This window comes from uncultured Tateyamaria sp. (assembly GCF_947487805.1).
GTDB lineage: Bacteria > Pseudomonadota > Alphaproteobacteria > Rhodobacterales > Rhodobacteraceae > Tateyamaria.
Window position 1 is genome coordinate 57,182 of the sequence record NZ_CANKXW010000008.1, and the last position, 113,408, is coordinate 170,589.

Annotated in this window: 113 protein-coding genes and 3 pseudogenes (2 of these 116 running past the window's edge); 59 read left to right on the plus strand and 57 right to left on the minus strand. The window is 63.0% G+C overall.

Annotation, left to right across the window (positions count from 1 at the left end; all coding sequences use genetic code 11):
- Positions 1–425, plus strand: the 3' end of a protein-coding gene (gene mdoH / locus Q0949_RS16985; RefSeq protein WP_299375007.1) for a glucans biosynthesis glucosyltransferase MdoH. It extends 1,429 nt beyond the left edge of the window; 425 of the gene's 1,854 nt are visible here — the last part of the coding sequence; the start codon falls outside the window, past its left edge; its stop codon occupies positions 423–425.
- Positions 426–467: 42 nt separating this feature from the next.
- Here mdoH and Q0949_RS16990 read toward each other — a convergent pair whose 3' ends face one another.
- From Q0949_RS16990 to Q0949_RS17005, 4 genes are all read right to left on the minus strand, one after another.
- Positions 468–980 carry a rhodanese-like domain-containing protein gene (locus Q0949_RS16990; RefSeq protein WP_299375010.1) on the minus strand — a complete coding sequence of 171 codons (513 nt, stop codon included), beginning with the start codon at positions 978–980 and terminating at the stop codon, positions 468–470.
- Between the two features lie 6 nt (positions 981–986).
- The gene (locus tag Q0949_RS16995; RefSeq protein WP_299375412.1) at positions 987–1,511 is read right to left on the minus strand and encodes a YHS domain-containing (seleno)protein; all 525 of its coding nucleotides are present in this window, start codon (positions 1,509–1,511) and stop codon (positions 987–989) included.
- Between the two features lie 155 nt (positions 1,512–1,666).
- Positions 1,667–2,455 (minus strand): SseB family protein, encoded by a 789-nt coding sequence (locus tag Q0949_RS17000; protein WP_299375013.1) that lies wholly within the window; start codon positions 2,453–2,455, stop codon positions 1,667–1,669.
- 78 nt (positions 2,456–2,533) lie between these two features.
- On the minus strand, positions 2,534–3,115 hold the full coding sequence (locus tag Q0949_RS17005) for a uracil-DNA glycosylase family protein (RefSeq protein WP_299375016.1): 582 nt from the start codon (positions 3,113–3,115) through the stop codon (positions 2,534–2,536).
- A 153-nt stretch (positions 3,116–3,268) separates the two neighbouring features.
- On the opposite strand from Q0949_RS17005, the gene Q0949_RS17010 reads away from it, so the two are divergent.
- The 7 genes from Q0949_RS17010 to Q0949_RS17040 all read left to right on the plus strand — a co-directional run bounded on the left by Q0949_RS17010 (position 3,269) and on the right by Q0949_RS17040 (position 11,040).
- Positions 3,269–3,607, plus strand: coding sequence for a metalloregulator ArsR/SmtB family transcription factor (locus tag Q0949_RS17010; RefSeq protein ID WP_299375019.1), 339 nt, complete (start codon positions 3,269–3,271; stop codon positions 3,605–3,607).
- Positions 3,600–4,628, plus strand: a complete 1,029-nt coding sequence (locus Q0949_RS17015) for a permease (RefSeq protein ID WP_299375022.1) — start codon at positions 3,600–3,602, stop codon at positions 4,626–4,628. The genes Q0949_RS17010 and Q0949_RS17015 overlap by 8 nt, the downstream gene beginning before the upstream one ends.
- A gap of 184 nt (positions 4,629–4,812) precedes the next feature.
- On the plus strand, positions 4,813–5,472 hold the full coding sequence (locus Q0949_RS17020; RefSeq protein ID WP_299375025.1) for an ATP-binding cassette domain-containing protein: 660 nt from the start codon (positions 4,813–4,815) through the stop codon (positions 5,470–5,472).
- On the plus strand, positions 5,450–7,150 hold the full coding sequence (locus Q0949_RS17025; RefSeq protein ID WP_299375028.1) for a capsule biosynthesis protein: 1,701 nt from the start codon (positions 5,450–5,452) through the stop codon (positions 7,148–7,150). The genes Q0949_RS17020 and Q0949_RS17025 overlap by 23 nt, the downstream gene beginning before the upstream one ends.
- A gap of 1 nt (position 7,151) precedes the next feature.
- Entirely contained in the window at positions 7,152–7,985 is an 834-nt protein-coding gene (gene kdsA / locus Q0949_RS17030; protein ID WP_299375031.1) for a 3-deoxy-8-phosphooctulonate synthase, read from the plus strand.
- Between the two features lie 111 nt (positions 7,986–8,096).
- Complete coding sequence (locus Q0949_RS17035; protein WP_299375034.1) at positions 8,097–8,939, plus strand: hypothetical protein; 843 nt, start codon at positions 8,097–8,099, stop codon at positions 8,937–8,939.
- Positions 8,940–8,970: 31 nt separating this feature from the next.
- Entirely contained in the window at positions 8,971–11,040 is a 2,070-nt protein-coding gene (locus tag Q0949_RS17040) for a peptidoglycan-binding protein (RefSeq protein WP_299375037.1), read from the plus strand.
- A 92-nt stretch (positions 11,041–11,132) separates the two neighbouring features.
- Here Q0949_RS17040 and Q0949_RS17045 read toward each other — a convergent pair whose 3' ends face one another.
- A complete protein-coding gene (locus Q0949_RS17045) occupies positions 11,133–13,079 on the minus strand; it encodes an AsmA family protein (RefSeq protein WP_299375039.1) in 1,947 nt (648 codons plus the stop codon).
- 103 nt (positions 13,080–13,182) lie between these two features.
- Here Q0949_RS17045 and rimO point away from each other — a divergent pair, with 103 nt between their 5' ends.
- The 4 genes from rimO (at position 13,183) to Q0949_RS17065 (ending at position 16,090) form a co-directional block, all read left to right on the plus strand.
- Positions 13,183–14,553, plus strand: coding sequence for a 30S ribosomal protein S12 methylthiotransferase RimO (rimO, locus tag Q0949_RS17050; RefSeq protein ID WP_299375042.1), 1,371 nt, complete (start codon positions 13,183–13,185; stop codon positions 14,551–14,553).
- A gap of 74 nt (positions 14,554–14,627) precedes the next feature.
- Positions 14,628–14,975, plus strand: coding sequence for a hypothetical protein (locus tag Q0949_RS17055; protein ID WP_299375044.1), 348 nt, complete (start codon positions 14,628–14,630; stop codon positions 14,973–14,975).
- A 54-nt stretch (positions 14,976–15,029) separates the two neighbouring features.
- The gene (locus Q0949_RS17060) at positions 15,030–15,410 is read left to right on the plus strand and encodes a thiol-disulfide oxidoreductase DCC family protein (RefSeq protein ID WP_299375047.1); all 381 of its coding nucleotides are present in this window, start codon (positions 15,030–15,032) and stop codon (positions 15,408–15,410) included.
- 47 nt (positions 15,411–15,457) lie between these two features.
- Positions 15,458–16,090, plus strand: coding sequence for a hemolysin III family protein (locus Q0949_RS17065; RefSeq protein WP_299375050.1), 633 nt, complete (start codon positions 15,458–15,460; stop codon positions 16,088–16,090).
- Here the strand turns inward: Q0949_RS17065 and Q0949_RS17070 are convergent.
- From Q0949_RS17070 to Q0949_RS17080, 3 genes are all read right to left on the minus strand, one after another.
- The gene (locus tag Q0949_RS17070; RefSeq protein ID WP_299375053.1) at positions 16,082–16,345 is read right to left on the minus strand and encodes a DUF6455 family protein; all 264 of its coding nucleotides are present in this window, start codon (positions 16,343–16,345) and stop codon (positions 16,082–16,084) included. The genes Q0949_RS17065 and Q0949_RS17070 overlap by 9 nt on opposite strands.
- Before the next feature lie 73 nt (positions 16,346–16,418).
- On the minus strand, positions 16,419–16,769 hold the full coding sequence (locus tag Q0949_RS17075) for a YigZ family protein (protein WP_299375056.1): 351 nt from the start codon (positions 16,767–16,769) through the stop codon (positions 16,419–16,421).
- A 33-nt stretch (positions 16,770–16,802) separates the two neighbouring features.
- A complete protein-coding gene (locus tag Q0949_RS17080; protein WP_299375059.1) occupies positions 16,803–17,522 on the minus strand; it encodes a M48 family metallopeptidase in 720 nt (239 codons plus the stop codon).
- A gap of 122 nt (positions 17,523–17,644) precedes the next feature.
- On the opposite strand from Q0949_RS17080, the gene Q0949_RS17085 reads away from it, so the two are divergent.
- The 3 genes from Q0949_RS17085 (at position 17,645) to Q0949_RS17095 (ending at position 19,335) form a co-directional block, all read left to right on the plus strand.
- Complete coding sequence (locus Q0949_RS17085) at positions 17,645–17,884, plus strand: hypothetical protein (RefSeq protein ID WP_299375062.1); 240 nt, start codon at positions 17,645–17,647, stop codon at positions 17,882–17,884.
- Between the two features lie 76 nt (positions 17,885–17,960).
- Positions 17,961–18,821 carry a branched-chain amino acid aminotransferase gene (locus Q0949_RS17090; RefSeq protein WP_299375065.1) on the plus strand — a complete coding sequence of 287 codons (861 nt, stop codon included), beginning with the start codon at positions 17,961–17,963 and terminating at the stop codon, positions 18,819–18,821.
- Between the two features lie 58 nt (positions 18,822–18,879).
- A complete protein-coding gene (locus tag Q0949_RS17095) occupies positions 18,880–19,335 on the plus strand; it encodes a universal stress protein (RefSeq protein ID WP_299375068.1) in 456 nt (151 codons plus the stop codon).
- A gap of 12 nt (positions 19,336–19,347) precedes the next feature.
- On the opposite strand, the gene Q0949_RS17100 is transcribed toward Q0949_RS17095, so the two are convergent.
- The gene (locus Q0949_RS17100; protein ID WP_299375070.1) at positions 19,348–20,388 is read right to left on the minus strand and encodes a hypothetical protein; all 1,041 of its coding nucleotides are present in this window, start codon (positions 20,386–20,388) and stop codon (positions 19,348–19,350) included.
- A gap of 118 nt (positions 20,389–20,506) precedes the next feature.
- Here Q0949_RS17100 and Q0949_RS17105 point away from each other — a divergent pair, with 118 nt between their 5' ends.
- From Q0949_RS17105 to Q0949_RS17150, 10 genes are all read left to right on the plus strand, one after another.
- Positions 20,507–21,070 (plus strand): NifU family protein, encoded by a 564-nt coding sequence (locus Q0949_RS17105; protein ID WP_299375072.1) that lies wholly within the window; start codon positions 20,507–20,509, stop codon positions 21,068–21,070.
- A 67-nt stretch (positions 21,071–21,137) separates the two neighbouring features.
- Positions 21,138–21,479: a GFA family protein gene (locus Q0949_RS17110; protein WP_299375415.1), complete on the plus strand. Its 342-nt coding sequence runs from the start codon at positions 21,138–21,140 to the stop codon at positions 21,477–21,479.
- Positions 21,476–22,048, plus strand: coding sequence for a tRNA (adenosine(37)-N6)-threonylcarbamoyltransferase complex dimerization subunit type 1 TsaB (tsaB, locus tag Q0949_RS17115; RefSeq protein ID WP_299375074.1), 573 nt, complete (start codon positions 21,476–21,478; stop codon positions 22,046–22,048). The genes Q0949_RS17110 and tsaB overlap by 4 nt, the downstream gene beginning before the upstream one ends.
- A complete protein-coding gene (locus Q0949_RS17120) occupies positions 22,045–22,500 on the plus strand; it encodes a GNAT family N-acetyltransferase (RefSeq protein ID WP_299375077.1) in 456 nt (151 codons plus the stop codon). Before tsaB ends, Q0949_RS17120 begins: the two co-directional genes overlap by 4 nt.
- Before the next feature lie 149 nt (positions 22,501–22,649).
- Positions 22,650–23,645 carry a BMP family ABC transporter substrate-binding protein gene (locus Q0949_RS17125; RefSeq protein WP_299375080.1) on the plus strand — a complete coding sequence of 332 codons (996 nt, stop codon included), beginning with the start codon at positions 22,650–22,652 and terminating at the stop codon, positions 23,643–23,645.
- Positions 23,646–23,739: 94 nt separating this feature from the next.
- Positions 23,740–25,260 (plus strand): ABC transporter ATP-binding protein, encoded by a 1,521-nt coding sequence (locus tag Q0949_RS17130; RefSeq protein WP_299375083.1) that lies wholly within the window; start codon positions 23,740–23,742, stop codon positions 25,258–25,260.
- Positions 25,261–25,369: 109 nt separating this feature from the next.
- Positions 25,370–26,467 (plus strand): ABC transporter permease, encoded by a 1,098-nt coding sequence (locus Q0949_RS17135; protein ID WP_299375086.1) that lies wholly within the window; start codon positions 25,370–25,372, stop codon positions 26,465–26,467.
- On the plus strand, positions 26,464–27,438 hold the full coding sequence (locus Q0949_RS17140) for an ABC transporter permease (RefSeq protein WP_299375089.1): 975 nt from the start codon (positions 26,464–26,466) through the stop codon (positions 27,436–27,438). The genes Q0949_RS17135 and Q0949_RS17140 overlap by 4 nt, the downstream gene beginning before the upstream one ends.
- A 112-nt stretch (positions 27,439–27,550) precedes the next feature.
- Positions 27,551–28,468 (plus strand): sulfite exporter TauE/SafE family protein, encoded by a 918-nt coding sequence (locus Q0949_RS17145; protein WP_299375092.1) that lies wholly within the window; start codon positions 27,551–27,553, stop codon positions 28,466–28,468.
- Entirely contained in the window at positions 28,468–29,217 is a 750-nt protein-coding gene (locus tag Q0949_RS17150) for a TIGR02186 family protein (protein WP_299375095.1), read from the plus strand. The genes Q0949_RS17145 and Q0949_RS17150 overlap by 1 nt, the downstream gene beginning before the upstream one ends.
- A 35-nt stretch (positions 29,218–29,252) precedes the next feature.
- Here Q0949_RS17150 and Q0949_RS17155 read toward each other — a convergent pair whose 3' ends face one another.
- The 6 genes from Q0949_RS17155 to Q0949_RS17180 all read right to left on the minus strand — a co-directional run bounded on the left by Q0949_RS17155 (position 29,253) and on the right by Q0949_RS17180 (position 35,484).
- Entirely contained in the window at positions 29,253–30,782 is a 1,530-nt protein-coding gene (locus Q0949_RS17155; protein WP_299375098.1) for an AAA family ATPase, read from the minus strand.
- A 70-nt stretch (positions 30,783–30,852) separates the two neighbouring features.
- On the minus strand, positions 30,853–31,488 hold the full coding sequence (locus tag Q0949_RS17160; protein WP_299375101.1) for an acyl-homoserine-lactone synthase: 636 nt from the start codon (positions 31,486–31,488) through the stop codon (positions 30,853–30,855).
- Positions 31,489–31,603: 115 nt separating this feature from the next.
- Positions 31,604–32,335: an autoinducer binding domain-containing protein gene (locus tag Q0949_RS17165; RefSeq protein WP_299375104.1), complete on the minus strand. Its 732-nt coding sequence runs from the start codon at positions 32,333–32,335 to the stop codon at positions 31,604–31,606.
- A complete protein-coding gene (locus Q0949_RS17170; RefSeq protein WP_299375107.1) occupies positions 32,271–32,477 on the minus strand; it encodes a hypothetical protein in 207 nt (68 codons plus the stop codon). The genes Q0949_RS17165 and Q0949_RS17170 overlap by 65 nt, the downstream gene beginning before the upstream one ends.
- Before the next feature lie 215 nt (positions 32,478–32,692).
- The gene (gene ccrA / locus Q0949_RS17175) at positions 32,693–33,985 is read right to left on the minus strand and encodes a crotonyl-CoA carboxylase/reductase (protein WP_299375110.1); all 1,293 of its coding nucleotides are present in this window, start codon (positions 33,983–33,985) and stop codon (positions 32,693–32,695) included.
- 110 nt (positions 33,986–34,095) lie between these two features.
- Positions 34,096–35,484 carry a 1-acyl-sn-glycerol-3-phosphate acyltransferase gene (locus Q0949_RS17180; protein WP_299375113.1) on the minus strand — a complete coding sequence of 463 codons (1,389 nt, stop codon included), beginning with the start codon at positions 35,482–35,484 and terminating at the stop codon, positions 34,096–34,098.
- Between the two features lie 86 nt (positions 35,485–35,570).
- Here Q0949_RS17180 and Q0949_RS17185 point away from each other — a divergent pair, with 86 nt between their 5' ends.
- The 4 genes from Q0949_RS17185 to deoD all read left to right on the plus strand — a co-directional run bounded on the left by Q0949_RS17185 (position 35,571) and on the right by deoD (position 39,374).
- Positions 35,571–35,966, plus strand: a complete 396-nt coding sequence (locus Q0949_RS17185; protein ID WP_299375116.1) for a hypothetical protein — start codon at positions 35,571–35,573, stop codon at positions 35,964–35,966.
- 82 nt (positions 35,967–36,048) lie between these two features.
- Positions 36,049–38,019 carry a protein meaA gene (locus Q0949_RS17190; protein WP_299375119.1) on the plus strand — a complete coding sequence of 657 codons (1,971 nt, stop codon included), beginning with the start codon at positions 36,049–36,051 and terminating at the stop codon, positions 38,017–38,019.
- 231 nt (positions 38,020–38,250) lie between these two features.
- Positions 38,251–38,574, plus strand: coding sequence for an H-NS histone family protein (locus Q0949_RS17195; protein WP_299375122.1), 324 nt, complete (start codon positions 38,251–38,253; stop codon positions 38,572–38,574).
- A gap of 92 nt (positions 38,575–38,666) precedes the next feature.
- Positions 38,667–39,374 carry a purine-nucleoside phosphorylase gene (deoD, locus tag Q0949_RS17200; RefSeq protein ID WP_299375125.1) on the plus strand — a complete coding sequence of 236 codons (708 nt, stop codon included), beginning with the start codon at positions 38,667–38,669 and terminating at the stop codon, positions 39,372–39,374.
- Here deoD and Q0949_RS17205 read toward each other — a convergent pair whose 3' ends face one another.
- The 14 genes from Q0949_RS17205 to Q0949_RS17270 form a co-directional block, all read right to left on the minus strand.
- Entirely contained in the window at positions 39,375–40,220 is an 846-nt protein-coding gene (locus Q0949_RS17205) for a DUF1989 domain-containing protein (RefSeq protein WP_299375128.1), read from the minus strand.
- 90 nt (positions 40,221–40,310) lie between these two features.
- Positions 40,311–41,480, minus strand: a complete 1,170-nt coding sequence (locus Q0949_RS17210; protein ID WP_299375131.1) for a type III PLP-dependent enzyme — start codon at positions 41,478–41,480, stop codon at positions 40,311–40,313.
- A 255-nt stretch (positions 41,481–41,735) separates the two neighbouring features.
- Positions 41,736–42,515: a succinate dehydrogenase iron-sulfur subunit gene (locus Q0949_RS17215; RefSeq protein WP_299375134.1), complete on the minus strand. Its 780-nt coding sequence runs from the start codon at positions 42,513–42,515 to the stop codon at positions 41,736–41,738.
- Positions 42,516–42,528: 13 nt separating this feature from the next.
- Entirely contained in the window at positions 42,529–42,858 is a 330-nt protein-coding gene (locus Q0949_RS17220; RefSeq protein ID WP_299375137.1) for a hypothetical protein, read from the minus strand.
- Positions 42,855–43,685, minus strand: a complete 831-nt coding sequence (locus Q0949_RS17225) for a hypothetical protein (RefSeq protein WP_299375140.1) — start codon at positions 43,683–43,685, stop codon at positions 42,855–42,857. Before Q0949_RS17225 ends, Q0949_RS17220 begins: the two co-directional genes overlap by 4 nt.
- 6 nt (positions 43,686–43,691) lie before the next feature.
- On the minus strand, positions 43,692–45,497 hold the full coding sequence (gene sdhA / locus Q0949_RS17230) for a succinate dehydrogenase flavoprotein subunit (protein WP_299375143.1): 1,806 nt from the start codon (positions 45,495–45,497) through the stop codon (positions 43,692–43,694).
- 41 nt (positions 45,498–45,538) lie between these two features.
- Entirely contained in the window at positions 45,539–45,910 is a 372-nt protein-coding gene (gene sdhD / locus Q0949_RS17235; protein ID WP_299375146.1) for a succinate dehydrogenase, hydrophobic membrane anchor protein, read from the minus strand.
- A 13-nt stretch (positions 45,911–45,923) separates the two neighbouring features.
- Positions 45,924–46,307 carry a succinate dehydrogenase, cytochrome b556 subunit gene (gene sdhC, locus Q0949_RS17240; protein WP_299375149.1) on the minus strand — a complete coding sequence of 128 codons (384 nt, stop codon included), beginning with the start codon at positions 46,305–46,307 and terminating at the stop codon, positions 45,924–45,926.
- A gap of 153 nt (positions 46,308–46,460) precedes the next feature.
- On the minus strand, positions 46,461–47,120 hold the full coding sequence (locus tag Q0949_RS17245) for a DUF1194 domain-containing protein (protein WP_299375152.1): 660 nt from the start codon (positions 47,118–47,120) through the stop codon (positions 46,461–46,463).
- A 52-nt stretch (positions 47,121–47,172) separates the two neighbouring features.
- Complete coding sequence (locus tag Q0949_RS17250) at positions 47,173–47,886, minus strand: DUF4344 domain-containing metallopeptidase (RefSeq protein WP_299375155.1); 714 nt, start codon at positions 47,884–47,886, stop codon at positions 47,173–47,175.
- A 118-nt stretch (positions 47,887–48,004) separates the two neighbouring features.
- Positions 48,005–49,036, minus strand: coding sequence for a MaoC family dehydratase (locus Q0949_RS17255; protein ID WP_299375158.1), 1,032 nt, complete (start codon positions 49,034–49,036; stop codon positions 48,005–48,007).
- Positions 49,036–49,239, minus strand: a complete 204-nt coding sequence (locus Q0949_RS17260) for a DUF1737 domain-containing protein (protein ID WP_299375160.1) — start codon at positions 49,237–49,239, stop codon at positions 49,036–49,038. The genes Q0949_RS17255 and Q0949_RS17260 overlap by 1 nt, the downstream gene beginning before the upstream one ends.
- Before the next feature lie 4 nt (positions 49,240–49,243).
- The gene (locus Q0949_RS17265; RefSeq protein ID WP_299375162.1) at positions 49,244–49,798 is read right to left on the minus strand and encodes an NnrU family protein; all 555 of its coding nucleotides are present in this window, start codon (positions 49,796–49,798) and stop codon (positions 49,244–49,246) included.
- A 2-nt stretch (positions 49,799–49,800) separates the two neighbouring features.
- Entirely contained in the window at positions 49,801–50,655 is an 855-nt protein-coding gene (locus Q0949_RS17270) for a CoA ester lyase (RefSeq protein ID WP_299375165.1), read from the minus strand.
- 353 nt (positions 50,656–51,008) lie between these two features.
- Between Q0949_RS17270 and Q0949_RS17275 the strand changes: the two genes are divergently transcribed.
- On the plus strand, positions 51,009–51,332 hold the full coding sequence (locus Q0949_RS17275; RefSeq protein WP_299375168.1) for a hypothetical protein: 324 nt from the start codon (positions 51,009–51,011) through the stop codon (positions 51,330–51,332).
- A gap of 61 nt (positions 51,333–51,393) precedes the next feature.
- On the opposite strand, the gene Q0949_RS17280 is transcribed toward Q0949_RS17275, so the two are convergent.
- The gene (locus Q0949_RS17280) at positions 51,394–52,149 is read right to left on the minus strand and encodes a sulfite exporter TauE/SafE family protein (RefSeq protein ID WP_299375171.1); all 756 of its coding nucleotides are present in this window, start codon (positions 52,147–52,149) and stop codon (positions 51,394–51,396) included.
- 164 nt (positions 52,150–52,313) lie between these two features.
- On the opposite strand from Q0949_RS17280, the gene mdh reads away from it, so the two are divergent.
- The gene (gene mdh, locus Q0949_RS17285) at positions 52,314–53,276 is read left to right on the plus strand and encodes a malate dehydrogenase (RefSeq protein ID WP_299375174.1); all 963 of its coding nucleotides are present in this window, start codon (positions 52,314–52,316) and stop codon (positions 53,274–53,276) included.
- Between the two features lie 71 nt (positions 53,277–53,347).
- Positions 53,348–54,136 (plus strand): adenylate/guanylate cyclase domain-containing protein, encoded by a 789-nt coding sequence (locus Q0949_RS17290; RefSeq protein ID WP_299375177.1) that lies wholly within the window; start codon positions 53,348–53,350, stop codon positions 54,134–54,136.
- On the opposite strand, the gene Q0949_RS17295 is transcribed toward Q0949_RS17290, so the two are convergent.
- A complete protein-coding gene (locus Q0949_RS17295; protein WP_299375180.1) occupies positions 54,133–55,104 on the minus strand; it encodes a glycosyltransferase family 2 protein in 972 nt (323 codons plus the stop codon). The genes Q0949_RS17290 and Q0949_RS17295 overlap by 4 nt on opposite strands.
- 247 nt (positions 55,105–55,351) lie before the next feature.
- On the opposite strand from Q0949_RS17295, the gene sucC reads away from it, so the two are divergent.
- The 19 genes and pseudogenes from sucC (at position 55,352) to lpdA (ending at position 69,792) form a co-directional block, all read left to right on the plus strand.
- Positions 55,352–56,545, plus strand: a complete 1,194-nt coding sequence (sucC, locus tag Q0949_RS17300) for an ADP-forming succinate--CoA ligase subunit beta (RefSeq protein WP_299375183.1) — start codon at positions 55,352–55,354, stop codon at positions 56,543–56,545.
- Between the two features lie 4 nt (positions 56,546–56,549).
- Entirely contained in the window at positions 56,550–57,008 is a 459-nt protein-coding gene (locus Q0949_RS17305; RefSeq protein WP_299375186.1) for a hypothetical protein, read from the plus strand.
- Positions 57,009–57,011: 3 nt separating this feature from the next.
- A complete protein-coding gene (locus Q0949_RS17310) occupies positions 57,012–57,254 on the plus strand; it encodes a hypothetical protein (protein ID WP_299375189.1) in 243 nt (80 codons plus the stop codon).
- A complete protein-coding gene (locus Q0949_RS17315) occupies positions 57,251–57,742 on the plus strand; it encodes a hypothetical protein (RefSeq protein ID WP_299375191.1) in 492 nt (163 codons plus the stop codon). The genes Q0949_RS17310 and Q0949_RS17315 overlap by 4 nt, the downstream gene beginning before the upstream one ends.
- A gap of 33 nt (positions 57,743–57,775) precedes the next feature.
- On the plus strand, positions 57,776–58,480 hold the full coding sequence (locus tag Q0949_RS17320) for a sulfotransferase family 2 domain-containing protein (RefSeq protein ID WP_299375194.1): 705 nt from the start codon (positions 57,776–57,778) through the stop codon (positions 58,478–58,480).
- A complete protein-coding gene (locus tag Q0949_RS17325) occupies positions 58,477–58,638 on the plus strand; it encodes a hypothetical protein (RefSeq protein ID WP_299375197.1) in 162 nt (53 codons plus the stop codon). Before Q0949_RS17320 ends, Q0949_RS17325 begins: the two co-directional genes overlap by 4 nt.
- Positions 58,635–59,426 (plus strand): class I SAM-dependent methyltransferase, encoded by a 792-nt coding sequence (locus Q0949_RS17330; protein WP_299375200.1) that lies wholly within the window; start codon positions 58,635–58,637, stop codon positions 59,424–59,426. The genes Q0949_RS17325 and Q0949_RS17330 overlap by 4 nt, the downstream gene beginning before the upstream one ends.
- A gap of 39 nt (positions 59,427–59,465) precedes the next feature.
- Complete coding sequence (gene sucD / locus Q0949_RS17335; RefSeq protein WP_299375203.1) at positions 59,466–60,350, plus strand: succinate--CoA ligase subunit alpha; 885 nt, start codon at positions 59,466–59,468, stop codon at positions 60,348–60,350.
- 61 nt (positions 60,351–60,411) lie between these two features.
- On the plus strand, positions 60,412–60,834 hold the full coding sequence (locus Q0949_RS17340) for a hypothetical protein (protein WP_299375206.1): 423 nt from the start codon (positions 60,412–60,414) through the stop codon (positions 60,832–60,834).
- Positions 60,835–60,875: 41 nt separating this feature from the next.
- Positions 60,876–60,956: pseudogene (locus tag Q0949_RS17345) on the plus strand (hypothetical protein); the annotation flags it as partial.
- 12 nt (positions 60,957–60,968) lie between these two features.
- Positions 60,969–61,478, plus strand: a pseudogene (locus Q0949_RS17350) (succinate--CoA ligase subunit alpha); the annotation flags it as partial.
- A gap of 125 nt (positions 61,479–61,603) precedes the next feature.
- The gene (locus Q0949_RS17355) at positions 61,604–61,921 is read left to right on the plus strand and encodes a hypothetical protein (RefSeq protein ID WP_299375209.1); all 318 of its coding nucleotides are present in this window, start codon (positions 61,604–61,606) and stop codon (positions 61,919–61,921) included.
- The gene (locus Q0949_RS17360) at positions 61,918–64,875 is read left to right on the plus strand and encodes a 2-oxoglutarate dehydrogenase E1 component (RefSeq protein WP_299375212.1); all 2,958 of its coding nucleotides are present in this window, start codon (positions 61,918–61,920) and stop codon (positions 64,873–64,875) included. Before Q0949_RS17355 ends, Q0949_RS17360 begins: the two co-directional genes overlap by 4 nt.
- A 4-nt stretch (positions 64,876–64,879) precedes the next feature.
- Positions 64,880–66,400 (plus strand): 2-oxoglutarate dehydrogenase complex dihydrolipoyllysine-residue succinyltransferase, encoded by a 1,521-nt coding sequence (gene odhB, locus Q0949_RS17365; protein WP_299375215.1) that lies wholly within the window; start codon positions 64,880–64,882, stop codon positions 66,398–66,400.
- A gap of 13 nt (positions 66,401–66,413) precedes the next feature.
- Positions 66,414–66,965 carry a GIY-YIG nuclease family protein gene (locus Q0949_RS17370; protein WP_299375217.1) on the plus strand — a complete coding sequence of 184 codons (552 nt, stop codon included), beginning with the start codon at positions 66,414–66,416 and terminating at the stop codon, positions 66,963–66,965.
- Between the two features lie 15 nt (positions 66,966–66,980).
- The gene (locus Q0949_RS17375) at positions 66,981–67,367 is read left to right on the plus strand and encodes an MAPEG family protein (protein WP_299375219.1); all 387 of its coding nucleotides are present in this window, start codon (positions 66,981–66,983) and stop codon (positions 67,365–67,367) included.
- Positions 67,364–67,909 (plus strand): hypothetical protein, encoded by a 546-nt coding sequence (locus Q0949_RS17380; RefSeq protein WP_299375221.1) that lies wholly within the window; start codon positions 67,364–67,366, stop codon positions 67,907–67,909. The genes Q0949_RS17375 and Q0949_RS17380 overlap by 4 nt, the downstream gene beginning before the upstream one ends.
- Positions 67,906–68,316: an MAPEG family protein gene (locus Q0949_RS17385; protein WP_299375223.1), complete on the plus strand. Its 411-nt coding sequence runs from the start codon at positions 67,906–67,908 to the stop codon at positions 68,314–68,316. The genes Q0949_RS17380 and Q0949_RS17385 overlap by 4 nt, the downstream gene beginning before the upstream one ends.
- Positions 68,317–68,403: 87 nt before the next feature.
- On the plus strand, positions 68,404–69,792 hold the full coding sequence (lpdA, locus tag Q0949_RS17390) for a dihydrolipoyl dehydrogenase (RefSeq protein WP_299375225.1): 1,389 nt from the start codon (positions 68,404–68,406) through the stop codon (positions 69,790–69,792).
- 52 nt (positions 69,793–69,844) lie between these two features.
- On the opposite strand, the gene Q0949_RS17395 is transcribed toward lpdA, so the two are convergent.
- Genes Q0949_RS17395 through Q0949_RS17410 form a run of 4 tightly spaced genes read right to left on the minus strand, consistent with a single transcriptional unit; the run spans position 69,845 to position 72,741 of the window.
- Positions 69,845–70,447: a pyridoxamine 5'-phosphate oxidase family protein gene (locus Q0949_RS17395; protein WP_299375227.1), complete on the minus strand. Its 603-nt coding sequence runs from the start codon at positions 70,445–70,447 to the stop codon at positions 69,845–69,847.
- Entirely contained in the window at positions 70,434–71,165 is a 732-nt protein-coding gene (locus tag Q0949_RS17400) for a lysophospholipid acyltransferase family protein (protein WP_299375229.1), read from the minus strand. The genes Q0949_RS17395 and Q0949_RS17400 overlap by 14 nt, the downstream gene beginning before the upstream one ends.
- Entirely contained in the window at positions 71,162–72,067 is a 906-nt protein-coding gene (locus Q0949_RS17405) for an FtsX-like permease family protein (protein ID WP_299375231.1), read from the minus strand. The genes Q0949_RS17400 and Q0949_RS17405 overlap by 4 nt, the downstream gene beginning before the upstream one ends.
- Positions 72,064–72,741, minus strand: a complete 678-nt coding sequence (locus Q0949_RS17410) for an ATP-binding cassette domain-containing protein (RefSeq protein ID WP_299375233.1) — start codon at positions 72,739–72,741, stop codon at positions 72,064–72,066. The genes Q0949_RS17405 and Q0949_RS17410 overlap by 4 nt, the downstream gene beginning before the upstream one ends.
- A gap of 144 nt (positions 72,742–72,885) precedes the next feature.
- On the opposite strand from Q0949_RS17410, the gene Q0949_RS17415 reads away from it, so the two are divergent.
- Positions 72,886–73,704: a zinc-ribbon domain-containing protein gene (locus Q0949_RS17415; protein ID WP_299375236.1), complete on the plus strand. Its 819-nt coding sequence runs from the start codon at positions 72,886–72,888 to the stop codon at positions 73,702–73,704.
- A 2-nt stretch (positions 73,705–73,706) separates the two neighbouring features.
- Here Q0949_RS17415 and Q0949_RS17420 read toward each other — a convergent pair whose 3' ends face one another.
- The 7 genes from Q0949_RS17420 to argH form a co-directional block, all read right to left on the minus strand.
- Entirely contained in the window at positions 73,707–76,316 is a 2,610-nt protein-coding gene (locus Q0949_RS17420) for a TIGR02302 family protein (protein ID WP_299375239.1), read from the minus strand.
- A gap of 69 nt (positions 76,317–76,385) precedes the next feature.
- On the minus strand, positions 76,386–77,651 hold the full coding sequence (gene lysA / locus Q0949_RS17425; RefSeq protein ID WP_299375242.1) for a diaminopimelate decarboxylase: 1,266 nt from the start codon (positions 77,649–77,651) through the stop codon (positions 76,386–76,388).
- A gap of 35 nt (positions 77,652–77,686) precedes the next feature.
- The gene (locus Q0949_RS17430) at positions 77,687–78,874 is read right to left on the minus strand and encodes a sugar-transfer associated ATP-grasp domain-containing protein (RefSeq protein WP_299375245.1); all 1,188 of its coding nucleotides are present in this window, start codon (positions 78,872–78,874) and stop codon (positions 77,687–77,689) included.
- Positions 78,874–80,046 carry a sugar-transfer associated ATP-grasp domain-containing protein gene (locus Q0949_RS17435; RefSeq protein WP_299375248.1) on the minus strand — a complete coding sequence of 391 codons (1,173 nt, stop codon included), beginning with the start codon at positions 80,044–80,046 and terminating at the stop codon, positions 78,874–78,876. Before Q0949_RS17435 ends, Q0949_RS17430 begins: the two co-directional genes overlap by 1 nt.
- Positions 80,047–80,147: 101 nt before the next feature.
- Positions 80,148–80,465 (minus strand): DUF2834 domain-containing protein, encoded by a 318-nt coding sequence (locus Q0949_RS17440; RefSeq protein ID WP_299375251.1) that lies wholly within the window; start codon positions 80,463–80,465, stop codon positions 80,148–80,150.
- Between the two features lie 3 nt (positions 80,466–80,468).
- Positions 80,469–80,645: a hypothetical protein gene (locus tag Q0949_RS17445; protein ID WP_299375254.1), complete on the minus strand. Its 177-nt coding sequence runs from the start codon at positions 80,643–80,645 to the stop codon at positions 80,469–80,471.
- On the minus strand, positions 80,642–82,033 hold the full coding sequence (gene argH, locus Q0949_RS17450; protein WP_299375257.1) for an argininosuccinate lyase: 1,392 nt from the start codon (positions 82,031–82,033) through the stop codon (positions 80,642–80,644). Before argH ends, Q0949_RS17445 begins: the two co-directional genes overlap by 4 nt.
- Before the next feature lie 25 nt (positions 82,034–82,058).
- On the opposite strand from argH, the gene Q0949_RS17455 reads away from it, so the two are divergent.
- Complete coding sequence (locus Q0949_RS17455) at positions 82,059–82,622, plus strand: TlpA disulfide reductase family protein (RefSeq protein WP_299375260.1); 564 nt, start codon at positions 82,059–82,061, stop codon at positions 82,620–82,622.
- A gap of 8 nt (positions 82,623–82,630) precedes the next feature.
- Here Q0949_RS17455 and Q0949_RS17460 read toward each other — a convergent pair whose 3' ends face one another.
- The 5 genes from Q0949_RS17460 to Q0949_RS17480 all read right to left on the minus strand — a co-directional run bounded on the left by Q0949_RS17460 (position 82,631) and on the right by Q0949_RS17480 (position 90,044).
- Entirely contained in the window at positions 82,631–83,695 is a 1,065-nt protein-coding gene (locus Q0949_RS17460; RefSeq protein WP_299375263.1) for a Hint domain-containing protein, read from the minus strand.
- 200 nt (positions 83,696–83,895) lie between these two features.
- Positions 83,896–84,813, minus strand: a complete 918-nt coding sequence (locus tag Q0949_RS17465; protein WP_299375266.1) for a lipid A-modifier LpxR family protein — start codon at positions 84,811–84,813, stop codon at positions 83,896–83,898.
- 66 nt (positions 84,814–84,879) lie between these two features.
- Positions 84,880–87,285 (minus strand): TRAP transporter fused permease subunit, encoded by a 2,406-nt coding sequence (locus Q0949_RS17470; protein ID WP_299375269.1) that lies wholly within the window; start codon positions 87,283–87,285, stop codon positions 84,880–84,882.
- Between the two features lie 66 nt (positions 87,286–87,351).
- Positions 87,352–88,398 carry a TAXI family TRAP transporter solute-binding subunit gene (locus Q0949_RS17475; RefSeq protein WP_299375272.1) on the minus strand — a complete coding sequence of 349 codons (1,047 nt, stop codon included), beginning with the start codon at positions 88,396–88,398 and terminating at the stop codon, positions 87,352–87,354.
- A 29-nt stretch (positions 88,399–88,427) separates the two neighbouring features.
- A complete protein-coding gene (locus Q0949_RS17480; protein WP_366524052.1) occupies positions 88,428–90,044 on the minus strand; it encodes an alkaline phosphatase family protein in 1,617 nt (538 codons plus the stop codon).
- Between the two features lie 138 nt (positions 90,045–90,182).
- Between Q0949_RS17480 and Q0949_RS17485 the strand changes: the two genes are divergently transcribed.
- Complete coding sequence (locus Q0949_RS17485; protein ID WP_299375278.1) at positions 90,183–91,091, plus strand: LysR family transcriptional regulator; 909 nt, start codon at positions 90,183–90,185, stop codon at positions 91,089–91,091.
- Between the two features lie 10 nt (positions 91,092–91,101).
- Here the strand turns inward: Q0949_RS17485 and Q0949_RS17490 are convergent, their stop codons facing one another.
- Complete coding sequence (locus tag Q0949_RS17490) at positions 91,102–92,088, minus strand: sterol desaturase family protein (RefSeq protein WP_299375281.1); 987 nt, start codon at positions 92,086–92,088, stop codon at positions 91,102–91,104.
- Positions 92,085–92,711 (minus strand): peptidase, encoded by a 627-nt coding sequence (locus Q0949_RS17495; protein ID WP_299375284.1) that lies wholly within the window; start codon positions 92,709–92,711, stop codon positions 92,085–92,087. Before Q0949_RS17495 ends, Q0949_RS17490 begins: the two co-directional genes overlap by 4 nt.
- A gap of 105 nt (positions 92,712–92,816) precedes the next feature.
- Between Q0949_RS17495 and Q0949_RS17500 the strand changes: the two genes are divergently transcribed.
- Positions 92,817–93,734, plus strand: a complete 918-nt coding sequence (locus Q0949_RS17500; protein WP_299375287.1) for a LysR family transcriptional regulator — start codon at positions 92,817–92,819, stop codon at positions 93,732–93,734.
- A 471-nt stretch (positions 93,735–94,205) separates the two neighbouring features.
- Here Q0949_RS17500 and Q0949_RS17505 read toward each other — a convergent pair.
- A pseudogene (locus tag Q0949_RS17505) lies at positions 94,206–95,196 on the minus strand (IS3 family transposase).
- Positions 95,197–95,526: 330 nt separating this feature from the next.
- Positions 95,527–97,815 carry an adenosylcobalamin-dependent ribonucleoside-diphosphate reductase gene (locus Q0949_RS17510; RefSeq protein WP_299375290.1) on the minus strand — a complete coding sequence of 763 codons (2,289 nt, stop codon included), beginning with the start codon at positions 97,813–97,815 and terminating at the stop codon, positions 95,527–95,529.
- Positions 97,816–98,004: 189 nt separating this feature from the next.
- Between Q0949_RS17510 and Q0949_RS17515 the strand changes: the two genes are divergently transcribed.
- Together Q0949_RS17515 and Q0949_RS17520 are read left to right on the plus strand one after the other, a co-directional pair.
- On the plus strand, positions 98,005–98,436 hold the full coding sequence (locus tag Q0949_RS17515) for a DUF1489 domain-containing protein (RefSeq protein WP_299375293.1): 432 nt from the start codon (positions 98,005–98,007) through the stop codon (positions 98,434–98,436).
- A 193-nt stretch (positions 98,437–98,629) separates the two neighbouring features.
- Positions 98,630–103,150 carry an autotransporter outer membrane beta-barrel domain-containing protein gene (locus Q0949_RS17520; RefSeq protein ID WP_299375296.1) on the plus strand — a complete coding sequence of 1,507 codons (4,521 nt, stop codon included), beginning with the start codon at positions 98,630–98,632 and terminating at the stop codon, positions 103,148–103,150.
- On the opposite strand, the gene Q0949_RS17525 is transcribed toward Q0949_RS17520, so the two are convergent.
- The 4 genes from Q0949_RS17525 to hisS all read right to left on the minus strand — a co-directional run bounded on the left by Q0949_RS17525 (position 103,147) and on the right by hisS (position 108,097).
- Positions 103,147–104,754, minus strand: coding sequence for a hypothetical protein (locus tag Q0949_RS17525; protein ID WP_299375299.1), 1,608 nt, complete (start codon positions 104,752–104,754; stop codon positions 103,147–103,149). The genes Q0949_RS17520 and Q0949_RS17525 overlap by 4 nt on opposite strands.
- A 117-nt stretch (positions 104,755–104,871) precedes the next feature.
- A complete protein-coding gene (hisG, locus tag Q0949_RS17530) occupies positions 104,872–105,558 on the minus strand; it encodes an ATP phosphoribosyltransferase (RefSeq protein WP_299375302.1) in 687 nt (228 codons plus the stop codon).
- Positions 105,555–106,625, minus strand: a complete 1,071-nt coding sequence (locus Q0949_RS17535) for an ATP phosphoribosyltransferase regulatory subunit (RefSeq protein WP_299375305.1) — start codon at positions 106,623–106,625, stop codon at positions 105,555–105,557. The genes hisG and Q0949_RS17535 overlap by 4 nt, the downstream gene beginning before the upstream one ends.
- Positions 106,622–108,097 carry a histidine--tRNA ligase gene (gene hisS, locus Q0949_RS17540; RefSeq protein WP_299375308.1) on the minus strand — a complete coding sequence of 492 codons (1,476 nt, stop codon included), beginning with the start codon at positions 108,095–108,097 and terminating at the stop codon, positions 106,622–106,624. Before hisS ends, Q0949_RS17535 begins: the two co-directional genes overlap by 4 nt.
- A 118-nt stretch (positions 108,098–108,215) precedes the next feature.
- On the opposite strand from hisS, the gene Q0949_RS17545 reads away from it, so the two are divergent.
- Entirely contained in the window at positions 108,216–108,410 is a 195-nt protein-coding gene (locus Q0949_RS17545) for a SlyX family protein (RefSeq protein WP_299375418.1), read from the plus strand.
- Positions 108,411–108,415: 5 nt separating this feature from the next.
- On the opposite strand, the gene Q0949_RS17550 is transcribed toward Q0949_RS17545, so the two are convergent.
- Positions 108,416–109,387 carry a hypothetical protein gene (locus tag Q0949_RS17550; RefSeq protein ID WP_299375311.1) on the minus strand — a complete coding sequence of 324 codons (972 nt, stop codon included), beginning with the start codon at positions 109,385–109,387 and terminating at the stop codon, positions 108,416–108,418.
- A 71-nt stretch (positions 109,388–109,458) separates the two neighbouring features.
- Entirely contained in the window at positions 109,459–112,959 is a 3,501-nt protein-coding gene (gene dnaE / locus Q0949_RS17555) for a DNA polymerase III subunit alpha (protein ID WP_299375314.1), read from the minus strand.
- 211 nt (positions 112,960–113,170) lie between these two features.
- Between dnaE and xdhA the strand changes: the two genes are divergently transcribed.
- Positions 113,171–113,408: the start of a xanthine dehydrogenase small subunit gene (gene xdhA / locus Q0949_RS17560; protein ID WP_299375317.1), read on the plus strand. The gene runs 1,142 nt beyond the window's last position; 238 of the gene's 1,380 nt are visible here — the first part of the coding sequence; it begins with the start codon at positions 113,171–113,173; its stop codon lies beyond the right edge, outside the window.

A 113,408-nucleotide genomic window follows, 5' to 3' on the forward strand; every position in this document is an offset into this window, starting at 1 on the left:
CTGTGCTGGTCGAACTGGCCCTGTCCGTGGCCTATGCGCCGATCATGATGATCCAGCAGACCCGCGCGGTGCTGCGGTCCCTGACGGGACGCGGATCGGGCTGGCAGCCGCAATCGCGCGACGCCCAGCGCCGCAGCCTGCGCACGCTGGCCGCCTTCCACTGGGTCGAGACCATGCTTGGGATCCTGTTGCTCGCCGGTCTGTTGGCCGGGCTTGTGTCGTGGTGGCTGTTCCCGATCATGGCGAGCCTGCTGCTGGCCGTGCCGCTCTCGGCGCTCAGCGCGCGGCCCGCATCGGCCATGTCGCGCGTGCTCAGCCTCGACAACCCGCTCACCTTGCGCGAACCGACCATCGTGTCCAACGCGCGCACCGCGCGGGCGGAATTGCGCGCCCATATCGACACGCCGAACATCGCTGCGGAATAGAGAGGCGAGGACGGGCGCACACAAGGCGCACGCCCCGCACACTCACTCGGCGGCCCAGGTCACCGTGGGCAGGCCACGTTTCAGCCACCCCGGGCCCGCACCTGATCCCAACATGCCTTCCGGCACATCAATGATGGTCGTGAACCCGGCGGCGGTCAGCCGTTCGGTCATCCGGCGCGACCGCACCCCGCGGGCACAGATCAAGGCCACGGGCGCGTCCGTCTGCCCGGCGGTATGTTGCAACAGGACATCCGTGAAATCATCGCGGCGCATGTCGATGGTGACGGCACCCTCGCCCACGCCCGTGCGCTCCCACTCGTCCGGCCTGCGGATATCGACCAGCACAATCTCGCCCGACACGGCCGCGCGGTGCGCATCAGGTGTACTTAGCGTGCCGTCCACCCCCGCCTGCGCGGAGATGTTGTACCAGCGAGAGGCAAATACGGCCCCGCCGACAATCATGGTGCCCGCTGCAATGCCAAAACCCCGGCGCGACATGCGCACCGGGGCCCGGCCTGAGGCTTGGGTCTTGGAGGTCTCAGGGTCTTGTGTCATGTCGCCTCAACTGTTGGGGGCCGTGCTGGTGAATTTGGGGATGGTCCGGTCGGATGCTGGCGTGGGGTCCAGCGACACCCAGTTGCTTTCCGACAGGGTCAGGTTGCCGGGAATGTCCTCTTCCCAAAAGCCCACGACGACGTCGGTGATGTTCAGGTACAGCTTGCCATCGACAATACGCCACAGATAGGGGTTGGCCGGAACCTTGCCGCCCTGGGCCACGCCATAGGCACAGTGCCCGTCATATTGCGGCGCGTATTTGGCGGGGTTGGCGACAAACGCATCCCGGTTGGCCTCGGTCGAAAAGGCAAAGGTCGCGCCGTTGTAGTCCGCAGTGATGGACGCTTCACCCGGCACCGCGGCGGGCTGCGATTGGCCGACCGGGTTCTGATCCAGGCTGAAATAGGCAACCACGTCGTAACCGGACACGGCAAACCCTGTCTCATCAACATATTGATCGCCGGCAAAGGCCGCACTGGCCATGGTCAGCGCACTCGCGGCGGCGGCAACTGTCAGGGTAAATCGGTTCATCATCGGGCTTTGGTCCTCCGGGACATCGGGTGAGGGTCATGTCGCGTCACCGGCCCACATCATGCTCGGCAACACTGCGAGAATAGGCGCGCCCTGTCCAGCTTGGCAGGGCCGCTCGCGCCGATGTGACCGCGCGCCAGACTGGCGTGATCCCCCTAGCGCAGCTTCGGGGGGCGGTCCGGATCGGATCCCGGTGCGGACGGTGCCGGGGCGGATGTGGGCGCAGGCTGCGGCAGGTCAAACCGCAACCCCACCCGCGCCAGCCGCGCCGTCACAGGGTCGGAAGCATCGAAAAAGCCCACATCCATCGCGCCCGCCTCGATCCCGGAAAAGGTCAACGCCTCCGCCGCCGCACGGGCCAACGCGTCCTCGGCACCGGGGGCCGCGCCAATCACGGCCAGCAGGTGGCCGCGCGCGCCATCGGTGTCCGTCGTGCCCACCAGATAGGCCATATGCGCCAGCCCCGTCGCCGTCGCCAGCTTGGTATCGAGCGCGGAAATCAGTACGTCGGGCAACCCTGTCGGGGCCGACACCTCCGCCAACCGCGCCTCGATCTCGTCCGGCCCATGGCTCAGCGTCTGGGCCAGCCAGCGCACCCCGTCCGCATCCAGCAGGAAGGACGAGGGCGCCACATCAAGGTTCAAACCCAGCCCCAGCCCCTGTTCGGCCAGCAGGCCAGCAATCACCCGGCCCGACAGCGCGGCATAGGGGGCTTCGGCCCCCACGAAAGCCGCCAGCCGTTCCTCACGGTCAAAGACCAGCACCAGCGGGCCAGCGCCGGGATCAAAGACTTGCGGCGTGACCTGATCCCCTTCGGCCTCCGACTCCAGCAGTAGGAACAGTTCCGCATCGCCCAGACGCTCAAAGAACCGCAGGCGTGCCGCGTCCTCGTCCGGTGCCGCCTCCATGGCCGCGTGGGCCTGATCCAATGCCGTATCCGTCATGTCTGTCCCTCTTGCGCACTGCCAGATGTCTGGTGCCCACCGGGTATTGCGCCACGCCGGGTGAGGCAAGGGGGCTGATCACTGCAACAGCCGCGCCACCCGTCGCTGGATCCGTGGCACGATCTCGGCCTCGAACCAGTCGTTCTGCTTCAGCCAGCGATTGTTGCGCGGGCTCGGGTGCGGCAGGACGAACACTCCGTCCTCGCCCGCGCCCGACGTTCGCACCGCGTCCCGCACGGAGTACCCCTTGAGGTAGGGCGCGTGCCACGCGATCGCATAAGCCCCGAGGATCAGGGTAAGTTCGACGTCCTCCAGCATCTCCATCACCGGCGCGCGCCAAGTGGCGGCGCATTCGGGCCGGGGCGGTGCATCCCCGCCGGGAGCGCTGCCGGGAAAGCACAGGCCCATCGGAAAAATGCCGATGCGCGGGTCGGTGTAGAACGCATCCCGGTCGATCCCCATCCATGCACGCAGCCGTTCGCCCGACGGATCATCAAAGGGTCGATTCTTGTAATGCGTGATCCGCCCCGGCGCCTGCCCCACGATCAAAATACGTGCGCCCGCCGACAGCTGAAAGATCGGGTTCGGCCCCAGTGGCAGCCCCTCGCAAACGGTGCAGGCGCGCATTTTGGTCGTCAGGCTGTCAAAATCGCGCGTCATTCCTGCAAGGCCTCTGTTATGTTCCAAACCCTTGAGGACAATAGGCATTGGCGCAGCACAGGCAAATCACATCCTTCGCCTGAGATCAGGACGTTTCGAACTTTTTCGAAATAAAGCTTGCGAGAAACCGTTCATTTCAATATTTCTAGAATCATGAAATTGAATGACGCCCCCACCCTCGACCTCACCCGCGCCGCCGCCGCCTTTGCAGCCCTCGGTTCCGAACAACGCCTCTCCGTCCTGCGCACGCTTGTCCGGGCCGGGCCCGACGGGCTCAGCATCGGAGAGCTGGGCACGCGTACCGGCGTGACCGGCTCCACCCTGACGCATCACATGAAAATCCTCACCACCGCCGGCCTCGTCACCCAGGCCCGGCAGGGGCGCTCGATCATCTGCGCGGCAGTTGCCTTTGACGAGGTGACCAGCCTGTCGACTTTCCTGCTCACCGAATGCTGCGCCGACAGCCCCAACACGGATCATGACCATGGCTGATACCACGACCCAAACGCCGCAAGAGTGGCGCAAATACCTCGACGGCGCATGGATCGCGTCAGCGTCCGTTCTGCTGATCGTCGCAATTCTGGACCCAGCGCAACTCTGGCCAACCGTCCAGTTTGCCGCCTCCGCTCTGCTGGGCACTGCACCCTTTATCGCCTTTGCCGTGCTGGCCGTGGCGTACCTCAAGGCGACAGGGGCCGAAAACCTGCTGGCCAAGGCGTTCGAGGGCAATCCCGCCCGCATGATCGTCATGGCGGCCCTTCTGGGCGGGCTATCACCTTTTTGTTCCTGCGAAGTGATCCCCTTCATCGCCGCCCTGCTGGCCGTGGGCGCACCGCTGGGGGCCGTGATGGCCTTCTGGCTCGCCTCACCGCTGATGGATCCCGCAATGTTCGCCATCACCACCGGCGCCATCAGCCTCGAATTTGCGCTGGCCAAGACCGTGGCCGCCGTAGCGCTCGGGATGTTGGGCGGATTTGGCACGCTGATGCTGGCGGGCACCCCGGTCTTTGCCGACCCCTTGCGCGAGAAACCCAGCGTCAGCGGATGCTGCGGCGTCAAACAACCCTTCTCCGCCACACCGGTCTGGCGCTTCTGGACGCAGGCCCCGCGCCGCGACACGTTCCGCAGCACAGCCCTCGAAAACGCCGTTTTCCTGCTGAAATGGCTGACACTGGCCTATGTGATCGAGGCGGTGATGGTGCACTACATGCCCGCCGACCTGATCGCCACGGTGCTGGGCGGCACGGGCATCGGCACTGTGATCCTCGGGGCGTTGGTGGGCATGCCCGCCTACCTGAATGGCTATGCCGCGGCACCCCTGGTTGCAGAACTGCTGGATCAGGGCATGTCGAACGGGGCCGCAATGTCGTTCATGCTTGCCGGCGGCGTCAGCTGCATCCCCGCCGCCATCGCGGTCTGGGCACTGGTCAAACCGCGTGTCTTTGCCGCCTATCTCGGCTTTGCCCTCGCCGGGTCGGTTCTGGCGGGCATCACGTGGCAAATGCTCACCTGAACGTGCGCGGGCGACAGTCTCCGCTCGCGCAACAATACACCAGCAATCCTGTACATTTGTCACCGACTTGGACATAATGTTGCCCAAGTCGGTGACTAGACCATTAAGACACCTCTGTTAAGGAGGGCACAGGCACCCCACCTGTTATCAGGGGATCATGGAAGGCAATCCGCGGAGCAACGGGATGCTAGAGTTCGAAAACGTATCCAAGTCCTTCTGGACAGGCACACAGCGCAAGGTGATCCTTGACCGTGTGTCTTTCCGGGTGGAATTGGGCCATTCCTTCGGCGTGCTGGCGCCCAATGGCACCGGCAAGACGACGTTGATCAACATGATGGCGGGCCTCGAAAAACCGGACGAGGGCGAAATCCGCCGCATGTGCAACATCTCGTTCCCGCTGGGGTTCATGGGCGGGGTGATCCCGAAAATCTCCGCACATGAAAACTCGCGCTATATCGCGCGGCTCTACGGGCTCGACCCCGATTATGTCGAAAGCTTCTGCCGCTGGCTCTGCAATCTGGGCGAATATTTCGACCAACCCATCGGCACCTACTCCTCGGGCATGCGGGCGCGGTTTTCCTTTGCGCTGATGCTGGCCCTCGACTTTGACATCTACCTGATCGACGAAGGCATGCCGTCCTCCACGGATGTCGACTTCAATCGAAAAGCAGGCGAAGTGTTGCAGGAACGTCTGCGCACGACCACAATCATCATCGTGTCACATCAGGCGCAGACGCTCGAAAAATTCGCGCGCTCCGCGGCGGTCCTTCTGGATGGCAAACTGCACATGTTCGACACGCTGGAAGAGGCGAAACGGCTCTATGACTACGAAACCCAAAGCTAGAAAATTCCGCATCAAGCGGTCGGCACCCAGCCTGGGCAGCGCAGCAGCGGCCCAGACCCAAGACCAGCAACCGGCGCCTGCGCCGCGTCCCGCCGCCCCCGCTCCGCAACCCGCAGCACAGGCGCCGCAGCCCCCCCGCCCACAGGCGCAAACGGGCGAAGTCGCCTCGGCCGGTCAGGTCGCGGGCGAGAACACCATCGACGCCATCCGCCAGGAGGGGCTGACAGGCCGCCAATTGCGCATGGCACGCCGCGTGGCCCAGAAACACAACCTGCCCGCCACATCGGATTTCGATGCGGTGCGCCTGTTGCGGGACAAGGGGATTGACCCGTTCCAGCGCTCGAACATGCTCGAGCTTGTCGTGCCGCAGGCCGGGGCCGAACAGCACGAGGGCGGCGCACCGGACGCCTTCGCCAGCCTGCCCGCCACCACGGGTGGCGCAGGCGCGCAACAGGGCAAGGTGCAACTGCCCCAGACCGTGCCCGTCAAGAAACAGCAGCTGCCCTCTACCGAAGTCAGCCCCGCCGAACGCCGCGCTGCCGAAATCCGCAACATCCAGCGCGATATCGGCCGCCGTCGCCGCAAGAAAACCGGCCTTTTGCTGGTGCGGCTCGCGTTCTTTGTGATGCTGCCCACGTTCCTTGCGGGCTACTACTTCTACAGCATCGCCACACCGATGTACGCGACCAAATCCGAATTCCTGATCATCCAGAACGAGGGATCAGGCGGTGCCGGTCCGCTGGGTGGCCTCTTGCCGACGCAATTCGCCACCAACGCCGACAGCATCGCGGTGCAGGGCTTTTTGCAATCCAAGGACGCGATGCTCAGGTTGGACCGGGATGTCGGTTTCAAGTCGCACTTTACCCAGGGCTGGATCGATCCGATCCAGCGGCTGAGCGAAGAGCCCACCAACGAAGAGGCCTACAAGGTCTATAAAAAGAATGTCAAAATCGGCTATGACCCGACCGAAGGCATGATCCGCATGGAGGTCGCCGCCGCCGATCCGCAAGTTTCCGCCGAGTTCTCGCGCCAGCTGATCGACTATGCCGAAGAGCGGGTGAACAACCTGTCCGCCCAGAAACGCGACGACCAGATGCGCGACGCCCGCGAAGGGTTCGAACGCGCCGAAGGTGAACGGCGCGCGGCACAAGAGGATCTCGTACGTCTTCAGATCGAGGGATCGACCCTCGACCCCGAGGGCGTCATTGCATCCTTGCGGACACAGATCGGACAGCTCGAGACGCAGATCATCGAAAAACGGATCGAACTGCAAAGCCTGCTCAACAACGCGCGTCCCAACCAGTCGCGCGTGGATGGCGCGCGCGGCACGCTGCAAATCCTCGAAGACCAGCTGGCCATTCTCAACAACAAGATGACCGACGTGTCCAAGGGCGAAAACTCCCTCGCCGAGCTGGCCGCCCGCATCCAGATCGCCCAGGCCGACCTGGCTGCGCGCGACATGATGCTGCAATCGGCGCTGCAACAGATGGAACAGGCCCGCGTCGAAGCCTCGCGGCAGGTGCGCTACCTGACGGTTGCGGTTGAACCCATCGAAAGCCAGGAGCCGTCCTATCCCCGCGCATTCGAGAACACGATCTTGGCTTTCCTCGTATTTGCAGGCATCTACCTGATGATCTCGCTCACCGCGTCGATCCTCAGAGAACAGGTGACCAGCTAACATGAAACACGTCTCTATCGCCGACCTGACCATCGGCAATGACCGCCCCCTGACGGTGATCGCGGGCCCTTGTGCCCTCGAAGGTGTCGGCATGGGCCAGGACATCGCGGGCCAGATGAAGGAGGCCTGCGAAGCCGCGGGCGCGCAATACATCTTCAAGGCCAGCTACGACAAGGCCAACCGCACCTCGCTGGGCGGCGGGCGCGGCCTGGGGCTGGATGAGGGCCTCAAGGCCCTGCAAACCATCAAGCAAAGCGTCGGCGTGCCCGTCCTCACCGATGTCCACAACGAGGCGCAATGCGCGATCGCGGCCGAGGTCGTCGACGTGCTGCAAATCCCCGCCTTCCTCTGCCGCCAGACCGACATGCTGCTCGCCGCAGGTGAAACCGGCGCGGTGGTGAACATCAAGAAGGGCCAGTTCCTCGCACCGTGGGAGATGGGCAATATCGTCACCAAGGTCGAAAGCACCGGCAATACCCGTATCCTGCTGACCGAACGCGGCACCTCCTTTGGCTACAACACGCTGGTGGCCGACATGCGGTCGATCCCGCAAATGGCGCAAACCGGGTACCCCGTGGTGATGGATGCCACCCACTCGGTGCAGCAACCGGGCGGCAAGGGCGGATCATCTGGCGGGCAGCGCGAGTTTGCCCCCGTCATGGCGCGCGCCGCCGTGGCCATCGGCACCGCCGCCGTGTTCATCGAAACCCACCCCGACCCGGACACTGCCCCGTCGGACGGGCCAAACATGATCTACCTCGATCAGATGCCCGCGCTCATCGAAACGCTCATGCAATTCGACGCGCTGGCCAAGGCGCGACCCGTGCAAATATAGGCGCAACCGGGGGTAAGGGTTCCCCCACCTTGTTTTTGAAAATACGTCAACGTACGATTGAATCGATTGCGCACCCCCGCGGTGCACAGATGTATTTTGACGGATTTGATCATGCGACGACTTTTGGCCCCCCTCATCCTGGCTATGGGTGTGCTCTCTGCCTGCGCCTTCGGGGCCGCGGAATTTGCGACCTACCGGCAGGCGTTCGAGACACAATATGTCGAGGGCGAAAAGGTTCTGGACGAGGTCGCGCGCGCCGAACGCGCGCTGGTCGACCAGCAATTCAGCCGCCAAAGCGGCGTGCGCGCTTTTGATCCGGACGAGGCCAAGTATTACGTCAAGGTCGGCGATCCCCCCCTGACCGGCGCGATCCGCGCCAGCCTCACGGCCCTCAAGGACTACAACGACGCGCTCTCTGGTCTCGCCACCGGCGAGGCCGCCGCCGCCGTGCGCGGAGAGCTAAGCTCGGCCAACTCCGCGCTCAAATCTTCGCTGACCGCACTGGGCGGCGCCACCGGGGTCGACACCGCCTTTGTCGGCACCCTGTCCGGTGGGATCGGCAAGGCCATCACGATCCTCGAAGTCATCGAACGGGCACAAAACCGTATCGACTTTCGCGAACAGCTGGTGGCAGGACATCCCGACATGAAGGCCCTGTTGCAGACCCTGCGCGCAGGCACCCCCGCCATGTTCGACGTGGTACAACTGTCGCGCACGACCCTTGGCGGGCTGGGCGGCAGTGACGGCGTCAGCGGCGACAACCTTGTCCGGCTCGAAGAGTTTCGCGCCCTGATGGCCGGGTGGGTGATCCTGATCGATCAATCGATCCTCGCCATGGATCAGGCCGTCGTGGCTGTGGCCACGCAATCGGGCAACCCGGATCTGACGGCCTTGATCGACGCCTCTGTCGAACTGGAAATCCTCGCCGGCGCCATCAAGGCCGCCCGCAACTGACACCAACCATATCGTCTTCGGGAGGGACACCATGGACCTGAACCAGATGAAACAGCAGCTGCTCACCATGCGCCGCGCCCTTGAAGGGCCTTGGTCCACGGCCAAGGCGGCGGGCGACACTGCCGAAATGCAACGCCTCGAAGGGATCGCCAAGGACATCGACGAATTGCGTATCGATGCCGCCATGATCGGTCTGGCCCAACTGGCCACCGAAATGACCAAGATCCGCGCCCGCATCGACGGCCATCAGGCCAATCTCGACAACCTCGCTGGCGGGCCGCTGTCGCGGATCAAGCAACAGATCCAGGACATCTTCGCCCAAACCTCCGAAGAGGAGGTCTCCGCCCCCCCTGTCGCCGTCACGACCCGCGACACACCCGTCGTGGCCGCGCCAGCGCCGCAACCCGCCGCACCTGCACCGACAGATACACCCGCCCCCGTCGCCGCCACACCGGCGCCTGCACCCGCACCTGTCGCCACCACGCCCGCTCCTGCGCCTGCCCCAGTCAACGCCAGTGGCGGGCTGGTGCTGACGGATGCGCATATGATCGCCCTCTGGCGCCGCTCGCTCTTTCCCATCGACAACAGCCGAATCACCGTGTTCGGCCTGCGCGGCTGTCGCCCGGTCGACTTCTCGGGCACCGGTGTCGGTGTCGGACACGAGATCGTCATGACCCCGGTCGACTATCAGGTGATGAAATGCACCATCGGTCACTGGCATCCCGGCAGCGGCCTCGCGCTCTTCCCCGGCTCGACCGTTCCATACGGGGCCGTTGTGGCCGCAAAGCGCGCGGCCAACGGCGTGGGCGTGAACCAGATGGGCCGCGGCCGCTACAGCCGCTACGTGGCAGGCTGGCACAAGCGCAGCGAAGGGCCAAACGGCCACTGGGCCCTGCGTCAGGAATGCGCGATCACCATTCAGCGCACTGGCGATGATACCGACTTTGACCTTTCCGACCGGTGGGAGGTCGGGCGCATTGCCGGTGACAACATCCACTGTGCCTTCCACATGGGTGTCGATGGCAATCCAGCCGACGCGCGGTTTTCCTCCGCAGGCTGCCAGACCATCGCAGGCACTTTGAAAAAAGGCGTGCCCGGCTCCGAGGTTGGCCCTTACAAGGCCTTCATCGATCCGTTCATGGACGCGCTCGGCAAACAGAAGGAAACCCAATACGTCCTCTTTGGCGCCGAAGAGGCCCAGATGATGATCCGCACCCACTGCGCGGGCAAGACCGTCATCCTCAGGTTCGGCTCCTTCGGTCCGCTGGTGGAAGAGCTGCAAAAGGCACTGAACCGCAACGGCGCGCATCTCAAGATCGACGGCGATTTCGGCCCCGGCACCTTTGTCGCGGTGACCGATTTCCAGACCCGCGTATTCGGGCCCAGCGGTGATGACGGCGTCGTCGGCCCCGGCACGGCCGCGAAACTGGACCTGATCCTGCCGCTCTTTGACTACGACGATGCGATCGCCGGTGGTCCGGGCCATACGGGTCCATCCGGAGCACCCACCAGCGAGACAAATGCCGATCTGGGCGCGCTGTTTCCCGGCGCGATCCCGCCCGTGGCAACTCCGGGCACCGAACTGGCCTTCGGGGCTGTCACCCGCGAGAAACACGGGCAGGCCTTCAATGACAAGGTCATCGCCATCGCGGGCCGCCTGAAATGCGATCCCAACCACCTCATGGCGGTCATGGCCTTCGAGACGGGCGAGAAATTCTCCTCCGACGTCAAGAATGCTGCGGGCAGCGGGGCAACGGGCCTGATCCAGTTCATGCCCAAAACGGCCAAAGGCCTCGGCACTACAACGGCCAAGCTGGCCCAAATGGACGCCATCGACCAACTCGATTTTGTCGAGGCGCATTTCAAAAGCGTCGTAGGCAGCCGCGCCATGCCCGCCCTCAGCGATGTCTACATGGCCGTGCTGCTCCCCAGCGCTGTGGGCAAACTCGACAGCCACGTCCTCTTTGCCCAAGGCACACGCGCCTACGACCAGAACAAGGGCCTCGACAAGAACAAGAACGGCAAGATCACCAAGGCCGAAGCCGCAGGCAAGGTCCAGCTCAAACTCGAGCTGGGTATGAAAAACGGACGCTTTGGCTAGAGGTGCCCAAGGGTCGGCGGGTGGGCGCCTTTGACCGCAAGGTCAAACAGAGCCACCCGACAACCCAAACCCCCTGTCCCCGCGGGGACAGATCAGTCAAAAAGGCTCCGCAACCCCTTCTTGACCTTGTCTTCCAGCTTCTGCTTGGCCGCGTCTTCAAGGTCTTGCCCGGTGTCAGCAACACCCAACTCATCCGCCACCTTGCTGCGCAGCGCCTCCTTGGCCTTGGCCTCGACCCGCGCCTTCTCCGCCTCGATCTTCTTGTCGAGGTTCAGGTCAATCGCGGCCTCCAGATCCGGACGGATGCGCGGGCTGGCCCAAGGCCCCACCACCCGCACCGGGATCGCAAGGCCCGTGCCCTCGTTCGCCCGCAACGCCACCGGCGTGAAGGTATAGTCGATGGTCTGCAATCCAAGCCCCACCTGCCCCGCGCCACGAGCCTCGTAGTTCTTGAGCTTCAGCAACAGATCCTCGTTGCGCAACACCCCATCCGCAATCGCCCAGTTTGCGCCTAGGCTATCAAAGACGGTTGTCCCACCTCCCACCTGTCCAGACCGCATCAAGCGGTCCAGGTCAAAGCCAAGAATGGTCCCCTGCCCGAACAGGATCGACCCGTCGCCCGACAGCGACTTCATGATCGCGTCAACGCTTTGCCCCACACCCAGAAAGGACATCGCGCCATCAGCCCGGCCGGTCAGGCGGTCAATCCCGGCCGCGTCCGTCAGCACAGCCTGCATGTCAATCGCAGCGAGGTTCATCTTGCCACCCACAGACAGACCCGAGCGATTGTTGAGCACGAATTGCCCCGTCACCGTCCCACCATAGGCAGCGATCTCACGCAGTTCGAACACCATACGGCTGCGTTCGTTCCGCAACAGGGTCCGGGTCTGGCCCAATTTGAACTGGCCCAAGTCGATGCTGCTGGCGGTCAGGGCAATCTCGCCGTCAAAGGCGCTGAGCCCGCTGGCATCGATCCGGTCCGTGGGCCAACCGCTGCCCGCCGGGGCAGCAGAGCCTGCGCTGGCCTCTGACCCGCCGCCCGTCGCACTGCGCAGATCCAGCGCGCCTGCGTTCAGCTGGGCGTTGACCTGCGGTGTACCGTTCAGCCCGATATCCGCTGCACCGCTTATCACGTTCCCATCCAGATCCGCGCGCAGATCCCGCAGGGACAGGCGACGATCCGCAGTGAGCGTCAACTCCGTGCGCATATCGACCGACTGCCCAAGCCGCGGCGGCAGGCCCGGCGCGGGCAACCCCAACGCCGCCATGAAGGCATCCGTCTGTGGTATATCCAGCGTCAGCAACCCCGCCACATCGCCCGCCGTGCTGGCCCGTCCGGCCAGGTTCAGACGCCCGCCGCCTGCACGGATCGTGGCGTCCACCGGCTGGACCTGTCCGGCGATGAACCCGGCAAATTGGTCGATGCGGGCCTCGACCTCGACCGCGCTGCCCGCGGGGCGCAACGTGGCCCGGATATCCGCAGGCCCCAACCGTTCCGGCCAGTCGAGCGCCAGGTCCACACCCGAATAGGACACCAGGTCCGCCCCTTCGGCATCATAGATCAGCGTGGCATCCGTCACCCGCAGCGTTTCGATGGACACCGCCTGCGGTGTGCGGTCCGGGGCCACTTCGGTCTCAATCTGCGCCGCGCCGCTGGCATCGGTAAAGACCCAGCTTGCGCGCCCGTCCGCGCGGCTTTCCAGTCGGATCGTGGGCCGCGTGGCGGCAATGTTGGTGATGCGGATCTCCCCCGACAAGAGCGCCATGGCGTCCACACCGATCGCCGCGTTTTCCGCCGTGAGCATCGGCCCCTGATCGGACCAGTCGGCATTGCCGACCTCGAGCCCATCCGCGCTGACCCCCAGCACCGGCCAAAGCGTCATGGACACGCCCGAGATGGAGACGTCACGCCCCGTGGCCTTGCGGATCTGGTCGGCGGCCAGCGCGCCGATGCGGTCGGCGGGCAGAAAGAACACCGACACAACCGCGACAAGGACAAGCACAACGACAAGGCCGATCAGGCGTAGAATCCATTTCATTGGGGCTGCTCCGTTCTGATGACGCGTTGCGACCAGCCTAACGCAGCGCGGGCGCGGCCCCCAAGCCTTTTCCCGGCGCGCAATTTCACTTATGAGGCAAGTCATGAGCACAAACCCGCCAAACCTGCGCCCCGACCTCGCCCCTGCCGCCAAAATGGACGGCACGCGCCGCCCCGGACAGCCGACCATCGGCATGGTCAGCCTTGGCTGTCCCAAGGCGCTGGTGGACAGCGAACGTATCCTGACGCGCCTGCGCGCCGAAGGGTACGGCGTGTCGCCCGATTACAGCGGTGCGGATGCGGTGATCGTGAACACCTGCGGGTTTCTGGACAGCGCCAAGGCCGAGAGCCTTGATGCCATTGGTGAAGCATTGACCGAAAACGGGCGGGTGATCGTGACGGGGTGTCTGGGGGCCGAGCCCGACTACATCACCGGCGCGCACCCACGCGTGCTGGCCGTCACTGGCCCGCATCAATACGAACAGGTGCTGGATGCGGTGCATGCCGCCGTGCCCCCGGACCCGGACCCGTTCATTGATCTGCTGCCCGCCAGCGGCGTATCGCTGACGCCCCGGCACTTCAGCTATCTGAAGATTTCCGAAGGCTGCAATCACAAGTGCAAGTTCTGCATCATCCCGGACATGCGCGGGCGGCTGGCGTCGCGGCCCGCCCATGCGGTAGTGCGCGAGGCGGAAAAGCTGGTCGAGGCGGGCGTGCGCGAGTTGCTGGTGATTTCGCAGGACACCTCGGCTTACGGCGTCGACATCAAACACGCGGAGGATCGCAGGCACCGCGCGCATATCACCGATCTGGCGCGTGACCTTGGGTCTTTGGGGGCTTGGGTGCGCCTGCACTATGTCTACCCCTATCCGCATGTGCGCGAGTTGATCCCGCTGATGGCGGAAGGTCTGGTGCTGCCCTATCTCGACATCCCGTTCCAGCATGCGCACACCGACACATTGCGGCGTATGGCGCGCCCGGCGGCGGCTGAACGGACGTTGGACCGGATTGCAGAGTGGCGCGGCATCTGCCCGGACATCACGCTGCGCTCGACATTCATTGTCGGCTATCCCGGCGAGACAGAGGCGGAGTTCCAGACCCTGTTGGATTGGATGGACGAGGCGCAGTTGGACCGCGTGGGTTGTTTTCAATACGAAAACGTCGATGGCGCGCGGTCGAACGCGTTGCCCGATCATGTGGCCTCTGAGGTCAAGCAGGAGCGGTGGGAGCGGTTCATGGAAAAGGCCGCGGCCATTTCCGAGGCCAAGCTGGCGGCCAAGGTTGGCCAGCGCATCCAGGTAATTGTGGACGAGGTCGACGACGAGGCCGCCACCTGCCGGACCAAGGCCGATGCGCCCGAGATCGACGGCAACCTGTTCATCGACAAAGGATTCGCCCATCTGACGCCCGGCGACATCGTCACGGTCGAGGTGGACGAGGCGGGCGATTACGACCTGTGGGGCAAGCTGGTTTAAACCCGCGATTTTGCGTGGATGTTGCAATTTGAGATAAATGTTCTATATTTGTTCTCCACGATAGGAGAACGCTCATGTCCATACATCCCACGCTTCCTGGTCTGTTTGAGCCTGTGCAAGCCGCGCTGCCGCTGGATGTGCAGCCGGCGACGGAGAAGCAGATTGCCTTTGCCCGGTCGCTGGCGGCGCGGACGGGGCGGCCATTGCCTGCGGCGCTGTTGACGGATCGGGCGGGGTTGTCCGCGTGGATTGACGGGGCGCGACCCAAGACGCCCGAGGGCCCGTTTGCCGCCTATCCCAGTGCCAAGCAGGTGCAGTTTGCCGAGCGGATTGCGCGGCTGAAGCGGCGCGAGATCCCGGCAGAGTGTTTTAAGGACAAGGGGTTGATGTCGCGCTGGATCGACGGGAACAAGCCGCGCTGACGCTGCGGCGCTTTGCCCCTTCGCGCTTGTGCGGGCGGGGATTATGTTGGGTGTATGAGTGATGACACCCGCGTTCTGTACAATGCCAACTGCCCTGTGTGCAGTTTCGAGATCGACCACTATGCCGCGTATAGTGACCGGACGGGCCTGCCCATCCGGTTCGAAGACCTGAACGCAGCCGAGATGGACGACTGGGGGCTGAGCCGGGATGCAGCCGCGCGGCGGCTCTATGTCCTGAAGGACGGGCAGATGTATTCGGGCATTCCCGCGTTTATCGTGTTGTGGCGCGATATGCCGCGTTATCGCTGGCTGGCGCGGCTGGTGTCGGTGCCGGGGGTGCATTGGCTGGCGGCCAAGGTCTATGACCACGTGCTGGCGCCGTTGATTTACCGCTGGCACCTGCGCAGGCTTCGCGCAACGTCAACGGTTTCGTGACGGTTTGTGCCCTAGACTGACGCGGCAATGACCGTCAGGCTGGTGCCATGGCCTATCCCTATTCCGTTCCCGAGACCCTTGCCGATGCGTCGGTCCATTTAGTTGGCGTGAGCCTTGCCGTGTTGGGGGGCGGGTTCCTCGTGTTGCACGTGGCGCAGCACCACGGCGCGCCGCAGATCGCGGCGACCAGCATCTATGCGGTGTTCATGGCCGCGTCACTGGTGGCGTCGGCGCTCTATCACCTGCTGCCATGGGACCGGACGCGCCCGTTCTTTCACCGGATGGATCACGCCGCCATCTACCTCAAGATCGCGGGCACCTACACGCCGCTTGTCGTGCTGATCGGGTCGGCCTTTGCCTATGTGGTGCTGGCGGCCGTGTGGCTGGTGGCGCTGGCGGGTGCTGTGGCCAAGATGAGCTTTTGGGCCACGGATGCGCGAGGATCCCTCGCGCTTTACCTCGCACTCGGCTGGGCCAGCGTGCTGCTGATCTGGCCGATGTGGCAACACCTGCCGGGCGGAACCATCGCTTTGGTGGCCATTGGCGGCGGGCTTTATTCGCTGGGCACGATTTTCGACGCGATGAAGGCGTTGCGGTTCCAGAACGCGATCTGGCACAGCTTTGTGCTGGCGGCCTCGATCTGCTTTTTCGGGGCGGTGGCGCTGGGTGTCTCAGTCTGAGCCCTTGGCCAGCGCCCGAAACGCGCGGGCGTTGCGGCAATAGTGCGGCGTTTCAGAAACTGTGCCCATTTGATGCGTCAGCCAGTCCTCGCAATGCGCCGTCTGGGTACATCCCGCACAGCGCAGCACCAGATCGGACAGGTCGGAGGGGCGCAAGCCGCCGCGCAGCGCCGTTTCCTGGAGGTCGATCCCGCGGGCGGCGGCCATCCGGTCCACGAGGGCCGCGTGGCGTTTCAGGCGTGCAGAAGTCGTCATGGGCAGGATCCTTTGCAATAGGGGGTCATCCCCAAGAGCCTGCCAGATCCGATGCACCGATCCTTGACCCAGATCAAAGCGTGTCGAGATAGACCCGAACGCAGGTTTGCACATGACGAAAGCGGTCCCCGCCCAGATGTTTGCCACCATACCAGCGGGTCACAACGATCAGATGATCCTGCACCGCATCGCGCATCAGCATCCGCAGGATCACCATGCCCGCGCCGCTTTCGCCGTCATCGCCCTTGATCGGTCCGCCCTTGCTGAGGTCACAGCCCCATGTATTGTGCGTCGCCTTGGCGTAGGCGCGATCCTTTTTCAGTGCGGCGAGGGCGGCGTCGATCTCGGCCCGGCTGGACACCGGGCAGCCAGACACAGCGTATTTCGACCCTTTGTCGGTCAGTATTTGGCCCAGCTGTTTCATGTCAGGTCATCGCGCGGACACCCCGCGCCGATGTCAGAGCCCCGCCGCCGTGCGCCGCACGGTTTCGATCCGCTGGGCGTTGGGGGGGTGGGTGCCAAGGAAGCGGTCGCCGGGATCGGGGATGCGGTTGAAGAACTCGGCCCCCGCCACCGGGTCATAGCCCGCCCGCGCCGTGATCACCGTGCCAAGCGCGTCGGCTTCAAGCTCGAAATCCTTGGAATAGGTGCGTGCGCCGACCTGTGCCCCGATGCGTTGCGCCGACTGAACCGCGCTTGGGTCTCCGCCGGTCAAAGTCGCCAGCCCACCAAAAATCACGGCACCCGCCGCTGCGTTCTGCCGCTGACGCGCGATGTGCCCGCGTACGTGGTGCGCCGCTTCGTGCCCCATGACAAAGGCAATCTCGTCCGTGTTGCGGGCCTCGTCCAGCAAGGCAAGCGTGAACACGATGATTGGGCGGCCATCATCGTCCAGTGTCTGGAAAGCATTGGGCGGCTGGCCGCGGCGGTCGTCCACGAGGATCTTGAAATCGCAGTTCACACCATTGGTGCGCGCACGGCATTCCCGTTCGGCCACCGGTTCGACACGGCGCACGACATCGGCAAAGGCCCGCGCGGTCTGATCGCCAGAGCGCAGTTGATCCGGCACCTGTTTGGGCGCGACGGTCGGGCCGGAGGGCGCGGAGGCCGTCGTCACCGTTTCGTCACAGGCCGCGGCGAGAAGTGCCAGGGCAAGGGCCGCAATCCAACGGGTCATCGGCGATTTCCTTTTCTTCAGTCAGCGTCGCACAGCATAGCATCGAAATAAGGCGCATCCAGCCCCGATCAACCGGATGTGTTCCCCTTTGCAAGGCTCTGCCGATGGCCTAGCCTTGGCGCATGTTTACTATTGAACACGAATTCGACGCCACCGTGATCACCCTTGTCGACGAAGGGCAGGCCCCGTTGCAGGAGGATGTGATCGTCAACAGCTTTGCCGAGGTGATCACCATCGAACAGTTCGATCCGCGTACGGACACCGTCACGCGGATCAGCCTGTCGCCCGAGCAGGTGCGTGACCTGGCGGCCGCGCTGGACCTGCCCGAAGGCGCGTACCAGTTGCAAAAAGACGCGCCCTGAAGTGCTGGAAGGGCGCGATAGGTCTGGACCTATGACCTGTCTCTGATAGCGTGTCGGCGCAAGGGAGGATCACGACATGGCCATCGGCAGCAAGATTCGCACGTTTTACAAGGGCGCATGGCACGACGAGGACGTGGCGATCATGCGCGCGGCCGATCACGGCAGCTGGGTCGGAAGCACCGTGTTCGACGGGGCGCGGTTTTTTGACGGGCGCGCGCCCGATCTGGCCCTGCATTGCGCGCGGGTCAATCGGTCGGCCGAGGCGCTGATGCTGACCCCGACCATGGCTGCGGAAGATATCGTGGACGCGGTGACCGAGGGCCTCAAGGCCTATGGCCCCAACGACGCCGTCTATATTCGCCCGATGTACTGGGGTCTCGACGGCGATCCGTCGGGGATTGTGCCGCAGTCCAATTCGACCGGGTTCGCCATTTGCCTCGAAGCTGTGCCGATGGCGGATCCCGGCGCCTCAACGACGTTGGGCCGCACGCAGTTCCGCCGCCCCGTGCTGGAGGACAACGTGGTCAACGCCAAGGCCGGGTGCCTGTATCCCAACAACGCCCGTATGCTCGCCGACGTTCGGTCGCGCGGCTTTGGAAACGCGCTGGTGGCCGATGCGATGGGCAATGTTGCCGAGAGCGCGACCGCCAACGTGTTCATGGTCAAGGATGGTGCGGTGTTCACGCCGATCCCGAACGGCACGTTTCTTGCGGGCATCACCCGGTCGCGGCACATGCAGAACATGCGCAATGACGGCATGGATGTGCACGAAACGGTGCTGTCCTTTACAGATTTCGCCGATGCGGACGAGGTATTCCTGTCCGGCAACATGATGAAGGTCACGCCCGTCACCGCCTTTGAGGACACGCAGTATCAGGTCGGTCCGGTGACCCGGCGCGTACGAGAGATGTACTGGGACTGGGCCGCGACGGCCTGAGCATCCGGGTTGCGCGGACCTGTGGCTTGGGTCATGGTCTGCGCAAAGAGGAGATCCCATGCGCAAGTTTCTGGTCGTACTGGATGACAGTCAGGAGTGTCTGAACGCAATGCGCTTTGCCGCGATGCGGGCGGCCCATACGGGCGGCGGGGTCGAAGTCCTTTCGGTGATCCCGCCCGATGAGTTCAATCACTGGATCGGTGTCGGCAATGTCATGCGCGAAGAGGCGCGCGAGCGCATTCACGCGCATTTCGAGGTCTTTGCCAAATGGATGCGCGACAAACAGGGCATCGACCCCGAATTGGTGATCCGCGAGGGGCAGCCCGTCGACGAGATCATGGCGCAGGTGCATGACGACCCCGAAATCGGTGTGCTTGTCCTTGGGGCCGGCACCGACAAGAAAGGCCCCGGCCCGCTGGTCACGCAACTGACGCGCAATGCCGGGAACCTGCCGATCCCCATCACCATCGTGCCCGGCGATCTGAGCAAGGAAAAGCTCGAGGCGATCACCTGAGGCGCGCGACCGCTATTGTGCGATTGCAAAGGCGACGGCCCCCACCGCTTCGGATCGGTCCTGATACTTTTCTATGAATTCAGTCGCGCGGTCAGCGATGCGCCTGCTTTCAGCGTTTTCGCGTGAGGTAAACCCCTGCGTAGCCAGCCGCGCCAGGATGTTCATATAATTTTCCTTGTCCGGGTCGTTGAGATCGTCGATGTCGGCCACCAACTGGTCGATCTCGCTTTCGGCCCGTCCCTCGATCATCCAGACCAGCGGTTCGTGGGCGAGGTAGAGTTCTGGAAACCCGTTCTTGAGCGCGAGGTCGGAATATCTGCGGTAAATCTGGTAGGTACTGGCCTCCGCCTCGGCGACCTGCCAACTGGGCGGCGCGCCAGCAGCACCGATGACGCGCCGCCCGTAGGCTTGCGTCAGGGTCTGGATGGCGATGTCACTCAGTTCACCATAGCCGGGCGCCTGCGACAGCAACCGTTCCATCCGGCCGAATTCTCCTGTTTGACCGAGGTTGCGGATGAGAACGTCGAACGACGTGCGCAAGGCGGCACGGTTTTCCGTGATGACTTCGCGGGTTAGCACGGTGGAACCGCCTGCTTCGCTGGCATAGGCACTGTTCAGGATCAGGAATTCCTGAAGCGGACCTTCTATTTCCTCTTCTGTATACGAATTTGCCAGATCGATACGGGTCAGATTGACCGAAAGCGATGTCGATCTTTGCAGAAATTCAACCTGGGAAATAAACCCTTCCTGCGCGGTTTCGAATTGTGCCCGCACAGCGCTTTCGATGACCACGCTGCTGACATAGCCGCCAATGGCGATAAGCGCGGTCAGACCTACACCAAACAAGGAAAGATACAGGCCACGCCTTTCGCGGCGTTCGACGTCCAGCTGTTCCCTGACCCTTTGCGTCACCGCATCGGTGATGAGAATATAAGCCTGTTCGTTGTTATACAGATTTGAAGTGCCCGCAGTTTTGCGCAAACGCGGGGGTGTGGTTTGAAACGATCGCATTTCCAGTAATCCCCAGAGTAAACAATTCGCAGAAAATAACACGTATTCCGCGAATCGTTAATTCTGGAATGGGGCCGGGCGCGCATTTTAGAACGGTTCCAAACCTTGACACTGCCGCGCCGCACCCGCATATCCTAGTATAACGCTCAGGAGATGCCCGATGTTCATCCAGACAGAATCGACACCCAACCCCGCAACGCTGAAATTCCTGCCCGGTCAGACCGTGCTGGACATGGGCACCGCCGATTTTCCGACCGCAGACGCGGCTGCCAAGTCGCCCTTGGCAAAGCGCGTGTTCGCCGTCGACGGTGTGACGGGCGTGTTCTTTGGCACGGATTTCGTCACCGTGACCAAAGCCGACGCGGTCGATTGGGATCATATCAAGCCCGCGCTGCTGGGTGCGATCATGGAACACTTCCAGTCGGGCCAACCGGTGATGGACGATGGCCACGCGCCTGCCTCCGGTCACGCCGATCATGATGGCGAAGATGCCGTTGTCGTGGGCCAGATCAAGGAACTGCTGGACAGCCGCGTGCGCCCCGCCGTCGCACAGGATGGCGGCGACATCACCTTTCACGGTTTTGATCGCGGCGTGGTCTACCTGCACATGCAGGGGGCCTGCGCCGGGTGCCCGTCTTCGACCCTGACGCTCAAGATGGGGATCGAGAACCTGCTGCGGCACTACATCCCCGAAGTCACCGAAGTGCGCCCCGTCGCCGTGTGATCCCGTGCTGACGGCAAGATGCTATTGTGGCGCCGCGACATGGACGCTGGATAGGCCACCCCTGACGGTGGCCTATTGTCATTGCGGAGATTGCCGCCGATGGACCGGTGCACCGGTTGCCGCATTCGCGGCGTTTGACACGACGGGCCTGGACATCCCCGGTGTGGACCGCAGCCATGCACCCGGTGTCAGGCGCTGGCATTGCGCAGCATGTGGATCCCCCCTGGCGGCGCAGTTCGATTACTTGCCCGATCAAACCTATGTCCCTGTCGGAATTTTCGATCAGGCAGATCTGTTGCAGCCGGCGCTGCACAGCCACGCCGACAGCGCCCTGCCGTGGCTGCACATCGCGGACGCGCTGCCGCGCGCCGAGGCGTCGGCACGTGACGTCCTGAAAACGCCGCAATGACCGACGCCCCGTTGATCCTCGGCTTTGACACCTCGGGGCCCTATTGCGCCGCCGCGCTGCTGCGTGGTGAGGTACTGTTGGCCGAGACGGGCGAGGACATGGCGCGCGGGCAGGCCGAACGCCTGATGGGCCTGCTGGAGGACGTGCTGCGCGGGCAGGGCTGTGACTGGCGGGATTTGGACGCGCTGGCAGTGGGCACCGGGCCCGGCAATTTCACCGGCATCCGGATCGGCGTCTCTGCGGCGCGGGGGCTGGCGCTGGGACTGGGCATTCCGGCCTATGGCGTCACGGGGTTCGAGGCGCGCGCACGCTTGGCGCCCAAAGGCAGTACCGTGACCGTCCCGGCGCCCCGCGACATGGTCTATGTGCTGGAGGACGGCGCGGCGCGGCAAATCCCTGCGCAGGACGTTGACAGCGCCCCGGCCCCGCTGCCTGCGCATCTGGCCCGCGCTATCGCGCTGCACGCATGCAGCCAGTGGCCGACCCGGCCCCCGGCCCCTGCCCCGTTCTATGCCCGCCCCCCCGACGCGGCGCCTGCGCGCGATGCGCCGCCGCGCGTGCTGCCGTGACCCCGGAGGCCGCCGCCGCCATCCACACCGCCGCCTTCGTGACGAGCCGGGCGTGGGATGCCTCGGAAATCTCCGCCCTTGTGGCCGCGCCGCACACGCACCTCACCTCCACCGGACCCGATGGCTTTGCCATCTGGCGCGCCATTGCGGGCGAGGCGGAGCTGTTGACAATCGCCGTACACCCAACCGCACAGGGCCGCGGCGTAGGGCGCCGCCTGATGCACGCGTGGACCACGGCGGCGACACCGCTGGCGCAAAGCGCCTTTCTCGAGGTTGCCGCCGACAATGCAGCGGCCTGCGCGCTTTATGCCCGCTTTGGCTTTGCCCATGTGGCCCGTCGCACCGGGTACTACGCCCGCGGCGACGGGCGCGTGGACGCGCTGGTGATGCGCGCGGCCTTGCCCCTGACGATTCCCGACCCAGCCGCGCCCAACGCTTCAGCTTGCCCTTAGGTCCACTCGCAAAACCCTTGCCCAAATGGTCAAAAAGCGGTTGACCCCACCCCGCCCCTGCGGCCTAATCCCGTATGATCAATGCGATCCCGGGCGTGCGGAGCCCTGCTGCTGCTGCCCCAACCATGACAACTGGGAGAGATGACACCATGACCCTGATGCAGAAATTCCTCGGCGCGACCGCGGCAATGGCCCTGTCGGCCGGTGCGGCGCTGGCCGATCCTGCGCTGATCTTTGACCTTGGCGGCAAATTCGACAAATCCTTCAACGAAGCGGCCTTTAACGGTGCCAAGCGTTGGGCCGACGAGACAGGCGGCACGTTCCGCGAAATCGAACTGCAATCCGAAGCACAGCGCGAGCAGGCCCTGCGCCGCTTTGCCGAAGCAGGCGCAAACCCCATCGTCATGGCCGGTTTCGCCTTTGCCGACGCGTTGGGTCAAGTGGCCGCGGACTATCCCGACACCAAGTTCACGATCATCGACATGGTTGTTGACGCGCCCAACGTGCGCTCGGTTGTCTTCAACGAGCACGAAGGCTCCTACCTCGTCGGCATGATGGCGGCGATGGCGTCCGAATCCGATACGGTCGGCTTTATCGGCGGCATGGACATCCCGCTGATCCGCAAATTCGCCTGTGGCTACGCCCAGGGCGTCAAGGCCGTGAACGCGGACGCAACAGTTGTCGCCAACATGACAGGCACGACACCCTCGGCCTGGAACGACCCGGTCAAAGGCTCCGAACTGACCAAGGCCCAGATCAGCCAGGGCGCTGATGTGGTTTACGCTGCCGCAGGCGGCACCGGCGTGGGTGTGCTGCAAACCGCCGCCGACGAGGGCATCCTGTCCATCGGCGTCGACAGCAACCAGAACTACCTGCACTCGGGCAAGGTCCTGACATCGATGATGAAACGCGTCGACAACGCCGTCTTCTCCGCCTTCAGCGACGGTGTCGACATGGAAACCGGGTTCCAGGTGATGGGTCTGGCCAATGGCGGCGTCGGCTATGCGCTGGACGAACACAACGCCGACCTGGTGCCGGATTCGATGCGCAACGCAGTGGACGAAGCCTCCGACAAGATCGCAAGCGGCGAGCTGGCCGTGCACGACTACATGTCCGACGACAGCTGCCCCGTTCTGGACTTCTGATCCCGGATCATACCACAGCTGGGCCGCGCGGTTAATCCCGTCGCGGCCCAGATTTTGACCCCATACCGCGCCCCGCCGTCCAAGGATCGCCCCCATGACCTCCCCCGCCATTGAGCTGAAAGGCATCTCCAAGGCCTTCGGCCCCGTCCAGGCCAACAAGGATATCTCGATCCGGGTCATGCCCGGCACCATCCACGGGATCATCGGCGAAAACGGCGCAGGCAAATCGACGCTGATGTCGATCCTTTACGGGTTTTACAAGGCCGACGCGGGCGAGATCTTCATCTCCGGCACCCGCACCGACATCCCCGACAGCCAGGCCGCGATTGCCGCGGGCATCGGCATGGTGTTCCAGCATTTCAAACTGGTCGAAAACTTCACCGTGCTGGAAAACATCATCCTCGGCGCCGAGGACGGCGGGTTCCTGAAACCGTCGCTGGCCAAGGCCCGCAAATCGCTGGTCGACCTGGCCGCCGAATACGAATTGAACGTCGATCCCGACGCCCTGATCGAAGATATCGGCGTCGGCATGCAGCAGCGTGTGGAAATCCTCAAGGCGCTTTACCGCCAGGCCGATATCCTGATCCTGGACGAGCCCACCGGCGTGCTGACCCCGGCAGAAGCCGACCAGCTCTTCCGCATCCTCGGCCGCCTGCGCGAAGAGGGCAAAACCATCATCCTGATCACGCACAAGCTGCGCGAGATTATGGACATAACCGACACTGTCAGCGTGATGCGCCGAGGCGAAATGACGGCAACGGTCAAGACATCCGAAACCAGCCCCGAAGAGCTCGCCGAACTGATGGTAGGCCGCAAGGTCCTCTTGCGCGTCGACAAGGTCCCGGCAACGCCAGGCGACGTCGTTCTGGACGTCCAGGCCTTGCGCGTCGTGGACGAACAGGGTGTGGAACGGCTGCGCGGCATCGATCTCCAGGTGCGCGCGGGCGAAATCCTCGGCATCGCGGGCGTGGCCGGAAACGGCCAATCCGAACTTCTCGAAGTGCTGGGCGGATATGCCGATGCCACAGGCACGGTCACCCTGAACGGTGCGCCCATCGACCTCACCGGCCGCCATTCCGACGGACGGTCCCGCCGCGCACGCGGTATCGCCCACGTCCCCGAGGACCGCCAGCGCGAGGGCCTGATCATGGATTTCGCCGCTTGGGAAAATACAGCCTTTGGCTATCACCGCGACGCTCAGTACCAATCCGGCATGCTCAGCAACAATGCCGCGATCAAGGCCGACACCCAGGCCAAGATGGACCGTTTCGATGTCCGCCCCCCGCACCCGCACCTGGCGGCCAAGAACTTCTCCGGAGGCAACCAGCAAAAGATCGTCCTCGCCCGCGAGATCGAACGCAATCCCGACCTGCTCCTGATCGGCCAACCAACCCGCGGCGTCGACATCGGCGCCATCGAATTCATCCACCAGCAAATCGTGGCCCTGCGGGATCAGGGCAAGGCGATCCTGCTGGTATCAGTCGAGCTCGAGGAAATCCTGTCCCTCGCCGACCGCGTCGCGGTCATGTTCGACGGTCGCATCATGGGCGAACGCCAATCCACCCAGACCGATGAAAAGGAACTCGGCCTCCTCATGGCAGGGGTGGACGCATGATCCCTTCCTTTCGCCAGAAATACCTTGGGGGGGTCGCGCAAGCGACGGGGGTGAAACCCCCTGAAACATCGCGTGTGCGCAGCACGCATTCAGAGAACGAAAGCAAACCATGGACGTGATGCCCAAATGGGCCGAGGTCATCCTCGTGCCGCTGATCTCACTGATCCTCGCCGCCATCCTGTCGGCGCTCGTCATCCTCGCCATCGGCGAAGACCCCGTGGCCGCCGTCAACCTGATGGTCACGGGCGCATTGGGTTCGACCTATGGCTGGGGCTACACGCTCTACTACGCCACCAATTTCATGTTCACCGGCCTCGCCGTCTCTGTGGCCTTTCACGCCGGCCTCTTCAACATCGGCGGCGAGGGGCAGGCGATGCTGGGCGGGCTGGGTGTGGCACTTGTGCTGCTCTTCATCCCATGGCCGCACTGGACGGTGGCACTGCTGGCCGCCACCGCCGGAGCGGCCGTCTTCGGCGCGCTCTGGGCCGCGATCCCGGCCTATCTGCAAGCCAAGCGCGGCAGCCATATCGTGATCACCACGATTATGTTCAACTTCATCGCCGCCGCCGTCCTCAACTACATGCTGGTCAATCAACTGCGCCCCGCAGGCAGCATGGATCCCGCCACTCAACGCTTCCGCGAGGCCGTTCACTTGCCCAGCCTGCACGAACTCCTGGCCCCTTTCGGTATCGCCTTTTCCAAGGCTGCACCGGCCAACGTCTCTTTGGTCATCGCGCTTATCGCCTGCGTTCTGGTCTGGCTCCTGATCTGGCGCACGCCGCTGGGGCTCGAAATCCGGTCCTACGGCAAATCGCAACGCGCGGCGCGCTATGCCGGGATCGGCGCGGTGCGCATCACCATGATCGCCATGCTGATCTCTGGCGCGCTGGCGGGCATGATGGCCATCAACAATGTGATGGGCGAGGCCGAGCGTCTGGTCCTGAACGCGGTTGAAGGCGCGGGCTTCATCGGCATCGCCGTGGCCCTGATGGGCCGCAGCCACCCCTTCGGCGTATTCCTCGCCGCAATCCTCTTTGGCTTTCTCTATCAGGGCGGCGCTGAACTCGCGCTCTGGACGTCGATCCCGCGCGAACTGATCGTGGTCATCCAGGCCTTGGTGATCCTGTTCACCGGCGCGCTGGACAACATGGTCCGCATGCCGCTGGAACGGATCTTTCTGGCGATGCGCCGGGGAGGTGCCGCATGAACTTTCTCGCACTATTTGACCTTTCGGTCCTCGATTCCACTGTCCGGCTTGCCACGCCCCTGCTGCTTGCCTGCCTTGCCGGGCTCTTCTCCGAACGGGGCGGCATCTTTGACATCGGCCTAGAGGGCAAGATGCTGGCCGCGGCCTTTTTCTCCGCCGCGCTTGCGGCGATGACGGGGAATGTCTGGGTCGGCCTTCTGGCGGGGATCGGCGCATCCCTGACGCTGTCGGCAGTCCATGGGCTTGCCTCAATCACCTTTCGTGGCAACCAGCTGATTTCCGGCGTAGCGATCAACTTCCTCGCCGCGGGCATGACGGTTCTGATTGCGCAGGACTGGTTCCAACAAGGCGGGCGCACCCCGTCGCTGATCGGCGGCGGACGGTTCGAGCCGATCACCCTGCCCTTTGCCGAGGCGCTCAGCACGGTGCCGTTTCTGGGGCCCATCTATTCCGAACTGATCTCGGGCCATTCGATCCTGGTCTACGTGGCGCTCCTTTGTGTGCCGGGGACATGGTACATCCTGTTCCGCACGCGCTTTGGCCTGCGGCTGCGCGCGGTGGGTGAAAACCCCGCGGCCGTCGACACGGCGGGCGTCAGCGTCATTGGCCTGCGCTTTGCTGCGGTGGGCATCTGCGGGATCCTGTGCGGGATTGCCGGTGCCTATCTGGCCACCGGGCTGCAAGCCGGGTTCGTCAAGGACATGACCGCCGGGCGCGGCTTCATCGCGCTGGCTGCCCTGATCTTTGCCAAGTGGCGGCCATGGCACGCGCTGTGGGCCACGCTGCTCTTTGGGTATCTCCAGGCCATCGCCCTGCGGCCCGACATCATCGAGGGCGCGCTTGGCTTCAAGGTACAGGTGCAACTGCTCGATGCGCTGCCTTATATCCTGACCGTGGTGATTCTCGCGGGCTTTGTCGGCAAGGCCATTCCACCCCGCGCGGGCGGGGAGCCGTACGTCAAGGAACGCTGACGCGAACAAAGGCAAACCATATGCGTCCAGATTGGCGAGAAACTTAGCGCCAGTTCGCTGCGCGGCGGCATGACACCTTGATTTCGGTTCAGCCGCCGTCCTAACAGGGACCATGCAAATCTACCTGCCCATTGCCGAAGTATCGGTCAACGCCTTCCTGCTTTTGGGATTGGGCGGAATGGTGGGTATTTTGTCAGGCATGTTCGGCGTCGGTGGCGGGTTCCTGATGACGCCGCTGCTGTTCTTTATCGGCATCCCGCCTGCCGTTGCGGTGGCCACCGAGGCCAACCAGATCGTCGCCTCGTCCTTTTCCGGCGTGCTCGCGCATTTCAGGCGCAAGACGGTGGACCTCAGGATGGGGGTTGTGCTGCTGATCGGCGGCCTTGTCGGCGCCGCGCTGGGTGTGTTTGTCTTCAACTACCTCAAATCGCTGGGCCAGGTCGATCTGCTGGTCAAGCTTTGCTATGTGGTGTTCCTCGGTGTGATCGGTGGGCTGATGTTCATCGAAAGCCTGAACGCGATCCGCAAGACCGCCAAGGGCGGCGCGGTGCCCAAGCGCAAGAAGCACAACTGGATCCACAAGCTGCCCTTCAAGATGCGGTTCCGTGTGTCTGGCCTCTATATCTCGGTGATACCTCCGCTTTTGGTGGGTCTCGTGGTTGGTATTCTGGCCGCGATCATGGGTGTTGGCGGCGGGTTCATCATGGTGCCGGCAATGATCTATCTGCTGGGCATGCCGACCAAAGTGGTCGTGGGCACGTCGCTCTTCCAGATCATCTTTGTCACCGCGTTCACCACGATGCTGCACGCCACGACGAACTTTACCGTGGATGTGGTACTGGCGGTGCTGCTGCTGGTCGGTGGCGTGATCGGCGCGCAGATCGGCACGCGGATCGGCGTAAAGATGAAGGCCGAACAGCTGCGTATCCTGCTGGCCATCATGGTGCTGGCGGTCTGCGGCAAGCTGGCCTTTGACCTGCTGGTCATGCCGTCGGAGCTTTATTCCATCGGCGCGGCGGAGGGGCATTGATGCGCTTGTTGATGATCCTGCTGTGCCTCGCCCTGCCCGCTGCGGCCGAAGAAGTGGTGCTGGGCCTCAGCCAGAAAGAGGTGGCGATCACCACCAATTTCGACGGCTCCGAGATCTTTGTCTTTGGCGCGGTCAAACGCGACGCGCCGCAGCCAGAGGGCAAACTGGGTGTCATCGTCACCATCAGCGGCCCGCCGGTGCCCGTGTCGGTCCGCAAAAAGGAACGCCGGTTCGGCATCTGGGTCAACACGGACGTGGTCGAGATCGAAGCCGCGCCGAGCTATTATGCCGTGGCCACAAGCGGCCCGATTGATGACGTGCTCGACACGCGCGAAAACATCCTGCGCCGGGTCACGGTGACCAGTATGATCCAATCGATCAGCGCGCCGACGACGGTTCTGGATGCCACCGGCTATGTCAAAGCGCTGATCCGCATCCGGGAAAAAGCCGAGGCGTTCCAACTGCTTGAGGGCAAGGTCGTCATAGACGATGACACGCTGTTCCGCACGCGGATCAAGTTGCCCGCGGCGTTGACCGAAGGCGCCTATCAGACGCGCATCCTGCTGACGCGGGACGGGCAGGTTGTGGACCATTACCAGACGGCAATCGACGTGCGCAAAGTCGGGCTGGAACGGTGGCTGTATAGCCTGAGCCGCAATCAACCCTTTCTCTATGGGCTGATGTCGCTCGCGATTGCGATCTTTGCCGGTTGGGGTGCGTCGGCGGCCTTTTCGCTTTTGCGGAACTGACCGCGCCAAGTGGCGGTGCGCCATAAAGGCACACCTTACGGGTCGGTATCGGCCTCAAGCGTAAGGGTTGCGGCAGGTGTGCTGCGCAGATCGTCCACGCTGAGCGGGCCGGTGGGTTTCGACAACCGGTTGCGCACTACCCAGATCAGCCGTTCCTGCGCGCGGGTGATCGCCACATAGGCCAGACGTTTCCACAAGGGTTGTCCCGCCTCGCTGCGACCCATACGCGCCGCGGCGTAGAGGTCCGGCGCAAAGACCTGCACCGTGTCCCATTGGCTGCCTTGCGCCTTGTGGATGGTCACCGCGGCCCCATGCAGAAACGTCGCCCCCATACGGGCGGCGAAAGGGATGAACGGCTCTTCCTCATCGGGTTTCTCAATCTTGACGATGGACGCCGCCGAGACTTGCGGATCTTCGGCCCCCATCACGTGCAGGCGCGAGAACCCCGGTTTGCGCCCTTCGCCCAGAAAGATGACCTGCGCGCCCTTGATCAGCCCCCGTGCCTCGAGATCGAGGCGCTTTTTGCGGTGTTTGAGCGGCAACTCGAGCCCGTCGCAGATCAGCGGCTCGCCTTCGAGCAGACGATCCTCGGGCGCACCGTGCACACTGCGGAAGGCGTTGATCAGGCGGATGCGCGTCGCGTTGCGCCACACAAGCACCGGGCTGCGCGCCATCAGATCGACCTCGACCCGCTGGCCCCAGACGACACGCTCATCGCGTTGCGCCGCCTCTTCGACCATTCGTTCAAACGCGTAAAAATCCACCTGCGGATCGGCGAGCGCATGGGCCAGATCGAGGATCGGGTTGTCCGCCTCTTGCCGGTGGATGCGGTTGAGGTTCAGCACACGGCGTTCAGGCAGTTTCTCGAACACCATCGTGCCGGATTGGTTGACCGGGGCCAGCTGTGCCGGGTCACCAAAGAGCAGCAGCGTCGGAAAGATCTCCTTGAGATCCTCGAACTGTTTGTCGTCCAGCATCGACGCCTCGTCGATGAAACCCACATCCAGCGGCTCTTCGCGACGTTTCCAGCCGGTGATAAAGTCGCTGCCCCGCAGCCCGGCCGCCGCGAGCGCACCGGGGATGGATTTGTTGTTCTGATAAAACGCATGTGCGCGGTCGAGCGCCTGATCGGTCAGCCCCTCGATCTCGGGGCGGTCGCCATTTCCGGCCAGCCATTCCGCGATGCGTTCATATTCGGGGTCATAGACGGGCGTGTAAAGGATGCGGTGGATCGTCGTTGCGGGCACCCCGCGAAAGCGCAGGACACTGGCGGCCTTGTTGGTGGGGGCCAAGATCGCCAGGGTGCGTTTGTCCCGCCGCTTGCGGGATTCGTAGTCGCCCGAAACGATCTCGACGCCCGCAGTTTCCAGCGTTTTGTACAATTCGGACAGGAGCAGCGTTTTGCCAGACCCCGCCTTGCCGGTGATCGCCATCACCGAGGCCGTCTTGGTCTTTGGCGGCATCAAAAGTGCGTCGTCCAGATCGATCCCCGCACCGCGCAGCAGCTCGGTAACCGCATCGAATGCACTGGCCTGATCGTCGGAAAGGGCGAGGGACTGCGTCATGCCGCGACCCTATATCCGGGCCGCGGCATGAACCAGCAGGTTTCAACGCGCTGTCGTGGATTGTTGCCCCTCAGGCGGTCTGCGCGAATGTCGGCGCGGGCGCTGTGCCAAAGGCGCGGTCGAACCACTGGCGCGACCGTTCGAGGGGCACGCCTGCGCGTTCGGCGACCTTGGCCGCCGCGTCCGGGTCAAAGTGCCAAAGCCCAACGCTGATCTGATCGCGGCCGGATCCGGCACTGCCCAGCACTTCGGGCGAAGATCCGATCATGCGGTAGATGCGCACCATTCGGGCATCAAAAACGCCGACAAAGTGTTCAACGCCAAAGTTCTGCATGATCTCGCCGCCGCCCAGCATCAACGCGGCTGCGACGTGACCACCCGCGCCACGGGTCAGGCAAAAACGGGTGCATTCCCAGATCAGCGGGCTTTTGATCGGGCCGGAGATCAGGTCTGTAAAGTGTTCGTTGACCATCGTGCGGCCCACCGTCGGCAGGAACCGCATGGAGCCACCATGGCTGCCGTCCGGCTCTTCCCAAATGACATAGAGCGGGTTCAGATCGTCATATTCGTCCCGTTCGTGCCCGTGGGCATCGATATCGACATCCCATCCCAGACGCGTCTTGAATTGATCCGCGCGGTCGCGAAACATGGTGCGGGCAAGTTTGGGATGATCGGCAAGGTCAGAGGCATAGACATAGCGCAGCATTCGGGAACTCCTTGGGCAAACCGGGGCAGGTATGACCAAAATACTACCGATGCGTGCGTTAACGTCTACTAATACACGCGTGCGATGTGTTGCCCTCTGCGGCAACAGGCGGGCGTCATACCACGATCAGACCGCGACTCATGGCCCTCGCGACCGCGTGTGTCGTGTTCATCGCGCCCAGTTTGAACCGCGCGCTTTCGATATAGACGCGCAGCGTATGCTCCGAGATGGCGAGCGTATCGGCCACCTGTGCCCGGCTGTAGCCCATCGCCAGAAAGGTCATGGCGTCGACCTCCCGCGGGCTCAGTGACTGGGATTGCTCCGGAGTTCTGTCCGGTTCAAATTCCAGCGCCTTTTCGTTGAACGTGTGCGCAATCAGGATCAGATCGCGGCGATGCGCATCCGTCCATTCCGCCCACATGTCGTCGTCGCATGAGTGGCTGACCGTAAAGAGTGCAAACTGCCCGTTGGGGCCGCGTATTGGTACGGAAAATCCCTGGTTTCCGACACCGTGTTCAATCGCTTCGGCCTGAAAGGCGCGCGCCGCCTTGCTCGACCAGTCGAGGCGTTTCCAGTCAACGGGGTGAAACCGTTGAAAACACCCGAGAATGACCGGATCTACCCGCAGATATTGCTGCTCCAGATAGCGATCCCGCCACGTGTCCGAATAGGTGCCACATCCATATTGGTCCCCGGCGGAATCGACCCAGTGGTACACCACGTGATCGACCCCATAGTGGTCACGTATCTCTTCGGACGCCGCCTGAAGGGCGGCAAGCCCCTCAGCCTTTTCCAAGTCCTCCAAAATGGGTTCCAACGGCTGCCTCGCCGTGGTGACGCTGACCATGTTGCGCATCCTTCATCGCGGCGATCTCGGCCATCGCGACAATTGCGGTGTCATCCAACTGCTCGGCAAGCGCAGGCATGCCGTTGGAGCGGGCAAAAGTCTTGAGGTCCGTCAGAACGTCCAGTATCCAGTCACTTCGCATGGTAAGACTCGCTTCCAAGTGGTTAATGAAAAGTTAACACAACTATAGCATGCGTTAACTCTGCTTGAAAATTCACGCTTTTCTACTCCCCAGAAATAGTGAGGGGGCGATTTTTAACCCTTTGATACCGTTACAAGTGGTCCAAAACTCAAAAACGCCCGCGACAACCAAGGGTGATTCGCGGGCGTTTCCGACTCATCCAGAGCGTGTGAACCTTAACGGCGCGCCTCCAGCGCATCCTCAAGCGTCCGCAATCCGGTCTTGGGCGCCTGCACCAGAACGGACATGTTGCCGGGCTTGTGCTCGTTGCGCATCATTTTCATGTGCGCCTCGCGCAGGTCATCCCAATCGAACACCTCGGACATGCAGGGATCAAGGCGACGTTCCACCATCAGGTGGTTGGCGGCCGAGGCCTGCTTGAGGTGGGCAAAGTGGCTGCCTTGCAGACGCTTTTGGTGCATCCACATGTAGCGCACGTCAAAGGTCAGGTTGTAACCGGTGGTGCCCGCACAGATCACGACCATGCCGCCCTTTTTGCAGACAAAGGTCGACACCGGGAACGTGCTTTCGCCGGGGTGTTCGAACACCATGTCGACATTGTTGCCCTTGCCAGTGATGTCCCAGATCGCCTTGCCGAACTTGCGCGCCTCTTTGAACCACTCCGCGTATTCGGGGGTGTTCACCGTCGGCAATTGGCCCCAGCAGTCGAAGTCCTTGCGGTTGATCACGCCCTTGGCGCCCAGATCCATGACGAAATCACGTTTACTCTCGTCGCTGATCACACCGATGGCGTTGGCACCTGCGGTGTTGATCAGCTGGATTGCATAGGATCCCAGACCGCCCGACGCGCCCCAGACCAGAACGTTCTGGCCAGGCTTCAGATCGTGGGGTTCGTGGCCGAACAGCATCCGGTAAGCGGTGGCGAGCGTCAGCGTGTAGCACGCGCTTTCTTCCCATGTCAGGTGCTTGGGCCGCGGCATCAGCTGCTGGGCCTGCACGTTGGTGAACTGCGCGAACGACCCGTCGGGCGTCTCGTAGCCCCAGATGCGCTGGCTGGACGAATACATCGGGTCGCCCCCGTTGCAGTGTTCGTCGTCGCCATCGTCCTGATTGCAGTGGATCACGACCTCGTCGCCGACTTTCCAGCGTTTGACCTTGTCACCCACCGCCCAGACAATGCCCGACGCGTCCGAGCCTGCGATGTGGAACGGCTTGCCGTGACCGTCAAAGGGGCTGATCGGCTGGCCGAGGCTCGCCCAGACACCGTTGTAGTTGATCCCCGCCGCCATGACCAAAACCAGTACCTCGTGGCTGTCCAGCGTTGGGACGTCCACGACCTCCAGCTGCATCGCCGTATCCGGGGTTCCGTGCCGTTCACGGCGGATCGCCCACGCGTACATCTGTTTGGGGACATATCCCATCGGGGGGATTTCGCCCATTTCATAGAGGTCTTTTTCAGGTGCGTCATAGGACGCGATGCCTGTGTCTGAAGCGGTGTCGAGTGCCATGTCAGCCTCCAAGTTGGGGATTTGCGCCGCAGCGCAGAATCGCAGGGTGTTTGGGCTGAATATGGGGTGCTGCGCAACATTGCAACACCGTGTAGGCATTTTTTGTAATTTTATGACTTTGCAGCCGCAGCATTTTCAGGTTTACGCGGCGGTGCAGCCAATTCGTCGATGGAGTTGGCGTAAAACTCGAACAACGGCCTTTCACCATCCACTATTTGCCAGCCATGCCCTTGCGCCTCGATCACACCCCGGCGCAACAGGGCATCGCGGGCCTGCTCGACACCGGCAGCGAAACTGTCATCCACCACAACCGGACGCGTGCCCCGATCCGCCGGCAGGGCCGCGCGCGCGGCTGCCTCCATCTCCGCCGCAGTCAGCGGCGCGTCTGCATCCAGAAACACCCGCGCCAAGAGCGGGACGAACAAAACCGGCATCACATCCTGGATGCTGTCGCGCAAGGTATGCGCCAGCGCGTCGATATCGTGATCCGCCGTCAACGCCGACAGGGACACGGGCGGACCAAAGACCACCGACGCCACACCGAATTTGTGATAGCGGCGCGTGACCCATTGCAACAACAGGCGCAGGATGGCCGCCATCACCACCGTGATCCGCGCCCCGAACCGCCGGTCGCCCCGTTGGTCCGCCGCGATCAGCACACGGTCTTCGAGGACACGGTCATAGTTGATCGCCACGGGCACAAACACGACGTCCCGATGGGACGGGTCAAACCCCTCTACCACATAGGACAGTAGACCCATCTTCAGTGGCATCAGGCGACCATTCACGCTCAGCCCCCCTTCGGGAAAGATCGCCTGCGTCACCCCCGCCTGCGTCGCCAGTTGCACATAACGCGACAATACCTTGCGATAGAGCAGACCGCGTGACCGCCGCCGGATGAAATAGGCCCCCATCGACTTGATCAACCGCGACAACGGCCAGACCCGCGCCCATTCCCCTACCGCATAGCTCAGCGCCGAGGACCGCGCGGCGAGATAGGTCACCAGCACGTAGTCCATGTTGCTGCGGTGGTTCATGACAAAGATCACCGTAGCATCGGGGTCGACGCTTTGGATCTGCTGGTCGTTGTTCAGCCCGGTGCGCACATCATAAAGCGCCGTCGCCAGCCAGCGTGCGACCCGCGTGCCAAAGCTGAAATAGGCAAAGGCCGAGAAGCTGGGCACGATTTCCCGCGCATAGCGCCGCGCCTGCTCGAATGCCACGTTCTCAGGCACGTTGTTGGCCTGCGCATGGGCGACAATGGCCGACGTCACGTCGGGATCGTAAATCAGGCGCTGGATCATGTCATAGCGTCGGGCCAGCTTGAATGGCTCGATCGGGCGTGTCAGCCGCGTGTTCAGACGCGCCACCGCCCGCTCCAGCCGCCGCCGAAAGAACCAGCGCACGGACGGAAACAGGAAATGCGAGGCAAAGGTGACCGCCGCAAACAGCACGATCAGCACAAACAGCCACAGCGGAAGTTCCACGGTCGTCATCATCCCCTGCACCCTTGCAGCGCAATGCGCGCGGCGTAAAGGGTCAACAAGGCTGGCATCGTCTGCACGAATGACGGAAACTGCGCGCCATGTACGCAGAAGATTCATTTTTTACGCTGGGACCGCTGGGCCGGGTAGGGCTGGTGATCGTTTCGATCCTGTTTGCGATGATCGCATTGGGGATGACGTGGGTGATGACGCGCCTGCGCCCCCTGATCATTCGCGTGCCGATTTGGGGTGTCCTGTTCATCACCTTTATCTGGGCATCACCGCAGGGATATTACACCTATTACCGGCTGATTTTTGACGGCCTACCCGCGCAATCCGTGGTCGGATCCCCTCCCCCGCCGGACGTCGTGCTTGCGTTTTTGACGTTCTCCCATCAGGCGACGCTCTCTGCCCACTCCGTCGGTCTGCTGGGTTGGGCCATGTTGATCGTCGCAATCTGGCCGCAGCGCAGAAAATGCCGCGATGCGGCGAATTGACAGCGCCACAAAATTACCTATACCTCACATCAAACGCAATTTTGTTACGCGGCGTGATTCACGCTGCGGGATGGAGGCCAAGATGTCAGACACCGTCAAGAAAGACCGCCCCTGGTTGATCCGCACCTATGCAGGCCATTCCACCGCCGCTGCATCCAATGCGCTCTATCGTGCGAACCTGGCCAAGGGTCAGACCGGCCTGTCTGTCGCCTTCGATCTGCCCACGCAAACGGGCTATGACAGCGACCACGTGTTGGCGCGGGGCGAGGTCGGCAAAGTCGGCGTGCCGGTTTCCCATTTGGGCGACATGCGGACCCTGTTCGCGGATATCCCGCTCGAACAGATGAACACGTCCATGACGATCAACGCGACAGCGCCCTGGCTCCTGTCGCTTTATATCGCCGTGGCCGAGGAACAAGGCGCGGATGTGGCAAAGCTGCAAGGCACGGTGCAAAACGACCTGATCAAGGAATACCTGAGCCGCGGCACCTATATTTGCCCACCCGAGCCATCGCTGCGCATGATCGCGGATGTGGCCGAATACTGTTATACCAATGTACCGAAATGGAACCCGATGAACGTGTGTTCCTACCACCTGCAAGAGGCCGGTGCCACGCCGGAGCAGGAACTGGCCTTTGCCCTCGCCACGGCCACGGCCGTACTGGATGCACTGAAACCACGCATTGATCCCGCCGATTTCCCGGCGGTTGTGGGGCGTATTTCTTTCTTTGTGAATGCGGGCATCCGTTTCGTGACCGAGATGTGCAAAATGCGCGCTTTTGTCGATCTGTGGGACGAGATTTGCGAGAAACGCTATGGCGTGACCGACCCCAAATTCCGACGATTCCGCTACGGCGTGCAGGTCAATTCGCTGGGCCTGACCGAACAGCAGCCGGAAAACAACGTCTACCGCATTCTGATCGAAATGCTGGCCGTGACACTTTCGAAAAAGGCACGCGCCCGCGCCGTGCAATTGCCCGCCTGGAACGAAGCACTTGGCCTGCCCCGCCCCTGGGACCAGCAATGGTCGATGCGGATGCAGCAGATCATGGCTTATGAAACCGATCTGCTGGAATTCGACGACCTCTTTGACGGCAACCCGGCGGTCGATGCCAAAGTGGCCGCGCTCAAAGACGGCGCGCGCCATGAATTGGGCAATCTCGATGCGATGGGCGGTGCGATTGCGGCAATCGACTATATGAAATCGCAATTGGTGCAATCCAATGCGGAACGTCTGGGCCGTATCGAACAGGGTGAAACCGTCGTTGTCGGCGTGAACAAATACCAGGCCGGAGAACCGTCGCCTCTGATGACGGGCGATGGCGGGATCATGGTGGTCGATCCCGCAGTGGAGCAGGACCAGATTGACCGGCTCGAGGCGTGGCGTACCGCACGCGACCAGAATGCTGTGACCGCCGCGTTGGCGGATCTGCGGGCCGCGGCGCAATCGGGTGACAATGTCATGCCCGCATCCATCGCCTGCGCCAAGGCTGGCGTGACCACCGGCGAATGGGCCGCACAGATGCGCGCCGTGCACGGTGAATACCGTGGCCCCACCGGGGTGTCTGCCGGGCAATCGAACATGACCGAAAACCTGGATGACCTGCGCGCCGCCGTGGATGCCGTCAGCGACAAGCTCGGGCGCAGGCTCAAGTTTCTGGTTGGAAAGCCGGGGCTTGACGGACATTCCAACGGCGCCGAACAGATCGCCGTGCGCGCGCGCGATTGCGGTATGGACATCGCCTATGAGGGCATCCGCCTGACACCCGAAGAGATCGTGACAGCCGCCCGCGAGGACGCAGCCCATGTGGTCGGCCTGTCGATCCTGTCGGGCAGCCACATCCCCTTGGTCGCCGATCTGATGCGCCGGATGCAGGCCGAGGGCCTTGGCCATGTGCCCGTCATCGTTGGCGGCATCATTCCCGACGAAGACGCCAGGAACCTTCAGGCCATGGGTGTCGCCCGCGTCTACACGCCCAAGGATTTCGAGCTGAATACCATCATGGCGGATATCGTCGAATTGGCCGATTCCAAATCAGTTGCCGCTGAATAGCGTCGCCCACGCCACACTCTCTGGCTTGGGCGACGCATTTCCAGCGGGTGGAATGGAATTAATTTTCCCGGCGTCACTCGGGAAAATTGATATTTTCCACTGACAAGCGAAGAAATCCCGGCACACGGGCAAACTGTTGCCGCTGACACAAAATAGTCGTTTCGGTCCATTGATTTACTTGGATAAATCGAAAATACCCAGAGGTCTCAAGAACAGTTGTCGGAGGCCGAAATGGCATTCAATCTGCAAAAAATGACGCGAGCCGAATTGGAAGCTTTGCGCAAGGATGTGGACAGCGCGATCATTGATCTGCGTAAGAAAGAAAAGAAAGACGCACTGGAAGCCGCGCAAAAGGCAGCTGCGGAATTTGGCTTTTCGCTCGAAGAGTTGACAGGCAAGAAATCAGGCCGCGTCCCCGCAAAAGGCGGCGCCGCAGAACCGAAATTCATGAACCCCGACAATCCCAGCCAGACATGGACGGGAAAAGGGCGCCAGCCCAATTGGTACAAGACCGCAATCGACAGCGGCAAAAGCAGTGATGACCTGCTGATCTGATACCTGCGCGGGGCGGGCGTTGCGTCGCCCCTCGTATCCCCTGCCGGTTTTGCGTAACGTGGCCCGACTCATCCCAAGATCGGAGCCCTCCCATGACCGTGCATATCGGCGCCAAACCCGGACAAATTGCTGAAACCGTGCTGATGCCTGGCGACCCCTACCGCGCGCGGTGGGCCGCCGAGACGTTTCTGGACGGGGCCGAGCTGGTGAACGAAGTCCGCGGCATGCTGGGCTTTACCGGCACCTGGAACGGCAACCGCGTCACCATTCAGGGGTCGGGCATGGGCATGCCGTCCCTGTCGATCTATGCCAACGAACTGATCCGCGACTATGACGCACAGACCTTGATCCGCATCGGATCCTGCGGCGGAATGCAGCCCCAGGTTGGCATCCGTGACGTCATCATCGCCATGACGGCCAGCACGATTACCTCGCCGTCGTCCGGGTTCTTCAAGGAAATCAACTATGCGCCCTGTGCCGACTACGGCCTGCTGGCCAGCGCCGTAAAGGCCGCCGAGGCCAAGGGCACCAAGACGCACGTGGGCGGGATCTATTCTTCGGATGTGTTCTATGCCGAACGCCCCGATCTCGACGAACAGATGGTGCGTCACGGGATCCTCGGCGTCGAAATGGAAGCGGCAGAGCTCTATACCCTTGCCGCCCGCTTTGGCCGCCGCGCCCTCGCCGTTCTGACCGTCAGCGATCACTTGCAGACGGGTGAGGCCCTGCCCAGCGAGGACCGGGAAAAGACATTTGGCGATATGGTGGAGATCGCGCTTCAGGCGGCATTCCCCAGCTGATCAGCCGCGCCCGTGTGACCGGTCATAGCCGTTGACCGGCGGGCTGGACCACCCGTCCAGTGCGCCGGGCGCGGGCGCAAACACCTCGATCTTCAGCGGGTGGCACGGGGCCACGTCAGACGTATGCTCCGACCCGCAATCGCCCCCCGGACAGGCGCTGAGCGCGCCCAAAAGGTCGATCTCGGCCACAAAGTCAATGTGATCACCTGGCCTTACGGGTGACGCCTTCATGAAATACTGGCCCGTATCGCGGGTGAACCCGGTGCACATGAACACGTTGAGCACATCGTGCACATGGCCCTCGGCCTCTGCCAGCGGCAGCCTGGTATGATCGGCCAGCGCGCGGGTCAGGTTTGAATGGCAGCAGTGGTGGTAATGCCCCCCTTGCAGCAAATTGCCGGTGTAGGGATCGCAGCGTGTGCCGATGACATCGTGCACCGACCCGCCGTACTGATCGATCCCGTACCAGCCCAAAGTGTCATGGATCACGGTGGCCATCGGGCGCAGGTGCGGAAAACTGCTCCACATCCGCTCTCCGGTGGTGATGTGCGTCCCGTGCAGCGCGCGGGTCTTGCCGGAATAGAACCGCTCACCCAGATCATGCGCGTTCCACAGGTTCAGATCACCGACTTGCGGCCCTTCGACCGAGGAAATGCGGAACACGTGACCGGCGGGCACCTCGAAACAGGCGGCCTCGCGCGGGGGTGCGATGGTCTCGCTGATCTTGCTCATGCCCGCGCGCACCTGTGCATAGCGGGCCATGTCCGGCGCGGGCAACGTGTCGTTTGGATAACAGATCACGGGCGCTATGGCCCTGCGTGCATCAGCGTCTTTTGGTGTGTCCATGGCGGAGCCTCCCCTCTCCGCCATGGATTGCGCGCCACGCGGCGCGCTGCAAGCCCCTTCTTTGCGGCGGGGCTGCTGTTCGAACCCTTCTCAGATCACGATCACATCCAGCGGCGGGAACCCGTTGAACCCGATCGTGGCATAGGTCGTCGTGTAGGCACCGCAATTGCGGATCACCACGCGGTCCCCTGCCGCCAGATCAAGCGGCAGATCCACCATGCGTTTTTCATAAAGCACATCCGCGCTGTCGCAGGACGGACCCGCCACGATGCACGGGCCGGTCTGGTGCCCGTCGCGCGCAGTGCCAAACTGATAGCGGATCGCCTCGTCCATGGTTTCGGCCAGGCCCGAGAACTTGCCGATATCCAGATAGACCCAGCGGTGCAGGTCCCGTTTCGACTTGCGCGACACCAGCAGTACTTCGGCCGCAATGGCGCCCGCCTCGGCAACAAGGCCCCGGCCAGGCTCTGCCATCACATGCGGCACATCGCCAAACCGGGTCCGGACCTGCGCCATCACGGACGCGGCATAGGACGCGGGCGCATCAATCGCCTCGCCATAGAACGCAGGGAAACCGCCGCCGATGTTCAACAGGTCCAGCGCAAAGCCCGCGGCCTGCGCGTCGCGCCATACTTGCGCGATCTGGTCCAGAACGCCCCCCCACATCGCCGCCTGCCGGGTCTGGCTGCCCACGTGAAAGCTGAACCCCCGCGGGCTCAGGCCCAGCGCCGTAGCCAGCCCCAGCAGCGCCAGCGCCTTGTCGCGCGCGCAGCCGAACTTGCGGCTCAACGGCCAGTCGGCCTGGCTCGCATCCACGATCAGGCGGATGTATACCTCTGCACCGGGCGCATGTTCGGCGATCTTCTCCAGCTCTTCTTCAGCATCGGCAGCAAACAGGGCCACCCCCGCCTGATGCGCGAACGCAATATCCGACGCACGTTTGACCGTGTTGCCAAAGGAGATCGTCGCAGGATCCGCGCCCTGGCTCAGACACAGCTCAATCTCCCCACGGGAGGCCGCATCGAAATGCGATCCCAACTGTACCAGCCGTGCAATGACCTCGCGCTGCGGATTCGCCTTGACGGCATAGTGGATGTGCGCGCGGCCCAGACCGGCGGCCAGCGCGTGATACTGCGTCTCGACCGCATCCAGGTCCAAAACCAGCGTCGGGCGGTCAAATGCATGGCGGGCGATATAGGCTTCGGCGCGTGTGACGCGTGCAGGGGCACGCACCGCGAAATCGGTGACGTAGGCGTTCATGGTCATCTCCAACGAAAACGGGCCGTTCAGGCCGCTGGGTTCAGAAAGGAGACGTTACCGTCGCTACGTATTCCGTGGGGCGTGACCCAAGAGGGACAGAGGCGCGTGCGTTGGCGTCTATAGGCCGCATATCGGACAAAAAAACGATCTTGAGAAGCTGCAATTTTTGCATGGCAGTGCCAGCGTTTTTGATATGGCTGCCACAATGCAAAACGCCCCGCGACAGGGCGGGGCGTTTGCAAATTGTCAGGCGGCTCAGACCGTGCGGTCGACCATCATCTTCTTGATGTTCGCAATCGCCTCTGCCGGGTTCAGGCCCTTGGGGCAGGTCTTGGCGCAGTTCATGATCGTGTGGCAACGATAAAGCTTGAACGGATCCTCAAGATCGTCCAGCCGCTCACCCGTTGCCTCATCGCGGCTGTCGATGATCCAGCGATAGGCGTGCAGCAGGGCCGCTGGTCCCAGATAGCGATCGCCGTTCCACCAGTAGGACGGGCAGGAGGTCGAGCAGGACGCACACATCACGCATTCATAGAGGCCGTCGAGCTTCTTGCGGTCCTCGATAGACTGGCGCCATTCCTTGGCGGGGCGGTTTGTCTTGGTCTCCAGCCAAGGCATGATGCTGGCGTGCTGGGCATAGAAATGCGTCAGATCGGGGATCAGGTCCTTCACCACCGGCATGTGCGGCAGGGGATAGATCTTCACGTCCCCCTTCACCTCGTCCATGCCATAGATGCAGGCCAGCGTGTTGATCCCGTCGATGTTCATTGCGCAGGATCCGCAAATCCCTTCGCGGCACGACCGGCGGAAGGTCAGCGTCGGGTCGATCTCGTTCTTGATCTTGATCAGCGCGTCCAGGATCATCGGCCCACACGTGTCCATATCCACGAAATAAGTGTCGACCTGCGGGTTTTTGCCGTCATCCGGGTTCCAGCGATAGATCTGGAACTTGCGCACGTTCTTTGCGCCTTCGGGCTTGGGCCATGTCTTGCCCGTCTGCATGCGGGAGTTTTTGGGAAGCGTCAGTTGGACCATGTCGGTTCTCCTTTCACGCGGTCAGGGCGTCAAGCCCGGCCCGGAAAATGCACTGTTGAGTTTCGGAGCGCCCCAGAACGGTGCGCACTTGGGTAGCGGTCGCGTCGGTGACGCCGATCACGGCGGCCTTCGCGAATTCGGTGATCTCGCGGGCCGTGGAATTGTCGATCACGCAGTCGGTAAAGGGCGTGATCGCCTGTTTCGGCACAGCGGGAAAGCGGGTGGCCAGCGCTTCGGTCACGGCCGATTTGGCGGACTGCCGCGCCAGTTGATCGGCGGCCTGACTGGCCTGATCACAGGCACTGACAGCCAAGAGGGACACAAGGGCAAACGCGCGGATCATGGCAGGCGCACCTGCGCCTGCGCGGTGTCGAGCAAGCCAGACAAGCGTTCGGCATCTGTGGGGAACACACCCGCCAGCCGCTGCATGAACCCCAGATCACGGGCGGTGGTCCACAGAAACAGTTGGTATTCAAGATCGTCGGCCATCTGTTCGCTGCGCGAGGTAGTGGCCAGATCTGCCACCGTCGCGGCCTTGCCCTGAAAGGACGACCCGCCGCCATAGCGTTGTACAGCCCCCAGCCCCAGATCTCGGCCCGGCAGGTCAAGACGGTCCAATGCGGAGGCGCGGTAGGCCTCGTCCTGCATCCACGCGTCGTAATAAAGCGGGACGACATCGTCCTCCTGCACCCTGTCCAACATTTCGCCATAGGTGCGCATCGCCATCATCATGATCCGCATCCGCTCCAACGGGCCATAGCCCGCATTGCCCTGGATCTTGCGCAGCAGGGACGCCGACCAGTGCAGGAAACTGCGGTAGATGATCACGCAGGTTTCGGGCGCATCATAAAGCGGCTGACGTTCACGGGGTGGCATAGCATCTTCGTAGGACACCAGCGTGAACGGTGCATCCCCCGCCGCGCGCAGCTTGGGCTTGCGCCCTTGCAGGTCGACCACGGTACCGCCCTCGTAAACGGACGCCCCGCGCGTTGTGGACACCGGATCACGCCCCGGTTTGCAGTTGTTCAGGAACAGGCCAGACCCGCCCGGCGCATTGCGCATCAGCCAGTCGATCAGCGCGTGATTGCCAGACCGGCGCATGCCATAGACCCGCAGCACCCGCGCAGGCGCGAATGCCGGAACCTCTGAGACCTGCGCCGCCTGAGCCATGGACGCTTAATACACCCGTGCCTTGGGCGCGATCTTTTTCAGATCGATGCCGCCGTCATTGTGGCTGGTGAGCGGTTGCAGATGCACCCCGCGGAAGCCAAGCGACGCCTCGTTGCCCTGGAACCAGACAAGGCTGTGCTTGCGCCAGTTCTCGTCGTCGCGGTCGGGATAATCCTCGTGCGCGTGCGCACCCCGGCTTTCCTTGCGCGCCGCCGCGGCCGTAATCGTGGCTACCGCGTTGGGCATCAGGTTGGTCAGTTCCAGCGTCTCCATCAGGTCGGAGTTCCAGACGAGCGACGTATCGGTCACCTTCAGATCGCTCTGCTTGGCCGCAACCTCTTTCATCTTTTCCTCGCCCTCGGCCAGTGTCTTGTCCGTGCGGAAAACGGCGGCGTCCTGCTGCATGGTCTTCTGCATTTCCAGACGCAGTTCCGCCGTCGGCACGTGGCCCTTGGCATAACGCAGCCCGTCAAAGCGCGAGAACGCCGCCTCGACCGAGCGTTGGTTCGGCGTGGGTACAGGCGCATCGGCATCGACAACATCCTTGGCGCGGATTGCAGCCGCACGACCAAACACCACAAGGTCGATCAGCGAGTTCGAGCCCAGACGGTTGGCCCCGTGCACCGAGGCACAGCCCGCCTCGCCCACGGCCATCAGGCCGGGCGACACGTTGTCAGGGTTGTCCTTGGTAGGCGCCAGCACTTCACCCCAGTAATTCGTCGGAATACCGCCCATGTTATAGTGCACGGTGGGCAGCACCGGGATCGGCTCCTTGGTCAGGTCGACACCCGCAAAGATGCGCGCGCTTTCCGAGATACCGGGCAGGCGCAGGTCCAGCGTTTCCTTGGGCAGGTGGTTGAGGTGCAGGTGGATGTGATCCCCCTGCTCGCCCACACCGCGCCCTTCGCGGATTTCCATCGTCATACAGCGCGAGACAACGTCACGCGACGCCAGATCCTTATAGGTCGGCGCATAGCGTTCCATGAACCGCTCGCCCTCGGAATTGGTGAGGTATCCGCCCTCGCCCCGCGCCCCTTCGGTGATGAGGCAGCCGGCACCATAGATGCCGGTGGGGTGGAACTGCACGAACTCCATGTCTTGCAGAGGCAGGCCAGCCCGCGCCGTCATACCGCCACCGTCGCCGGTGCAGGTGTGCGCCGATGTGGCGGAGAAGTAAGCACGGCCATAGCCACCCGTCGCCAGAACAACCATCTTGGCGCTGAACAGGTGCATGGTGCCGTCATCCAGCTTCCAGCACAGCACGCCCTGGCAAACGCCATCTTCGGACATGATCAGGTCGATGGCGAAGTATTCGATGTAGAACTCGGCATTGTTTTTCAGCGACTGCCCATAGAGCGTGTGCAGGATCGCGTGGCCCGTCCGGTCGGCGGCGGCGCACGTCCGCTGCACCGGGGGGCCTTCACCAAATTCGGTGGTGTGGCCGCCAAAGGGGCGTTGGTAGATCTTGCCTTCTTCGGTGCGCGAGAACGGCACGCCGTAATGCTCCAGCTCATAGACCGCCTTGGGCGCCTCGCGGGCGAGGTACTCCATCGCGTCCGTGTCACCCAGCCAGTCCGATCCCTTGACCGTGTCATACATGTGCCACTGCCAGTTGTCGGGGCCCATGTTGGACAGCGATGCGGCGATGCCGCCCTGCGCCGCGACGGTGTGCGAGCGGGTCGGGAACACCTTGGTCACGCAAGCGGTGCGCAGACCCTGTTCAGCCATGCCCAGCGTCGCCCGCAGCCCGGCGCCACCGGCCCCGACGACCACGACGTCATATTCATGCGTCTCGTAATCATATGCAGCCATATCGGCCTCCTATCGGTTCGGGCGCGCGCGCCCGGAAAGTGTCAAAGCGCGATGCGCGCGATTGCAAACAAACCTGCGGCGATCAGCGTGTAGGCAAAGGCCGTTGTGGCGATCAGCGTCAATTTGCCCGCCGCCCCATGCACGTAATCCTCGATCGCGGCATGTGCCTCGCGCATCAGGTGCTGGATCACGACCACCAGCGACAGCGCCATCAGAATGGCCGGGATCGGGCGGCCAAAGAACGCCAGAACCTCGGCATGGTTCCCGCCCAGCGCGGCGGCAAACAGGAACACAAGGATCGGCACCAAGGGCACCAGAAGGATCGAGCTGACCATCATCTGCCAATGGTGGTGTGTCCCCTCGCGGCCTGACCCAAGCCCGGCGGCACGTTTGCGATCAGTCAAAAAGCGCATGTCGAACTCTCCCTCAAACCGCGACCAGAACGAAAATGGTCAGCAACGTCGCCCCGATGAACATGCCCTTGGCCATGCCCTCGGACACCGGCACCTGCACCAGATACCCGAAATCCCACAGCACGTGCCGCAAGCGGCCCAACATGTGGTAGAAAATGCCCCACATCGCTGCCGCAAGGATCAGTGTGCCCAGAAAGCTGCGCAAGAAGCCGTCGATGGCGTTGAATGCCGCCTCGGACGTGGCCGCCGCCAGCAACCACCACACGATCAGCGCCGATGCGATCAAACAGCCGATGCCGGTGATCCGCACCATGATGGACGAGATCGACGTCCATTGCGGGCGGTAGATTTGCAGATGCGGCGATAGCGGGCGATTGCCCCGATTGACGTCGGCCATAGTGCGTCCTTTTTGTTCCCTGATCTCTTGATACTGTTTTTTCCGCCCGAGTCACGCGCAACGCGATCACAATTGGCGCGGTTTTTTGGCGCATTGGTGCTATTGTGCAGCTATGTGATCACATGTCATTTTGGTGTGATCACAATAGGCACTTCACCGCGCCAGACGGGTCACCTGCTTGGTCGTTTCACGCTGCAACTTGCGTTTGATCTGTTCAGGGTAATCCTCGAATCCCGCCGCCGTCGCAACAAATGCCCCGGGCCCGGTGATCAGGTTTTCAAAGAAGTATGCCGTCAGGTCCGTCGCATCCGTCTCAATCGCTAGGGCGTTCACGACGATATCCTGCGCGTTCATCGCGGCCCGCTGCGTGGCGGGCTCCACCCCTTCGTTCGACACTCCATCGCCGGACACGTCGATGACGCGCCGCGTGCAATACGCCACATCTTCCAGTGCCAGACGCGATACCGACAGCGCCTCGCCAATCGCGGTGGAATAATTGCGCCAGATCCGCGGATCGCTCGCAATCACGTCCGCCAGCGCCATCACATCCGCATAGCTGCGGATCGGAGTCCACGGCACCGTCTGCCGCTGCCGCGAGGCACCGGTCCACTGGACCACAGACACCTGCGCGCGCTGCGCAATCAACGCATCCGCCACGATCCCGTCGCGCAACCCCGCGGCCAAGCCGTCCATCTGGATGCGGTATTCGTCGCGGTCCACGGATCCCGACACGTCCACCGCAAGCAACAGCGCCAGATCACAGGCCCGCACCGGCGACGCGCACAAAAGGGCAAGGGCAAGGTAACGCAACATGCCGATAATCCTACACGCGGCAAAACGCAGAGTGCACCTCACATTGATGTGGTCACTCGGCCAAGGCATCATAGAGGCTGCGCAGATGGTCCTCGAACTCGGTGCACATGATGATCGCCACAGCACCCGGATCATAAAACGCGTTGGCCTCGCCACAGGGCTCGACCCGCACCGCGACGTCCTCGGGCAAGGCGAAATCCGCGTTCAACGCCGCAACTTCCGCCCTGATCACATCCGCCGTGAGGCTGTCCGCCGCGGCCTCGAACTGCAATGTCTCGCCCGCTCCCGCAATCTCGTCAAAGGCCGCCCCCCAGCTGTCCAGCGCCTGCTCATATTCCTCGGGGCAGGTGTCGGCGCGGTACTCGGGCAGCTCCATATCGATCGCGAAATCCTCGCGCGCCTCCGGGTTGCCGCCGTAAAACAGGCACACAGTGTTGTAGAACCGCTGCTCATCCGGGCCGTGCACGTCCCAATAGGCGACATCGCCCACGGCCTCCGCCTCGGCCAGAAACCCGAATGCGGCGTCATAGGCCAGGTCCTGCGCCGCGTCCTCCTCATAGAACGCATCAATCATCAGGATCGACGCCACATCCGCCGCATCCTCCTCCTGCCCAAAGACGGGCAGGCCCAGCACATCGATCAACGCGTGACCCAATTCGTGATAGAATATGCCCAGCAGGTTCGCCTCGACAAAGGCCTCGCGCGCTTCATCCGCATGGACAGGGGCGGCAACAAGGCTCGCGGCAAGAATCACGGGACGCAACATCGGACAGGCTCCTCAACAGTCTCCAAACCAGCCTAAAAACCCAAACACCAGCGCGCAAGCGCGCTGCGGGATGGCGGGTGGGGCGTCGTTCGCCAGAACGCGCGTCACCCCGACATCCCTACAGGGGCATCAACGCCCAGTAATCCAGATCCAAGAGCACGTCCGGCACATATTTCCCATCCTCTCCGCGCAACCGGAACGGCGCCCCCCCCTTGGTCGCCACCAGCCGCAGCCGGATCGCACCCACGCCGGGTGCATCCGTCTCCGCCTTGTCCAGAACTTCCGACCATGCCCGGATCGTGTCCCCCGCCAGACACGGGTTCGCATGGGCGCCCGCATTCAGTCCCACAACCATCTGCGCATTGGCCAGCCCGTTGAACGACAATGCCCGCGCCATCGAAATCACGTGCCCGCCATAGATCAACCGCGTCCCGTCAGCGCGCGCCGAAGTGTCAAAATGTACCTTCGCCGTGTTCTGCCACAGGCGCGTCGCCATCATGTGCTCGGCCTCTTCGACGGTCACACCGTCCACGTGATCGATCCGTTCGCCGATCTGGTAATCGCGCCACCGATGCGGCTCGCCCGCCTGGTCAAAATCATAGTTTTCAAAGGTCAGCCCCGCAGGCACCGCAAGTGTCCCCGCGGGGACAACCTGTGCCAGTTCCGGCACGACGGTCTCGGGCGCAGGCGCATCAAGGTTGCCTTTGCGCACCATCACCCAGCGCACATAGCTCAACACATCATCGCCATGCTGGTTGCGACCCGTCGTACGGACATACACAACGCCGGATTTGCCGTTTGAGTTCTGCTTGACCCCGATCACCTCAGACTGGGCGGTCAGCGTGTCACCCGGCCAGACCGGCTGCAACCACCGCCCCTCGGCATAGCCCAGGTTCGCCACCGCATTCAGCGACACGTCCGGCACGGTTTTGCCAAACACAGTGTGAAAGGCAATCATGTCATCGAGGGGCGATGCCTCAAGGCCCGATGCCTGCGCAAAACTGTCCGAGGAATAGAGCGCATGCCGTGCAGGATAAAGCGCATGGTACAGCGCCCGCTCCCCCGCCCCCACCGTCCGTGGCACCGCGTGGTTCAACACGTCGCCCACGGCATAATCCTCGAAAAAACGCCCCGCGTTGGTCTTGGCCATCACTGCTGCCCCAATTTGATATCCGGGTGGTAGTCGCCCTCCACCTCCTTGGTCACGGCCTGACCGCAGCGCATGACGCCCGCGGCATGGTCCCATGTCTGGGTCGGACTGCCATGCAGATCCCACCCGGCATTCAGCGCCTGCGTCACCTTGTGACAAAAAGCGGACGTGTCCTCTTCGGACAGAAAACGATAGAGTTTCATATACTTACCCCGGGAACGGCCAGACACCCAGCCAGTTGTGGACCATGCCGATCACGCCAAGCAGAACGACCGACCCGGCAAGGAACATGGCATCCTTGGCCAACGACCCGCCCGTATTCGGCTGCCAACCCGGCGCGGCGGCGTTGATGATGCGCGGCGTCACGATGGCCCAGACAAGCAGCCCACCAAACATCACGATCGACGCCAGATCCCCGTTGACCAACAGGTGCGCCGCAGCCCAGATGCCGAAACCGGTCAGCATCGGATGCCGCAACCCCGACAGCAGCTTGCCCCGCTTGGGCGCAGGCGACAGCATGTAGATGGCAATCAGCATCGCCAGATTGTTTATGTGAACCGCAAACGTGGGCGGCTGCCAAACCGGAATGAACTCCGTGCCGCGATAGCCGATCACCATCAGCACAATCGACACCGCCAGTGCCGCCGCCACAGCCCCACGGCCCGCATCCCCCATCGCCGCACGGCGCGCAGGTGCCACCCGTTTGAACAGGTGCGCCGCCCACCAGAGCGCGACACCTGCCAGCAAAATGATCCAGTACATCTCTATCCCTCCATCATGGCCGCGATGGCACTCGCCTTGGCCAGCGTTTCGCGCGCGGTCACGATGTGCAGATTCTCGACGATACGTCCATCAACCACCGCAACCCCCTGCCCGCTGGCCTCGGCCTCTTCAAAGGCCGCGATCTGCCGGTGGGCGAGGTCCACATCCGCCTCCGAGGGCGAAAACGCCGCATTGGCCGTGTCCACCTGTGCGGGATGGATCAACGTCTTGCCGTCAAAGCCCATATCCCGCCCCTGCGCGCATTCCACGGCCAGCCCGTCCACATCCTTGAACGCGTTGAACACCCCATCGATGATCGCACAGCCATGCGCTTTGGCCGCCAATACGCACAGGCCCAGGCCCGCCATCAGCGGCCCGCGGTCCGGGCGGAACCGGGTCTGCAGTTCCTTGGCCAGATCATTCGTGCCCATCACCATCCCGCGCAGCAGCGGATGCGCGGCGATCTGGGCGGCATTAAGCATGCCGAGCGGCGTCTCCATCATCGCCCACAGGGGCGTGTCACCGGTGATCGCGGCCAGCGCATCCAGATCGGCGGGCGTCGACACCTTGGGCAGCAGGATGGCATCCGCCCCCATCGCTTGCGCCGCGCGCGCGTCCTCCGCCCCCCATGGCGTATCGAGGCCGTTGATCCGGATGATCTTCATCCGCGCGCCATATCCACCTTCGGCCAGTGCATCGGCCAATGTGCCCCGCGCGGCCGCCTTTTCATCAACTGACACCGCGTCCTCGAGATCAAAGATGATCGCATCCACAGGCAGCGTCCGCGCCTTGTCCAAAGCGCGCGGTTTCGAACCGGGAATGTACAGAACAGAGCGAAGCGGGCGGGCGTCGGACATAAAAGCCTCCTGGCCAAAGTTATAAAGTTGCGCGGAAAGGGGCATTTTTTTCCAGATAGTTCAAGGCCATTCGCGCCGCAGTGCAGAATTTTTTGGCGAAAACGCGTCCACTCCGGCCGCTCCGTTCAAATTGATCACATCACCGTACGGGGTGTTAACCATTAATTCAGTCCCTCAGCGCAGGCTGCACCCACTCCGATTTTTCCGGGAGGGCCGTTTCGGCAGGGGCGCCGAACTGTGAACGGAACGAAGGATCGGATGACACATGACCCGGGGCTGCCCGGTCATCGCCGCGCTGTCGGATGCCCGGATGACCAGAGGTGACGCCTTCCTTTTGTGAAAGGCTGAACGTGATGAAACGGAATGCGATCTTGAAGACATTGGGTGCTGTGGCCCTGGCTACGTCCGTGATGACCAGCGCCGCTGCCGCCCAGCAAAGCCGCAATTGCGGTCCCCGCGACATCGTGGTGACGCGGCTGGCCGAAGGGTACGGCGAAACCCGTCAATCCATGGGGCTCGGTGCCAACAACGCGGTGATCGAGGTGTTCGCCTCGGACGAAAGCGGAACTTGGACCATCACCGTGACCACGCCCAATGGCATGACCTGCCTTGTGGCCAGCGGTCAGGCGTTCGAGGAACTGGCCGAGGCGCTGCCCGCCAAGGGCAACGACGCCTGAACGGCGCCACATCATTGAACACGCATGGGGGGCGGGCCATATCGGTCCGCCCTTTTGCCGTTCAGGTCAGGCCATCCCAGATCAGCTTGGTTCCCGTCAGGATCAGCAGCACGTAGGTCAGGATGAAAAACGCGCGTTCCGGCACGAGATAATGCGCCCGCACCCCGATCCACGCGCCCAGCAGGGCAAAGGGCGCGAGCGCCAGATTGGCGATGAATGTCTGGGCGGTGAACATGCCGAGAAAGGCGTAAGGCACGAATTTGAACACGTTGATCGCGGTAAAGATCAGCACCGTGTTCGACTGGTATTCCGTCTTGGTCGGGTTCAGCGACAGCAAGTAGACCGCCGCGGGCGGCCCGCCCGCATGGCTGACAAAGCTGGTGAACCCCGCCACCGCACCTGTCGCCGCACCGACCCATGCGGGCAGCGCGCTCTGCGCCAGTTTGATCCAGCCGCGCCCGCGCCCCACCTGCCAGATCACAAAGGCGATCGAGATCACGCCGATCAGCACGCGAAACACATCCGCGTCCGTCCGCACATAAAGCAGCGCGCCCAGCGCAACCCCCGGCAACGCGCCCAGAATCATGCGCCGCGACACCGGCCAGTCCCATTTGCCCCAATAGGGTTTGAGCGCCGACACATCCATCAGCATCAACAGCGGCAGGATCACCCCCAGCGCCAGCCCCGGATCCAGCACCAGCGCCAGAATCGACGCCGACGCAAAGGACGCGCCCGATCCGAATCCGGCCTTTGAGATGCCCGCGAACACAACCGCCGGGGCGGCGATGGCAAAAAACCAGAAATCCAGCTCCAACATCGCGCGCGCCCTCAAAAACCCTGTTGCCCGTGCCTTTTAGCGGGGCAGTTGCAGGCCCGCCAGTGCCCGTTCGCGCCGTGCCGCAGCGCAGCACACTTGCGCCAAAGGCCACGGCAGGGTACCCACCGCGCCAAGTTAAACCCAAAGTGCGGAGAACCTCACCCATGGCCAGACCCAAGATTGCCCTGATCGGCGCCGGTCAGATCGGCGGCACCCTTGCCCACCTCGCAGCTCTCAAGGAGTTGGGCGATGTGGTCCTGTTCGACATTTCCGAAGGCGTGCCCGAAGGCAAAGCCCTCGACATCGCCGAATCCGGCCCTTCCGAAGGGTTCGACGCCAAGATGAGCGGCACCCAGTCCTATGAGGACATCGCGGGCGCGGACGTCTGCATCGTCACCGCCGGTGTGCCCCGCAAACCGGGGATGAGCCGCGACGACCTTCTGGGCATCAACCTCAAGGTCATGAAATCCGTGGGCGAAGGCATCCGCGATCACGCGCCCAATGCTTTTGTCATCTGCATCACCAACCCGCTCGACGCGATGGTCTGGGCCCTGCGCGAGTTTTCGGGCCTGCCCCACGAGAAAGTCTGCGGCATGGCCGGTGTTCTGGACAGCGCGCGCTTCCGCCACTTCCTCGCCGAGGAATTCGGCGTGTCGATGCGCGACGTGACAGCGTTTGTTCTGGGTGGCCACGGCGACACGATGGTGCCGCTGACACGCTATTCCACCGTGGCCGGCATCCCACTGCCCGATCTGGTGAAAATGGGCTGGACCAGCCAGGAAAAACTGGACGCCATTGTCCAGCGCACCCGTGACGGCGGTGCCGAAATCGTTGGCCTGCTGAAAACCGGGTCGGCCTTTTATGCGCCCGCGACATCCGCCATCGAAATGGCCGAAGCGTTCCTCAAGGACCAGAAACGCGTCCTGCCCTGTGCGGCTTATGTGGACGGCGCGCTGGGTCTCAAGGGGATGTATGTGGGCGTGCCCACGGTGATCGGTGCCGGTGGCGTCGAGAAGGTGATCGACATCCAGATGACCAAGGAAGAGCAGACCATGTTCGACAATTCCGTCAACGCGGTCAAAGGTCTGGTCGACGCCTGCAAAGGTATCGACGACAGCCTGGCATAAATCGCCACATAAACGCATTTTCTGGGCCGGTTGCCGTCGCATCCGGCCCTTTTTATGTTTAGATTATTCACATGCCTCAATCGCGCCCCATCGAACGCAAGCTGACAACCATCCTCGCCGCGGATGCCGCCAACTATTCCGGGCGCATGAACCGGGACGAGGAAGGCACCGTGCGCGCCCTGCGCGCGGCCCGCGACGTGATCGACACCGCCATCTCTGGCGCCCAGGGCCGGATCGCCAATACCTCCGGCGATGGGCTGATTGCCGAATTTCCCTCGGTCGTGGGGGCGGTGCGCTGTGCCATCGGCATCCAACAGACGCTGAACGGGCGCGCCGATCTGCTGCCCTTCCGGCTGGGCGTCCACCTTGATGACGTCATCATCGAGGGCAACGATCTGCTGGGTGACGGGGTCAACCTGGCCGCGCGGCTTCAGGAAATGGCCGAGATCGGCGGTGTTCTGGTCAGCCAGCAGGTGCGCGACCACGTGCGTGACAAGATCTCGGGCGCGGAACTGCGCCCGCTTGGCCCCGCCACGCCGAAACATCTTGATCAGGTGGGGCTTTATGCGATTGTGGCCGACGGCGTCGTGGCCCCCCGCCTGCCCGACAACCTTGGCCCCAAGGTCGACATCCCCGCACCGCCCGCCGCCCCTGCCGAGGTCCCGGCGCATGCCGTGGAGATGCGCCAGAACTACGTCAAGCTGCGCAAGAACATCTGGATCGGCATTGGCGGACTGGCGGTGTTCGACGTGGCCACCGGCGCGCCGTTTCTGGTCACATCCGTGCCCACGGTCGCGCTGGCGTGGATCCTGTGGTCCAAATGGTCCAAGCTGCGCGCGGTGGAAAAGGCCGCCCCCTAGCCGCTCCAGTCCACCAATTCCCGCAGCCACGGATTGCGCTGCAGGATATCCGCGTCAAACGCCTCGGGCGACAGGTCCAGATCCGGCACGCGCGGATCAAACGGGATCTCTTCGATCAGGCCAAAAGCGCCCAGCGCCTCGACCCGCTCAGGCGTCAGCGCGAACAGGGTCTGATGCGCCGTGCGGATCTGTTCGGCAGTGTCGCAACGCGCCAGCATCCAATCGATCTGTGCCGCGCGGTGCGGTTGCAGGATCGCGCGCTGCACGTCCGCCGGGGTCAGCCGATAGCGCAGGAATTTCATCGCCCAGTGCAGCGGCGTCAGCCCGTCGAAGTGTAAAAGCCGCGCGGTCGTGGACACGTGTTTGGGCGCGCGCCGCCACCCGTCCCCACGCCGAACCGTCGCGTTGTGCACCCCCAGCCGCAGGCCAGCGCCCACGCGCACGCCGCTTTTGCCCGCGCCATGGGAATACTGCCCCCGCTTCATGAAATCTGCAAAAGGCGCATAGGCGCGGTCCGCCTCCGCCTCCTCCAGCGTGCCGGTCGCACGGAACGCACCGGCAAAGATGTGGTCCGCAGGCGCGACCGGGAACAAACGCTCCAGCACCGGCAGGTTCACTTCCGTCTCCGGGTCGGTCATCGCGGCCAGTTCAGGACCAAGGGGCCGGTCCTGCCAGATGAATTCATCCGCATCGACGTGGAACAGCCACTCCGAACTTGTGCGGTTCTGGGCGACATTGGCATTCAGCGTCTGCCGCCGCATCTGCGACGCGGGCCGCCCCTTGTTGGGCCGCCGCTTGGCCCAATAGGCGGGCCCGCAGCGCTGGACCCGGCAGCCCGACAGGGCCTCGAGCGCATCCGCCGCCGGATCGTCCGGGTCATCGAGGAAAACGAAAACCTCTGCCGCGCCGGTCGCCAGATGCCAGCGCACATTGGTCTCCACAAGGGCGCGGGGTTCGCGCACGGTCATCACAACGCCCCATGTGGCGCTGTTACCGCTCGCATCCCTATCCCCTTGTGCTGTCACCATTTGATTCCTTTTTTCATTGGCCCGCGCCGCTCGATCCGCGTTTGTGATCACACTTTTTCAGGCAGTGATCACAAAAACCGTTTTTCTACCGCGAAAACCCCTACTGCGACATATTACCCGTTTACGCCGCGTTTAGTCATGGTCGTATAGGGCCAATCCAGATGCATCTATACGGGACCGATCTGTCATGAACATCCATGAATACCAAGCCAAAGCCCTTTTGCGCAGTTACGGGGCTCCGGTCTCGGACGGGCGCGTCGTTTTGCGGGCCGAGGACGCCAAGACTGCTGCGGGTGCATTGGACGGCCCCATGTGGGTGGTCAAGGCACAGATCCACGCCGGTGGACGCGGCAAGGGCAAGTTCAAGGAAGCGGACGCGGGCGACAAGGGCGGCGTACGCCTGACCAAGTCGGTCGAAGAAGCCGCCGAAGAAGCCAAGAAGATGCTGGGCCGCACGCTGGTCACGCACCAGACCGGCCCCGCAGGCAAGCAGGTCAACCGCATCTACATCGAGGACGGCTCCGGCATTGAAACCGAACTGTACCTCGCCCTGCTGGTCGATCGCCAGACCAGCCGCGTCAGCTTTGTTTGCTCGACCGAGGGCGGCATGGACATTGAGGAAGTCGCCGCCAGCACCCCCGAAAAGATCCTCAGCTTCAGCGTCGATCCCGCCACTGGCTATCAGGCCTACCACGGCCGCCGCATCGCGTTCTCGCTGGGTCTGGAAGGCAAGCAGGTCAAGCAGTGCGTCGGCCTGATGGGCCTGCTCTACAAGGCGTTCATCGAAAAAGACATGGAGATGCTGGAGATCAACCCGCTGATCGTGACCGATGGCGGTGATCTGAAGGTGCTGGATGCCAAGGTGTCGTTCGATGGAAACGCCATGTACCGCCACGCCGACATCAACGAGCTGCGCGACGAGACCGAGGAAGACCCCAAGGAACTCGCCGCCTCCAAGTACGACCTGAACTATATCGCGCTGGATGGCGAGATTGGCTGCATGGTCAACGGCGCGGGTCTGGCCATGGCGACCATGGACATCATCAAGCTCTATGGCGCCGAGCCTGCAAACTTCCTCGACGTGGGCGGTGGCGCGACCAAGGAAAAGGTGACCGAGGCGTTCAAGATCATTACCTCCGATCCCAACGTCAAAGGCATCCTCGTCAACATCTTTGGCGGCATCATGCGCTGTGACGTCATCGCCGAGGGCGTCGTCGCCGCGGTCAAGGAGGTCGGCCTGCAAGTGCCGCTGGTGGTCCGGCTCGAGGGCACGAACGTGCAGCAGGGCAAGGACATCATCAACAACTCCGACGTGGACGTGATCGCCGCCGACGACCTCAAGGACGGCGCGCAAAAGATCGTCAAAGCGGTCAAAGGCTGACCCCGTGCGCGCGGCTCTGGCATGGATGGCAGTTGTGGGCCTCGCGGCCTGCCAGACCGGGGTAACCGCGTCTGATACCGTGGCGGTGGAAACACGCGCCACGGTGCCTGTGTCCGCAACCGCCGGGCCGGGCGCCCGCATCGTGACACCCGCCTTCGCGTCCGAAGTGATCCGCACTGCCTGCGTCGCCACCCGGCCCGATTTCCGAGGAACCGAACGGGCGCTGGCGCAGATGGGCGGCTTTGTCCAGAACGCGCGGACCGGCACCTATTTCAGCCAGACCCATAACCTGTCCGTCAAACTGATCGAAAATCGCTGTTCGGTGGTGATGGGTGGACGTTTCAACGGCCCGGATATCCCCAAGATCGTCAATGGCACCGGCGCACCGCAGGTGGTGCGCGCCGGATTGCCACGGGCTGTGAACGGCAAGGTCTATCTCTCCTTCTCTGTGGCGAAAGGATAGGACATGCGAACCCGGTTTCTCCTCATCCTTCTCCCCTTCGCGCTGGCCGCTTGCGCCGATCCGGTGCTTGATGACGACCACACCGCCATGACGCTGCCGCCCATCGGGTTGGCCGCCACCGCCGTCTGGCTCGACGCGCGCGAGGCTCAGCGCACGACCCGCCGCCCCGCCGCCAGCATCCCGACCGAAGATCTGTGCGACATTGTCGATGACTGCCTGTCGCCGGTGCATGGGGTGGCGCAATGACCCGCCTGTTGCGCGCCACTCTACTGGCCATTCTGGCAGGCACGGGTGTGCAGGCGCACCCGGCCATCGACGCCTTTACCGCCTATTGTTTCAAGGCGGGCCAGACCGCTGCGCAGGCACAGGCCAACATGACCAATATCGCGGGTGATCCGCTGCCCTTTGTCCTCACCTTCTGGGACAAGACGCTGGAACCTGCCCCCGGCACCCCTGAATATGCCGAACGCAAGTGCGAAGTGGTTTTCGCGGGCAATCACGCCACAGCCGCCCTGAACGCCGTCCGCGCCAAAATGGCAACGCCCCCGGTTTTTGGCACCGTCATCCCCCTGCCCGAGACCCATGCGGCCACGCCCGGAACGGTCATGATCGAGGGTCGCGAATTGCTGCGCCAGCGCGTGGCTGTGGTCCATTTGGGCACCCGTGACGCCGGTGCGCGTACATTTATCTCTGTTGACCGGCTGCCTGCCGGCATGGGGCTGCGCAATGACTGACGTTGCGCTGTCCGTTGCCGAAAGGGGAACGCCATGATCATGGCCCCTTCGCTCAACCTGATCTTTGTGCACATCCCGAAAACTGCGGGCAGCAGCGTCAGTTTTGCGCTGGTGCCGCACCTGGATCTGGAACAGGACGCGTTTATCACAAATTCGATCCATGCCGTGGGCGATCCGGAAAAGTTCACGAATGCTGACGGCATATTTCTGTCCGAGCACGCGACGGTTGGTCGATGCAAACGAACACTCGGGCCCGACAAATATCGCGCCATGATCAGTGTGGCCTTTGTCAGAAACCCGTTTGCAAGAGCGTGGTCCTCGTTCTCATACTCGATGCTACAGGCCAGCAATCCGGGTCCAGATGCCATGGCCGAGACAGTTGCGACCTATCGGCGCTATTGTGGTGATGGATTTGATGCGGCATTGCGCAACATCGACGAAACGGCACAGCATATCCCCATGTTCAGACCACAAACCACGTGGCTTCCAAAGCCGCAGATGGTCACGATCCTTGGTCGGGTAGAAACCCTGCAAAAGGATCTCGACAGGGTGATGACACAACTGGATCTGCCGGTAACCAAGAGTCCGACAGAAAATACATCATCTGCGCCCGGTGCGTGGCGAGGTATGTCGGCCTATGCCGCGGATGCCATCCGCGACTATTACAAATCTGATTTCGATACCTTTGGCTACGACACCGAAACAGCCACGGCCTTCCCGGCGGGAGGGCAGTCATGAACATGACCGCGCCCTGTATGGCCAAACCCGGCACCGCCTGTGTCGAGGCGCGCGAACTGCTGCGCGGACGTGTGGCGGTGGTGCATATCGGCACCCGTGGCGACCAGACATACATCGGTGTGGGCCGCCTGCCGGTGAGGATGGGAGGGCTGGAATGACCGAATTGCGCCCGTGCCCCAGCTGCACCGCCCCGGACGCTACGCCCTGGCCCGACTATTCCCGCGACCCGTGGATCGTGGCCCGCTGCGGCACCTGCGACCTGACCTATCTGCGCAACCCCGTGGACTATGTCGCGCTCGAGGAAGATTTCGCCTGGGAAAAGACCTATGAGGAGAAAAAGGACACCTCCAAGGGCTCCACTTCCCTCAGCCCGGCCATCCGGTCGCTGCGCAAGTCGCTCAAGCTGACACACAAATCCAAACAGCACCGCATGAACGCCTGGTTCAATAATGGCCACGTGCTCGACATCGGCTGCGGCAACCTGATGAACGTGCCCGAACCGATGGTCCCCTACGGGATCGAGCTCAGCAAGGCGCTGCACGCCTATGCGGATGACTGGATGCGCGCGCGCGGAGGTTACTGCGTGCACGGCGCGGGTGCCGAGGCGATCTGGGATTTCGACGCGGACATGTTCGACGGCGTGGTCATGCACAGCTATCTCGAACACGAGGTCGACCTGATGGGCGTGCTGCGCGGCGTGTTCCGCGCGCTGAAACCCGGTGGCGCGGCCTATGTGCGCGTACCCAATTTCGGGTCGGTCAACCGCCGCGTCGTGGGCGCAAACTGGTGCGGTTTCCGCTATCCCGACCACGTCACCTATTTCACACTGCCCACCCTGCGCGACGCCGCAGGGCGCGCCGGTTTCACGGTGGAACTGGTCAACCGCGTGGGCCTGCCCATCGACGACAACATCAAGGCGCTGCTGCGCAAGCCGGTGGCCCAATGACACATCCCCATTCAAATACCCCCCAAGGAGACGCCCCAAATGGCCGTACTTATTGACGAAAACACCCGCGTGATCTGCCAAGGCCTGACCGGTTCGCAAGGCACGTTCCACACCGAACAGGCCATCGCCTACGGCACCAAGATGGTCGGCGGCGTGACACCGGGCAAGGGTGGCATGTCCCATCTGGACCTGCCCGTCTTCAACTCGGTCCACGAGGCGATGGATGTGACGGACGCCAATGCGAGCGTCATCTACGTGCCGCCCCCCTTTGCCGCTGACTCGATCCTCGAGGCGATTGATGCCGAGATGCCGCTGATTGTCTGCATCACCGAAGGCATCCCCGTGCTCGACATGATGAAGGTCCAGCGCGCGCTGGAAGGGTCCAAATCCCGCCTGATCGGCCCCAACTGCCCCGGCGTGATCACGCCGGACGCCTGCAAGATCGGCATCATGCCCGGCCACATTCACAAACGCGGCTCCTGCGGGGTAGTGTCCCGGTCGGGCACGCTGACCTATGAGGCGGTGAAACAGACAACCGATCTGGGCATCGGCCAGTCCTCTGCCGTGGGCATCGGCGGCGACCCGATCAAAGGGACCGAACATATCGACGTGCTCGAAATGTTCCTGGCGGATCCCGAGACGACAAGCATCATCATGATCGGTGAAATCGGCGGCAGCGCCGAAGAGGACGCCGCACAGTTCCTCGCGGATGAGAAAAAAGCAGGCCGCTGGAAGCCCACAGCAGGGTTCATCGCGGGCCGCACGGCCCCTCCGGGCCGCCGCATGGGCCACGCGGGCGCGATTGTCGCCGGTGGCAAAGGCGGCGCCGAGGACAAGATCGAAGCCATGCGCGCCGCTGGCATCGTGGTGGCCGACAGCCCCGCGACACTGGGTGAGGCGGTGATGGAGGCGATCAAGGGCTGATGCGGACGCGCAAAACACATGCACAAAAGGCACGCCCACGCCTCGAAGCGGGAGATTGACTATGACAATCCGGCGCTCTTTTGTGCATGCTTTTTCCAATTACGCTGTCTTTTCCGGCAGGTCGTCACGCGGCGATTTTTGGCCTTTTGCAGGGGTTTGCATTTTTTTTGCAGTGGTACCACTAACCGTTCTCGCGACAGTTATCCCCTTGTCCGCAATCGCAACGCGAAGGCTTCGCGATGCGGGTGTTTGGCCGTATTTTCCAGCGATCGCGCTTTTCGTACTAGTTCTCTATGTCAGCGCCTTGGCCGTCTTGGCGACAGGTTTTGTTGTTGGATCAGAAGCATTTGGAGCCGGCATGATTTTCTGGCTCGTATTTGTCGGACCCGTCGTAATGCTAGTCGGTGCAGCATTGACAGTTATTATTCTGCTACTGTGCGCACTTCCCACCAATCACAAAAAGCCCAGTGAGGTCCCCCAATGACCGACCAATCCCCCAACGACCAGTTCCATGCCTCGTCTTTCATGCAGGGGCACAATGCGGAATACCTCGAACAGATGTACGCCCGCTATGCCAACGACCCCACGGCGGTCGACGAAAGCTGGCAGGCGTTCTTCGGCGTGATCACGCCGGATGCCTGCAAGATCGGCATCATGCCCGGCCATATTCACAAGCGCGGCTCCTGCGGGGTTGTGTCCCGGTCGGGCACGCTGACCTATGAGGCGGTCAAGCAGACAACCGATCTGGGCATCGGCCAGTCCTCTGCCGTTGGCATCGGCGGCGACCCGATCAAAGGGACCGAACATATCGACGTGCTTGAGATGTTCCTTGCTGACCCCGAAACGACAAGCATCATCATGATCGGCGAGATTGGCGGCAGCGCCGAAGAGGACGCCGCACAGTTCCTCGCGGACGAGAAAAAGGCAGGCCGCTGGAAACCGACCGCAGGCTTCATCGCAGGCCGCACCGCCCCTCCGGGCCGCCGCATGGGCCACGCGGGCGCGATTGTCGCCGGTGGCAAAGGTGGTGCCGAGGACAAGATCGAAGCCATGCGCGCCGCAGGCATCGTGGTTGCCGACAGCCCCGCGACGCTGGGTGAGGCGGTGATGGAGGCGATCAAGGGCTAAGGCATGCTGAACGGTGCGCGCATAAGCTCTGAGGGCAGCGCCCGACCCTGGGTGGGTGCTGAAAGCGCCCTCCCGTGGGGAGGGTCGGGCGCTGCCCGGCGTTACCGCCGGGCGGAGGTGCAAATATGGCTGTAGGTATTGCAACACCTTTGCTCACCTGCCTGTTGGCAATTCTGCTGATAAGGCAGGTCAAATGGGCGCACGCACGGAACTTAGTCTCTTTGATCTATACGCCTACCACCCTCACGCTCCTGATCGCGCTTGTGCTGCCGATTTATTGGAACCTAACCCTTGGTCCGTTGACGGGCAGCTCGGACGATGGGCGTGGGATGGGCGGCGCATTTGCTTTGATTGTCGCCTTCCCACTGACCCTCGTACTCAACCTAGTGGTCTACTTTAAGTCCGCTTCTCAGAATGACACCGAAAGTGAGGTCCCCCAATGACCGACCAATCCCCCAACGACCAGTTCCATGCCTCGTCCTTCATGCAGGGGCACAATGCGGAATACCTCGAACAGATGTATGCCCGCTATGCCAACGACCCCACGGCGGTCGATGAAAGCTGGCAGGCGTTCTTCAAGGCGATGGGCGATGACGAGGTTTCCGTCAAACGCGAGGCCGCGGGGCCCAGTTGGGCGCGCGCCGACTGGCCGCCGATGCCGGGCGACGACCTGACCGCCGCCCTCACCGGCGAATGGGCGCCCGAGCCGGAGGTCAAAGGGGCCGGTGACAAGATCAAGGCCAAGGCCGCCGAAAAGGGTGTCGAGGTCTCCGATGACCAGATCAAGCGCGCCGTACTCGACAGCATCCGCGCGCTGATGATCATCCGCGCCTACCGCATCCGGGGTCACCTCGTGGCCGATCTGGACCCGCTGGGCATGCGCTCCACCGAACCGCACCCCGAGCTCGACCCGAAATCCTACGGCTTTACTGAGGCCGACATGGATCGCCCGATCTTTATCGACAACGTTCTGGGCCTCGAAGTCGCGTCGATGCGCGAGATCATCGAGATCGTCAAACGCACCTATTGCGGCACATTCGCGCTGCAGTACATGCACATCTCGGACCCCGAACAGGCCGGGTGGCTCAAGGAACGGATCGAAGGACTGGGCAAGGAAATCCAGTTCACCCGCGAGGGCCGCAAGGCGATCCTGAACAAGATGGTCGAGGCCGAGGGCTTCGAGAAATTCCTGCACGTCAAATACATGGGCACCAAACGCTTTGGCCTTGATGGCGGCGAAAGCCTGATTCCCGCGATGGAGCAGATCATCAAGCGCGGCGGCGCGCTGGGGGTCCGCGAGATCGTGATCGGCATGCCCCACCGGGGTCGTCTGTCCGTGCTCGCCAATGTGATGCAGAAACCCTACAAGGCGATCTTCAACGAATTCCAGGGCGGGTCGTTCAAACCCGAGGATGTCGACGGATCTGGCGATGTGAAATACCACCTCGGTGCCTCGTCCGACCGCGATTTCGACGGCAACTCCGTGCACCTGTCGCTGACCGCGAACCCCAGCCACCTCGAGGCGGTGAACCCCGTCGTGCTGGGCAAGGCGCGGGCCAAACAGGACCAGTTGGGCGATGACAGCCGCACGTCGGTGATGCCCATCCTGCTGCACGGCGACGCGGCCTTTGCCGGACAGGGTGTCGTGGCCGAGTGTTTCGCACTGTCAGGCCTGCGCGGCCACAAGGCGGGCGGGACCATGCATATCGTCGTGAACAACCAGATCGGGTTCACGACCGCGCCGCACTTCTCACGCTCCTCGCCCTATCCCACCGACAACGCGCTGGTGGTCGAAGCGCCGATCTTCCACGTGAATGGCGATGATCCGGAGGCTGTGGTGCACGCCGCCAAGGTCGCAACCGAATTCCGCCAGAAGTTCGGCAAGGACGTGGTCATCGACATCTTCTGCTACCGCCGGTTCGGGCATAACGAGGGCGACGAGCCCATGTTCACCAACCCGGTCATGTACAAGAAGATCAAGAAGCAAAAGACCACGCTGACCCTCTATACCGAACGTCTGGTCCGCGACGGACTGATCCCCGAAGGCGAGATCGAGGACATGAAAGCCGCGTTCCAGGCCCGCATGAATGACGAGTTCGAGGCCGGCAAGGACTACAAGCCGAACAAGGCCGACTGGCTGGACGGCAAGTGGTCGCATCTGGACAAGCACAAGGAAGACTACCAGCGCGGCAAGACGGCCATCGCGCCCGAAACTCTGGCCGATGTGGGCCGCGCGCTGTCCACCGCCCCCGACGGGTTCCCTGTGCACAAGACGGTGGGCCGGTTGCTCGACGCCAAGAAGGCCATGTTCGAGAGCGGCGAGGGCTTTGACTGGGCCACGGGCGAAGCGTTGGCCTTTGGCTCGCTGCTGACCGAAGGGTTCCCCGTCCGGCTCGCCGGTCAGGACAGCACGCGCGGCACGTTCAGCCAGCGGCACTCGGGCCTGATCAATCAGGACACCGAGGAACGGTACTATCCCCTGAACGCGATCCGCGCGGGCCAGGCGCAATACGAAGTCATCGACTCGATGCTGTCGGAATACGCGGTGCTGGGGTTCGAGTACGGCTATTCTCTGGCCGAACCCAACGCCCTGACCCTGTGGGAGGCGCAGTTCGGCGACTTTGCCAACGGCGCGCAGATCATGTTCGACCAGTTCATCAGCTCGGGCGAAAGCAAGTGGCTGCGCATGTCCGGCCTCGTGGTGCTGCTGCCCCACGGGTTCGAGGGCCAAGGCCCCGAACACTCCTCCGCCCGGCTGGAACGGTTCCTGCAAATGTGTGGTCAGGACAACTGGATCGTCGCCAACTGCACGACACCGGCCAACTATTTCCACATCCTGCGCCGCCAGATCCACCGCGACTTCCGCAAGCCGCTGATCCTGATGACGCCCAAGTCGCTCTTGCGTCATAAACTGGCCGTGTCCAAGGCCGAGGAGTTCACGACCGGATCCAGCTTCCACCGCGTGCTCTGGGATGACGCACAACTGGGCAATTCGGACACCACATTGGCCGCCGATGACAAGATCAAGCGTGTCGTGATGTGTTCGGGCAAGGTCTATTATGACCTGCTCGAGGAACGCGATGCCCGCGGGATCGACGACGTCTATCTGATGCGGATCGAACAGTTCTATCCGTTCCCGGCGATCAGTCTGGTCAAGGAACTGGAACGGTTCAAGGGGGCCGAAATGGTCTGGTGTCAGGAAGAGCCCAAGAACCAGGGCGGTTGGACCTTCATAGAGCCCAACATCGAATGGGTGCTGACCCGGATCAAGGCCAAGCACCAGCGCCCCGTTTACGTGGGCCGCGCCACATCGGCCTCGCCCGCCACGGGCCTCGCCAGCCAGCACAAAGCACAACAAGCCGCTCTCGTCGACGAAGCGCTGACCATCAAAGGATAAGACCATGACCACCGAAGTCCGCGTGCCCACCCTGGGCGAAAGCGTCACCGAAGCCACCGTCGCAACCTGGTTCAAGAAACCCGGCGACAGCGTGGCGGTTGATGAAATGCTCTGCGAGCTGGAGACCGACAAGGTCACCGTCGAAGTGCCCAGCCCCGTGGCTGGCACGCTTGGCGACATCATCGCCGCCGAAGGTGACACGGTGGGTGTCGATGCCCTTCTGGCCACGATCTCCGAAGGGGCCAGCGCCGATACGCCCGCCGCCGATCCCGCCCCTGCGCCAGCGGCCGCCGAAGCACCCGCCGCGGGCGGCGACAGCGTCGACGTCATGGTGCCGACCTTGGGTGAAAGCGTGACCGAGGCCACGGTGAGCACATGGTTCAAGGCCGTGGGCGACAGCGTGGCGCAGGATGAAATGCTCTGCGAGCTGGAGACAGACAAGGTCAGCGTCGAAGTGCCCGCCCCCGCCGCCGGTGTGCTGGCCGAAATCACGGCCCCCGAGGGGACAACGGTGGATGCCACTGCCAAACTGGCGGTGATCTCGTCCTCTGGCGCAGTGCCCGCCGCGACCGAAGGCAACCCGGAGCCCACGAGCAACTATGAAACGCCGCCCGCCGGCGCGGGCCGGTCGGATGTCGAGGACGCCCCCGCTGCGAAAAAGGCAATGGCCGAGGCAGGCATCAGCCGCGATGCGGTCACTGGATCTGGCCGCGACGGCCGCGTGATGAAAGACGACGTGGCCAAGGCCGTCGCAGCAGCACGCTCGGCCCCGCCGCCTGCGGCGAGCGCGCCCGCCCCGCGTGCCCCGGTTGCCGCAGATGACGCCGCGCGCGAGGAGCGGGTGAAGATGACGCGCCTGCGTCAGACCATCGCCAAGCGTCTGAAGGACAGCCAGAACACCGCCGCGATGCTCACCACCTACAACGAGGTCGACATGACCGAGGTGATGGCCCTGCGCAACGAATACAAGGACCTGTTCCTGAAGAAGCACGGGGTCAAACTGGGCTTCATGTCCTTCTTCACCAAGGCCTGTGTGCACGCGCTGAAAGAAGTGCCGGAGGTGAATGCCGAGATTGACGGCACCGACATCGTCTACAAGAACTTTGTCCACATGGGCATCGCTGCGGGCACGCCCACGGGCCTCGTGGTGCCGGTGATCCGCGACGCGGACGCGATGAGCTTTGCCGCCATCGAAAAGGCCATCGCCGAAAAAGGCGCCCGCGCGCGCGACGGAAAGCTGTCGATGGCCGAGATGCAGGGTGGTACCTTCACGATCTCCAATGGTGGCGTCTACGGCTCGCTCATGTCCTCGCCCATCCTGAACCCGCCGCAGTCGGGTATCCTCGGCATGCACAAGATCCAGGACCGTCCCATGGCCATCGGCGGCCAGGTGGTGATCCGCCCGATGATGTATCTGGCGCTCAGCTATGACCACCGCATCGTGGACGGCAAGGGGGCGGTGACGTTCCTCGTGCGGGTCAAGGAAGCGCTGGAGGATCCGCGGCGGTTGTTGATGGATTTGTAAAAGGAACCTGTTTGTGAGCAATGAGCGTATATTTTCGTCATTTGGGCATTACTGGCGTCGGGATTTGGTCGATTGGGATGAACACAGCGCACCAATTAGTGGTTGCTTAACCCGGCATTCGATCACACCCGACATCAATATCCGCCGACAGAAAGGTATCTACGTCCTTTGGGACAATCAGCGACGTCCGGTGTATGTTGGACAGGTTGGAAAAGGTAAAACTCCTTCAAGAACGTTTTTTGCCCGGTTAAAGGAGCATCTTACTGGGCAAATTTCGGATCGTTGGACCCATTTTTCTTGGTTCGGCATACTGCCATACGACGAGAAGGGACATGCTTCTGCCGACATCGAAGCCGAGATCGCGGGTGTTTCTTTCGAGACCGGACTCAACCAGCTTGAAGCGATTCTAATGTCGGTTATTGAACCGCCATTTAATTCGAAAGGTCCTCAATGGGCTGGTGCAGCTCAATACTATCAGTGGAGCGAATACGAGGATGTCACTTTGGATGATGTGTACAGCGAAGTCAAAAAACTTAGAAAACAGATCAAGAAAAGTAATGTGTAAAATGAGCGGCGAGGCATGACCCCAGAACTCACCTACCTCACCTACGCAGTCATCCTCCTGATCGCCCACACCATCCTTCAGGCGACCTTCTCTGACCTGTCCAAAGGGCTCGGCTGGGCGCTCGGCCCACAGGATGAACCGCGCGACCAGAACGTGATCGCTGGCCGCATTCAGCGTGCCCTCAAGAACTACCTCGAAACCCTGCCCGCCTTCATCGCTCTGGCGCTGATGCTCAAGGTCACCGACCTTGGCACGGCAACCACCGCCACCGGCGCGGCCCTGTGGTTCTGGGCCCGCGTCGCCTACATCCCCGCCTATGCGTCCGGCATTCCCATGCTCCGCTCCCTCGCGTGGTTCGCCTCGCTGGGCGGTCTGGCCATGATGCTCCTGCCTCTGCTGTGACCCGCGCCGCCGCATATGCCCGCGCCATCGCCGCGCGCCGTGCCTTTCGGCTGCCGGGCTATCCCACGTTGGCCGAAGCGGGGTTTGACGGCGACTATGTCTCGCCCATCCAGATGACGTCCGGCAACCTCACCGGCCCGCTCTTGATGTCCAAGGACTGGCTCGACGCGCCCTCGGCAGAGGCCCACAAGGCCCAGCTGAAACGAACCGGATACCTGCCGAACATCCCCTACAACAAGGTGATCGACCGGGTCCTGCGTTTGCTGAACCTCACCCGTGCCGACATCTACATCACGCCTGTCTTCCACCTGCTGACGCCCAAACGCTCCAGCACGATCCCCGCCGCCCACGCGCGCGCCAGCTTTGACGCCATCGGACGGCACGAACTCATGGGCCGCCGCCCCGTGGCGCTGGGACAGGACAGCGCGCGGGTGCTGGCACATTTCAACATCGACCACATCGCGGCCCCGCATCCCTCTGCCCGTATCGGGAGCTATGACCACCGCGCCCAAGCCATCGCCCGGGCGGTGCGCGCCGCATGACCGCCGAACTCACCGCCCTTACCCTTGCGGCCCTGCTGCAAACCGCCCAATTCTACCTGATGGCAATTCCCACCAATATCGAATTGCCCCAAGGCAAGACCCTGTCTCCGCGCGACCGCGCCCGCCTTGGCGGCGACATTCAGGATCAGGTCTCGCCCAAAACCGCCCGCCTGATCCGCGCCTGGGAAAACCACTTCGAAAGCCTGGCCCTCTTTGCCATCGCCTGCACCGTCATCGCGATCTCGGACCAGTCAACCCCGCTCACCGCCGCCTGCGCCTATATCTACGTCGCCGCACGCGTCGCCTATATCCCCGCCTACTATTTCGGCCTCGTCCCCTGGCGGTCGCTGATCTGGTACACAGGCTTTACCGCCACAACCGTCATGCTCATCTCCGCACTTCTTTAACCTTCCTTTCGCACCAAATACCTCGGGGGACGGCCAAAGGCCGGGGGGCAGCGCCCCCGCCCCACACCAACAAAAAGGACCACACCCATGGCCTCATACGACGTGATCATCATCGGCTCCGGCCCCGGCGGCTATGTCTGCGCCATCCGCTGCGCGCAGCTGGGCCTGAAAACCGCCTGTGTCGAAGGGCGCGAGACGCTGGGCGGCACCTGCCTGAACGTGGGCTGCATCCCCTCCAAGGCGCTCCTGCACGCCTCCCACATGCTGCACGAGGCCGAGCACAATTTTGCCGCCATGGGTCTCAAGGGCAAATCGCCTTCGGTCGACTGGAAACAGATGCTGGCCTATAAATCCGACACCATCGGGCAGAACACCAAGGGTGTCGAATTCTTGTTCAAGAAGAACAAGGTCGACTGGCTCAAGGGCTGGGGCTCCATCCCCGAGGCGGGCAAGGTCAAGGTTGGCGACGAGGTCCACGAGGCCAAGAACATCATCGTGGCTTCCGGCTCCGAAGTGGCGACATTGCCCGGTGTCGAGATCGACGAAAAGGTGGTGGTCAGCTCGACCGGCGCGTTGGAACTGGGCAAGATCCCCAAGAAGATGGTGGTGATCGGCGCGGGCGTGATCGGGCTTGAGCTTGGCTCGGTCTACAGCCGTCTGGGATCAGAAGTGCAGGTGATCGAGTTCCTCGACGCCGTGACCCCCGGCATGGACGCCGAGGTGCAGCGCCAGTTCCAGAAGATCATGACCAAGCAGGGCCTCGGCTTTACCATGGGTGCCGCCGTCCAGTCGGTCGAGGCGACCAAGACCAAGGCTAAGGTCACCTACAAGCTGCGCAAGGATGACAGCGAACACACCGTTGACGCGGACGTTGTGTTGGTCGCGACGGGCCGCAAGCCGTTCACCGACGGGCTGGGGCTGGACGCGCTGGGAGTCGAGATGACCAAGCGCGGACAGATCGCCGTCGACGCCCACTGGCAGACCAACGTGCCGGGCATCTACGCCATCGGCGATGTGATCGAGGGGCCGATGCTGGCCCACAAGGCCGAGGACGAGGGCATGGCCGTCGCGGACACCATCGCGGGCAAACATGGGCATGTGAACTATGGTGTGATCCCCGGCGTGATCTACACCCACCCCGAGGTCGCCAATGTCGGCGCCACCGAAGAGACGCTGAAAGATGCAGGCCACGCTTACAAGGTCGGCAAGTTCAGCTTTATGGGCAATGGCCGGGCCAAGGCGAACTTTGCCGCCGACGGCTTTGTCAAAATTCTGGCGGATGCGGAAACCGACCGCATTCTGGGTGCGCATATCATCGGCCCCGGCGCGGGGGATCTGATCCACGAGGTCTGTGTGGCGATGGAATTTGGCGCATCGGCCGAGGATCTGGCGCTGACCTGTCACGCCCACCCGACCTATTCCGAAGCGGTGCGCGAAGCCGCTTTGGCCTGCGGTCTGGGACCGATCCACAGCTGATCCCGACCGCCCAAAACAGCAATCTGTCCCCGCGGGGACAGATTATGTTAAATTACCACATGCGCGGTTTGGCGTATTCGGGGTAGTTGCGGTCGTACTCTGCCCCGCCGTCGACACCGTTCGACATATCCGCCAGGATCTGGCCCACCGTAGGCAGGTCCGCGCCATCCTCGCGCGCCCACAGGTCCGACCGCATCAGCGCCTTGGCGCACTGGGTATAGACCTCGCGCACCTCGAACAGGATCACGGTTGCGGGCAGCTTGTCGCCCTTGGCAAAGCCGGCGCGCAGATCGTCATCCGTTGTCAACCGCGCGTGACCGTTCACACGCACGGTCGTGTTCGTCCCCCGCGCCATGAACAGCAGCGCCGCGCGCCCGTCCGCCACGATATCGCGCAGACAGTCCAGCCGGTTGTTGCCGCGCCAGTCGGGCATGGCCAGCATGTGTGGGCTGTCCACCCGCACGACCGGGCCGTCATCGCCACGGGGCGAGGCATGCACCCCATCGGGGCCCACGGTGCTGAGCACACAGAAACGCGCGCCCTCGATCCATGTCCGATAAAGCGGCGTCAGATGGTCCGCGACCTTGCGGATCGAAGCCGCGACGGGTGCGGGATAGAGCGCCTCGAGCGCGGCGATGTCGTCAACGTAGTGCATCGGGGTCGAACCCTCCTTCGCGCATGAGGTCATTGGACCGGGTCTCGACCGTCTCTTCGAGGTGGGCGAGGAAGGCGTCGCGCTCCATGCCTTCGGGCATCGCGGGCAGAAATTCGACAATCGCGGTACCGGGCCGGCGGATGATGCCTTTGCGGGGCCAGAAGATGCCGACATTCGTGGCCACCGGCACGCAGGGCTGGCCCAATTGTTCATAAAGGATCGCGGTGCCGACCTTGTAAGGCGCCTTGACCCCCGGTGCCACGCGGGTGCCCTGGGAATAGATGATCAGCTGGCCGGGCGATGCGCGCCCCGCCTCTACATCTGCCACCATCTTGCCAATGGCCGCGCCGCGCTTGCCGCGTTCGACCGGCACACATTCCAGCCGTTTGGCATACAGGCCGATGATCGGTGTCCAGAGGATCTCGCGCTTCATGATGAATTTTGCGGATGGCAGCGCGGTAAAGATCATCATGATGTCGAGGAACGACTGGTGCTTGGCCGCGATCAGCACCTCGCCTTCGGGCACTGGGCCGCGCACCTCGGCCTTGATCCCCACCATCCAGCGCATCGACCAGAACACATAGCGGCTGTAGGTCTTGCAGGCCGCGCGCGCGCCGCGTTTGCTGACGATGGCATAGGGGGCAAAGACGACGCCGATCACGAGCATCGCCAGATAGATCTGGCCGACGAAAATAAGCGACCGCAAGTATTGGATCATGTCAGTGTCCTCAGGGCCCGGTCGGCGGCAAAGGCCGTGGCCAGCAGCGCAACCAGCGCCGAAATGAAGGGCAGGAAAAGCGGCACAAGCCACCCCGCGCCCTGAAACCCGATCCCGGTCAGAAAGCCCGGCCCGTCCCCGCCCGACGGCAGCAGCCACACCGCCAGCAGACCGATGGCGACGCCCGCCGCTGACCCCGCGAGCGCGCGCAGGGTGAACCGGCGGACAAAGGCCTGTGCGATATAGCTGTCGGTCGCGCCCACCAGCCGCAGCACGGCCACGACCTGCGCATTGGCGGCAAGGGCGGCGTTGGCGGCAAGTGTCACCATGGCGGCCACCGCGCCGAGGATCAGCAGCGCCACGACCCAGCCCAACAGGCGCAGCCGTTGGGCCGCCGACACAAGAGGCGCGCGCCATCGCCCGTGATCGTCCAGCACCGCGCCCGGCACCTCGGCGGCAAGCCGCAGGCGCAGCCCGGTCGCGTCAAAACCCTGCGAGGTGGCCACGATTTCAATAAGGCGCGGCACCGGCAGGCTGTCCAGTGGCAGATCCTGTCCGAACCAGGGCGCAAGCAGGGCCTGCTGTTCCTCGTCTGTCAGCGCGCGGGCCGAGGCGATGCCCGGCGTCGTCGACAGCACCTGAAGCGCGGCGGTGGTCTGGATCGCGCGCTGGTCTTCGGGGGCGACGATGCGGATGGTCGCGGTGCGGGCCAGTTCATCCCCCCACCGTTGGGCCAGGCGGCCGCTGGCCAGTGACAGAGCCAGCGCAAACACCGCCAGAAAGGCCATCGCACCGGATGCAAACACCGTCAGCTGCGCGGTAAAGCCCGTAGGCGGCACCACCCGGTCCGCGTGCCGGTCACCGCGCAGGAGCGCGCGCAGGGTCGCGAGATCAAAGGTCACAGATCCGCCCCCGCAAGCTGCACGCGGCGGTTCGAAATCCGCAGCACCCGCGCCTGCACCTGCGCCTTGGCGGCGCGGATCAGTGACAAGTCGTGGGTGGCTATCAGCACGGTCTTGCCCATTCGGTTGAGTTCGACCAGCAGCGTCAGGAGCCGTTGCGACATGTCCCAGTCGACATTGCCCGTGGGTTCATCCGCCAGCACCACGTCCGGTGACATGATCACGGCGCGCGCCAGTGCCGCGCGCTGGCGTTCCCCGCCCGACAGCTCCGGCGGCAGCGCATGGGCGCGGTTCGTCAGACCCACCCACGCCATCAGTTCCCCCAGATCGGGGCCTGCGGCCTCGGCGTGGCGGCCCGACACGGTCAGCGGCAGCGCCACGTTGTCGGACACCGACAGATGATCGAGGAACTGCACGTCCTGATGCACCACGCCCACCTTGCGCCGGACCATGGCCACGTCGTCGCGTTCGAGCGTGCGCACATCCGCCTGAAACAGCCGCACGTGCCCCGCCGTGGGCAAAAGCGCGCCGTAGCACAGCTTGAGCAGCGTCGTCTTGCCCGCGCCCGAGGGGCCGGTCAGGAAATGGAACGACCCCGGCGCCAGCTTGACGGAAATATCCGACAACAGCTCGCCTCCGCCGTAACTGTAGGCCACATTTTCAAGCTCGATCACGCCTGCCCCCGCTCTTGGCACCTGTTGTGCCTCAGCATCAGGCAGGTTTCAATCGATATGCCCGTCCGGGCGATGTGCAGTTATGACTTTTCTGCCCAATCGGTACAACATATGGTGACACTCAAAACCGAGGCAGGACCACTGATGCGGCTGATTTGTCCGAATTGCGATGCGCAATACGAGGTTGTGGATGACGTCATCCCCACCGAAGGGCGTGATGTGCAATGTTCGAACTGTGGCCAGACGTGGTTTCAGCACCATCCCGACCACATGCCAGAGGAAGAGGACAGCGCCGGTTTGCCGGATGATCTGGCCGAACCGGATGACACCCCCGCCGAGGAGGAGGAGCGCGCGCCTGCCCCCGCGCCGCAGCGGCGCGAGCTGGACCCGTCGGTCGCGGATATCCTGCGCCAGGAGGCGGAGGTGGAGCAAAAGGCCCGCGCCCAGGCTGCCGAAGCGCTGGAGAGCCAGCCGGAGTTGGGGCTTGAGGCCACCGAGTCGGATGCAGAACGCCGCGCCCGCGAGGCCCGCGAGCGGATGGCGCGGATGCGCGGCGAAGAGCCTGCGCCCAGCCAGGTGTCCGAAGAGGCGGCGACCGCGGCGGCCATCGGCTCACGCCGCGACCTGCTGCCCGATATCGAAGAGATCAACTCCACCCTGCGGTCGGCCAGCGACCGGCAGAGTGGCGGCGCTCAGGGGGACGTGGCCGAACCGACGCTGGCCGCGATGCCGGCCAAGCGCAGCGGGTTCCGGCGTGGGTTCATGCTGACGGTGCTGATCGCGGTGATCCTGTGCGCGGTTTATGTTTTTGCGCCACAGATCGCGCAGGCGGTGCCGCAGGTGGACCCGTATCTGAGCGGGTTTGTGGCGCAAGTCGACAGTGCGCGCGGCTGGCTGGACGGTCAGGTCAGATCGATCCTGCAAGCGCTGGATCAGGCGGCCGCCCCTGAGGGCGACGGCTGAGGCTAGAACCGGTCCAGCAACCGCTTGAGGTAGTCGAGTTCCACGTCGGGGCGCTCGCCCTCGCCCGAGCGGCGGCGGATTTCGTCCAGCAGATCACGCGCCCGGCGATAGACATCCTCGCCCTGCAACAGCCCTTCTTCGGTGCCGACAGAGCCGTTTGATCCGGGATCGCGGCCCAGCGGGTCACGCGCGTCGGCGCGGCGGTCGGATTCGGACAGCCCCTGTCCCTGCTGACTGTTCTGGGCCTCTTGCTGCATCGCCTCGCCCAGTGCGCGCATCCCCTCGCGGAGCGCCTCCATCGCCTGGCTCTGGTTGTCGATGGCACCGGCGAAATCGTCCTGGCGCAGCGCCTGTTCGGCCCCGTCCATGGCGCGGCCCGCGCGGTCAAGCGCATCGCGGGCGGCGTCGCCTTCGGGCGTGCCGGCACCGGGCAGGCTACCCTGCTGGCGACGCAACTCGTCGCGCAGCGCCTGCTGGCGGTCGGCCAGCGACTGTTCGCCCTGACCGCCATTGCCGTCCTGCTGACCGCCTTCGCCGCCCTGCTGGCCGTCGCTTTCCTCGCCTTGGCCTTCGCCGCCCTGACTGTGCTGGTTGCCACGGCCCTGACCGCCATTGCGGCCTTCGTTGCCTTGATTTTCACCGGCCTGCGCGCCGGGGTTGAACTGTTCCTGCAAGTCGCGGAACGCCTGATCGCTCAGGCCCTGCTGTTCACGCAGCGTGTCGGCAAGCCCTTCCATGGCCTGTTCACCGGGGCTTTGGCCGCCCTGACCTTCACCTTGGGTCACGCGCATGTTTTCGAGCATTTCCTGAAGCTCTTGCAGCGCCTGTTCGGCTTCGGCCATGCGGCCCTGTTCCATCAGTTCCTGGATACGGTCCATCATCCGTTGCAGATCGTCCTGGTTCATCTGCATCTGGTTCTGGTTGCCGGACTGCTGCCCGTCTTCGTCGTTGTTCTGGTTGTCCAGCTCGGCCTGCCGCGACAGTTGCCGCATATAGTCATCGGTGGCGCGGCGCAGCTCGCGCATCAGCTCTTCGATTTCGGCGGGGCTGGCGCCGTCGCGCATGGCCTGGTTCAGCCGTTCCTTGGCGCGGCGCAGGCGTTCCAGCGCGCTGGACAGGTCGCCTTCTTCGATGGCGAGGGCCAGGTCCCAGAGGTCACGGGCAATGTCGTCCTGCTGTTCGTCCGTCAGGCCGTAGCTGGCGAGCGTTTCGAGGCGGTTTACCGCACGGCGCAGGCGCAGCTGATCGACTTCGGTGCGGAAGACATCGTCGGGGCGGTGGGCCACGGCGCGCAGGATCTGCGCGACACGGGTCGCATTGTCGCGCGACCACAGGAGGTCGCGGCGCTGTTCGATGACGGCGGCCGCCAGCGGGTCAAAGAAGCGCCGCCCCGGCAGGATGATGGCGCGGGGTGCTGTTTCGGATTGCTGTTCGGCCGCGTCGAGAACGCTGAGCACCACGGTCACGGGCAGGTTGGCCCATGGGTGTTCCGAGAAATCCTCGATCAGCGATTCCTCGAACCGGGCGCGGTTGCCTGCGATGGGCATGGGCAGCGGGATGGTCAGGGTCGGACGGCTCTCGGGCGGGGTGGCCAGCCCGTGGCGCCGGTCGACGGCCTCTAGGTTGAGGGCGATGCGCGCCTCGCCCGCTTCGACGCCATAGTCGTCGGAGGCCGTGAACGGCAGCGACATCTCGCCCAGCGCGTCCGCGTCCGGGTCGTTCAGGATCGCCACCTTCGGCGCGTCATCCGGCAGCACGGCCACGGACCACGTGCGCCCGCCGGGGCCATTGATCGTGATCTCGCCCGACTGCACGACGGTGAAGTCCTGTTCGGACGCCGAGGCAGGCGGCAATTCACCCGCCCGGCCCGAGACGGTTTCGGCCACGGTCAGCGCACCCACTTCGCCATAGAGGCGCAGGGTGATCAGGCTGCCTGCGGGCACTTCGAGCGGGCCTTCGGCGATGTCGTTGAGATAGATGGTGGGCCGCCCGGTGTAGCGCGGGCTTTCGGCCCATCCCTCCCACACGGGGCCGGTGGCAAGGTCTGCGCCCGCGCCCGGTGTCATGGTGGCGACGGAGCCCACGCGCCAGACCGAGCCAAAGATCAGCGCCACGGCAAAGATCAGCGCCGCCACATAGCGCAGGGCGTAAGGGTCGCGGCGCGCGATGCGCAGGTCCGCCGGGACGGGCCGTGCCGCGGCGGCGCGTTCGGCCATGCGGGACTGGTGCGCGCGCCAGACAGCCGTGGATGCGGCATCGGCGTCTCCCACGGCCTGCGTGTCCATCAGCGCCTGAAGCGGGCGTCCGGGCAGGGTTTCATCGAGCCGCACCAGTGCCGCTGCCCGCGTAGGCAGGCGGAACCGCGCAAAGGCATAGATCAGGGCGGCAAGCGCCGCGAGGGCGGCAATGACGGCGGCGGCCCAGACGACCTCGACAATCACGCTGTCTTGCAGGCCCAGCATCAGCACGGCAAAGACCGCCAGCACCACGGTGACCAGCGGCCATGTGGCCTGCCACAACGCTTCGGCGCACATACCCACACGGGTCCAGAACAATGGCCAGCGCACCGCGTTCAACCCGCGCCGCACGTCGTGTTTGGAAAAACTGGCCATCTCTCGCGTCCCTTGCCGGTGGCGCAGGGCACACCATAGCGCCCAAAGCGGTCACATGGCCCCGACGGGTCAGAGCCATTCGGGAATGGTATCTCGATTTATGATTTCGTCAAAGGTCGGACGTGGGCGGATCACCGCGTATTGATCGCCATGGACCAAAACCTCGGGAATGAGGGGGCGGGTGTTGTATTCACTGCTCATTACCGCGCCATATGCGCCCGCAGACCGGAAGGCGACGAGGTCTCCGGCGGCCAGCGCGGGCATCATCCGCCCCTTGGCAAAGGTGTCACCGGATTCGCAGACCGGGCCCACGATGTCGTAAGGCACCTGATCCGCGCCCGGTGCCGGTTCGACCACCGGCACGATATCGTGGTGGGCGTCGTACATGGCCGGGCGGATCAGGTCGTTCATCGCGCCGTCGAGGATGAGGAAATCGCGGTCTTCGCCGGATTTTACATAGATCACTTCGGATACCATCAGCCCTGCGTTCCCGGCGATCAGGCGGCCCGGTTCGATCTCGATCTCGCAGCCGAGGTGGCCCACGGTGCGTTCGATCAGCGCGCCGTAATCGGTAGGCAGCGGCGGGGCCTCGTTCGAGCGGGCGTAGGGGATGCCCAGACCGCCGCCCAGATCGAGCCGTTTGATCGTGTGACCGTCGGCGCGCAGGGTCCCGGTCAGCTCGGCCACTTTTTGATAGGCCAGTTCGAACGGGGCCAGGTCGGTCAACTGGCTGCCGATATGGACGTCGATGCCGATCACCTCGAGATGTTCGAGCGACGCCGCCAGCGCATAGACCTCGCGGGCGCGGGAGATCGGGATGCCGAACTTGTTCTCGGATTTGCCGGTGGCGATCTTGGCGTGGGTCTTGGCATCGACATCGGGGTTCACGCGGATGGTGATGGGCGCGCGCACGCCGACCTCGCCCGCGACGCGGTTCAGCACCGCCATCTCGGGCTCGCTCTCGACGTTGAACTGGCGGATGCCGCCGGTCAGAGCCATGCGGATTTCGTCCGCCGTCTTGCCCACGCCCGAAAACACGATCCGGTCGCCCGGCACACCGGCAGCGCGCGCGCGGGCATATTCGCCGCCCGACACCACGTCCATGCCCGCCCCGGCCTGCGCCAGCGTCTTGAGGATCGCCTGATTGCTGGCGGCCTTCATCGCGTAGCAGACAAGGTGGTCCATGCCGGACAGCGCCTCGTCAAAGAGGGTGAAGTGGCGCAGCAGCGTGGCGGTGGAATAGACATAGAACGGCGTACCGACCGCCGCCGCAATGTCGGCGATGGGCACGTCTTCGGCATAAAGGGCGCCGTCGCGGTAAAGAAAATGGTCCATGCCCCGCCAATAGCGGGCAACACGGACCTGTTCAATCAGGACTTGGCGGCTTTGGCCGACTGGCGGGCGCGGAAGGTGTTCACCCGGCCCCGCAGGATCGCCTCTGACCGGGCGGCTGCGGCGTCAAAGCGTGGCATGAAGCGGTCGTTGCGGATGCCTTGGCCCGCAGCCAGTTGCCACAAGACGTGGAACGGGTTGTCGTTGCATTCGATGATCACCGGCCCGTCGGGACCCACCGCAATGTCCCAGCCGACAAGGCCGAATTCCGGGAACAGGCCGTGGGCGCGCGTGGCGGTGTCGATGACCTTGTCCCAGTGCGGGATCTGGTGGCCTGCAAAGGGCAGTTGCGTGACCGGGTGGTGGTCCAGCCATTCGGCCGCCGGGCCCGAGCCGATATTGCACCGGCGCACCTGTCCGCTGTCGTCGTCGATCAACGCGACCATGCTGCCCGATTGCCAGAAGTTGTCGGACATCGCGCGGGGCGACGGGATTTTCCACACCGTATAAAGCGGCGCGATGCCGGTGTCATCGCGCGTGGTGACCACGCGCAATGTGCCCACGGCGGCGCCTGTCATGGCGGCCATGTCGGCATGTTGCTGGACGGCGGATTGCAGGATGAACCCCTCGGGGTAGTCGTCCACGATCTCGGTCGCAAAGGCGGCAAGGTCGATCATCTGCCCCTTTGCCAGGCGCAGCATGTCGCCCTCGCGCCCTTCGATCAGGGCGGACCCGACACTGCCCGCGCCCTCGCAGGGTTTGGCAAAGAGCGGATAGACCGCGTCATCGCGCAGGAAAGCCACGACATCGTCCACGGAGCGCAGCACTGGCAGGTCGCCAAACATGCGATCTGCGTGCACCACCGCCTGCGTGTCCGTGGTCGCAAAACCCAGTTGCCGCAAAAGCGCGGTATACATCACCTTGTCCCGCAAAAAAGCGCGCGTGCCGGTCAGCGCCATCGGAGAGGCGGCGACGTTCAGCTCGTAACTGCCGATCTTGCCGACATAGGTTTTCTTTTCCGCGACAGTCAGATCCGGGGCATAGGCGCCGGTCGAGACATATTCGTGGCTGGCCAGCTTGCCCGGCCCCCAGCGCAGCATCATCATTTCGCGCAACTGGCGCAGCGGGCCGATGCCGAACTGGCGGGCGATGGCCACCATCGTTTCGGCGGCGGCAGGCGTGGGATCCTGCGGTGCGGCGAGGAGGCCTTTGGTCGCGATCTCCATCAGGATGTTCCCTTTTGGATCCGGGTTACCTGTGCCTTTTGGCGCGCGATCACCTTGTCCCAGAACGGGGCGAGGCCGTCATCCATCAGACCGGTATTGGCCGCCATCTGATAGAGCATGTGCGATGGGTTGTCGTTGCATTCCAGTACCTTGGGGCCGTCCGCGGTGACCGCGATGTCGAACCCGCAGATGCCGAATTCGGGGAACACCGCGTGGGCGTCCTGCGCGATTTTCAGGGTTTCGGCCCAGAATGGCAGGGACACGCCGACGATGGGCGCGCCCGAGACGGGGTGATCGGCCAGCCGTTCGGCCTTGAGACCCGTGCCGCGCACGCATGTCAGGACCTCACCGCTGTGCAGGTCGACATGGGCCAAAAGGCTGCCGTCTTGCCAGAAGTTGTCGGACATCGCGGCAGGCGCGGGCAGTTTCCAAACCGCGTAGGCGGGCGAGGGGCCGGTGCCGTCATTCACGGTCACGATGCGCACGCAGCCGATGGACGGCCCCGCGATGGCAGCCATGTCGGGATGCGGGTCGAGCGCTGTTTGCATCAGGAAGCCACCGGGATAGCGGTCCATGACCTCGGCGGCAAAAGCGGCGACATCCTGGGTGCGGCCATTGGCCAGCCGCAGCGTGTCACCCTCGCAGCCATCAATCCGTACGGACCCTTCGGACAGCGAGCCGTGATGCGGCTTGCCAAAGAGGGGGTAGATCGCATCCTGGCGCAGAAAGCGGGCGATGTCGTCCGCGGTGCGCAGGATCGGCAATTGGCCCGCGTCGCGGAACTTGCTGACCAGCGCCTGTGTGGTCGAAGTGGCGATGCCAAGCTGCGTGAGCAGCTGGGTATAGAGCAGCTTGTTGCCCACAAAGGCGCGCGTCGGCACGGCCACGGGCGGGTTCATCGCGGTGTTGATGGCGTTGATCCCGGCCTGCCCGAGAAAGGCCCGCTTGGCCGTTGGCGCGATGGCGGTGTCAAAGAGGCGCAGCGCGTAATATTCCGGCCCGCTCAGTTTCTGGACGCCGCGGCGCATGGAAAAGATGTCGCGCATCTGGCGCAGCGGGCTGACCCCGAATTGCTGTGCGACCTGGACGATCATCGGCGCTTCGGCCTTTTTCGCCGCACCCGGTCCATCGAGAAGCGCCCCTTTGGGTGCCTGAATGCCTGTATCTGTCATAGCGTTGCCCCGCGTTTTGATACCCATTTGTGCTGGGCTCATGGCATACGGGGCAAAAATGGCAACAATTGGGCGTGATTGTTTCCGGTTTGGCTAAAGTCTTAGGTAACCGGGCGGGAGCGCAGAAAGAGATAGAGCGGCAGGCCGCAGCTGACCCCGATGCAGAAGGTGGCGGGGATCGCGACAAGGGCCAGCCAGTTGCGCCGCGCCATCGTTTCGGAGACGATCCAGATGGTCAGGGCCAGTGCGGCGATGGTCAGGTCCCAGACCAGCCCGCTGGTCGCGGCATTGACGTGCCAGGCGTCGACCATGGCCATGATGTCATAGCTGTTTTCGTTGAACCACGTGATGAAGTAATATATCGGGTGGATCGCGCCCCAGATCGCGAGGGCAAGGTAGATCACGCGCACCGGGGCCATGGATCAGAACACCCCGACGCCGACGGTCAGCGGCCCCTTGGTCACGCCGACGGTTGCGCCCGCGTTCACGCCGCCCGACCCGATGCCGACGTTGATCGCCCCGTGGGGTTTGACGGGTTCACCGTCCACGCCACAGGCGGCGAGGGCCAGCACGGACAAGAGGCAGAGGGCACGGATCATGACAACAGGTCCTTCCAGCGGGCAATCTGTGTGCGCACCTGGTCCGGTGCGGTTCCGCCATAAGATGTACGCGATGCGACGGAATTTTCCACGCCCAAAACGTCGAACACGCTGTCGGTGATGCCGTCATGGGCGGATTTCATCTGATCCAGCGTCAGGTCGGGCAGGTCGCAGCCCTGCTGTTCGGCCAGTGCCACGAGGCTGCCGGTGATGTGGTGGGCGTCCCGGAAGGGCAGGCCCAGCACGCGCACCAGCCAGTCGGCCAAATCCGTGGCGGTGGAAAAGCCAGACCCCGCGGCGGCGGCGAGATGCGCACGGTTCGCGGTCATATCGCGCACCATCCCGTCCATCGCCGCCAGCGCCAGCATCCAGTTGTCGGCGGCGTCAAAGACCTGTTCCTTGTCTTCCTGCATGTCCTTGGAATAGGCGAGCGGCAGCCCCTTCATCACCATCATCAGCGCGGTGTTGGCACCAAAGATGCGGCCCACCTTGGCGCGGATCAGCTCGGCCGCATCCGGGTTTTTCTTCTGCGGCATGATGGATGAGCCGGTCGAGAACCGGTCGGACAGGGTGACAAAGCGGAACTGGGCCGAGGACCAGATCACGAGTTCCTCGGCAAAGCGGCTGAGGTGCATGGCGCAGATGCTGGCCACGTTCAGGAATTCGAGGGCAAAGTCGCGGTCGCTGACTGCATCGAGGCTGTTGGCGGCGGGCCGGTCGAAACCCAGCGCCTCTGCGGTCATGTGCCGGTCGATGGGAAAGGACGTGCCCGCCAATGCCGCCGCCCCAAGGGGGCTTTCGTTCATCCGGGTGCGGGCGTCCCGCACGCGGCTGAGGTCACGCCCGAACATTTCGACATAGGCCATCATGTGGTGGCCCCACGTCACGGGCTGTGCGGTTTGCAGGTGTGTAAAGCCGGGCATGACCCACGCGGCCCCCGCCTCTGCCTGCTCCAGCAATGCACCGATCAGCGACACGAGCGCACCGTCTGCGGCGTCCAGTTGATCACGCACCCAGAGTTTGAAATCGGTGGCAACCTGGTCATTGCGGCTGCGCCCGGTGTGCAGGCGGCCCGCCGGTTCGCCGATGACCTCCTTGAGGCGCGCCTCGACGTTCATGTGGATGTCTTCGAGGGCGGTCGAAAAGGCGAAATCGCCCGCTTCGATTTCTGACAAGACCGTGAGCAGCCCTTCCCGGATCGCGTCGACATCCTTAGTGTCCACAATGCCGGTGGCGCCCAACATGGCGGCATGGGCGCGCGAGCCTGCGATGTCCTGGGACGCCATGCGCTGGTCAAATCCGATCGAGGCATTAATTGCCTCCATGATCGCATCTGGCCCGGCGGCAAAGCGCCCGCCCCACATCGCATTTGCGGATTTGTCGGTCATAAACGTGCCCACCCAAGGAAGTGACATGAAAAAGATTGTTATCGCAGCCCTCTACATGGCCCTGACCGTGGGTGCAATTCCCGCACATGCCGACACCGACGCCGCCATCGCCGCGCGGACGGGCGATATGAAGAAACTGGTCTTTCACGGCACGCCCGAGGCCGTGTCCACCGTGGCCTATGATCTGGCCGATGGGGCGGGCACCGGCACGCTGGCCGATTACGAAGGCAAGCACATCCTGGTGAATTTCTGGGCCACGTGGTGCGCGCCCTGCCGGCACGAGATGCCGATGTTGGCCGAATTGCAAACCGAACTGGGCGGGGATGCGTTCGAGGTGGTGACCATTGCCACCGGGCGCAACAATCCGGCGGCCATCGTCAAATTCTTTGACGAGATCGGCGTCAACAACCTGCCGCGCCATCAGGACCCGAAACAGAAGCTGGCCGCGCAGATGGGGATTTTTGGCCTGCCGATCACGGTTCTGATCGACCCCGAGGGGCGGGAAATCGCGCGGCTGCGCGGGGATGCGGATTGGTCCTCAGACAGCGCCAAGGCGGTCATCACCGCCCTGATCGGTGCCGAAGGCTAGATCACCTGCTAGGCCGCGTGCCGCAGGATCGCCGCCTCGCTGGCGCTGAGGTTGCGGCGGGCATAGGTGCCGTAGACATGCGGATCGAGTTCCAACGCCGGCATCTGACCAAGCAGCCGCATCCGATCCTCGTCCGCCAGTGAGGACAGGGGCGCGTTTGCGGGGTGGAAGCTCTCTGTTTCGACGCCATTGGCGCGCAGGATCTCGTGACGCGCCAAGAGAAGGTGCACATAGGTCACCTCGCGCGCCTTGAGGTCGACGGTGATCGTGTCGCCGTTGATCAGATCCTTGGCTGCCACCAGAACTTCGGGTGCGTTGAACAGGTCGCGGGCCACCGCCCCCTGCACCAGCATCCGGTGTTCAGGAGAGACGACCAGTTCCTGATCGGGGCGTTCGATGCCCAGCGCACCGGCGGCAAAGCGCACGGGCCGCAGGCGCGGCATCGCAAAAAGGCGCGCGCCGGTCATTCGGCGGCTGCCGATCCACAGGATATCCTGTGCGCCGCTGTCCTTGGTCGAGACGCGGTCGCCTTCGCGCAGATCCTCGATCCGGCGGGCACCGTCCGGCGTGTCGATCATCGTACCGGGTGTGAAACAGATCACCCCGCCCGCGTTGGGGCCGATCGCGTCGCCCGTGGCCACATTCAAAGTATGGTGCACCACCCAAAGATCCGAATTGCGCGGCGGAATTTCGTCGAGAAACATCAAAAGCGGAGGCGCACCACGCCCCACTTCGATCAGGGTCACGGTGTAGCTTTTGGCCCCGTCCGTCACCACGAAGCTGCAGTCCTTGAGAAGCGTGTCGTCATCGATGTCGGGCGCGTCCAACGGTGTGTTGTCCATTGCCGCACCGACCAACCGGTGTACCATGCGCGCCGCACGTTTGCGGATCGCTTCTGTTCCGTCTGCCATGTCCAACCGCAACAGGTTCTGCGGACCGTCAACACGCACGGCGTCCCCACGCCATGCCCATGACGCACCAACAGTCAGTGACTGCACGGGCGCGGCCTCGAGACCGTCCACTTCTGTTTGCGACCAGGAGATGACAAACGTGCCACGAAAGCCCGTTTCCATTGCCTGTATGCCTGCCTTGTCTTTTTTTATTAACGATAGGTTAACAAATGAAGTTTCACCTGTGAAGTCCGGAATTGTGTCAGATTCCAGTAGGTTGCAGGTGTTTTCTCAGGTAAAACAGGGAAAAGTTGACGCAAACAGAATACACGTAAGCCGAGAATTTGCTTGAGCCGTGACCAATTGGTCACAGGTCTCGCCGCTCAGAAGGCAACCTTGAATCGGACCGATCCGACGATTTGGCCCTCGCTCTGGCCTTCGAATTCCTCGCCCAGATAGGTGAGGCCGTAAAAACCGGTGATGCCCGCCGGGCTTTGCCACATGACCCCGGCCCGCACGCGTTCGCGGCTATCTTCGAGAACGACGCCGCTGGAGGCGGGGAGGAATTCGCTGTCGCTGACGGCGGCCACGTCAGCGCCCATCACGATGCTGTAGCCCGTCCAGTCGCCCTGCACCGCGCGATATCTCTGGCCGGTCACGCTGTCGCGGACGAGCAACTCGCCTTGGCCCAGCGCGCCAAAGGTCAGGTCGACGCCTGCACGCAGCAGCGTTTCATTGCCCGCGCGCGCCTCGACAAAGGGGCGGATCGTGGTGCTGTCGGACAGGGTAAAGCTCTGGCCCATTTCAAGCACGGCGGTGGGATTGATTGCATTGCCGATTTGCGCGGCCCGCACAGCGTCCGACGGGCGGACAATGTTGAACGTGTCGTGGAACAGGTCCTGAAATTCATCCAGATGGGTTTGCGGCCCGAGGAACACCAGATCGCCGCCCACGGCAAATTCGGTGCGGCCACGCTGAAAGTGCGTATGCAGCCCGACCGAGATCGCACCGGCATAGGGGCGGTCGCCGGGCAGCGGGCTGCGGATGTCATCGGGGGCGAGGATTTCAGCACCGAGGCGCAGTTCGAGCAGTTGACCAAAACCGGCAGGGGCCTGCCCTTGCCATTCCGGTCCCCAGACACGCGATGATTGCAGCCCACCGGTACGCCACCGGTCCTGCCCGTCGCCGAAGAAGTCATTGGTGATCAGACGTCCGTAGCCAAGACGCTGACGGTCCTGTGCATCGGCCGGGGTCGCAAGGCACGCCGCTGTCAGCAGCGCCACCGTCAAAAATCGAAACATCAGGCATTCCTGATCCAGAGTGCCCCCCCGGGCATCTGACCCCTAACCCATCGTCGACCGATTTGCCTAGTGCCGATCCGCCACATCTTTGAATTCTTGCGCGGCCTGTGTGGTCCGGGCGGCGTCCGGTGACGGTTTATTGTGCGGACCCTGCCGGTAATGGATCACGATCAACACCACGCCCGCCGCAAAAGCAGGGCCGAACACGGCCGCCGATTTGAACAGGATCAAAAGGGTGATGACCGGGCGCAGCACGAATTCCCACATTGCGAGCCGGTGTCGGTCAAAGCCGTTCAGCACGCTCGAGATCAGGTAAAGCGCCAGCGCAAGGCGCACCAGCAGCAGGGCCAGCCCGCCCCAGTCGAGGGTTCCGTCATAGCCGGGCAGATAGGGCGACCCGCCCCCCCCACTGGCCGCAGGATCCAGCACTGCCTGTTCGATCAGCAATAGTTCGGGATACATCGCGAAGACGAACGGGATAAAGAAGATCACGAAGCCGGATTTCACGGCAGAGACGCCGGTGGCCATTGCGTCGGCGCGGGTGATGGACGCCGCAGCAAAGGCCGCGACAGCCACGGGCGGTGTGATGGCGCTGGCCACGGCGAAGTAGAAGATGAACATGTGCGCGGTGAAGAGCGAGAGGCCAAGCCCCGCCAGAACCGGCCCCATGAGCAGCGCGACATTCACATAGGCTGGCACTGCGGGCATCCCCATACCCAGCAGGATCGCGATCAGCATCGTGACGGCCAACGCAGTCAACTGAACGACCACGGACCCGTCCTGCCCGAGGTTGAGCGTTTGCAGCCAGCTGAGCACGTCAAGCGAGATGAAATTGGGCAGGCCCGTGAAAGACAGACAGAAGTCGATCACCGACACGGCGAGGAACATCAGGTACAGGGTCGACACGAGGACCCCGGCGCCGGACAGGCCGTCGACGATCTTGCGCGGTTTTGCACGGACCGCGGGGTCAAGAAACAGTAGCGCCAGCAGCAGGATCACGGCCCACCAGCCCGCGCTGCCTGCATCACCGGCGGCGTTCTGCCAGATCTGCTGGATCCAGGACAGGGAGGTCGCCTGGCACCCTGTGCCGGAGAACACGCGTTCCGCCCCGAGAAGACCGCCGAACAAGCCACATCCGACGCCCTCCTTGCTGGACACAAGAAGGGCGAGGATCAGGAGGATCGGCGCAAAGATCATGGCGAGGTTCAGGATGTCCTGCCGGGTGATCCGCATGTCGTCGGTGATCTCACCGATGGCGGTGATGCCCTGTTTGCGCGCCTGAAAGACGACCGACAGAAACAGGCAGAAGAAATAGGCCGCAGCGGGCAGGATGGCCGCCACGATGACTTCGGAATAGGGCACCACGGTCAACGCCGCGAGAACAAAGGCCGCCACGCCCATGACCGGTGGCATGATCGAGCCACCCGAGGAGGCCGCTGCCTCGACCCCACCGGCAAAGGTGGCGTTAAAGCCGCGCCGGAGCATCATAGGGATCGTCAGCACCCCGGTGGAGAGCACATTGACGATGGGCCCGCCCGAAATGGTGCCGAACATCGCAGACGACACGATGGCGGCGTGTGCGGGCCCACCGCGCAGGCGGCGCGTCCAGCGAAAGGCCAGCTTGATCAGTGATTGCCCCCCAGCAGACGCACCAAAGAGCGAACCCAGCACAAGGTAGGGAAAGATCGTGTTCAGCATGATATCGAGGAATCGCCCCAACAGCCCGGACGCGTTGTTGACGAGGATGTCGTGCACTTTGGGGCGGCCATCCGACAAAAGCCGCGGTTCGCCCGCCAGCTTGGTCATCAGGTACTTGTTGATGTCGTCGGGGCCATGGACATACCAGACCAGCACCGTGGCGATCGTGTAGAGCGCGATGACAAGCGCTACGATGACCAGCGGCAGGCCCCAGACCTTGACGTTGTAGGCGAGGAAAACAAGGATCGTGACGCCCATGATCGCGACCAGCCAGCCACCGGTGGTGGCCACGCATTGCGGGTCTTCGACCGTTGTGGGCGCGGGCAGTCCGTAGAGCTCTGCGATTTCGGTTTCGCGCGCCAGCGTTTCGGCCAAAAGGCGAGCGCGTTCGCCGGTGATCTGATCGATCAGGCAGATGGATTCGATTTCTACCACGTAGGTCAGCGAAATTGTCAGCGCCGCGAGGACAAGGGCGGCATCCATCGCGAACCCTGCCATGCGCCTGCCCTGCCCCCGGTCGGACCATGCCGCCCAAACAGAGTGCTTGAGTGCGACGCAGATCATCATCGCGGCAAAGGCCAGCGGATAATACCATTCGGTCGGGTATTTGCGGATCGTGATCCAGTCGAGACCGGTCAGCGATTGCAGCCCCGCATCCAGCCCCGGAATGCCCGGTGTCGCATTGGCAAGCCCCACCAGCACGATGGCCACCGACAGCGCATAGAGCAGCCGGGTGCGCGCCGTCGCATCTGGATTGTGGTCGAGATCAGACATCCGTTGCTCCGGGTGGGGTCAGGCGGGCGGCGCATGTGCTGCGCCACCCGGTCGTTCAGATATGCGTCAGGGTTTGGCACAATCCGGCAGGGTATACCCCGCCTCTTCCCACGCGCGGACGGCACCGGGGTGGTATTTGACAGGAACGGCACCGCACATGCCGGTAAAGGCAAGGTCGGTTTCCCCCAGCCAGGAGGCATTCATCATCGGCGTTTTGGCGCGGATATCATCCAACCCCTCGATCAGGCTCTTGGTGAGTTGATAGGCCAGCTCTTCGTCCATGGTGGTGCTGACGACCTCGCCGCCCACTTCGGCGATGCCGCGGAACGTGTCGTCCTCGGATTTGATGGTGATGTTCGGACCGAACATGCCCTGTTCAAGCGGGATCGACACGCCGGCGGTGCCGGGCGCCTTGATGTATTTCTGGACCCCCTCGCTTTCGTAGGCCGCCTTGGGCATCGAAAATGCCACAATGCTGCCCGCCGCTGCGGCCTGGCTCAGGCGTCCGTCGGGGAAATTGGTGGGCAGGATCTGGGCGTCGGCGGCCCCTTCGGTGATCGTTCTGACCGCTTGGCCCCAGTTGACCTGGATGCCGGTATAGCCGTCCCCATCATCCAGTCCGGTCGCCAGTTTGATGCTGGCCCGCGCCCGGTTCAAAGCAGCACCGCGCGGGGGGCCATTGTAGATTGTCGCCCCTTCGATTGCGTCCCATCCGCTAAAGCCGCTGCTTTCAAAGGCCGACAGCGTGTAAGTGCCGAAACGGTACGTGTAGAGCACCGACAGGTTCGACGCCAACTCGGCCCCCTTTTCCGCACCAAGTGCCGCATATGGGCCAAGGCCCTTGGACATCAGGAACGCCAGCAGAAACGGTGCGGCGGCGATATCGGTGCTGCCTTCGGCCACGTTTTGCAACGAATTGGTCAGGGTCTGGCCTGTGGCCACCTGAATATTGGCGACCCCGGCGGCCTGTGCCACCTCGCCCAGGCCCAGAACAGTGACGCCCGGCACCGCGAGCGGCGAGGCGGTCTCTGCCGTCAGGTTGGATTGGGCGGCGGCCCCGTTGGCCATCACCAGCGCCGCAAGGGCGCCTGCGAATTTCGTGAATTTGGACATTGTTTCCTCCCAGAAGTCCTCAGGGTTTTTTACCCGCTTTTTAGGTGCTGCGGCATCGGCAAGCCGTCCGCAGCAAGTTCGTCCTTGTTCCAATAGCCGATGACGATGCCGGGCGGCTCGCGCTCGTCTGTCATCTGTTCAATGGTCGCCGAAGATCGGGTGATGCGCGTGTGGTGTTGGCGCGTCCATTCAAAGTGACGTGCCTGCATCTGTGCGACCCGATCGGCGTGGTCCGGATCGCCGCCCAGATCGTGCAATTCGTCCGGGTCGATTTCCAGATCAAAGAGCATGGGCCGCATCGCTTCGACATGGATGTATTTCCACCGGCCGTCGAAAAGCATCACGAGACGGGCGTCGCGTTCATCCACGCCCACGTCCCGGCGCGCGTCGCGGGTGGAATAGTCGTATTCCGACACCACCACGTCGCGCCATTCCCCACCCTGCCCGGTCAGCAGCGGCATCAGGGACCGCCCTTCGATCACGTGCGGTTTGGCCTGTCCGCCAAAGAATTCGAGGAAGGTCGGGGCAAGGTCGATCCCCTCGACCAATGCATCCGTTCGTGTGCCGCGGGTTGCATCCGCGGTCGCGCGCGGATCATAGACAATTAAGGGGATCCGTGCGGAACAGTCGTAAAACAGGTCTTTTTCGCCCAGCCCGTGATCGCCCATATTGTCGCCGTGATCCGAGCAGAACACGATCATCGTGTCCTGCATCCGCCCGCTGGTTTCGAGGTAATCAAAGAGGCGGCCCAGGTTGTCGTCGAGCTCCTTGATTAAGCCCATATAGACGGGGGCCACCGTGTCGCGCACGTGATCGCGGGCAAAGCTTTGGCAGATGCGGGTGTTGGCCCAGGACTGCATCAGCGGGTGGCTGTGTTCGCCGTCGCGCCGGACCACAGGCGGCAGGTCATCGGCGGAATACATGTCATTGTAGGGCGCGGGCGCGAGATAGGGCCAGTGCGGCTTGATATAGCTGAGATGGCACAGCCATGGTTTGGTCGGGTCCTGCGCCTCGACGAATTCGATGCCGCGGGTGGTCAGCCACGCCGTTTCGGAATGTTCCTTAGGCACACGTGCCGCCAGTGGTGCGCTTTCCAGCAGCCAGCCGCTTTGCGCCGTGCCGTCCGGTCCTATGGCGGTGTTGGCCCATTCTTCCCACGGGTTGTCGCCGTCCATGCCGTGGCTGCGCAGATAGGCGTCGTAATCCTCGGCGTGGCGATTCTTGTCATACGAAGAGTTGGTGCCGTCATCCCGCACGAACACCTCAAACCCGCACTGGCTGACCAAGGCGCCGATCGTGCTTTGTGGTGCGATGCCCAGCCGTTTCATCCCTTCTGCGTCGGGGCGCATATGCGTTTTGCCGACCAGCGTGGAGGTGACGCCGATATCGCGCAGATGATCGCCCAATGTGGGCTCGCCCACGCGCAAGGGAAAGCCGTTCCATGTCGCACCATGGCTGCGCACGTAACGGCCGGTGTAAAAGCTCATCCGGCTGGGCCCGCAGATGGGCGATTGCACATAGCATCTGTCGAACCGGACACCGCGCGCGGCAAGGCGGTCAAGGTTGGGGGTGTCCAGATGCGTCGCCCCGAAACAGCTCAGGTAGTCCCAGCGCAACTGGTCCGCCATGATCCACAGGACATTCACTTGGTACTCTCTCCTCCGGTTCGGTGGCCATGTTCTGGCCAACGTCATGCGCGCCCGGTGCGGGCGTGCGTTTGGAGTGTTGCGCAGGACAACATATCAGTCCAATACTTCTTTTGCAGATCAGTGTATCATAGTGATATGTTAATAGACCCAAGACACCTCGAGCAGATCGCCGTGATCGTCGATACCGGCACGCTCCGCGAAGCGGCGGAGCAGCTGGGCACGTCCCAGCCTGCGCTGAGCCGGACGGTTCATGCGCTGGAGACGCGGCTGGAGACGACGCTGTTTGAACGCGCCAGCCGTCCGTTGCGCCCCACCGTTTTGTGCTTGGCGCTGGCAGAACAGGGCAGTGCGATCCGGACGGCGCGCATCAGGGCCGCCGAGATGGTGGGCGTCGGCGCGCGCGGCTTTTTCGGCACGCTCAAGATCGGCGCGCCCCCCTTTTTGTGCGGGCGGTTGATGAGCACGGCCATCGCGGAATTCCTGTCGGAACGTGAAAACGTGCGGATCGACCTGAGCCCGAATTATAAGGCGCAGCTGCTGGACCGGTTGAACCACAACAAGGTCGACATGATTGTCGGGCCCTCTAAATTCGTGGAGGCCGGGAATTCGGATTTCCGGGTCGAGCCGTTGTTCGAGGACACGAATGTGGTCGTCGGACGGGCCGGTCATCCGCTGCTGCAAGAGGATGAGTTTGCCGCGATCGGGTTGGAAAACACGACGTGGATTGGCCATCACGAGCACAGTGCCCTGCGGACGGACATGGAAAACGCGCTCAAGCAGTTCGGGGTTATGCGGCCGCGCATCGCGTTCCAGAGCGAATCCGCGGGCACGGTTCTCGATATCCTGCGCGCCTCCGATTTCCTGACCATCCTGCCGCGCCACGCGATCCGCAAGGATGGCAAGGACGGGCTGGCCACCGCGCGGTTGCGATTGTCCGACCATGTGCAGATCGTGAGCATCATCACCCTCGCCCAGACTGCGGAGACCAAGCTGACGCTGGATTTCAAGGAGCATCTGCGCCGTACACTCAGACGGATTGTGTGACGGTCTGAGGCTATTTGGTTTGCCAGATCTTGCGACGCCGTTCGCGCACCAGCGCATCGCCAGCGGGTGTGCCATCGTGAAATGTGCCAAACCATGCGTCCCACGGCGTTTCGGTCGAGCCGTAGTTGCAATCAAAGAACCGGTGGTGAAGCTGATGGTGGAAATCCCCCATCTCGATATCGAGCACGCCAAGTTTGACCTTGTCGAAGCCCACGTGAGAGGTCGGTGCGCCGATGCCGTGATGAAACATCAGGAACAGCATGTGAAGCGGATTGGACGGCACAATCAGAAAGATCACGATGTCCGTCAGCAGCACGAAACTTTCCACAGGGTGCATGGCGAGGCCAGACCACGGGCCGGTGTTGATGTTCTTGTGATGCCAGGCGTGCACGTAACGATAGATCGGTTTCAGGTGCAGCACGCGGTGGTGCATGTAGAAATAGAGCCCCGCCCAGATCGGGATCAGCACGATCAGGGTGACAAACCATACCGGATTGCTGTCGAAGGTGATCAGCGTGACCCAGCCATTGGCATAGGCCCACCACATGAGACATTCGAAAAACACCCAGAATTGCAGGGCGACAAAGGTCCAGAACATGTTGTCCCAGACCTGGGATCTGAACCAGAACGTGCGCGCGCCCGTCATCATCGGCCGCATGTCATAGCGGTAGTCGTCCCCTTGCGCGCGGAACCTGAGCAGCAGAAGGTGCAATCCCCCCGCGACAGAGAACAGGATCACGAAATTGCGGATCCAGATCTCGGCGATCCAGTCAAAGGCAAAGCGCTGCGTGTCTGCAAGATCGGGCGCAAAGAACAGCCAGCTGATTGTCGCGGCAAAAAGCATGACAAACCGCATTCCCACGGGCTTCCAGCTTTTGAGCAGGAAGTGCAAAGACGCCAACGGTTTCATCGGCCAATCCCAATAGGGCGCATTCTGGATGGGCAGGGATGGCGTGTGGTTCCAGATCTGGCGGCGCTGGCGCGGCGTTTCGGTCATGTCATCTGCCCCCTTTGTCTCGCGGTCTCTGCGTCCTGTAGGGGCAGGCGCACGCCTGCGCGCACGACGTCCGGGGCGTGGGCCGTGCGGGCAAATACCGTGCGGACCATCGGGGCAAAGAATGCCAACGGCAGGCTGTCATAATCCGGATCAAAGCTCGCCTGATCCCAGCGTTCACAAAAGACCGCGCAATCGTCGAAATAGGGGCAGTCCCGATACGCGTCCCTCTTGTCAGGATTGGCCCCGACATGGGCCCCGTAATAAACAAGCTGAAAATCGCCGTGTTTTTCCACCGTCCACGCGCATTGCGCCCGCACGAATGGGCGCAACACCGCCGCTGCGTATTCATCATGGTTATATGGCGCATAGATGTCGCCAATATCGTGCAGCAGCGCCGACACCACCCAATCGATATCTGCCCCGTCGCGCCACGCCCGTGTGGCCGATTGCAGCGAGTGGCCGAGGCGCGTCACCTGATAGCCCGACAGTCCTTCGTCCAGCGTCACCAGCGCCGACAACAATCGGTCAGCAGTGCCCGACGCATAGGCAACTTCGTGTTCGGTAAGGAAATCATAGTCCTCTTTCGTGCCGTCTTTCATCTGCGTGAAACTGACGTGATCCATTGCGATGCTCCCGCGATCAGTTGCTGGACGAGCATTGCCGCAATTCGCAACGGGAAGAGAGACGAAATCTTGACATGTCAGGATAACATTTGGTTATGAATTGTCATGCGCCGCAAACTTCCACCACTCAATGCGCTTCTGGCCTTTGAAGCAGCCGCGCGCGCCAAGAGCTTTACCCGCGGCGCGGTGGATCACGGAGTTGCGCAACCGGCCATCACGCGGCACGTCGGCAATCTCGAAGACTGGCTGGGCACCGACCTGTTCAAACGGCACGGAAATGGGGTCGAATTGACGCCCGAGGGCCAGGCCTTTGCCGATCACGTCACGCGCGGCTTTGACCTGCTGGAGGTGGGAACGCGCGAGGTGACCCGGCAACGATCTAGAGAATTGATCATCGGCGCGTCGTTCGGCGTCATGCATCTTTGGCTCATGCCACGCATCGCCGCCATGCGGACCGCCACGCCGACCACGATCAACTTTCTCACAGCAGATGATTACCGCAGCTTTGACACAAGCGACGTGGATCTTTCGATCCGCTTTGGCAACGGGCACTTTCCGGGTTATGAAAGCGACCTGCTTTTTGCCGAGGAATGCGCCGTGCTCGCGTCGCCTGACTTTCTGGCGCGCCATCCGGGGCTGGACCCCGACAACCTGTGTGACACGTTGCAATCGCGGTTCCTGCTAGATTACGGCGATCCGCACGGTGTCGGATGGATGACCTGGGCGCGCTGGCTGGACATGAACGGCGCCGCGCCGGACCTTGCCGTTGAACGGCCCGAAATCCGGGCTTTCCCTGCGTTGCTCGACATGGTCGCCGCGGGCGAAGGGCTGGCCATCGGCGCCAGAGGGTTCGAGGACACGATGGTGCGCGCGGGCAGCATCCTGCGCCTTGGACCGCCGGTGGGGCGGGTCGGGCACGGCTATTACCTCGTTTACCAGAACCGCGTCCGCAAGAAAGTCGGCTTTGACCGGTTGCGCCGGGCGTTGCTGGGGTCCGTATCCGCGCCGCAGACTACGCCCTAATGTAAAGCCAACCAATAGTTTGCCACTCAAATCATGAAATCTCCTAATTTTTATGGGCTTTCAAAAATTGCGCGGCGGGCAAATCTTCCACTTGACCCACGCTATTTCTTCCACAAAAAGTTGCCTCAGAGCATCAAAAAAGCCGCCCAAATGGGCGGCATGGACGTTGTTGGAGAGCTTTAAGTTTGGTCAGTCGGCCAAATCAGTTCGTCTGTAGTAGAATCGACCGAGACTGTGATCGTCGACGACGGGGCGGATTCCTTTCCGATGCAGCTTGAACTTTGCGGACTTCGCCGACCATTTGCGTTCGGCCGCGTACGCTTTCATTGAGATGTGCTCCGCGAGATACGCGTCCAATTGGTCAACCGGGAACAGCCGGACGGCCGCGCCCTTAGCGTTCAGCTTCTCCGGAACGCTCGGCCATGCCCCACCTGAACCGCGCCGGGTTTGCCGGAGGCTGATTTGTCTTAGTTACGCGGCCATATCTGATCTTTCCAAGGTCGCGTAGAAGTTTGTCTCTGCTTCGGCTGGGGGGATATTCCCGATTGGCTCGAGCAGACGGCGGTTGTTGAACCAATCGACCCATTCCAATGTCGCGTATTTCACGGCATCGAAACTGCGCCACGGCCCGCGCCGGTGGATGACCTCAGCTTTGAACAACCCGTTGATCGTCTCGGCGAGGGCATTGTCATAGGAATCTCCGACACTTTCGACCGAGGGGGCGATCTTCGCCTCTGCCAGCCGTTCGGTGTACTTAATAGACAAATATAGCGACCCGCGGTCCGAGTGGTGCACCAATTGATCTTGAGCCGGGCTGCGTTGATGAATGGCTTGTTCCAAAGCATCGAGGACAAATCCGGCAGTGGCCGTGCGGCTGACCCGCCATCCAACGATACGACGGGCGAAGACATCGATGACAAAGGCGACATAGACGAAGCCTTGCCACGTCGCGACATAGGTGAAGTCGCTCACCCACAGCATGTTTGGCGCTGGCGCACGGAACCGTGCGGTTCACCTTGTCCAACGGACATGGCAATGCCTTGTCGGTGATCGTTGTCTTTGGCGTCTTGCCGCGCACGACGCCCTCAAGGCCCAAATCCTTCATCAGACGGGCAACGGTGCAGCGTGCAACATCAAAGCCTTCTCTGCGCATTTGATGCCAGACCTTCCGCACGCCATAGACGCTGAGGTTTTCCTTAAAGACACCCGTCTTGGAATGCGCGCGTTCGAGCAGGCGCATGGCGCGGCGTTTGATGCGGCGGCGGTCAAACTCGTCGAGCAAATCATAAGGCGGGACCAGATCTTCCTTTGTGATCTTCCCCGCCGCAAGATCCGCCTCCTGCGCCTCTCGACGGAAATGCTTGAGGACCCTTTTCCACCGCTCCTCGATGTCGCGGAGATTCGCGATGTCATCCATGAAGGTCAGGTTGTGAAACGGTATGGTCGTCGTGGGGCGGGTCATGGCGGAGTCCTTTCAAGGCGCGAAGACGTCTTCACGCAGGTCGCCCAAGCCGAAATCAGTCGGGCGGTGAGATGTGAAAGGTTCCGGAACCCTGCGGAACTTTTAGGGAACATCCATGACGCGGAGCAAGCCCTCGGCACAATGCTCGCACGGTACAGTCCGCATAAAGACAGCTCATACGTCGAATTCGGACAAGGCATTGAATACAAAAGAAAACCACCAAAAGCGGCGCTATCGGTGGTCATTTGATCTGTGTCGAGAGGTCAAAAAACCTCGGGAATGGTCACGTTTTGCTATGTCAAACAACCTAAAGGCGCTGAACCGCGTGTTTCATCCGCATTTGGAAAAGCCGCAGGAGGCGCAGGTCATGCACCCCTCGACCATGCGTAATTCGTAAGATCCGCAGGACGAACAGGCCTTGCCGCGCGGTGCATCCAACCCCACGACCTCCGCCTGCGGGTCGGACTTCAGGCCCATCCCCTCGCCTTCGATAAAGCCTGTCGCGACCATATGCTGTTCGATGACACCGCCGATGGCGGCAAGGATCGACGGGATGTATTTGCCCTGCATCCATGCACCGCCACGCGGATCAAACACGGCCTTCAGCTCTTCGACCACGAAACTGACATCGCCACCGCGCCGGAAAACGGCCGAGATCATGCGCGTCAGCGCCACGGTCCAGGCGAAATGCTCCATATTCTTGGAGTTGATGAACACCTCGAAGGGGCGGCGATGCCCGCCGATCACCAAGTCATTGATGGTGATATAAAGCGCGTGTTCGCTGTCCGGCCACTTGACCTTGTAGGTGTTGCCCTCAAGCGCGTTGGGCCGATCCAACGGCTCGGCCATATAGATGACATCGCCATGGGGCTGCATCGGCTCGGCATCATCACTGGCCATGACGGGCGCTTCGGCAGGCTTTTCTTCGGCCACCGTCAGCACGGACCCCGTTACCGCATTGGGGCGGTAGGTCGTGCAGCCCTTGCAGCCCGAATCCCACGCCTCCATGTAGACGTCCTTGAAATCATCAAAGCTGATGTCTTCCGGGCAGTTGATCGTCTTGGAGATCGACGAATCCACCCATTTCTGCGCGGCGGCCTGCATTTTGACGTGATCCAGAGGCGCCAATGTTTGCGCGTTGACAAAATAGTCCGGCAGGTCGGCGTCCCCGAACTTGTCGCGCCACATCTGCACGGCATAGTCGACGACCTCTTCCTCCGTCCGGCTGCCATCCTTTTGCAGGACCTTGCGGGTGTAAGCATAGGCAAAAACCGGTTCGATCCCCGAAGATACGTTGCCCGCATAAAGCGATATAGTCCCCGTCGGCGCGATGGAGGTCAGCAAGGCGTTGCGAATACCATGCTCGGCAATGGCCGCGCGCACATCGTCATCCATGGCCTGCATCGTGCCTGACTGCAGATAGGCGTCCGCATCAAAGAGCGGAAAGGCGCCCTTTTCGGTCGCCAATTGCACCGACGCCAGATACGCGGCGCGGGCGATTGCTTTCAACCAGTGCTCGGTCTGACGCGCCGCCTCGTCAGAGCCATAGCGCAAACCCATCATCAAGAGCGCATCGGCCAGCCCCGTGACGCCCAGACCGATCCGGCGCTTGGCGTGGGCTTCGCGCGCCTGCGCCTCAAGCGGGAATTTCGACGCATCCACCACGTTGTCCATCATCCGGACGGCTGTCCCGACCAGCTCTGTCAGGGCCTGTTCATCCAGCCGCGCGGCCTCTTCGAACGGCGCCTCGACCAGACGCGCCAGGTTGATCGATCCCAAGAGGCACGCGCCATAAGGCGGCAGGGGTTGTTCCCCGCACGGGTTCGTCGCGGCAATCGTTTCGCAATAGTTCAGGTTGTTGGCCGCGTTGATCCGGTCGATGAAGATCACGCCCGGCTCGGCATAATCATAGGTCGACCGCATGATCCCGTTCCACAGATCGCGCGCCCGCACGGTCTTGTAGACGGTGCCATCAAACACCAGATCCCACGCCCCATCCGCCTTGACCGCGTCCATGAACGCATCCGTCACCAGCACTGACACATTGAACATGCGAAGCCGCGCGGCATCCGACTTGGCAGTAATGAAATCCTCGATATCCGGATGATCACAGCGCATCGTAGCCATCATCGCACCCCGGCGGCTGCCTGCCGACATGATCGTGCGGCACATTGCGTCCCACACATCCATGAAGGACAGCGGGCCCGACGCGTCCGCCGCCACGCCTTTGACGCCCGCCCCCTTGGGCCGGATGGTCGAGAAATCATACCCGATGCCACCCCCCTGCTGCATGGTCAGGGCCGCCTCTTTCAGCATTTCGAAAATGCCACCCATGCTGTCGGGAATCGTGCCCATGACAAAACAGTTGAACAACGTCACGGACCGCGCCGTTCCGGCCCCTGCGGTGATGCGCCCTGCAGGCAGGAATTTGAAATCCTCGAGCGCCGCATAGAACGTGTCTTCCCACGCTTTGGGATCTTCTTCGACCTGTGCCAGATCGCGCGCGATGCGCCGCCAGCTGTCTTCGACCGTCGCATCAATGGCCGTGCCGTCGGCATCCTTGAACCGGTATTTCATATCCCAGATCTGTTCAGCGATCGGCGCGGCAAAACGTGTCATCAGGTCATCCCCTTGGCGGGCGCCGATTCTGTCGGCCCCCTTGGCAGGCAACCAACGTAGACCAATTTGACCACAACCACTAGATGGAAATGCGGCCGTACACACCAAATCTGGGGCTGCGACAACCACAACACCTTGCACCCCTTGCCGCGAATGCTACAATATTTGGTGTGCAGAGGGGTGGATTCTGTGGATAACTACGTCAATCTGATCAAGCTGTCCGTAGGCAGCGAGACCTTCGAGGACCTCGAGGCCTGGCAGCGCACGAAACGCGCCCAGACCGCGGACGGCTATCCGCGCCACGTCACCCGCATGTGGCCCAAACGCGCTGGCGACATTCTGAACGGCGGTTCCATCTTCTGGGTGGTCAAGGGCGTCGTGACCTGCCGCCAACGCATCATCCGTTTGGACGAAGTGATTGGCAGCGATGGCATCCGCCGATGCGCCATCGTGTCCGACCCCGAATTGATCCGTGTACAGGGCGCGCTCAAACGGCCCTTCCAGGGCTGGCGCTACCTCAAGCCCGAAGATGCCCCGCCCGACCTGCCCAAGGGGCGAGAACGCGAAGAACCGCTGCCCGTGGAACTGAACCGCGCTCTGGCGGAAATCGGGGTTCTGTAACGCGCCGCAGACCACGCCACTGAACGTCTGCAAATCTTGACGCGTCTCACCCATATGGGTGATGCGAGCCGGTCGGCCCGTTTCTATCCTCACGCGTATTGTTTGAGGATATTGGGGTGGGCCCGTCATGTTTTCACTGGATGCACAGTACGTTTCGGACGCACACGGACGCCGCAAGGGTCCGATTGGCGCGATGGCTGTTTTGCTTTTGACCACGGCGCTTTACCCGTCCGTGGGGGCCGCGACCTGCGTGACAGCCCCGGGCTCAGTCACCTGTTCGGGGTCAATCCCGAATGGCCAGTCGGTCACGGATGATTTCGGCACCATCACCGTCAATGGTTTGACCGAACCCGTCGGCGGCACAGGTTTGCGCTTTACCAGTTCGACCGACGCGGACATCGACGTCAACGCGGATTTTACGGCCTTTGGCATCCAGCTGGACCCGGGGTTCAACCGCACCCGCCGCGCCGGGTTCGAACTGCGCACCGATGGGTCGGTCACGGGCACCGTCGCGGGTGACATCACCGGCCCCACATTGGACGATGTTACCAATACGCCCGAATTCGATCTGAACAATTTCGGCACCTTCAATGTGCTGAGCGGCACGGGCATCGACCTGACCAGAACCGGGACCATCAACGTCACCCGCCCCACCGTCACCGCCACGCAGAACCGCAGAGACAATTTCGCGGCCCCCGGTGGCGAGCGCGATTTCGTCATGGGGCAATTCGGTGCGATCCGTCTGCGCGACCGCAGCGGCGATATCAACTTTGTCAGCACCGGCGACGTGTCGCTGGATGGCGGCCAAAGGAACCTGTCCGTGGACCGCAGTGCCGAAGTTGGCGTGAACCAGCGCGTATTTTCCACGCGGTTTGCGTCCGGGTCAGCGGGACAGTCGACCAACAGCGCCCATTTTGGTGTTGTTATCGAAGGCAACGCTGACGTCACAGCGGTCCAGAATGGCGACATCAACCTGACGGGTGGCGGGGTCAGCACCTCGGTCGAGACAACGGGCGCCATCGCGGCAACCATCGCCACTCATAGCGGCGGCCGCGGGGTGTTCATCACCGACAATGATGCGGGAGACGTCGATCAGGTCAGCTTTCTTGATCAGACCACGTTCACGCTCAATGGCGACGTCACGTTGACGGGCGCGGATGTCGAAGCCCGCGCCAAGGCCAATGACGTGCCAGGTGGCAGCGCCAACACCAAGGCGACCGCGCAAGTCGATCTGTCATCCCAGATCGGTGTCTGGGCGAACAAGCCCAGCGCGCGTGACATTACGGTCAACGGTGACATTCGCGTCACAAACGGGACGACCATAATCTCGGCACAGGCTGTGGATGACGCCGGACAAGCCAGCGGATTGGTTGCGGTCCGCGGTGTAGGCACAGGCGGGAGCGGGTTCGAAGGCAGCGCGTTCCTGAGAGACGACACGAATACGCCAAAACTGTCGCTGAACGTCACCGGCGATATCATCGTGGCCGGTGGGGACGTCGTGGCGGATGTCACCGGCACAGGGACGTCGACCTTGAATGATCTGTCAGACCTGCCCACAGGTACCCCGCGCGAGACACTCACCATCAATCGGTTTGGCGGCAGTTCCGCGACGGGTCTGTCACTGTTTGCGACTGAGGTAGACTATGACTTGGGCGGCAACATCACAGCAACTGGCGGCAACGCCACGGGCACGATGACCGGGTCCGACATGAATGCAGTTTTCAACGGCGGCAATGCCACGGCCATGAGTTTCAGCGCCGGAAGCGCCATTGGCGGGGGTGCATTTAATAAGGTTGAGGACAGTTTGATGAACGCCGATGGCGGTGATGCTGACTTGACCCTTGATGGCACCAACCTTGAGGCTGAAATGCGCGGCGGCAACAGCATCGGGACAAACGTGTCCATCGGTGCGGTTGGGCAATCCGGCTATACCCAGACCGGTGCTATTGCGGTGACCGGCGGCGATGCGCGCGGCACCGCCTCTGCCGGTTCGACGATTTCGGCCACGGGTGGATCGGCAACCGGGTACAGTTTCAATGCCGGAGGTCGCCCGGAGGGCGCGCCTGAGACGTCCACCGCAACCATCCGAAGCGAGGGCGAAATCACTGTCACGGGCGGCGATGCGACCCTGACCGGCGACGGCACCGCAATTGGCGGGGAAGCAACCGGAATCATTTCCTTCCTGACCGGAGCCGATGCGCCGCCGCTTGTGGAACATGACGGGATCATCCGTGCCACGGGGGGCGCAGGCATCACGCGGCAAGGGGCGGCCACGGGCATCAACATCTCGGATTTCGGGTTCACCAGCACGGCCAGCGATGGGTCCACCGTGGACAACGACGCCAATATTCTGGTGACGGGTGACATCTATACGGATGGCACGGGCGTTGAAGACACGCTGACAGGCAACGAGCTGGTGTCGGGATCAAATGGGATCAACGCGGCGGTCACCGGCGATGCGCAGGTTGTCGTGGATGGCGGGTTGGTCGATGTGCGGGGATCCAAGAGCAACGGCATCACGGTCCGTGCCGCCACCAGCCTGACCACATTGCGCAACGGGACACGGGTAAACGTGACAGCGGACAGGGGCGCGGGCATCGCGCTCGGCACGTCTCAACGCGTCTTCGAGAACCCGTCCGAGGTGGCCAGCGTCAACCGCATCGTGATCGACCAGACCAGTGCCGTGATCACAGAGGCTGGCATCGGCATTCAGGACGACGGCCGCACGCGCGTGTTCGACATAGACCCCGATACCAACGACGCCGTGCCGCGGAATGTCGATTTGGGCAATCAGACCACGGTCGACATCGCGGGCACGTTGAGCAGTGGCATCGGGATTGCGATGGATCTCGGCGCCGGGACGGACACTCTGATCCTCCGGCGCACAGCGGCCATCACGGGCGTGTCGCGGCTGGGTGCGGGGGATGACCGGTTCATCTACCAGAACTTTGCCGAGACGAACGCAGTCGATGGCGGCGATGGGCGCGACAGCGTTGTCGTCTCGGTCGCCTCTGGCCAGAATGCGCGGTTCAATCCGCAATCCGAGATCCCGAATTTCACCAATTTCGAGGCGATCTCGAAATCCGGGGTTGGCACGCTGACGGTAGGCGGCGCTGCCTTTGCGAACGGCCCGATTGATTTCGAAGTGCTGAACGGTGCGGGCATTGTCGACAGCGATCAGGCCAATCTGGGCGTGATCGTGGGGGCCGGGGCACAGTTCCGGACCGACAATCAGGTGGCCAATATCCTGGTGCGCGATCAAGGTGTGGCCAACGGCACGGGCACCGCATCGGGCCTGACCAATGAGGGGCGTTTCGCGCCCGGCAATTCCATCGGCACCTTTACCGTCACGGGTGACTTCGCGCAGACCGCGACGGGCCAGCTGGACATCGAGATTGCCGCAGACGGCGGCTCGGATTTGGTGGCTGTGTCCGGAACGGCCACACTGGACGGGACGCTTTCGGTGCAGGGTATCGGGTATCCGACCGGGTTCCCCGATACGCAGTCCTATACCATCCTGACCGCAAATGGCGGCATCGCCGGTGCCTTTGCCAACGTCACAGACAACCTGCCGGACGTGGATGTCGTTGCCGCCTATTCTGCTAACAGCGTCGCCATCAGTTACAGCCGGGGTACGATGCCCGGCGGGCCGACCACCGACATGTCCGACAAATCCATCCATGCCAACGCGTTGCAGGCCGGTCTTGCCAGTGTCGGTTTCTTTTCCAACCACCTGCGCGCGCGGGGCCGAGCGCACGGCCCCTCTGGCGCGGGGCGCGATACGCTGGCCTTTGCGGGGCTTGACGGGCCGGTGTTCTCGTTCGCCGACCAGACCCCCGGCTTTACCGCCGAAACCGGCGCGCTCTGGCTCAGCCCGTTTGCATCCCGCGCGGATGTGGACGCCACGGCGGTCGCGACAGGATACAGTGCCGACACCAACGGCCTTGCCCTCGGCTATGAGGTCACGACGCCTGATGGCGCGGGGTTCGTGCGCAAGGGTATCGCTCTGGGCTTTTCCACCACGGATGTGGCCAGCGGGGCCAGCAGTGCAGACATCGACACCACGCAGATCGGCGCTTACTACCACCTCGAGCGCGGGCCACTGCGCCTGACAACAGCGGCGACCTTCGGCAGCCAATCCCACGACATCACCCGTACGATCCCAATCGCAGGCATGGCGCCCGCGATTGCACGGTCGTCTGCGGATGGCTTTGCGTTCGAGATCGGCGCCGACCTGTCCTACAACCTCGCGCAGCACTATGGCTGGGCCAACGCCGACACCTTGCGCGTAGCCCCTGTCGTGTCGTTGCAGCATTCCGTGGTCAAGCGGGACGGATACACCGAAACCGGCGCGGGCATTCTGAACCTGACGGTCGCGCCCGAGCGCTATGCACGCACCGTTCTGGGGGTCGGGATGGAGTACGAACAGCTCTTTCGCGGCCAAAACGGGATGGTGATCAAACCGTCCCTTTCGGTGAAATACGAACACGCGTTCGGCGCAGAGGCGGCAACCGTATCCAGCGCCTTGGCTGGTGTCGCGGGCGCGTCCTTTGCCGATCGTGGCGCAATCGTAGGCGACAACACGATCGCCGTCGGCGCAGGGGTCGAATTCCAGATCAAGGACAACTTTTCGGTCGATGTGCGCTATTCCGGGCGTTTCAGCAACAGCGCCGACACGCATACGGCATCGATCAGCGCGGTCTGGAAGTTTTAGGCCTTTGAGGTCAATTCAAGCACCTCGGCAATAGCGTCCCAGAAAGCGTCCGCGTGGCTTGCGATCCCCAGTTGCCCTGCCCCCTTGATCACGCGCAAATCCGTTTGCGCATGATCTGCGAGGTGGTCACGCAGAACCGCCGCTGTGGTGAAATGATCGTCTGCGCCATGCAAGAAAGTGGTCCGCACCTGAAAGCCTGACGCCAGTTGATCCGACTGGCCCTGCACCAGATCGAAATCCGAAGCGATACCCAATGTCGAATGCGCGTGCAGATCGCGGTACCAGTCAAAGGCGGCACCGGCGCCCACCTTGCCCGTCAGCGCGTCCAGATCTGACGCACAGCTGCTGAAGAGCTTGCGTAAAACGAACCGGGTCGTACGGGCGTTGGAAAACACGCGGCGCTGAAACTGCGTGCTGAGCTTCTTGTACATGCCGTTGTGCTTGCCAAGCTTGCGCAGACCTTCGAGAAACTTGGCCGAGGGCGTTGCCGGTTCGCGCCGCTTGTTCATCAGGTTGACCGATGTGACGACAGCGCGGCTCAGAAGGTCGGGATCCTTTTGCGACATGCGCATTGCAAAGAACGCGCCCGTCGCCTGACAAAGCACATCCACAGGCCCGGACCACGTCGCCTTGGCGAAGGACAGCAAATCGTCCACGGTTTGATCGACCAGCGCGCCGTCGTTGAACGCGGACGCGCAGGCCTGATCATCCAGATAGCCGCCGCGCACCGGGACAATCAGCCGAATGTAGTAGCGGTCCAGCGCGTCCTGCGCGTTCAGGAGTAGAAAGGGAAAGAGATAGCCGTGCAGCACCAACAGCGGTTTGCCGTCCAGCGGCCCCATATCCCAGACCCGCATCAGCCGTCCCGTAGCCAGCCGCTGGCTGGACAGGCGAATGGGCGTGCGCAGATGGCGCGCGGTGAAACTGTCGATCACCCGGCTTTGATGCGGATCCTGTTCGCACAAGTACATGAGGTGGATCAATTGACTGACCAGCGTGCGCACCGTTTCCGCCTGCGTGTTACAGCCCAGCTTGCTCATCGCGCGTTTGAGGTGGCTGCGCTTGGTCTCGATGGACACGTCGTCCTTTTGCGCGGCCTGCATGGGGCTCAGCCCGCCGACAAGCTGAAACACCACCAGCCGTTCTGACGGCGTCAACTGGTTCTGGCGATTGAAGAGGTCAAACACCTCGTCAAAGAGGTCGCGGGTCACGAGAACGGTGCGCAGCGTGTTCCGCTTGGCGCCAGTGTCGGACACGGTTGTAAAGGGTACACACCAGTGAAATCCATCCTTCGCGCGCGCGGCAATAACCATGCCCGCCTGAAGGCGCTGGCCCGTGGCAATGTCGTTCATCTCGGTGATTTCCGGATGGCTGCCGGGCTCCAGAACGCTCACGGTCTCCATGCTGCGCGCGTTGGAAATGCCAGCGCGCAGGAAAGCGCCATCCAGTTGGAATTCGGCCCAGATGATGCGTTCGGAGATCGCCGAGTCATCCCGCCCGAATTGCGCGATCAGGTCACTTTGCAGCGCACGCGATTCCTCGGTCGGTGCCAGCGAAAACACATCCCGCAACGTGTCGTGCAGATCTGAGGCAGTGCTGCGCAAGAATGGCCCCCCAGCCCATTTCCTGACCCGCAGCCTACCCGATTTTCAGCCAAAAATCACCTGTTTTGCTGCGACACGACCGCGTTCGGGCGCGCTTGCCTGTATTGACGGCGCGCGTCAGATCAGGCGGTCGACAAGAGCGCGCAGAACGGCCCGGTCGGTGTCATCGACGGCAGCCGTTCGGCTGCGCCACAACGTGGCCTGCGAGGCGAGGATCAGACCGTCGGACAGGATCTTGAGGTGATTGGCGCGCAGGGTTTCACCGCTTGATGTGATGTCGGCGATGGCCTCCGCGGTTTCGTTGGCCACGGTGCCTTCGGTCGCGCCCTGACTGTCGACGATGGCATAGTCCGCCACGCCCGCATCGCGCAGGAAATCCCGCACCAACCGGTGGTATTTGGTCGCAATCCGCAACCGGAACCCGTGGGTCGCGCGGAACGCCGCGGCCACCGCATCAAGGTCATCTGTCAGGTCCACGTCCACCCAGCCACGCGGCACGGCCAGCACCAGATCCGCATGGCCGAACCCCATTTCTGCCAGCGGTTCGACCTGTTGCTCCCACAGGGGCAATTTCTCATGAATGAGATCAGTGCCCGTGACGCCCAGGTGGATATGCCCTGCAGCCAGTTCACGGGGTACTTCGCCCGCGGAAAGCAGCACAAGGGCCACGCCCTCCACCCCTTCGACAGCACCTGCGTATTCGCGATCCGAGCCTGTGCGCGTCAGCGTGATGCCACGCTTGTCGAACCAGTCGAACGTCTTTTCCATCAGCCGCCCCTTGGACGGCACACCCAGCTTGATCATTGCGCCCGCTCCAGATCGACAAGGAGGCCGGGACGGATCACCGCACCCACCGCGGGGATCTCGGCCCCTTGGCCCAGCCTGCGGGTCAGCGCGTCATAGCGCCCGCCAGAGGCCACAGGCGGCAGGTCGGGCCGCCCGTCGGCGTAGAACCCAAAGACAAAGCCGTCGTAATATTCCATCGACGTCCGTCCATAGCTGGTTTCGAATTCAAGGCTGTCGATATCGATCTGCCGCGCCGCGAGCGCCTTGGCACGGGCGTCCAGACGTTTGACGGCCGGGCGGATCGCAGGCAGGTCAACAGACAGGTCGTGCAGCTGCGACAGCGCAAAGGGCAGTGTTTCGCGCACGTTCAGGAGGGCATCGAGGCACTCCATCTGCGCGGCGGCAATCGGCGGTTCGGCAGCATCCGCGCGCAGGGCGGCAATGCGGGCATCGATTTCCGCCTGACTGCGCAATCCGGTCAGCGGCGCGTCGGTCGCGGTTTTTCCCGCCAACAAGGCCGCACGCGTTTCGGGTTGCGGCACGCGCCCCGAAAACCGGTCCAGCAGGGCGCGAAAGCGGCGCGGCCGCCAGATGTGGCGCCGCAGCGCCGCCTTGCGCCGGTCGGAGGTATCGAGCCCGTCCACCGCCGCCATCAGGATGCCGATATCACCGGTAGAGGCGCGCAGGCCAAGCGGGGCCGTCACCTCGGAAATCAGGGCGAACACCTCGGCATCTGCTGCGGCGGGATCGGTGCGGTCAAAGACCTCGTACCCCACCTGCAGGTACTCGCTCGCGCGCTCCGGGTCGTCTTCCTGCCGCCGGAACACTTCGCCCGCATAGGTATAGCGCGCAGGCTCCGCCCCGTGGGCCATGTGCATCTGCACCACGGGCACGGTGAAATCGGGGCGCAGCATCTGTTCGCCACGCAGCGCATCAGAGGTGACATAGGCGCGCGCGCGGATGTCTTCGCCGTAGAGATCAAGCAACAACCCGGCGGGTTGAAGGACGGGCGGCTCGACCACCTGTGCGCCCATCTGCGCAAAGCGGGCCCGCAGGGCATAGGCCCTTTGACGCGTGTCGGTCATCCGTTCAGGATCTCTTTGACTTTGGCCAGCATCTGGTCGCGGGGCACTTCGAACTGGCTGGGCCGGTCCTTCCATTCCTCGTGGGTCGCGGTTTCCGCAATCTTGGCGCCGAGGATCAGATCCTTGATCTGCACGACGCCGCGCGCGTTCTCGTCCCCGCCTTCGATGATGGCGATGGGCGCATTGCGTTTGTCCGCATATTTCAGCTGGTTGCCGAAATTCTTCGGATTGCCGAGGTAGACTTCGGCCCGGATGCCCGCACTGCGCAATTCGGCGACCATCGCCTGATAGTCGGCCATCCGGTCGCGGTCCATAACGGTGACGACGACCGGGCCTGCCTCGCTGGTGCCGATCCGGTTCGTGGCGCGCAAGGCGGCCAGCAGGCGGTCAACGCCGATGGACACGCCCGTGGCGGGCACTTCCTGTCCGGTGAACCGCTTGACCAGATCGTCGTAGCGCCCCCCGCCCGCGACAGAGCCGAACTGGACCGTCTGGCCCTTTTCGTTTTGCACGTCAAACGTCAGTTCGGCCTCGTAGACCGGACCGGTATAATAGCCCAAGCCGCGCACGACCGAAGGGTCGATGATGATCCGGTCGGGGCCGTAGCCTGCGGCGTCAAGAAGGGCGGCGATCTCTTCGAGCTCGTCGACACCCTTTGTGCCGATGTCAGAGCCGTCCACAAGTTCACGGAGCCGCGCCACGGTCTCGGACCCTGTCGCACGCTGCGCGTCCATGAAGCCCATCACAACGTCCGCATGCGCGTCCGTCAGGCCCGCTCCCTTGGTGTAGTCGCCGCTCTCGTCCTTGCGCCCTTCGCCCAGCAGCGCGCGCACGCCGTCCGGCCCCAGCCGGTCGAGCTTGTCGATGGCGCGCAGCACGATGCCACGCTCGGCCTCCTTGTCGTCGCCAGCAAGGCCCGCGACCTCCATCACGCCGTTCAGCACCTTGCGGTTGTTGATGCGGATCACGTAATCGCCGCGCTGGATGCCCACGGCCTCGAGCGTGTCCGACAGCATCGCGCAGATCTCGGCATCGGCGGCCATGGACGCCGTGCCCACCGTATCCGCATCGCATTGATAAAACTGGCGAAACCGCCCCGGCCCCGGCTTTTCATTGCGCCAGACCGGCCCCATCGTATAGCGGCGATAGGGGTTCGGCAGGTCGTTGCGGTGCTGGGCATAGACGCGGGCCAGGGGGGCCGTCATGTCATAGCGGAGCGCGAGCCAGTCGCCGTCTTCCTCCTGCCAGGCAAAGACCCCTTCGTTTGGGCGGTCCACATCGGGCAGGAACTTACCCAGCGCCTCGACCGTTTCGACCGCGCTCGATTCGAGCGCGTCAAAGCCATAGCGATGATAGACGCCTGCGATCTTTTGCAGCATCTCGGCGCGGTCGGTGACGTCCGTGCCGAAATAGTCGCGAAAGCCCTTGGGCGTTTGTGCCTTGGGGCGCGGGGTCTTCTTGGGCTTGGCCATGGTGCCGCTCCGATTGGGTTTGGGCGCGCAATACCGTAGCTGCGGTAAGGGGGCAAGGCACGGGTTGCTTGCGTTGGCCGGGAGATTGGCCCACACCGGGGGCATGACTGACACCCGCATCAACGCCCTCGAAGAACAGATCGCCCACCTGACACGCACCGTCGATGACTTGTCGGACATCGTGGCCCGTCAGGAACGCGAAATCGCCGTGCTGACGCGGCGCGCGCAATTGCTGATGGAGCGGGAGGCCGAACGCGAGGCGCAAGGCGGTGGCGGCATTGTCGTGGGCGACGAACGCCCGCCGCATTACTGACCCCGTCAGGGGGTTTTCAGCGCCGCGGCCAGCACTTGGCCATCATGCAGCAACATGTCCGCCCAGCGCGCATTCGCGCCAAAGTTCTCATAGACGCTGACAAAGGCCGTGGTTTTCTCCAGCCGCGTGATCCGGTCGCCGCAGGGCGTGTTCCGGCCTACGTTGCAGATGCGCGATTTCACCTTTTCATAGGCTTTGTCGGTGGTGGAATAAGGGTATTCCTTGGCGGGCAACCCATAGCGCAGCTGTTCGTGAAATTCGGGCGAGCCGAAGATCGCGAGCGATGCCGTGAATTGGCGCGGGCATTTGTCGGCAAACCCGGTGATATAGAACGTCCGGGGTCCGGCGCTGTCCGGAGCACTGTCATAGAGGTAATACCCCTGCCCCTTGCGCGCAGCCCGGTCGACCAGCTTGCCCAGATCACGTTGCTTTGCGTCACAGACACGGGCGATTTCGCCAAAGGGCAAAACGGTGCCCGTGGGCACATCCTGCGCATCGGGCCCGTTGCGCACTGGTGTTGCGCGCAGACCGCCAAACAGGCCGCGGCGTTTTTCGGGCTCCACCAGATCGGGCAACGAATCCGGGTCGACCGCTTCGACCTCAAGAGAGGCAAGCTCCACCGGCGTCTCTTCGGCCTCGGGTACCGTCGCGGGTTCCGGGGCGACCTCGGCGCGGTTTTCCGCGTCTGCCGCACGACGCAGCCACCCAAGAACACCACCCCTTGCCGGGGCGGCTTCTGCGTCCGATACCGCGACCACGGGATCAGCAGGCGCGTCTGCGGTCGTTTCGGCGGCAAAGATCTCGGTCAGGACGCTGCCCTCGCGGGCCAGTTCCGCGTCCGTGGGAAGGGCGGCATTGCCGGCCTCTTCGGGCAATGGGGTCAGACCGTCCGACACCCGTTCGACGTCGCCCAGCGGATCCCCGCAGGCAGTCAGCAACAGGCAAACCGGCACGATACACCATCCCATGAACTTCATGGCCACACTCCTCCTGCGCAGTGACCTACCTCGACAGCGCGTTCACGTAAAGTGTGACGGCACGGCCCCGCCTACATGTCCTGCACATCCAGCACGCCGGACAACGATTTGATCGCGCCCTTGATCTGCGGGGTGACAGGAAATTCGGAGCCGAGATCCATTTCGACCTCACCCGGCAGGCTGTCATCCATGAGGCAGACGATGATCGGCCCGCGCCCCGCACCCGCAGGTGTCCGGGACGCGCCATCCAGCACGGACGCAACAGAGGCCAGCGCCGTCGGCGCTTCGACAAAGATGCGCAGTCCCATGCCGCTCACATCCGCAACGACCGTGTCGATGGGGGCGACCGACCGGCCAAGCAGCTTGAGCTGATCGCTTTCCATCGTGGCCTCGACCGTGACGATGACCTTGGCGCCGGTCACCAGATGATCCTGCGATTTCTCGAGGCTTTCGGAAAACAGCGTGACCTCGTAAGCCCCTGTCGTGTCCGACATCTGGCAAAAGGCAAAGCGGTTGCCTTTGGCCGATTTGCGCACCTGTAGCCCAGCCACAACACCCGCCAGTTTCGCCACCAGCGGCTGGCCTTCGGCCTTGGCCGTCACCTCGTCCAGCGTGATCACGCCCTTGCGTTTGAGCGGGCCCATGTAGTCGTCAAGCGGGTGCCCGGACAAATAAAAGCCCACGGCCTTGTGTTCCTCGCCCAGCCGCTCGGCGGGCAGCCAGTCATCCACCGGCATCATCCGCGGTTCGGGCAGGTCATCCCCGGCCTCGCCGAACAGCGACACCTGGTTCGAGTTCTTCTGGTCGTGGATCGCAGCGGAATAGGCCGAGAGCGCATCCAGCGCGTCAAAGACACGGCGGCGATTGGGGTCGAGTTGATCAAATGCGCCGGCACGGGCCAGCATCTCGAGCGGGCGCTTGCCCACACGTTTCAGATCCACCCGGCGGGCAAAGTCAAAGAGGGTGGCAAAGGGTTTGTCGCCGCGCCCCTCAACCACCAGCCGCATCGCCTCGACGCCCACATTCTTGAGCGCGCCCAGCGCATAGACCAGTGCGCCGTCGACCACCTTGAACGTCGCGTCGCTTCGGTTGACGCAAGGCGGCACCCAAGGCAGGTCCAGCCCTTTGCGGACCTCTTCGAAATAGGTCGCGAGCTTGTCCGTCAGATGGATATCGCAGTTCATCACCCCGGCCATGAATTCCACCGGGTGATTCGCCTTGAGCCATGCCGTCTGGTAGCTGACCACCGCATAGGCCGCCGCGTGGGATTTGTTGAACCCGTAGTTGGCGAACTTGTCCAGAAGGTGCCAGACCTCAAGCGCCTTGGCCTCGTCCACGCCGTTTTCAGCCGACCCTTTCAGGAACTTGGGCCGCTCGGCATCCATCGCCTCCTGGATCTTCTTACCCATCGCCCGGCGCAGCAGGTCGGCCCCGCCAAGCGAATAACCCGCCATCTCCTGCGCAATTTGCATCACCTGTTCCTGGTAGACGATGATGCCCTGGGTTTCGTCCAGGATGTGATCAATGGACGGGTGCAGCGTGTCCCGCTCACTCTGCCCGTTCTTGACCTCGCAGAATTTCGGAATGTTCTCCATCGGGCCGGGGCGATAGAGGGCCACAAGCGCGATGATATCCTCGATACAATCGGGCTTCATGCGTTTGAGCGCATCGATCATGCCCGAACTTTCCACCTGGAACACGGCGACCGTCTTGCCCGCCGCATAGAGTTTATACGACGCCTCGTCATCCAGCGGGATGCCGCCGATGTCGTTCTCCATTCCGTCGGCGGGCTCATAAAGTTCGGTTCCGTCGGCGGCGATGTGCAGCTTGCGCCCCGACCCAAGGATCTGATCCACCGCGTTCTGGATCACGGTCAGCGTCTTCAGGCCCAGAAAGTCGAACTTGACCAGCCCGGCCTGTTCCACCCATTTCATGTTGAACTGCGTCGCGGGCATGTCGGACCGGGGGTCCTGATAGAGCGGGACAAGCGCATCAAGCGGCCGGTCCCCGATCACCACCCCCGCCGCGTGGGTCGATGCGTTTCTCAACAGGCCCTCGACCTGCTGGCCATATTCAAGCAGCCGCGCGACCACCTCTTCGTTGCGGGCCTCTTCGCGCAGGCGCGGCTCGTCCGCCAGCGCCTTTTCGATACTGACAGGTTTTACCCCCTCGACCGGGATCAGCTTGGACAGTCGGTCCACCTGTCCGTAGGGCATTTGCAACACGCGGCCGATGTCACGCACCGCCGCCTTGGACAAAAGCGCACCAAAGGTGATGATCTGTCCCACCTTGTCACGCCCGTATTTCTGCTGAACGTAGCGGATGACTTCCTCGCGCCGGTCCATGCAAAAGTCGATGTCGAAATCGGGCATGCTGACCCGCTCAGGATTCAGGAACCGTTCGAAAAGCAACGCATAACGCAGCGGGTCCAGATCGGTGACCGTCAGTGCATAGGCCACAAGTGACCCCGCCCCGGACCCCCGCCCGGGCCCCACGGGGATGTTCTCGTCCTTGGCCCATTTGATGAAATCGGCCACGATCAGGAAATAGCCGGGGAACCCCATCCCCTCGATGATATCCAGTTCGAAATTGAGCCGTTTCTGGTACTCTTCGACACTGGCGGCGTGCGGAATGACCTTGAGCCGTTCCTGCAGGCCTTCGTTGGCTTGCCGCCGCAGTTCTTCCACCTCGTCATCGGCGAATCTGGGCAGGATCGGGTCGCGGCGATAGGCCATGAAGGCGCAGCGGCGCGCAATTTCCACGGTGTTCTCGATCGCTTCGGGCAGATCGGCAAACAACGTGACCATCTCGGCCTGGCTTTTGAAATAGTGCTGCGCAGTCAGACGGCGGCGCGGTTCCTGCTGGTCGACATAGGCACCCTCGGCGATGCAGATCAGCGCGTCGTGGGATTCGTACATATCCGGTTTGGGGAAATAGACGTCATTCGTGGCCACCAAAGGCAGGTCCATGGCATAGGCCATCTCGATGAACGGACGTTCGGTCAGCCGCTCCGCCTCTGGTTGGCCGCCCTCGCCCGGATGGCGCTGCAACTCGACATAGAGCCTGTCGCCAAAGACATCTGCCAGCCGCGTCATCAAATCTTGCGCCGCAGGCTGCTGGCCCGTCTGCAACAGCATCCCCACAGGGCCGTTTGCCCCACCCGTCAAACAGATCAGGTCTCCGGAATGCCCCGCCAATTCGTCGACAGTGACATAGGGCAACTCCGACCCGTCGCGCAGGTAGAGGCAGGAGTTGAGCTTCATCAGGTGCGCGTAGCCCGCCTCGCTTTGCGCCAGCAAAACAACGGGTGCGGGATCGCGTGGTCGCTCGCCGGGGCGCGGCGTGATGTATTGGACGTCTACCTGGCAGCCGATGATCGGCTGCACCCCGGCCCCTGCCATGCCCACCGAGAATTCCAGCGCCGCGAACATGTTGTTCGTATCCGTGAGCGCGATCGCAGGCATCTCCGCTGCGCGTACAAGATCGGGCAGTTTCTTCAGCCGCATCGCGCCCTCCAGCAACGAATACTCCGAGTGGGTGCGCAGGTGAATGAATCGGGGGGCTTGTGTCATGATGCCGATCCTAAGACCGGCTGCGCCCCATATCCAGTGGTGCCGCAAAGTTATGCACACCAAATCCGGATCGCGCACACCCCGCTCTTTGTGCCTTGCCAACAACCCTGACAGGCCGCTAGCCTGTTGCCTGATCCGCCCGGGCCTGCCTCTACGCCGCATCGAGGCCGCCATTCCCAAGGGCTTTTGGTACCGCGGCAGGTCCGACCATATGCGCACCCAGTTTCTTCTCAACGGAAGACAGGTCACCGCTGACACAACTCCGACGACAACACTGCTCGACTGGCTGCGCGACACGCGCGGCCTCACAGGCACCAAGGAAGGCTGTAACGAAGGCGACTGCGGTGCCTGCTCCGTGATGGTCACGGACACATCAGGCGCGCGCGCGCTCAATGCCTGCATCCTCTTCATGCCCCAACTGGACGGCAAGGCCGTTCGAACGGTCGAAG

Bases quoted from the DNA above. Each gene is read 5' to 3' on its own strand.
- Q0949_RS17445 (WP_299375254.1), bottom strand. From the start codon at position 80,645: ATGATCCGTGCCCTCTGCCTCTTGTCCGTGCTGGCCCTCGCCGCCTGT.
- Q0949_RS17140 (WP_299375089.1), top strand. From the start codon at position 26,464: ATGAACTTTCTCGCACTATTTGACCTTTCGGTCCTCGATTCCACTGTC.
- sdhD (WP_299375146.1), bottom strand. From the start codon at position 45,910: ATGCGCTTTTTGACTGATCGCAAACGTGCCGCCGGGCTTGGGTCAGGC.
- Q0949_RS17270 (WP_299375165.1), bottom strand. From the start codon at position 50,655: ATGTCCGACGCCCGCCCGCTTCGCTCTGTTCTGTACATTCCCGGTTCG.
- Q0949_RS17220 (WP_299375137.1), bottom strand. From the start codon at position 42,858: ATGATCCGCGCGTTTGCCCTTGTGTCCCTCTTGGCTGTCAGTGCCTGT.
- Q0949_RS17465 (WP_299375266.1), bottom strand. From the start codon at position 84,813: ATGTTTCGATTTTTGACGGTGGCGCTGCTGACAGCGGCGTGCCTTGCG.
- sucC (WP_299375183.1), top strand. From the start codon at position 55,352: ATGAACATCCATGAATACCAAGCCAAAGCCCTTTTGCGCAGTTACGGG.
- lysA (WP_299375242.1), bottom strand. From the start codon at position 77,651: ATGGACCATTTTCTTTACCGCGACGGCGCCCTTTATGCCGAAGACGTG.
- Q0949_RS17250 (WP_299375155.1), bottom strand. From the start codon at position 47,886: ATGTTGCGTCCCGTGATTCTTGCCGCGAGCCTTGTTGCCGCCCCTGTC.
- Q0949_RS17045 (WP_299375039.1), bottom strand. From the start codon at position 13,079: ATGAAATGGATTCTACGCCTGATCGGCCTTGTCGTTGTGCTTGTCCTT.
- Q0949_RS17475 (WP_299375272.1), bottom strand. From the start codon at position 88,398: ATGTCCAAATTCACGAAATTCGCAGGCGCCCTTGCGGCGCTGGTGATG.
- Q0949_RS16990 (WP_299375010.1), bottom strand. From the start codon at position 980: ATGACACAAGACCCTGAGACCTCCAAGACCCAAGCCTCAGGCCGGGCC.
- Q0949_RS17180 (WP_299375113.1), bottom strand. From the start codon at position 35,484: ATGATGACGACCGTGGAACTTCCGCTGTGGCTGTTTGTGCTGATCGTG.
- Q0949_RS17355 (WP_299375209.1), top strand. From the start codon at position 61,604: ATGGCTGTAGGTATTGCAACACCTTTGCTCACCTGCCTGTTGGCAATT.
- Q0949_RS17105 (WP_299375072.1), top strand. From the start codon at position 20,507: ATGTTCATCCAGACAGAATCGACACCCAACCCCGCAACGCTGAAATTC.
- tsaB (WP_299375074.1), top strand. From the start codon at position 21,476: ATGACCGACGCCCCGTTGATCCTCGGCTTTGACACCTCGGGGCCCTAT.
- Q0949_RS17510 (WP_299375290.1), bottom strand. From the start codon at position 97,815: ATGACACGTTTTGCCGCGCCGATCGCTGAACAGATCTGGGATATGAAA.
- Q0949_RS17265 (WP_299375162.1), bottom strand. From the start codon at position 49,798: ATGTACTGGATCATTTTGCTGGCAGGTGTCGCGCTCTGGTGGGCGGCG.
- Q0949_RS17000 (WP_299375013.1), bottom strand. From the start codon at position 2,455: ATGACGGATACGGCATTGGATCAGGCCCACGCGGCCATGGAGGCGGCA.
- Q0949_RS17440 (WP_299375251.1), bottom strand. From the start codon at position 80,465: ATGGCCCCGGTGCGCGTGATCTACCTTGCCCTCGCGATCTGGGGCGCG.
- Q0949_RS17055 (WP_299375044.1), top strand. From the start codon at position 14,628: ATGTCCATACATCCCACGCTTCCTGGTCTGTTTGAGCCTGTGCAAGCC.
- Q0949_RS17010 (WP_299375019.1), top strand. From the start codon at position 3,269: ATGAAATTGAATGACGCCCCCACCCTCGACCTCACCCGCGCCGCCGCC.
- Q0949_RS17080 (WP_299375059.1), bottom strand. From the start codon at position 17,522: ATGACCCGTTGGATTGCGGCCCTTGCCCTGGCACTTCTCGCCGCGGCC.
- Q0949_RS17150 (WP_299375095.1), top strand. From the start codon at position 28,468: ATGCGCTTGTTGATGATCCTGCTGTGCCTCGCCCTGCCCGCTGCGGCC.
- Q0949_RS17310 (WP_299375189.1), top strand. From the start codon at position 57,012: ATGCGAACCCGGTTTCTCCTCATCCTTCTCCCCTTCGCGCTGGCCGCT.
- Q0949_RS17550 (WP_299375311.1), bottom strand. From the start codon at position 109,387: ATGAAGTTCATGGGATGGTGTATCGTGCCGGTTTGCCTGTTGCTGACT.
- odhB (WP_299375215.1), top strand. From the start codon at position 64,880: ATGACCACCGAAGTCCGCGTGCCCACCCTGGGCGAAAGCGTCACCGAA.
- Q0949_RS17255 (WP_299375158.1), bottom strand. From the start codon at position 49,036: ATGGCCAAGACCAACGCGGGGCGTTTTTTCGAGGATTATGCCGTGGGC.
- Q0949_RS17065 (WP_299375050.1), top strand. From the start codon at position 15,458: ATGGCCTATCCCTATTCCGTTCCCGAGACCCTTGCCGATGCGTCGGTC.
- hisS (WP_299375308.1), bottom strand. From the start codon at position 108,097: ATGGCCAAGCCCAAGAAGACCCCGCGCCCCAAGGCACAAACGCCCAAG.
- Q0949_RS17060 (WP_299375047.1), top strand. From the start codon at position 15,030: ATGAGTGATGACACCCGCGTTCTGTACAATGCCAACTGCCCTGTGTGC.
- sdhC (WP_299375149.1), bottom strand. From the start codon at position 46,307: ATGGCCGACGTCAATCGGGGCAATCGCCCGCTATCGCCGCATCTGCAA.
- Q0949_RS17095 (WP_299375068.1), top strand. From the start codon at position 18,880: ATGCGCAAGTTTCTGGTCGTACTGGATGACAGTCAGGAGTGTCTGAAC.
- Q0949_RS17215 (WP_299375134.1), bottom strand. From the start codon at position 42,515: ATGGTCCAACTGACGCTTCCCAAAAACTCCCGCATGCAGACGGGCAAG.
- Q0949_RS17260 (WP_299375160.1), bottom strand. From the start codon at position 49,239: ATGAAACTCTATCGTTTTCTGTCCGAAGAGGACACGTCCGCTTTTTGT.
- Q0949_RS17360 (WP_299375212.1), top strand. From the start codon at position 61,918: ATGACCGACCAATCCCCCAACGACCAGTTCCATGCCTCGTCCTTCATG.
- Q0949_RS17190 (WP_299375119.1), top strand. From the start codon at position 36,049: ATGTCAGACACCGTCAAGAAAGACCGCCCCTGGTTGATCCGCACCTAT.
- Q0949_RS17330 (WP_299375200.1), top strand. From the start codon at position 58,635: ATGACCGAATTGCGCCCGTGCCCCAGCTGCACCGCCCCGGACGCTACG.
- Q0949_RS17085 (WP_299375062.1), top strand. From the start codon at position 17,645: ATGTTTACTATTGAACACGAATTCGACGCCACCGTGATCACCCTTGTC.
- Q0949_RS17430 (WP_299375245.1), bottom strand. From the start codon at position 78,874: ATGGAGATCGCGACCAAAGGCCTCCTCGCCGCACCGCAGGATCCCACG.
- Q0949_RS17500 (WP_299375287.1), top strand. From the start codon at position 92,817: ATGCGCCGCAAACTTCCACCACTCAATGCGCTTCTGGCCTTTGAAGCA.
- Q0949_RS17135 (WP_299375086.1), top strand. From the start codon at position 25,370: ATGGACGTGATGCCCAAATGGGCCGAGGTCATCCTCGTGCCGCTGATC.
- Q0949_RS17075 (WP_299375056.1), bottom strand. From the start codon at position 16,769: ATGAAACAGCTGGGCCAAATACTGACCGACAAAGGGTCGAAATACGCT.
- Q0949_RS17170 (WP_299375107.1), bottom strand. From the start codon at position 32,477: ATGCGAAGTGACTGGATACTGGACGTTCTGACGGACCTCAAGACTTTT.
- lpdA (WP_299375225.1), top strand. From the start codon at position 68,404: ATGGCCTCATACGACGTGATCATCATCGGCTCCGGCCCCGGCGGCTAT.
- Q0949_RS17385 (WP_299375223.1), top strand. From the start codon at position 67,906: ATGACCGCCGAACTCACCGCCCTTACCCTTGCGGCCCTGCTGCAAACC.
- Q0949_RS17035 (WP_299375034.1), top strand. From the start codon at position 8,097: ATGCGACGACTTTTGGCCCCCCTCATCCTGGCTATGGGTGTGCTCTCT.
- Q0949_RS17145 (WP_299375092.1), top strand. From the start codon at position 27,551: ATGCAAATCTACCTGCCCATTGCCGAAGTATCGGTCAACGCCTTCCTG.
- Q0949_RS17415 (WP_299375236.1), top strand. From the start codon at position 72,886: ATGCGGCTGATTTGTCCGAATTGCGATGCGCAATACGAGGTTGTGGAT.
- Q0949_RS17275 (WP_299375168.1), top strand. From the start codon at position 51,009: ATGAAACGGAATGCGATCTTGAAGACATTGGGTGCTGTGGCCCTGGCT.
- Q0949_RS17025 (WP_299375028.1), top strand. From the start codon at position 5,450: ATGACTACGAAACCCAAAGCTAGAAAATTCCGCATCAAGCGGTCGGCA.
- Q0949_RS17490 (WP_299375281.1), bottom strand. From the start codon at position 92,088: ATGACCGAAACGCCGCGCCAGCGCCGCCAGATCTGGAACCACACGCCA.
- Q0949_RS17130 (WP_299375083.1), top strand. From the start codon at position 23,740: ATGACCTCCCCCGCCATTGAGCTGAAAGGCATCTCCAAGGCCTTCGGC.
- Q0949_RS17245 (WP_299375152.1), bottom strand. From the start codon at position 47,120: ATGTTGCGTTACCTTGCCCTTGCCCTTTTGTGCGCGTCGCCGGTGCGG.
- Q0949_RS17400 (WP_299375229.1), bottom strand. From the start codon at position 71,165: ATGATCCAATACTTGCGGTCGCTTATTTTCGTCGGCCAGATCTATCTG.
- Q0949_RS17295 (WP_299375180.1), bottom strand. From the start codon at position 55,104: ATGACCGTGCGCGAACCCCGCGCCCTTGTGGAGACCAATGTGCGCTGG.
- Q0949_RS17165 (WP_299375104.1), bottom strand. From the start codon at position 32,335: ATGGTCAGCGTCACCACGGCGAGGCAGCCGTTGGAACCCATTTTGGAG.
- Q0949_RS17280 (WP_299375171.1), bottom strand. From the start codon at position 52,149: ATGTTGGAGCTGGATTTCTGGTTTTTTGCCATCGCCGCCCCGGCGGTT.
- Q0949_RS17225 (WP_299375140.1), bottom strand. From the start codon at position 43,685: ATGGCTCAGGCGGCGCAGGTCTCAGAGGTTCCGGCATTCGCGCCTGCG.
- Q0949_RS17155 (WP_299375098.1), bottom strand. From the start codon at position 30,782: ATGACGCAGTCCCTCGCCCTTTCCGACGATCAGGCCAGTGCATTCGAT.
- Q0949_RS17470 (WP_299375269.1), bottom strand. From the start codon at position 87,285: ATGTCTGATCTCGACCACAATCCAGATGCGACGGCGCGCACCCGGCTG.
- Q0949_RS17340 (WP_299375206.1), top strand. From the start codon at position 60,412: ATGACAATCCGGCGCTCTTTTGTGCATGCTTTTTCCAATTACGCTGTC.
- dnaE (WP_299375314.1), bottom strand. From the start codon at position 112,959: ATGACACAAGCCCCCCGATTCATTCACCTGCGCACCCACTCGGAGTAT.
- Q0949_RS17375 (WP_299375219.1), top strand. From the start codon at position 66,981: ATGACCCCAGAACTCACCTACCTCACCTACGCAGTCATCCTCCTGATC.
- Q0949_RS17485 (WP_299375278.1), top strand. From the start codon at position 90,183: ATGTTAATAGACCCAAGACACCTCGAGCAGATCGCCGTGATCGTCGAT.
- kdsA (WP_299375031.1), top strand. From the start codon at position 7,152: ATGAAACACGTCTCTATCGCCGACCTGACCATCGGCAATGACCGCCCC.
- Q0949_RS17315 (WP_299375191.1), top strand. From the start codon at position 57,251: ATGACCCGCCTGTTGCGCGCCACTCTACTGGCCATTCTGGCAGGCACG.
- Q0949_RS17040 (WP_299375037.1), top strand. From the start codon at position 8,971: ATGGACCTGAACCAGATGAAACAGCAGCTGCTCACCATGCGCCGCGCC.
- Q0949_RS17320 (WP_299375194.1), top strand. From the start codon at position 57,776: ATGATCATGGCCCCTTCGCTCAACCTGATCTTTGTGCACATCCCGAAA.
- sucD (WP_299375203.1), top strand. From the start codon at position 59,466: ATGGCCGTACTTATTGACGAAAACACCCGCGTGATCTGCCAAGGCCTG.
- Q0949_RS17005 (WP_299375016.1), bottom strand. From the start codon at position 3,115: ATGACGCGCGATTTTGACAGCCTGACGACCAAAATGCGCGCCTGCACC.
- ccrA (WP_299375110.1), bottom strand. From the start codon at position 33,985: ATGGCACTCGACACCGCTTCAGACACAGGCATCGCGTCCTATGACGCA.
- Q0949_RS17420 (WP_299375239.1), bottom strand. From the start codon at position 76,316: ATGGCCAGTTTTTCCAAACACGACGTGCGGCGCGGGTTGAACGCGGTG.
- Q0949_RS17205 (WP_299375128.1), bottom strand. From the start codon at position 40,220: ATGGACACACCAAAAGACGCTGATGCACGCAGGGCCATAGCGCCCGTG.
- Q0949_RS17160 (WP_299375101.1), bottom strand. From the start codon at position 31,488: ATGCTGCGCTATGTCTATGCCTCTGACCTTGCCGATCATCCCAAACTT.
- rimO (WP_299375042.1), top strand. From the start codon at position 13,183: ATGAGCACAAACCCGCCAAACCTGCGCCCCGACCTCGCCCCTGCCGCC.
- Q0949_RS17325 (WP_299375197.1), top strand. From the start codon at position 58,477: ATGAACATGACCGCGCCCTGTATGGCCAAACCCGGCACCGCCTGTGTC.
- Q0949_RS17125 (WP_299375080.1), top strand. From the start codon at position 22,650: ATGACCCTGATGCAGAAATTCCTCGGCGCGACCGCGGCAATGGCCCTG.
- Q0949_RS17495 (WP_299375284.1), bottom strand. From the start codon at position 92,711: ATGGATCACGTCAGTTTCACGCAGATGAAAGACGGCACGAAAGAGGAC.
- Q0949_RS16995 (WP_299375412.1), bottom strand. From the start codon at position 1,511: ATGAACCGATTTACCCTGACAGTTGCCGCCGCCGCGAGTGCGCTGACC.
- Q0949_RS17455 (WP_299375260.1), top strand. From the start codon at position 82,059: ATGAAAAAGATTGTTATCGCAGCCCTCTACATGGCCCTGACCGTGGGT.
- hisG (WP_299375302.1), bottom strand. From the start codon at position 105,558: ATGATCAAGCTGGGTGTGCCGTCCAAGGGGCGGCTGATGGAAAAGACG.
- Q0949_RS17435 (WP_299375248.1), bottom strand. From the start codon at position 80,046: ATGACAGATACAGGCATTCAGGCACCCAAAGGGGCGCTTCTCGATGGA.
- Q0949_RS17395 (WP_299375227.1), bottom strand. From the start codon at position 70,447: ATGCACTACGTTGACGACATCGCCGCGCTCGAGGCGCTCTATCCCGCA.
- Q0949_RS17020 (WP_299375025.1), top strand. From the start codon at position 4,813: ATGCTAGAGTTCGAAAACGTATCCAAGTCCTTCTGGACAGGCACACAG.
- Q0949_RS17015 (WP_299375022.1), top strand. From the start codon at position 3,600: ATGGCTGATACCACGACCCAAACGCCGCAAGAGTGGCGCAAATACCTC.
- Q0949_RS17210 (WP_299375131.1), bottom strand. From the start codon at position 41,480: ATGAACGCCTACGTCACCGATTTCGCGGTGCGTGCCCCTGCACGCGTC.
- mdh (WP_299375174.1), top strand. From the start codon at position 52,314: ATGGCCAGACCCAAGATTGCCCTGATCGGCGCCGGTCAGATCGGCGGC.
- Q0949_RS17195 (WP_299375122.1), top strand. From the start codon at position 38,251: ATGGCATTCAATCTGCAAAAAATGACGCGAGCCGAATTGGAAGCTTTG.
- Q0949_RS17520 (WP_299375296.1), top strand. From the start codon at position 98,630: ATGGCTGTTTTGCTTTTGACCACGGCGCTTTACCCGTCCGTGGGGGCC.
- Q0949_RS17090 (WP_299375065.1), top strand. From the start codon at position 17,961: ATGGCCATCGGCAGCAAGATTCGCACGTTTTACAAGGGCGCATGGCAC.
- deoD (WP_299375125.1), top strand. From the start codon at position 38,667: ATGACCGTGCATATCGGCGCCAAACCCGGACAAATTGCTGAAACCGTG.
- Q0949_RS17535 (WP_299375305.1), bottom strand. From the start codon at position 106,625: ATGACCGACACGCGTCAAAGGGCCTATGCCCTGCGGGCCCGCTTTGCG.
- Q0949_RS17070 (WP_299375053.1), bottom strand. From the start codon at position 16,345: ATGACGACTTCTGCACGCCTGAAACGCCACGCGGCCCTCGTGGACCGG.
- Q0949_RS17460 (WP_299375263.1), bottom strand. From the start codon at position 83,695: ATGGAAACGGGCTTTCGTGGCACGTTTGTCATCTCCTGGTCGCAAACA.
- sdhA (WP_299375143.1), bottom strand. From the start codon at position 45,497: ATGGCTGCATATGATTACGAGACGCATGAATATGACGTCGTGGTCGTC.
- Q0949_RS17290 (WP_299375177.1), top strand. From the start codon at position 53,348: ATGCCTCAATCGCGCCCCATCGAACGCAAGCTGACAACCATCCTCGCC.
- Q0949_RS17185 (WP_299375116.1), top strand. From the start codon at position 35,571: ATGTACGCAGAAGATTCATTTTTTACGCTGGGACCGCTGGGCCGGGTA.
- argH (WP_299375257.1), bottom strand. From the start codon at position 82,033: ATGACCGACAAATCCGCAAATGCGATGTGGGGCGGGCGCTTTGCCGCC.